The sequence below is a fragment of the Gordonia sp. J1A genome, from assembly GCF_055393515.1.
Genome location: NZ_AP041607.1, coordinates 2625017 through 2740359 on the forward strand (window position 1 = coordinate 2625017; position 115343 = coordinate 2740359).

At 68.9% G+C, this 115343-nt stretch carries 102 protein-coding genes, 1 tRNA gene, 2 pseudogenes and 1 riboswitch (1 of these 106 cut by a window edge); of the genes and pseudogenes, 47 read left to right on the forward strand and 58 right to left on the reverse strand.

Annotated elements, in window-relative coordinates; translation table 11 throughout:
- From ACZ5QD_RS12230 to ACZ5QD_RS12265, 8 genes are all read right to left on the reverse strand, one after another.
- Positions 1-342: the start of a hypothetical protein gene (locus ACZ5QD_RS12230; protein WP_006896082.1), read on the reverse strand. It extends 417 nt beyond the left edge of the window; the window shows 342 of its 759 coding nt (coding positions 1-342); its start codon is at positions 340-342; its stop codon lies beyond the left edge, outside the window.
- 111 nt (positions 343-453) lie between these two features.
- The gene (locus tag ACZ5QD_RS12235) at positions 454-3549 is read right to left on the reverse strand and encodes an SDR family NAD(P)-dependent oxidoreductase (protein ID WP_006896081.1); all 3096 of its coding nucleotides are present in this window, start codon (positions 3547-3549) and stop codon (positions 454-456) included.
- Entirely contained in the window at positions 3542-4885 is a 1344-nt protein-coding gene (locus ACZ5QD_RS12240; protein WP_006896080.1) for a beta-ketoacyl [acyl carrier protein] synthase domain-containing protein, read from the reverse strand. The genes ACZ5QD_RS12235 and ACZ5QD_RS12240 overlap by 8 nt, the downstream gene beginning before the upstream one ends.
- The gene (locus ACZ5QD_RS12245) at positions 4882-5655 is read right to left on the reverse strand and encodes a thioesterase II family protein (protein ID WP_006896079.1); all 774 of its coding nucleotides are present in this window, start codon (positions 5653-5655) and stop codon (positions 4882-4884) included. Before ACZ5QD_RS12245 ends, ACZ5QD_RS12240 begins: the two co-directional genes overlap by 4 nt.
- An 849-nt stretch (positions 5656-6504) precedes the next feature.
- Positions 6505-7131, reverse strand: coding sequence for a GNAT family N-acetyltransferase (locus ACZ5QD_RS12250; RefSeq protein ID WP_045540529.1), 627 nt, complete (start codon positions 7129-7131; stop codon positions 6505-6507).
- Positions 7128-8444 (reverse strand): SidA/IucD/PvdA family monooxygenase, encoded by a 1317-nt coding sequence (locus ACZ5QD_RS12255; protein ID WP_006896076.1) that lies wholly within the window; start codon positions 8442-8444, stop codon positions 7128-7130. Before ACZ5QD_RS12255 ends, ACZ5QD_RS12250 begins: the two co-directional genes overlap by 4 nt.
- Positions 8441-11950: a non-ribosomal peptide synthetase gene (locus ACZ5QD_RS12260; RefSeq protein ID WP_464366787.1), complete on the reverse strand. Its 3510-nt coding sequence runs from the start codon at positions 11948-11950 to the stop codon at positions 8441-8443. Before ACZ5QD_RS12260 ends, ACZ5QD_RS12255 begins: the two co-directional genes overlap by 4 nt.
- Positions 11947-13317, reverse strand: coding sequence for a salicylate synthase (locus tag ACZ5QD_RS12265; protein ID WP_006896074.1), 1371 nt, complete (start codon positions 13315-13317; stop codon positions 11947-11949). The genes ACZ5QD_RS12260 and ACZ5QD_RS12265 overlap by 4 nt, the downstream gene beginning before the upstream one ends.
- 114 nt (positions 13318-13431) lie before the next feature.
- Between ACZ5QD_RS12265 and ACZ5QD_RS12270 the strand changes: the two genes are divergently transcribed.
- Complete coding sequence (locus ACZ5QD_RS12270; RefSeq protein ID WP_464366788.1) at positions 13432-15069, forward strand: (2,3-dihydroxybenzoyl)adenylate synthase; 1638 nt, start codon at positions 13432-13434, stop codon at positions 15067-15069.
- A 5-nt stretch (positions 15070-15074) separates the two neighbouring features.
- Here ACZ5QD_RS12270 and ACZ5QD_RS12275 read toward each other — a convergent pair whose 3' ends face one another.
- Entirely contained in the window at positions 15075-15914 is an 840-nt protein-coding gene (locus ACZ5QD_RS12275) for a sulfurtransferase (RefSeq protein WP_045539872.1), read from the reverse strand.
- A 90-nt stretch (positions 15915-16004) separates the two neighbouring features.
- On the opposite strand from ACZ5QD_RS12275, the gene ACZ5QD_RS12280 reads away from it, so the two are divergent.
- The gene (locus ACZ5QD_RS12280) at positions 16005-16580 is read left to right on the forward strand and encodes a TetR/AcrR family transcriptional regulator (RefSeq protein ID WP_045539864.1); all 576 of its coding nucleotides are present in this window, start codon (positions 16005-16007) and stop codon (positions 16578-16580) included.
- On the opposite strand, the gene ACZ5QD_RS12285 is transcribed toward ACZ5QD_RS12280, so the two are convergent.
- Complete coding sequence (locus ACZ5QD_RS12285; RefSeq protein ID WP_006896070.1) at positions 16565-17434, reverse strand: SDR family oxidoreductase; 870 nt, start codon at positions 17432-17434, stop codon at positions 16565-16567. The two genes, ACZ5QD_RS12280 and ACZ5QD_RS12285, sit on opposite strands and share 16 nt — an antisense overlap.
- A 97-nt stretch (positions 17435-17531) precedes the next feature.
- Positions 17532-18647 (reverse strand): amidohydrolase family protein, encoded by a 1116-nt coding sequence (locus ACZ5QD_RS12290; RefSeq protein ID WP_052692455.1) that lies wholly within the window; start codon positions 18645-18647, stop codon positions 17532-17534.
- A 143-nt stretch (positions 18648-18790) separates the two neighbouring features.
- Between ACZ5QD_RS12290 and ACZ5QD_RS12295 the strand changes: the two genes are divergently transcribed.
- Positions 18791-19945, forward strand: a complete 1155-nt coding sequence (locus ACZ5QD_RS12295; RefSeq protein WP_045539868.1) for an FAD-binding oxidoreductase — start codon at positions 18791-18793, stop codon at positions 19943-19945.
- A 21-nt stretch (positions 19946-19966) separates the two neighbouring features.
- On the opposite strand, the gene ACZ5QD_RS12300 is transcribed toward ACZ5QD_RS12295, so the two are convergent.
- From ACZ5QD_RS12300 to dnaK, 5 genes are all read right to left on the reverse strand, one after another.
- Positions 19967-20368 (reverse strand): DoxX family protein, encoded by a 402-nt coding sequence (locus tag ACZ5QD_RS12300; RefSeq protein WP_006896067.1) that lies wholly within the window; start codon positions 20366-20368, stop codon positions 19967-19969.
- A 141-nt stretch (positions 20369-20509) separates the two neighbouring features.
- On the reverse strand, positions 20510-20926 hold the full coding sequence (locus ACZ5QD_RS12305; RefSeq protein ID WP_278125170.1) for a heat shock protein transcriptional repressor HspR: 417 nt from the start codon (positions 20924-20926) through the stop codon (positions 20510-20512).
- Positions 20927-20932: 6 nt separating this feature from the next.
- Positions 20933-22111, reverse strand: a complete 1179-nt coding sequence (gene dnaJ, locus ACZ5QD_RS12310) for a molecular chaperone DnaJ (protein WP_006896065.1) — start codon at positions 22109-22111, stop codon at positions 20933-20935.
- Between the two features lie 112 nt (positions 22112-22223).
- On the reverse strand, positions 22224-22835 hold the full coding sequence (gene grpE, locus ACZ5QD_RS12315; protein ID WP_006896064.1) for a nucleotide exchange factor GrpE: 612 nt from the start codon (positions 22833-22835) through the stop codon (positions 22224-22226).
- A complete protein-coding gene (gene dnaK, locus ACZ5QD_RS12320; RefSeq protein WP_006896063.1) occupies positions 22832-24676 on the reverse strand; it encodes a molecular chaperone DnaK in 1845 nt (614 codons plus the stop codon). The genes grpE and dnaK overlap by 4 nt, the downstream gene beginning before the upstream one ends.
- Positions 24677-25209: 533 nt before the next feature.
- On the opposite strand from dnaK, the gene ACZ5QD_RS12325 reads away from it, so the two are divergent.
- From ACZ5QD_RS12325 to ACZ5QD_RS12365, 9 genes and pseudogenes are all read left to right on the forward strand, one after another.
- Positions 25210-25926: a hypothetical protein gene (locus tag ACZ5QD_RS12325; protein WP_464366789.1), complete on the forward strand. Its 717-nt coding sequence runs from the start codon at positions 25210-25212 to the stop codon at positions 25924-25926.
- A gap of 133 nt (positions 25927-26059) precedes the next feature.
- The gene (locus tag ACZ5QD_RS12330) at positions 26060-26560 is read left to right on the forward strand and encodes an alternate-type signal peptide domain-containing protein (RefSeq protein WP_278125176.1); all 501 of its coding nucleotides are present in this window, start codon (positions 26060-26062) and stop codon (positions 26558-26560) included.
- Between the two features lie 9 nt (positions 26561-26569).
- Positions 26570-27106 carry a hypothetical protein gene (locus ACZ5QD_RS12335; RefSeq protein WP_278125178.1) on the forward strand — a complete coding sequence of 179 codons (537 nt, stop codon included), beginning with the start codon at positions 26570-26572 and terminating at the stop codon, positions 27104-27106.
- Entirely contained in the window at positions 27103-27954 is an 852-nt protein-coding gene (locus ACZ5QD_RS12340) for a signal peptidase I (protein ID WP_222111479.1), read from the forward strand. Before ACZ5QD_RS12335 ends, ACZ5QD_RS12340 begins: the two co-directional genes overlap by 4 nt.
- Before the next feature lie 29 nt (positions 27955-27983).
- Positions 27984-28163 (forward strand): annotated as a pseudogene (locus ACZ5QD_RS12345) (SipW-dependent-type signal peptide-containing protein); the annotation flags it as partial.
- Positions 28164-28274: 111 nt separating this feature from the next.
- On the forward strand, positions 28275-28634 hold the full coding sequence (locus ACZ5QD_RS12350) for a hypothetical protein (protein WP_464367289.1): 360 nt from the start codon (positions 28275-28277) through the stop codon (positions 28632-28634).
- A 7-nt stretch (positions 28635-28641) separates the two neighbouring features.
- Positions 28642-29241, forward strand: coding sequence for a signal peptidase I (locus ACZ5QD_RS12355; protein ID WP_464367269.1), 600 nt, complete (start codon positions 28642-28644; stop codon positions 29239-29241).
- On the forward strand, positions 29234-30229 hold the full coding sequence (locus ACZ5QD_RS12360; protein ID WP_006896053.1) for a hypothetical protein: 996 nt from the start codon (positions 29234-29236) through the stop codon (positions 30227-30229). The genes ACZ5QD_RS12355 and ACZ5QD_RS12360 overlap by 8 nt, the downstream gene beginning before the upstream one ends.
- Before the next feature lie 126 nt (positions 30230-30355).
- On the forward strand, positions 30356-31114 hold the full coding sequence (locus ACZ5QD_RS12365) for a nuclear transport factor 2 family protein (protein ID WP_006896051.1): 759 nt from the start codon (positions 30356-30358) through the stop codon (positions 31112-31114).
- Positions 31115-31121: 7 nt separating this feature from the next.
- Here the strand turns inward: ACZ5QD_RS12365 and ACZ5QD_RS12370 are convergent, their stop codons facing one another.
- Positions 31122-31712 (reverse strand): hypothetical protein, encoded by a 591-nt coding sequence (locus ACZ5QD_RS12370; protein ID WP_039867282.1) that lies wholly within the window; start codon positions 31710-31712, stop codon positions 31122-31124.
- 134 nt (positions 31713-31846) lie between these two features.
- Between ACZ5QD_RS12370 and macS the strand changes: the two genes are divergently transcribed.
- The 4 genes from macS (at position 31847) to ACZ5QD_RS12390 (ending at position 36795) form a co-directional block, all read left to right on the forward strand.
- A complete protein-coding gene (gene macS, locus ACZ5QD_RS12375) occupies positions 31847-33043 on the forward strand; it encodes a MacS family sensor histidine kinase (protein WP_006896048.1) in 1197 nt (398 codons plus the stop codon).
- The gene (locus tag ACZ5QD_RS12380; protein ID WP_464366790.1) at positions 33040-33690 is read left to right on the forward strand and encodes a response regulator; all 651 of its coding nucleotides are present in this window, start codon (positions 33040-33042) and stop codon (positions 33688-33690) included. Before macS ends, ACZ5QD_RS12380 begins: the two co-directional genes overlap by 4 nt.
- A gap of 84 nt (positions 33691-33774) precedes the next feature.
- Positions 33775-35748, forward strand: coding sequence for a DUF2339 domain-containing protein (locus ACZ5QD_RS12385; protein WP_464366791.1), 1974 nt, complete (start codon positions 33775-33777; stop codon positions 35746-35748).
- Between the two features lie 102 nt (positions 35749-35850).
- Entirely contained in the window at positions 35851-36795 is a 945-nt protein-coding gene (locus ACZ5QD_RS12390) for a hypothetical protein (RefSeq protein WP_062366486.1), read from the forward strand.
- Between the two features lie 54 nt (positions 36796-36849).
- On the opposite strand, the gene lon is transcribed toward ACZ5QD_RS12390, so the two are convergent.
- From lon to ACZ5QD_RS12405, 3 genes are all read right to left on the reverse strand, one after another.
- Positions 36850-39294, reverse strand: a complete 2445-nt coding sequence (gene lon / locus ACZ5QD_RS12395) for an endopeptidase La (RefSeq protein ID WP_464366792.1) — start codon at positions 39292-39294, stop codon at positions 36850-36852.
- 79 nt (positions 39295-39373) lie between these two features.
- Positions 39374-40048, reverse strand: coding sequence for a VOC family protein (locus ACZ5QD_RS12400; RefSeq protein ID WP_006896043.1), 675 nt, complete (start codon positions 40046-40048; stop codon positions 39374-39376).
- Positions 40049-40218: 170 nt separating this feature from the next.
- Positions 40219-41343, reverse strand: a complete 1125-nt coding sequence (locus ACZ5QD_RS12405; protein WP_464366793.1) for an NDMA-dependent alcohol dehydrogenase — start codon at positions 41341-41343, stop codon at positions 40219-40221.
- Between the two features lie 191 nt (positions 41344-41534).
- Here ACZ5QD_RS12405 and ACZ5QD_RS12410 point away from each other — a divergent pair, with 191 nt between their 5' ends.
- The 3 genes from ACZ5QD_RS12410 (at position 41535) to ACZ5QD_RS12420 (ending at position 46076) form a co-directional block, all read left to right on the forward strand.
- The gene (locus tag ACZ5QD_RS12410; protein WP_464366794.1) at positions 41535-42530 is read left to right on the forward strand and encodes an alpha/beta hydrolase family protein; all 996 of its coding nucleotides are present in this window, start codon (positions 41535-41537) and stop codon (positions 42528-42530) included.
- A 73-nt stretch (positions 42531-42603) separates the two neighbouring features.
- Positions 42604-44754, forward strand: a complete 2151-nt coding sequence (locus tag ACZ5QD_RS12415) for an acyltransferase family protein (RefSeq protein ID WP_464366795.1) — start codon at positions 42604-42606, stop codon at positions 44752-44754.
- A 101-nt stretch (positions 44755-44855) separates the two neighbouring features.
- Positions 44856-46076: an acyltransferase gene (locus tag ACZ5QD_RS12420; RefSeq protein WP_062366479.1), complete on the forward strand. Its 1221-nt coding sequence runs from the start codon at positions 44856-44858 to the stop codon at positions 46074-46076.
- Between the two features lie 35 nt (positions 46077-46111).
- On the opposite strand, the gene ACZ5QD_RS12425 is transcribed toward ACZ5QD_RS12420, so the two are convergent.
- Positions 46112-46813 carry a hypothetical protein gene (locus ACZ5QD_RS12425; protein ID WP_062366477.1) on the reverse strand — a complete coding sequence of 234 codons (702 nt, stop codon included), beginning with the start codon at positions 46811-46813 and terminating at the stop codon, positions 46112-46114.
- A gap of 64 nt (positions 46814-46877) precedes the next feature.
- A complete protein-coding gene (locus ACZ5QD_RS12430; protein WP_062366475.1) occupies positions 46878-47504 on the reverse strand; it encodes a SanA/YdcF family protein in 627 nt (208 codons plus the stop codon).
- Positions 47505-47638: 134 nt separating this feature from the next.
- Here ACZ5QD_RS12430 and ACZ5QD_RS12435 point away from each other — a divergent pair, with 134 nt between their 5' ends.
- Positions 47639-49048, forward strand: a complete 1410-nt coding sequence (locus ACZ5QD_RS12435) for a WS/DGAT/MGAT family O-acyltransferase (protein ID WP_062366473.1) — start codon at positions 47639-47641, stop codon at positions 49046-49048.
- A gap of 237 nt (positions 49049-49285) precedes the next feature.
- On the opposite strand, the gene ACZ5QD_RS12440 is transcribed toward ACZ5QD_RS12435, so the two are convergent.
- Positions 49286-50698 carry a hypothetical protein gene (locus tag ACZ5QD_RS12440; RefSeq protein WP_464366796.1) on the reverse strand — a complete coding sequence of 471 codons (1413 nt, stop codon included), beginning with the start codon at positions 50696-50698 and terminating at the stop codon, positions 49286-49288.
- Positions 50699-51122: 424 nt separating this feature from the next.
- Between ACZ5QD_RS12440 and ACZ5QD_RS12445 the strand changes: the two genes are divergently transcribed.
- The gene (locus tag ACZ5QD_RS12445) at positions 51123-54371 is read left to right on the forward strand and encodes a (Fe-S)-binding protein (RefSeq protein ID WP_464366797.1); all 3249 of its coding nucleotides are present in this window, start codon (positions 51123-51125) and stop codon (positions 54369-54371) included.
- Positions 54372-54494: 123 nt separating this feature from the next.
- Here the strand turns inward: ACZ5QD_RS12445 and ACZ5QD_RS12450 are convergent, their stop codons facing one another.
- A complete protein-coding gene (locus ACZ5QD_RS12450) occupies positions 54495-55088 on the reverse strand; it encodes a hypothetical protein (RefSeq protein ID WP_062366469.1) in 594 nt (197 codons plus the stop codon).
- Between the two features lie 156 nt (positions 55089-55244).
- Positions 55245-55664 (reverse strand): hypothetical protein, encoded by a 420-nt coding sequence (locus ACZ5QD_RS12455; RefSeq protein WP_006898007.1) that lies wholly within the window; start codon positions 55662-55664, stop codon positions 55245-55247.
- Between the two features lie 83 nt (positions 55665-55747).
- Between ACZ5QD_RS12455 and ACZ5QD_RS12460 the strand changes: the two genes are divergently transcribed.
- The 6 genes from ACZ5QD_RS12460 to mnhG are packed head-to-tail and all read left to right on the forward strand — an operon-like array spanning position 55748 to position 62300.
- Positions 55748-58639 carry a Na+/H+ antiporter subunit A gene (locus ACZ5QD_RS12460; RefSeq protein WP_222111465.1) on the forward strand — a complete coding sequence of 964 codons (2892 nt, stop codon included), beginning with the start codon at positions 55748-55750 and terminating at the stop codon, positions 58637-58639.
- Positions 58639-59298 (forward strand): Na(+)/H(+) antiporter subunit C, encoded by a 660-nt coding sequence (locus tag ACZ5QD_RS12465; protein ID WP_464366798.1) that lies wholly within the window; start codon positions 58639-58641, stop codon positions 59296-59298. Before ACZ5QD_RS12460 ends, ACZ5QD_RS12465 begins: the two co-directional genes overlap by 1 nt.
- Positions 59295-60932 (forward strand): Na+/H+ antiporter subunit D, encoded by a 1638-nt coding sequence (locus tag ACZ5QD_RS12470; protein ID WP_278125215.1) that lies wholly within the window; start codon positions 59295-59297, stop codon positions 60930-60932. The genes ACZ5QD_RS12465 and ACZ5QD_RS12470 overlap by 4 nt, the downstream gene beginning before the upstream one ends.
- Positions 60929-61714 (forward strand): Na+/H+ antiporter subunit E, encoded by a 786-nt coding sequence (locus tag ACZ5QD_RS12475; RefSeq protein ID WP_346076798.1) that lies wholly within the window; start codon positions 60929-60931, stop codon positions 61712-61714. The genes ACZ5QD_RS12470 and ACZ5QD_RS12475 overlap by 4 nt, the downstream gene beginning before the upstream one ends.
- Complete coding sequence (locus ACZ5QD_RS12480) at positions 61711-61971, forward strand: monovalent cation/H+ antiporter complex subunit F (protein WP_006898002.1); 261 nt, start codon at positions 61711-61713, stop codon at positions 61969-61971. Before ACZ5QD_RS12475 ends, ACZ5QD_RS12480 begins: the two co-directional genes overlap by 4 nt.
- Complete coding sequence (gene mnhG / locus ACZ5QD_RS12485) at positions 61968-62300, forward strand: monovalent cation/H(+) antiporter subunit G (RefSeq protein ID WP_006898001.1); 333 nt, start codon at positions 61968-61970, stop codon at positions 62298-62300. Before ACZ5QD_RS12480 ends, mnhG begins: the two co-directional genes overlap by 4 nt.
- A gap of 26 nt (positions 62301-62326) precedes the next feature.
- Here mnhG and ACZ5QD_RS12490 read toward each other — a convergent pair whose 3' ends face one another.
- From ACZ5QD_RS12490 to ACZ5QD_RS12505, 4 genes are all read right to left on the reverse strand, one after another.
- Positions 62327-63457: a glutamate--cysteine ligase gene (locus ACZ5QD_RS12490; RefSeq protein WP_464366799.1), complete on the reverse strand. Its 1131-nt coding sequence runs from the start codon at positions 63455-63457 to the stop codon at positions 62327-62329.
- A 25-nt stretch (positions 63458-63482) separates the two neighbouring features.
- Complete coding sequence (locus tag ACZ5QD_RS12495; protein ID WP_006897998.1) at positions 63483-64085, reverse strand: superoxide dismutase family protein; 603 nt, start codon at positions 64083-64085, stop codon at positions 63483-63485.
- A gap of 136 nt (positions 64086-64221) precedes the next feature.
- Entirely contained in the window at positions 64222-64743 is a 522-nt protein-coding gene (locus ACZ5QD_RS12500; protein WP_006897997.1) for a LytR C-terminal domain-containing protein, read from the reverse strand.
- 57 nt (positions 64744-64800) lie between these two features.
- Positions 64801-65157, reverse strand: a complete 357-nt coding sequence (locus ACZ5QD_RS12505) for a DUF3263 domain-containing protein (RefSeq protein ID WP_006897996.1) — start codon at positions 65155-65157, stop codon at positions 64801-64803.
- 168 nt (positions 65158-65325) lie between these two features.
- On the opposite strand from ACZ5QD_RS12505, the gene ACZ5QD_RS12510 reads away from it, so the two are divergent.
- The 5 genes from ACZ5QD_RS12510 to ACZ5QD_RS12530 are packed head-to-tail and all read left to right on the forward strand — an operon-like array spanning position 65326 to position 68455.
- Complete coding sequence (locus ACZ5QD_RS12510) at positions 65326-65916, forward strand: peptide deformylase (protein ID WP_045539684.1); 591 nt, start codon at positions 65326-65328, stop codon at positions 65914-65916.
- A 34-nt stretch (positions 65917-65950) separates the two neighbouring features.
- On the forward strand, positions 65951-66643 hold the full coding sequence (locus ACZ5QD_RS12515; protein ID WP_464366800.1) for a GNAT family N-acetyltransferase, cg3035/Rv0428c family: 693 nt from the start codon (positions 65951-65953) through the stop codon (positions 66641-66643).
- Positions 66644-66673: 30 nt separating this feature from the next.
- Positions 66674-67186, forward strand: a complete 513-nt coding sequence (locus ACZ5QD_RS12520; protein ID WP_006897993.1) for a guanyl-specific ribonuclease — start codon at positions 66674-66676, stop codon at positions 67184-67186.
- The gene (locus ACZ5QD_RS12525) at positions 67183-67668 is read left to right on the forward strand and encodes a barstar family protein (protein ID WP_464366801.1); all 486 of its coding nucleotides are present in this window, start codon (positions 67183-67185) and stop codon (positions 67666-67668) included. Before ACZ5QD_RS12520 ends, ACZ5QD_RS12525 begins: the two co-directional genes overlap by 4 nt.
- Before the next feature lie 4 nt (positions 67669-67672).
- A complete protein-coding gene (locus ACZ5QD_RS12530; RefSeq protein WP_045540517.1) occupies positions 67673-68455 on the forward strand; it encodes an exodeoxyribonuclease III in 783 nt (260 codons plus the stop codon).
- Positions 68456-68483: 28 nt separating this feature from the next.
- Here the strand turns inward: ACZ5QD_RS12530 and ACZ5QD_RS12535 are convergent, their stop codons facing one another.
- A complete protein-coding gene (locus ACZ5QD_RS12535; protein WP_006897990.1) occupies positions 68484-68834 on the reverse strand; it encodes a GNAT family N-acetyltransferase in 351 nt (116 codons plus the stop codon).
- A 126-nt stretch (positions 68835-68960) separates the two neighbouring features.
- Positions 68961-69074: riboswitch (TPP riboswitch) on the forward strand.
- Here ACZ5QD_RS12535 and thiC point away from each other — a divergent pair.
- Positions 69066-70757, forward strand: a complete 1692-nt coding sequence (gene thiC / locus ACZ5QD_RS12540) for a phosphomethylpyrimidine synthase ThiC (protein ID WP_006897989.1) — start codon at positions 69066-69068, stop codon at positions 70755-70757. Its footprint overlaps the riboswitch before it by 9 nt.
- A gap of 47 nt (positions 70758-70804) precedes the next feature.
- On the forward strand, positions 70805-71617 hold the full coding sequence (gene thiD, locus ACZ5QD_RS12545; RefSeq protein WP_051999700.1) for a bifunctional hydroxymethylpyrimidine kinase/phosphomethylpyrimidine kinase: 813 nt from the start codon (positions 70805-70807) through the stop codon (positions 71615-71617).
- A gap of 18 nt (positions 71618-71635) precedes the next feature.
- Here thiD and ACZ5QD_RS12550 read toward each other — a convergent pair whose 3' ends face one another.
- Entirely contained in the window at positions 71636-72706 is a 1071-nt protein-coding gene (locus tag ACZ5QD_RS12550) for a helix-turn-helix domain-containing protein (RefSeq protein WP_464366802.1), read from the reverse strand.
- Between the two features lie 302 nt (positions 72707-73008).
- On the opposite strand from ACZ5QD_RS12550, the gene ACZ5QD_RS12555 reads away from it, so the two are divergent.
- A complete protein-coding gene (locus ACZ5QD_RS12555) occupies positions 73009-73500 on the forward strand; it encodes a hypothetical protein (RefSeq protein WP_006897986.1) in 492 nt (163 codons plus the stop codon).
- On the opposite strand, the gene ACZ5QD_RS12560 is transcribed toward ACZ5QD_RS12555, so the two are convergent.
- From ACZ5QD_RS12560 to fgd, 7 genes are all read right to left on the reverse strand, one after another.
- Entirely contained in the window at positions 73497-74495 is a 999-nt protein-coding gene (locus ACZ5QD_RS12560; protein ID WP_045539433.1) for a helix-turn-helix domain-containing protein, read from the reverse strand. The genes ACZ5QD_RS12555 and ACZ5QD_RS12560 overlap by 4 nt on opposite strands.
- On the reverse strand, positions 74492-75157 hold the full coding sequence (locus ACZ5QD_RS12565) for a hypothetical protein (protein ID WP_006897984.1): 666 nt from the start codon (positions 75155-75157) through the stop codon (positions 74492-74494). Before ACZ5QD_RS12565 ends, ACZ5QD_RS12560 begins: the two co-directional genes overlap by 4 nt.
- 77 nt (positions 75158-75234) lie before the next feature.
- Complete coding sequence (locus ACZ5QD_RS12570) at positions 75235-76617, reverse strand: glutamate decarboxylase (RefSeq protein ID WP_006897983.1); 1383 nt, start codon at positions 76615-76617, stop codon at positions 75235-75237.
- A 48-nt stretch (positions 76618-76665) separates the two neighbouring features.
- Positions 76666-78546: a YhgE/Pip domain-containing protein gene (locus ACZ5QD_RS12575; protein ID WP_006897982.1), complete on the reverse strand. Its 1881-nt coding sequence runs from the start codon at positions 78544-78546 to the stop codon at positions 76666-76668.
- Position 78547: 1 nt separating this feature from the next.
- Positions 78548-79282, reverse strand: a complete 735-nt coding sequence (locus tag ACZ5QD_RS12580) for an ATP-binding cassette domain-containing protein (RefSeq protein ID WP_006897981.1) — start codon at positions 79280-79282, stop codon at positions 78548-78550.
- Positions 79283-79290: 8 nt separating this feature from the next.
- A complete protein-coding gene (locus ACZ5QD_RS12585; protein ID WP_006897980.1) occupies positions 79291-80568 on the reverse strand; it encodes a metal-dependent hydrolase family protein in 1278 nt (425 codons plus the stop codon).
- Positions 80569-80784: 216 nt separating this feature from the next.
- Complete coding sequence (gene fgd, locus ACZ5QD_RS12590; protein WP_278125236.1) at positions 80785-81798, reverse strand: glucose-6-phosphate dehydrogenase (coenzyme-F420); 1014 nt, start codon at positions 81796-81798, stop codon at positions 80785-80787.
- Between the two features lie 234 nt (positions 81799-82032).
- Between fgd and ACZ5QD_RS12595 the strand changes: the two genes are divergently transcribed.
- Positions 82033-85911: a Pls/PosA family non-ribosomal peptide synthetase gene (locus ACZ5QD_RS12595; protein ID WP_062366448.1), complete on the forward strand. Its 3879-nt coding sequence runs from the start codon at positions 82033-82035 to the stop codon at positions 85909-85911.
- Positions 85912-85986: 75 nt separating this feature from the next.
- Complete coding sequence (locus tag ACZ5QD_RS12600; RefSeq protein ID WP_006897977.1) at positions 85987-87345, forward strand: M1 family metallopeptidase; 1359 nt, start codon at positions 85987-85989, stop codon at positions 87343-87345.
- A gap of 73 nt (positions 87346-87418) precedes the next feature.
- Here the strand turns inward: ACZ5QD_RS12600 and ACZ5QD_RS12605 are convergent, their stop codons facing one another.
- Both ACZ5QD_RS12605 and rfbA read right to left on the reverse strand, forming a co-directional pair.
- Complete coding sequence (locus tag ACZ5QD_RS12605; protein WP_346076779.1) at positions 87419-88027, reverse strand: dTDP-4-dehydrorhamnose 3,5-epimerase family protein; 609 nt, start codon at positions 88025-88027, stop codon at positions 87419-87421.
- Positions 88028-88029: 2 nt separating this feature from the next.
- A complete protein-coding gene (gene rfbA / locus ACZ5QD_RS12610) occupies positions 88030-88905 on the reverse strand; it encodes a glucose-1-phosphate thymidylyltransferase RfbA (RefSeq protein ID WP_006897975.1) in 876 nt (291 codons plus the stop codon).
- A gap of 80 nt (positions 88906-88985) precedes the next feature.
- Here rfbA and rfbB point away from each other — a divergent pair, with 80 nt between their 5' ends.
- On the forward strand, positions 88986-89990 hold the full coding sequence (gene rfbB / locus ACZ5QD_RS12615) for a dTDP-glucose 4,6-dehydratase (protein ID WP_433821758.1): 1005 nt from the start codon (positions 88986-88988) through the stop codon (positions 89988-89990).
- A 17-nt stretch (positions 89991-90007) separates the two neighbouring features.
- On the forward strand, positions 90008-91027 hold the full coding sequence (galE, locus tag ACZ5QD_RS12620) for a UDP-glucose 4-epimerase GalE (RefSeq protein ID WP_006897973.1): 1020 nt from the start codon (positions 90008-90010) through the stop codon (positions 91025-91027).
- Here galE and ACZ5QD_RS12625 read toward each other — a convergent pair.
- Genes ACZ5QD_RS12625 through ACZ5QD_RS12635 form a run of 3 tightly spaced genes read right to left on the reverse strand, consistent with a single transcriptional unit; the run spans position 91012 to position 93809 of the window.
- On the reverse strand, positions 91012-91866 hold the full coding sequence (locus tag ACZ5QD_RS12625; protein WP_006897972.1) for a YihY/virulence factor BrkB family protein: 855 nt from the start codon (positions 91864-91866) through the stop codon (positions 91012-91014). The two genes, galE and ACZ5QD_RS12625, sit on opposite strands and share 16 nt — an antisense overlap.
- Positions 91867-91914: 48 nt before the next feature.
- Positions 91915-93174, reverse strand: coding sequence for an MFS transporter (locus ACZ5QD_RS12630; RefSeq protein WP_464366803.1), 1260 nt, complete (start codon positions 93172-93174; stop codon positions 91915-91917).
- Complete coding sequence (locus ACZ5QD_RS12635) at positions 93171-93809, reverse strand: GntR family transcriptional regulator (protein ID WP_222111458.1); 639 nt, start codon at positions 93807-93809, stop codon at positions 93171-93173. The genes ACZ5QD_RS12630 and ACZ5QD_RS12635 overlap by 4 nt, the downstream gene beginning before the upstream one ends.
- 393 nt (positions 93810-94202) lie before the next feature.
- On the opposite strand from ACZ5QD_RS12635, the gene ACZ5QD_RS12640 reads away from it, so the two are divergent.
- The 3 genes from ACZ5QD_RS12640 (at position 94203) to ACZ5QD_RS12650 (ending at position 96401) form a co-directional block, all read left to right on the forward strand.
- The gene (locus tag ACZ5QD_RS12640; RefSeq protein ID WP_231875672.1) at positions 94203-95360 is read left to right on the forward strand and encodes an NAD(P)-dependent malic enzyme; all 1158 of its coding nucleotides are present in this window, start codon (positions 94203-94205) and stop codon (positions 95358-95360) included.
- A gap of 47 nt (positions 95361-95407) precedes the next feature.
- Positions 95408-96265, forward strand: a complete 858-nt coding sequence (locus ACZ5QD_RS12645; RefSeq protein ID WP_375003438.1) for an arylamine N-acetyltransferase family protein — start codon at positions 95408-95410, stop codon at positions 96263-96265.
- Between the two features lie 63 nt (positions 96266-96328).
- Positions 96329-96401, forward strand: a tRNA-Thr gene (locus ACZ5QD_RS12650).
- Between the two features lie 71 nt (positions 96402-96472).
- Here the strand turns inward: ACZ5QD_RS12650 and ACZ5QD_RS12655 are convergent.
- The 11 genes and pseudogenes from ACZ5QD_RS12655 to ACZ5QD_RS12705 all read right to left on the reverse strand — a co-directional run.
- Entirely contained in the window at positions 96473-97582 is a 1110-nt protein-coding gene (locus ACZ5QD_RS12655; RefSeq protein WP_464366804.1) for a tyrosine-type recombinase/integrase, read from the reverse strand.
- Positions 97583-97781: 199 nt separating this feature from the next.
- Positions 97782-97991 carry a helix-turn-helix transcriptional regulator gene (locus tag ACZ5QD_RS12660; RefSeq protein ID WP_464366805.1) on the reverse strand — a complete coding sequence of 70 codons (210 nt, stop codon included), beginning with the start codon at positions 97989-97991 and terminating at the stop codon, positions 97782-97784.
- A 17-nt stretch (positions 97992-98008) separates the two neighbouring features.
- On the reverse strand, positions 98009-98347 hold the full coding sequence (locus ACZ5QD_RS12665; RefSeq protein ID WP_464366806.1) for a hypothetical protein: 339 nt from the start codon (positions 98345-98347) through the stop codon (positions 98009-98011).
- Positions 98344-99225, reverse strand: coding sequence for an FtsK/SpoIIIE domain-containing protein (locus ACZ5QD_RS12670; RefSeq protein WP_464366807.1), 882 nt, complete (start codon positions 99223-99225; stop codon positions 98344-98346). The genes ACZ5QD_RS12665 and ACZ5QD_RS12670 overlap by 4 nt, the downstream gene beginning before the upstream one ends.
- Positions 99206-100045 carry a hypothetical protein gene (locus ACZ5QD_RS12675; protein WP_464366808.1) on the reverse strand — a complete coding sequence of 280 codons (840 nt, stop codon included), beginning with the start codon at positions 100043-100045 and terminating at the stop codon, positions 99206-99208. The genes ACZ5QD_RS12670 and ACZ5QD_RS12675 overlap by 20 nt, the downstream gene beginning before the upstream one ends.
- Positions 100042-100380: a hypothetical protein gene (locus ACZ5QD_RS12680; RefSeq protein WP_464366809.1), complete on the reverse strand. Its 339-nt coding sequence runs from the start codon at positions 100378-100380 to the stop codon at positions 100042-100044. Before ACZ5QD_RS12680 ends, ACZ5QD_RS12675 begins: the two co-directional genes overlap by 4 nt.
- Positions 100377-100694 carry a hypothetical protein gene (locus ACZ5QD_RS12685; RefSeq protein ID WP_464366810.1) on the reverse strand — a complete coding sequence of 106 codons (318 nt, stop codon included), beginning with the start codon at positions 100692-100694 and terminating at the stop codon, positions 100377-100379. The genes ACZ5QD_RS12680 and ACZ5QD_RS12685 overlap by 4 nt, the downstream gene beginning before the upstream one ends.
- A complete protein-coding gene (locus ACZ5QD_RS12690) occupies positions 100691-101425 on the reverse strand; it encodes an FtsB/FtsL family cell division protein (RefSeq protein ID WP_464366811.1) in 735 nt (244 codons plus the stop codon). The genes ACZ5QD_RS12685 and ACZ5QD_RS12690 overlap by 4 nt, the downstream gene beginning before the upstream one ends.
- 112 nt (positions 101426-101537) lie before the next feature.
- Positions 101538-101972: a hypothetical protein gene (locus tag ACZ5QD_RS12695; protein WP_464366812.1), complete on the reverse strand. Its 435-nt coding sequence runs from the start codon at positions 101970-101972 to the stop codon at positions 101538-101540.
- Positions 101973-102242: 270 nt separating this feature from the next.
- Positions 102243-103715 carry a rep family protein gene (locus ACZ5QD_RS12700; RefSeq protein WP_464366813.1) on the reverse strand — a complete coding sequence of 491 codons (1473 nt, stop codon included), beginning with the start codon at positions 103713-103715 and terminating at the stop codon, positions 102243-102245.
- Positions 103716-104318: 603 nt separating this feature from the next.
- Positions 104319-104470 (reverse strand): annotated as a pseudogene (locus ACZ5QD_RS12705) (IS481 family transposase); the annotation flags it as partial.
- A 223-nt stretch (positions 104471-104693) separates the two neighbouring features.
- Here ACZ5QD_RS12705 and ACZ5QD_RS12710 point away from each other — a divergent pair.
- From ACZ5QD_RS12710 to ACZ5QD_RS12720, 3 genes are all read left to right on the forward strand, one after another.
- A complete protein-coding gene (locus ACZ5QD_RS12710; protein WP_006898119.1) occupies positions 104694-105287 on the forward strand; it encodes a hypothetical protein in 594 nt (197 codons plus the stop codon).
- 70 nt (positions 105288-105357) lie between these two features.
- Positions 105358-106149: a dioxygenase family protein gene (locus tag ACZ5QD_RS12715; protein WP_346076770.1), complete on the forward strand. Its 792-nt coding sequence runs from the start codon at positions 105358-105360 to the stop codon at positions 106147-106149.
- A gap of 516 nt (positions 106150-106665) precedes the next feature.
- Complete coding sequence (locus ACZ5QD_RS12720) at positions 106666-106812, forward strand: hypothetical protein (protein ID WP_169317727.1); 147 nt, start codon at positions 106666-106668, stop codon at positions 106810-106812.
- A gap of 3 nt (positions 106813-106815) precedes the next feature.
- On the opposite strand, the gene ACZ5QD_RS12725 is transcribed toward ACZ5QD_RS12720, so the two are convergent.
- Together ACZ5QD_RS12725 and ACZ5QD_RS12730 are read right to left on the reverse strand one after the other, a co-directional pair.
- The gene (locus ACZ5QD_RS12725; protein ID WP_006898121.1) at positions 106816-107061 is read right to left on the reverse strand and encodes a hypothetical protein; all 246 of its coding nucleotides are present in this window, start codon (positions 107059-107061) and stop codon (positions 106816-106818) included.
- A gap of 134 nt (positions 107062-107195) precedes the next feature.
- Entirely contained in the window at positions 107196-108467 is a 1272-nt protein-coding gene (locus tag ACZ5QD_RS12730; RefSeq protein WP_039868125.1) for a DNA polymerase III subunit delta', read from the reverse strand.
- 84 nt (positions 108468-108551) lie between these two features.
- Here ACZ5QD_RS12730 and ACZ5QD_RS12735 point away from each other — a divergent pair, with 84 nt between their 5' ends.
- The gene (locus tag ACZ5QD_RS12735; protein ID WP_039868127.1) at positions 108552-110111 is read left to right on the forward strand and encodes an adenylate/guanylate cyclase domain-containing protein; all 1560 of its coding nucleotides are present in this window, start codon (positions 108552-108554) and stop codon (positions 110109-110111) included.
- A gap of 104 nt (positions 110112-110215) precedes the next feature.
- Positions 110216-111103 (forward strand): universal stress protein, encoded by an 888-nt coding sequence (locus tag ACZ5QD_RS12740; protein ID WP_278125260.1) that lies wholly within the window; start codon positions 110216-110218, stop codon positions 111101-111103.
- A gap of 3 nt (positions 111104-111106) precedes the next feature.
- Here ACZ5QD_RS12740 and ACZ5QD_RS12745 read toward each other — a convergent pair whose 3' ends face one another.
- Positions 111107-112129 carry a zinc-binding alcohol dehydrogenase family protein gene (locus ACZ5QD_RS12745; RefSeq protein ID WP_006898125.1) on the reverse strand — a complete coding sequence of 341 codons (1023 nt, stop codon included), beginning with the start codon at positions 112127-112129 and terminating at the stop codon, positions 111107-111109.
- A gap of 146 nt (positions 112130-112275) precedes the next feature.
- Positions 112276-115326 carry a type I DNA topoisomerase gene (topA, locus tag ACZ5QD_RS12750; protein WP_464366814.1) on the reverse strand — a complete coding sequence of 1017 codons (3051 nt, stop codon included), beginning with the start codon at positions 115324-115326 and terminating at the stop codon, positions 112276-112278.
- Positions 115327-115343 lie beyond the last annotated feature (17 nt).

Here is a 115343-nt window from a genome sequence, read left to right on the forward strand (position 1 = left end):
GGGCGCATCGGCGACCGGCGCATCGGCGGCGGGAGCGTCGGCGGCCGGGGCGTCCGACGAAGGGGCGGCACTGTCGGACGCCGGGGCGGCGGCGTGCGGCTGCGTCTGCTGCGCACCGAGATTCACCACCGTGGCGGGGGCCTCCTGCGCCGCGGCACGGTTGCCGCCGACGTCGCTGAGCATCAGACCGACCAGTCCGATGGAGAGCACGATCGCCGAGACGACCGCCGAGATGCCCGCCGCCATCATCACCGTGGGCCAGTTGATCGACGTGCCCGACTCCTCGGCCGCCGGCGCCGGCTCAGCGGCGATCGGCTGGGTGACCTGCTCTTCGTCATACATGCGGTAATTGAACCAAACCTTAAGAAGGTAAGTCTAGCCTTAGTACGGTTACCCTGGTCACGGATTCGTCCGTTTCGCTGCGCGCCCCACACCCGGAAGATGACGCGAGCGCTACGCGGCCTCGTCCATCAACGCAACCACCTCATCGAGGCTGGCGCCGCCCAGGATCGCCTCCACCGGAAGGTCGCACGCCAGCGCGGTCTGGACCCGTTTGCGGAAGTCGAGTGCCTGCAGTGAGTCCATACCCAGCGCCACCAGCGGCGCAGCGGGATCGATGTCCGTCGCCGCGAGACCCATCGCGACCGCCAACTCGTCGATCAGGTTCGCCGTCAAGTCGCCCGATCGAGCAGGTGCCGGCGGCGTCTCCGGTACCTCGGCCGGCGCCGTCTCGGCTTCTTCGGTGTGCTCCGTCTCGACCGCGGCGTCGGCTGCCGCGGCCTCCTCTTCGTGTCCCGATTCCGGTGCGCCGACGCGATCGGGCACCTCCTCGATCAGCACGCCCGACCCGGTCATCTCCAACAGATGGCGCAGGTCCGGCCAGGACGCCGCCATCACCACGGCATCGCCCCCGTGAACGGCGAGACCCGCGTCGAGTGCCGCGGTCGGCGCCATCGGCACCACGCCCGTCGCCGTGACGCGCGCCAGCCCGTCGGCGTCGAGCGGTCCCTGCACCGCCCACAAGCCCCAGGCGAGCGCGACGGCGTCCACCCCGGTCGTCCGCAGCCGGGCGGCCTCCACCTCGAGGAGACGGTTCGCGGCGGCGTACAGCGCCTGTCCCCGGCCTCCAAGGGTGGCTGCGAGCGACGCACAGAGCACGACCCGCGGTGCGCCCCCGATCCCGTCGAGAACCCGGGCGAGTCCGCTCACCTTCGCATCCACGGCGCGCCGCACATCGGCCTCGGTGATCTCCGACAGCGGCCGCTCGACGTAGTCGAGCGCGGCATGCACCAGAGTGGTGACCGGAGGCAGATCCGCCAGCTGCGCCGGCTCGGTGTCCGAGGTGAGGTCGCAGCGCCGCAGGTCTACGTCCACTCCGTGACGCCGGGACAACCGGGCGGCGACGCGATGAGCCGTCTCGTCGCCGCCGGAACGACTGAGCAGGGTGATCCGGCGCGCACCGTCGCGCGCGAAGCGTTCGGCGACGGCGAGTCCGACCTTCCCGGTGCCGCCGGTGATGACGGCGTGCGTGAGATCGAGGTCGGCGACCGACCCCGCTTCCGTCGGCATCAGTCGCTTGACGAGTACCGCGCCGTCTCGCAGTGCGATCGCCGGCTCGCCCGCGACATGGACGGCCGCTAGCACATCGTCAGCCGAGACCGGCTGCCGCGCAGGGAGATCGAGCTGCGCGACGCGCACCCCGGACTGCTCGGTGGCCAGGCAGCGCAGTCCGGCGACGGCCGCGGCGTGCACCGGGTCGGCGACGTCGCCGTCCACTGCCGTCTCCGCCCCCGTGCTGACGATCCACACGGTCGGCGGGAGTTCCGCGAGACCGCCGCGCCAGGCCGAACCCGCCAGGACCGCGGCGAGCTCGGCTTCGACGTCGTCGCCGCGCGCGGGCAGGAGCACCAGTGCGGCGTCGACCTCACCGATCTCGGCACCGCCGTCGGGTACCTGCCAGGCCACGGCGCCGTGCTGCGGCGCGGCCGAGCAGATGCCGGCGGCGAGACTCAGATCTGATCCGGGAAGCGCCAGCACCGCCATGCGCTGCGGGGCAGCCGAGCGCCGGCTCGCCGGACGCTGCCAGCGGACGTCGAGCACACGCACGTCGTGGTCGGCGGGCGGTGCGGCCCACCCCGGGCGGTTGACGGCGTCTCCGACGCCGGCGTCCGGCCTGGCCCACAGGCGGGTCTTGCGCATCGGCGAGTTCGGGAAGGCCTCCAGCGGGAGCCCGCGAGTGCGCCCGCGCACCTCCCAGCTCGACCAGTCGAAGGTCAGGTCGGTGGCCGCGACCGTCACGACGTTGCGAGTGAAGAGCGTGTGATCGGTGCACTCGCGGCGGCGGGTGCTCAGGATCGTGGCATCGGGCGAGCCCGCCAGCGTCTCCGACAACGCCAGCACCAGCGTCGGATGCTCGGCGATCTCGATGTAGACGTCGGCTCCGGCGTCTGCCGCCGTGTGAACCGCTCGGTCGAACCGGACGCGGTTGCGCAGGTTCCAGAACCAGTAGTCGCGCACCGGGGTCGACGGCTCGATCGCCTCCCCGAGCGTGGCGCCGATGCACGGGATCCGGGGATCGGTGAACGTCCGGCCGAGACCGTAGGCGTCGAACGCCGTCTGGAACTCGTCGGCGAACTTGCTGACGATGCTGGTGTGCGCCGGGTAGGCGACGCGGATCTCCTTGGCGAACTTGCCCTCGGCCTCCAGCGCGGCGATCAGCCCGAGCACCGCCTGCCGTTCCCCCGACACGCACAGGATGTGCTCGGAGTTCACCACCGACAATTCCATCCATCCGGAATTGCGGGCCAGCAGCGCCTCGGCCTCGTCGAGACTGATTCCGACGACGGCCATCGTGTACCCGCGGGGCGCCACCGCGTCCACCGCGCGTGCCCGCACGGTCACCACGATCAGCGCGTCGCGCAGACTGGCGATGCCGCTGCGCACCGCCGCGGCGATCTCGCCCTGACTGTGTCCCACGGTCATCGACGGTCGGACGCCCGCCGCGTCCCACATTGCCGTCAGACCCAGCATGTGCATGAACAGCGCCGGCTGCACCACCCGCACGTCGTCGGTCTGTTCCGCGTCGCCGCGGCCGAGGACGTAGTCGATCGGCGACGTTCCGAAGAGGTTGAGCGAGGCGGCGTGACACTCGTCGACGGCGGCGCGGTAGGCGGCGGAGCGGTCGTAGTCCACCGCACCCATGCCGGGCCGCTGGCTGCCCTGGCCCGGGTAGACGTACGCGAAGCGGTGTGCGGCGGCGGTCCCGCGGACCACCGCGGGGTGCGATCGGCCGGCGGCGAGCGCATCGAGTGCGCCCAGCAGCTCATCGCGGTCGGCGACCGCCGCGATCGCACGGTGTCGGCGGACCGGCCGGGCGTCGAGCAGATATGCGGCCGCCCGCTGCGCGTCGACGGCCGGATGCGCCCGCAGATAGCGCGCGATGGAGGCCGCGAACCGGCCGAGCTGGTCTTCGGCGTCCGCGGAGACGACCACCGGGATGCGACCGTCGGGCAAGAGGTACTGCGCACCGGTCTGAGGCGTGTCAGGCATTCGGGGCCTCCGGCATGTCGACGATGAGATGGGCGTTGGTTCCGGACACGCCGAAGCTGGAGACGGCGGCGAAACGGTGGCCGTCGCGCGCCGGCCAGGGTTCGGTGGCGGCGGGCAGTCGCAGCCCGGCGGTGTCCCAGTCGATCTTGTCGGTCGGCTCGTCGGCGAACCGCGTGCCGACGATCGTGCCGTTCCGGCCGCATTGCAGGACTTTGACGAGACCGAGGATTCCGGCCGCCGCCTGCGCGTGTCCGGCGTTCGATTTCACCGACCCGACGGCGGCGGGACGGTCGTCGGCCCGGGCGGCGCCGTAGACGGCCGAGAGCGCGTCGAGTTCCATCGGGTCGCCCAGAGTGCCGGTTCCGTGCCCCTCGATCAGGTCGATCTGTGCCGCGTCCACGCCGGCGGCGGCGAGTGCGCCCGCGATCACCCGGCGCTGGGCGTCCGCGCTCGGCACCACGATCGGCGCCCCGGAACCGTTGTGGTTCACCCGCGATCCGGCCACCACTCCGTAGATGCGGTGTCCGGCGGACCGGGCCGCGCCGGCGCTCTCCAGAATCACCGCGCCGGCGCCCTCGCCCCAGACGGTGCCGGAGGCCCCCGCCGAGTACGAGCGGCACCGTCCGTCGGCGGCGAGCGCATTGTTGCGGGAGAACTCGAAGAACGCTCCCGGCGACCCCATCACGCACACGCCGCCGGCGATCGCCCAGTCGCATTCGCCGGAGCGGATCGCTGCGGCCGCCTGATGCACGGCGGTGAGCGACGACGCGCACGCGGTGTCGACGGTGATCGCCGGGCCCGTCAGTCCGAGGGCGTGCGAGATCCGTCCGGACACCGAACCCAGTGCGGTTCCGGCGATCCGGTGGCCGGAGTAGTCGTTCACGGCTGCCACCGTGGGTCCGTACTCCATTCCGGAAGCTCCGAAGAAGACTCCGATCTCCCGGCCGTCGAGGGCTGCGGGGTTGACGCCCGCGTTCTCGACGGCCCGCCAGGCCACCCGGAGCGCGACCCGCTGCTGCGGATCCATCGCCGTCGCCTCTCGCGGGCTGAGACCGAAGAACTGGGGGTCGAATTCGGCTGCGCCGTCGAGGAATCCACCGGCGTCGGGCACGGCACCCCAACCGGGAACGCGGTCGAGGGAAAGCAGTTGGTCCACCGGCCAGCCGCGGTCGCGGGGCATCGGCCCGATCAAGTCCTCGCCGGCGGCGAGGGCTGCGTAGAAGTCCTCCGGGGTGTCGATGCCGCCCGGCGCCTCGACCGCCATGCCCGCGATCACGACAGCGTCGTCGGGTGCCGAATCCGCTCCTCCGGCGACGTGCGGGTGGTGCGCGGTCACCGGGTTCCTCCGCCCGTCGCGGTCCGCACCAGCAGGTCGACGAGCGCGTCCGGATGTTCGTTGAGGTAGAAGTGACCTCCGTCGACGAGGCTGACCTCCACCTCGTGGGCGTGGTCGGACCAGGAGTGGAGCTGGTGCGGCCGGATCACCGGATCGTCCGCTCCGCCGACCACCTGGATCGGGGTCGACACCCGCACGTCGGCGGCGCAGTCGTAGGCGTCGAACGCCCGGTAATCGGCTCGGAGCACCGGCAGCGCCATCCGCATCACCGAGTCGCTGCCCATCACCGCGCCGCCGGTGCCCTGCAGGCCCGTCAGGTGTGCCAGCAGGTCCTCGTCGGAGTCGGGATGCTTCGGCAGTTGAGCCACTCGGCTCGGCGCGGTAGCCGCTGAGACGATGAGCCGTCGGGGTGTCGTGCCCTGCGCCTCCAGCAGTCGGGTGAACTCGAAGGCGACGATCGCGCCCATGCTGTGCCCGAACACCACCACCGGACGGTCGGCGAAGTCGGCGGTGGCGGTGAAGGCCTCCGCGGCTTCGGTCGCCAACTCTCCGAGTCCGGTCGCGGCGTCCTCGCGCATCCGGTCCTGCCGTCCCGGATACTGCATCACGCGGACGTCGAAGTGAGCCGACAACCGCCCCGACAGGTCACGGTACGACGACGCTCCCCCGCCCGCGTGGGGGAAGACGAGAAGGATCGGCGCGTCGGCGTCGGCCGGCTTGTGAAACGCCCGGAGTGCGGGTGCCTTGCGAGTGGTCGCGGGTGTAGTCATCTCTTGTTCCCAAAGTCGTGCGGTGTTTCAGTGGTCGAGCAGGTCCTCATGCCGAGGCCTGTTGAGCGAGTCCTCATCGCCGGGCTGGTTGAGCGAGCCCTCAGGCTGGTTGAGCCACCCTCCAGGCTGGTTGAGCCACCCTCCAGGCTGGTTGAGCCACCCTCCAGGTTTGTTGAGCGAGCCTCCAGGTTTGTTGAGCGAGCGAAGCGAGTCGAAACCACCGGACGCAGGCTGGCTCCACAACACGCGGAGCACTCCCAGCCTGCGCGAGTGATCGTTTCGACTCGCTGCGCTCGCTCAACAACCCTCGGGGAACTCGCTTGCTCGACAAACCTGGGGAGACTCGCTCGCTCAACAAACCTGGGGAGAGCCACGCTGCCCGCTGGACGAACACTCAACCCCAGGCCGGTTGACGCACCCTCCAGGCTGGTTGAGCGAGCGAAGCGAGTCGAAACCACCGGAAGCAGGCTGAGTCCACAACACGCGGGGCGGTCCCGCCCTGCACGAGCGATCGTTTCGACTCGCTGCGCTCGCTCAACAAACCTGCCGGGACTCGCTCGCTCGACAAACCTGGGGGGACTCGCTTGCTCAACAAACCTGGGGAGAGCCACGCTGTCCGATGGACGAGCACTCAACCCCAAGCCGGTTGAGCCACCCTCCAGGCTGGTTGAGCGAGCGAAGCGAGTCGAAACCACCAGGCGCAGACTCACTCCACAACACGCGGGGCGGTCCCAGCCTGCGCGAGTGATCGTTTCGACTCGCTGCGCTCGCTCAACAAACCTCGGGGGACTCGCTCGCTGAACAAGCCTGGGGGGAGCCGCTCGCTGAACAAGCCTGGGTGAGGGGTGCTCAGGCATGGGGGGAGCTCCTCTCGCGGGGGAGCAGGTGGAGGGCGATACGGCGGTCCGGGCGGACCTGGAATTCGCCGTGATCGGTCCAGCCGCGCTTGGTCAGGGCTCGGCGCATGGGAGTGTTCGACGACGCGGGTTCCACGGCGATGCAACGACAGTCGGGATCGGCGGCGAAGAGTGCGTCGGCGAGTTCGCGGATGAACGCCGAGATCTCCCCGCGGCCGAGCAACTCCGGATCAGCCGTCGCGACGTGGAGACCGAGGTCGTGCGGGTCCACCGGATACAGGCGGGCGATCTCGTCGCGCGCCACGCGGTAGATCTCCAGGTACCCCGCATCAACGCCCTTGCGGGAGAAGATGATCGGCCGCGAGTAGTCGCCGTCGAGGCGATACCGGGCGTCGTCCCGCCAGCGTGCCGCGGACCATTCCTGTTCCCAGGTCTGCACCAGGTGCGGCCGTGCGAACCACTCCTCCAGCAGTGCCGGGTCGGCTCCCCCTGGCTCCACCGTGCGCAATGCGAACGCGCCGATCGTCGACGGCACCGGCGGGGCGCCCGCCTCGCGCACCGCGTCGGAGACGTCGGTCAGCTCGCGCTCGATGCGGTATCCCGTATCGGACGCACTCATCGCTTCGCTCCCGTCCGCGCCGCCGACCGATCCACCGCACTGCGCAATACCCGATTGGAGAGCTCGCCGAGGCAGCTCAGATTCGGAAAACCGGGGCCCTGCGCGAAGCCGGCCAGATTCGGCAGATACAGCGCCTGCGACAACCCTTCGACCGCCAGATCGTGCCCGATCGCCGTCTCCAGACGCGGTAGGTCGGGCCGTCCGCCCAGCGCCAGCTCGAGTTCGTCGACGCTCTCGGCGTCGAACAGGTCCAGGAACCACAGCGGTCGACCGCCGGTCGCGTCCACCACCAGATCGAACGAGTGCTCGGCCGCCGACCGGCCTGGGTTGCCGAGGGTCAACGCCACCGACTCCCCCACCCGTCGCGCGGCGGTCACTCGGCCTCGCAGGTGGTGGATCCGCTCGTCGGCCAGCAAGTTCTCCTGCACGCTCACCGAGAACACGCCGCGGTCGGTCCGGCGGATCACATCGCGCCGCTCCGCCGCGGGCAGCGACGGCCACCCCGTCGGATCGGAGAACACCGAGTTCTCGAAGTAACTCTCGCCGCGGGTGTAGATCGTCGGTGCCGGTGAGATGACCGAGATCGACATCACCTCGTGCCGGACCAACTCGTCCAGCGCCGACGCCGCGGTCTCACCGCCGCCGATCACCGCGGCCCGCGACGACGCCGGAATCGCCCTGCGCGACACCGCATCCCAGAAACCGGCCACCGACAGTACGCGGGGATCGTCGAGCAGCGGCTCGTCACTCGAACCCGGTCCGGTCACCAGCAGTCCGTCGCCGTCGACGCTGTCGAGACCGCCGTCCGACGTGCGGAAGTCGACGCTCCATCCGCCGTCGACCACGCGGACGCGCTCCACCGTGCCGATGTGCAGTTCGGCCCCCGATTTGGCCGCCGCCCAGTCCAGATAGCGAGCCCACACGTGATGGTGCGGGTTGGGCCGGCCGCGGTCGATCCATTCGGTGTACGTCTGATGCGCCACCAGGAACGCCATCCAGCTGTACTCCAGCATTCCCGCGTTGATCTGCGCGGCATGAGTGCGGTGCGGCGCGCCGCGGTACGGGAAGCCGAGGTCCTTCTCCGGGCTGGTGCCGAGCCGGTGACGACCGTCGGTCCAGCCGCCGAGCGGAAGCCAGTTGCCGCCCACCCCGTACCGGTCGACGATCACCACGCGCGGCGCGGGCAGGCCGAGATCGGCCATCACCTTGGCCTTGGCGGCCACCGACAGCGACTTGGGTCCGGCGCCGATCGCCACCAGCGTGCCGGCGGAGGAGGCGTCGGACGCTCCGGCGTCGGGGCGGTTCACGGTCACTGCGCCATCAACTCCTCATCGTCCATCGCGGCGATCTCCAGGTAGATCGTCGCCACGCGCTCCAGCCGTCCCGCCCGCTCGTCGGCGGCGTCGAGTCGGCGCGCCAGCTCCGCCACGGTCCGCGCCGCGAAGATGTCGGCCACCCCGGCCTGCGGCGCGTCGAGCAGGTCGCGGATCCGGGCGATGACGGTGGTGGCGAGCACCGAGTCGCCGCCCGCGGCGAAGAAGTCGTCGTCGATGCCCAGTTCGCGATCACCGCCGAGGACACCGGCGACGATGTCGAGCAGAGCGCGGTGCAGATCGGTCTCCGGCGACCGCCGGGGCGCGCCGATGTCGGACGCGCCGCTCAGACTCGCGGTGATGGCCGCGCGGTCGAGCTTCCCGTTGCCGGTCAGCGGGAGCTCGTCCCGGACCTGGAGCACCGCCGGAACCATGTACGCCGGAACCAATCCGGCCAGTTCGGCGAGCAGGCCCTCCGGCGACGGCGCGGCACCCGGTTCGGGTGCCACCGCGGCGGCCAGCGTGGCCGGTCCGTTCCCCTTGATCAGCACCGCCACCGCATGCCGCACGTCGGGCAGCGAGCGCAGAGCACCTTCGATCTCGCCGAGTTCGACGCGGAACCCGCGGATCTTCACCTGATTGTCGGCGCGGCCCAGGAACTCGATCGTGCCGTCGGGCCAGTAGCGCGCGAGATCACCGGTGCGATACCACCGGCGGCCCTCGAACTCCACGAACCGTTCCGCGGTGCGCTGCGGCTCGTTTCGGTAGCCGTGCGCGACGCCGTCGCCGCCCACCCACAGCTCGCCGGTCACCCAGTCGGGGCAGTCGGCACCGAGTTCGCTGACCACTCGGCAGGCCACGTTGTTCAACGGTGTCCCGAACGGGACGCTGGTCCAGTGCTCCGGCGCCCGGGTCACCTCGCACACGGTGCCGTGGATCGCGATCTCCGTGGCTCCGCCGAGACCGGCGAAACGGGCCCGCGGGGCCAGTGCGCGCAGTCGGTCCGGGAGATCGGCGCCCACCCAGTCGCCGCCGAGGAGCACCGCGCGCAGCGAATCACCCAGCGCCGCACCGTCGGCCTCCGTCTCCGCCAACGTCAACAACATGTCGAGCGCGCTGGGGACACAGGTCAGAATGCTCGCGCGGTGGGTCACGAGGAGTTCGCGCCACGCCGCCGGGTCCTTGGCGTCGTCGGCGTCGACGGCGATCACCGCTCCGCCCGCGCTGTACAGGCCGAAGATGTCGTACACCGAGATGTCGAACTCCAGTGCCGCGACCGTGAGTGATCGGTCGTCGGGGCCGACACCGAAACGCTGATTGATGTCGTCGATGGTGTTCATCGCCGCCCGGTGCGGCACCTCGACACCCTTGGGAGCACCGGTGGAACCCGAGGTGAACAGCACATATGCCACCGCCTCGGGGTCGGGCAGGTACGGGCCCGACAGCGGTGCCGCCGCCATCGCGTCGCTCAGTTCCAGCGCCGGAACGTCCAGTGCGTCTGGTGCCACGACCCCGTCGGTCAGCAGCAGCGACGCCTCGCCGGTCCGCAGAATGGCCGAACGCCGCGGAGCGGGTTGATCGTAGGTGACCGGAACCCACACGGCACCGGAGGCGTAGACGCCGAGCGTCGCGATCACCTGCCGGTAGCCCTTGGGAATCTGCACACCGACCGCATCGCCCGGCCGCACTCCCGCCGACCGCAGCGCGGCCGCCACGGCGAGCGCCTGTGCCGCGAGTTCACCGTAGGTGGCGCTCCCGTCGCGCCAGACGAGCGCGGTGCGATCGGGGTGCTGGGCCGCGATCTGGAAGAAGCCTTCGTGCAGCACACGCCCGGAGGTCGGCGCCGCGGTGTCGTTGACCTCGCATCGGACCGCCCGCTGGGCGGCGGGCAGGTGCGGCAGCGCCTCGGCCAGCCAGCCCGCCGTCGAATCGGCGGCGGCGAGCCGGTCGAGCGCATTGGTGAAGTGCTCGAACATGGCCTCCACCACGCCGTCTGGGAACTGGTCGATGCGGACGTCCCAGTTGGTCAGCAGGCCACCGCCCACCTCGGTGACCTGGGCGTCGAGCAACACCTGCGGGCCCTGCGAGACGATGTGCGCGGGCTCGCCGAGCCGGTCGTAGACCTCGTCGGCGAAGAGTTCGCCGAGCCCCAGCGCACTGGTGAAGACCACCGGGGCCAGCACCGTCTCGCCGCGCAGACGGCCGAGGTCGCGAAGCACTTCGAGCGCGCCGTACGCGCTGTGCGCACCGGCTTCGTGCATCCGTCGCTGCACCTCGCGCGCGAGGTCGAGCACCGACCCGCGGCCTGGTTCGGTCAGCGTCCTCAGGTCGACGTCCACCAGGATCGAGGAGCTGAAGTCTCCGGAGACCGACTCGATCTCGTCGTGCATCGGCACTCGCTGGAACAGCGGCACGTTCAGCAGGAAACGCGGTGTGGCAGACCACGCGCCGACGCTCGCGGCGTACACCGCTCCCACGACCGCCGCCGGCGTCACTCCGCGCTCGCGTGCTGCGGCGAGAAGACGTTCGCGGGCCCGAGCGTCGAGCCAGTGGTTCATCCGCCGCACCCGCGGGGCAGCGCTCTGCGACTGCCCGGGCGGGCGGGTCGGCAGGACCGGTCCGCCCGGCAGGTCAGGCAGCCGCGCGGTCCACCATTCGCGGTCGGCGGCGCGTGCCGGATCCGGATGCTCGGCCCGATGCCGCAGGTAGTCGCGGTATTCGATGGCCAGGGGCGGCAGTTGCGCACCGTCGTAGGCCGAGACCAGGTCGCGCAGCAGGGTGCGGTAGCTCATCGCGTCCGCGGCGAGCATGTCGATGTCGAAGTGCAGACGGTGGCGACCGCCGGGAAGCAGAGTGAGCGTGAGGTCGAAGACCTGTCCGGCAGCGATGTCGAGGACCTGGTGGCTCTTGGCCTCGCGCCGCTGCTCGAGGATCCGGTCGATCTCGCCGGGTACGGCCTCGCGCAGATCGTCGACCGTCAGCGCCGGTCGCGGCAGAGTGTCGAGCACCTCTTGGCGTCCGTCGGAACGGAACCGTGCGCGGAGCATGCCGTGGCGGGCGGCGAGCGCCTGCGCCGCCGCGGCGAGCCGGTCGGGGTCCAGACCCGCGCCGTCGAACTCGACGTACAGGTGCGCGGCCACACCGCCGAGGTCGGCGGCACCGGTGCGTCCGACCCAGTACGCGTGCTGCATGGGCGCCAGCGGGAACGCCGCCTCCGACCACGCCGACTCGTCGAACTCGGCAGGCGCGGAAGCCGCTTCGTCCGCCGGGTCTGCGCCGAGCATGACCGCCCAGTCGGCGACGGTCGGGCGGGCGGCGAGGTCGGCGAAGTTGACGTCGTGTCCGCTCTTGCGCCAGCCGCCGGCCAGCCGCATCATCCGGATCGAGTCCAGGCCCAGACCGATGAGGTCGTCCGTGTCGGTGATGGTGGCCGGATCGACGTCGAGCAGCGCGGCGACGTCCTCGCGGACTGCGGCGGCCGTCGGCCGGTCGGTCGGCGCGCTCACCGCGCCGCCCGCACGACGTACGGGGCCACGCTGGCCAGCTTCTCGCAGGTCTCTTCGAACTCCCGCTCGGGGCGCGACTGCCCGACGATCCCCGCGCCGGCGCGCAGCCACACGCGATCGCCCTCAGCGAAGATGGTGCGCAGCGCCAGCGTCGCCTCCAGTTCACCGCTCGAATCGGCGATCAGGACGGCGCCGGAGTAGAGCTCGCGACGCGCGGGTTCGAGCCGGTAGATCGCCTCGAGGGCGGGTGCCTTGGGGATGCCGGAGGCGGTGATCGACGGGAACAGCACGCCCAGCGCCCGCCACGGTCCGGCAGCCGGGTCGAGCCTCCCGGACACCGTGGACGCGAGATGCTGCACGCTGCCGCGTTCACGGACCACCATGTACTCGTTCACCGCGGTGGTGCCGGGCAGCGCCACCGATTCGATCTCGCTGAAGCACGCGCGCACCGACATCGCGTGTTCGGCGATCTCCTTCTCATCGGAGAGCAGGTCTTCGCGGGCGGCGGCGTCCGCCTCCGGCGAGCGGCCGAAGGCACGGGTACCCGCGAGCGGTTCGGTGACCACCGACCCGAGACCGTCGGCGGCGACCACCAACTCGGGGCTGAAACCGGCGGCCTCGAGTCCGCCGAGATGCAGCAGGTACGACCGCGCGGGGTTGTTGCTCTTGCGGCCGCGGACGTAGGTCGCGGGGATGTCGACGTCGAAGCCCACATCGACACTGCGGGACAGAATCACCTTCTGGTATCGGCCGTCGTTGATCTCGCGCACGGCCGTCGCGACCCGGCCGCGGTAGTCGTCGGGGTCGGCCGAGACATCGATCTCCACGGGCTCCGCCCGGCGGATCGACTCCTCCCCGCCGGCGTGGACCGGCAGATCGGCGAGTTCGCGCAGTCGCGCGAGAGTGGCCTCGTCGGCCCCCGGTGCCGAGATCCCGTCCGCGTCCACGAAGGCCTCGAGCCCGGGCACGATCAGATGGGCGAGCACCACGTCGTCACGGACGCGGTCGAGCAGGCCGTAGTGCGGCGCGCAGTAGTCGAATCCGACCCAGCCGTACAGCCGCCACCGGGGCAGACCCAGCCCGGTGAGCGCCTGGTTCAGTGCCGCCGCGGGTTCGCCGTCCCAGGCGATCTCACGAGGCGTGCAGTGGTCGTCTCCGGGCGCCGGATCGACGATGACCATGGTCTTGGTGAGGATGATGCGTGCTTGCGGACGAGCGGCGAACGTCCAGCGTCCGTCTCGTTCGTAGACGACGTACTCACCGAATTCACCCGACGACGCCCATGCGCCGCACACCGCGGCGGCCCGCGCGGCCAGATCGTCGTCGACGGGCGCGTCCCCCACCGGAGAAGCAGGTGCCACAACCATTGTTCAGTCCCATCGTTCACAGCGGAGATCCGCAAGAAAATTAGGTGAGGCTAATCTACATCACCCGCGACTCGTAGGTTAGGCTGCCCTCGTCAACTAGAGCTAGGACCGAGCATGCCATCTTCAGCGGACACTCTCGAAACCGGGTTCGCACCCCATCGGCCCGATCGCGCCGACCTCTACCGCGCCGCGGGCGTCTTCGACGATCTCCCCCTGTGGGCACCCCTCGCCGACCGCGCCGCCACCGATCCCGACCGCCCCGCGGTCACCGACGCGGCCACCGGATTCACCCTGACCTACCGCGAACTGCTCGCCACCGCCGACCGCCGTGCGGCCGGATTCATCGGCGCGGGTCTGAAGCCCGGAGAGCGCGTCGTCCTGCAGCTGCACAATTCCGTCGAGTTCGCCGCCACTGCGTTCGGCCTCCTGCGCGCGGGCATCGTGCCCGTCATGGCGCTGCCGGCCCACCGGATCACCGAGATCGCTCATCTCGCCGCCGGCTCCGGGGCGCGCGCGTATCTGTGCGACGACGTTCGCGGCGGCTACGACTACCGCGGGCTCGCCGCCGATCTGCGCGACCGCGTCCCGTCCGTCGAGCACGTCTTCGTCAACGGCGATCCCGGCGTGTTCTCCCCGCTGCCCGATGCCGACGCCCGACCGCCGGTCACCGTCGATCCCGATCTGCCCGCGCTCTTCCTGGTCTCCGGCGGCACCACCGGACTGCCGAAGCTGATCGCGCGCACGCACAACGACTACGCCTTCAACGCGGCCACCTCGGCCACCGTCGCCGAACTGACGGCCGACGACGTGTATCTCGCGGCGCTCCCGGCAGCGCACAACTTCCCCCTCTGCTGCCCCGGACTGCTCGGGATGATCGCAGCGGGCGGCCGCACCGTCTTCACCCAGGATCCCAGCCCCGACTCGGCGTTCGGCGTGGTGGAGCGATACCGGGTCACGGTTACCGCGCTGGTCCCCGCTTTAGCCCAGTTGTGGTGCGCGGCAACCGAATGGGAGCCCGCCGACATCTCCTCGCTGCGACTGCTGCAGGTGGGCGGCTCCAAACTCGCCGCACCCGACGCCGCCGCGATCGACGCCGCGATGGGCCCGGTGGTGCAGCAGGTCTTCGGCATGGCCGAGGGTCTGATCTGCTACACGAGGGCCGACGATCCACGCGATCTGGTGCACGTGAGCCAGGGGCTGCCGATGAGTCCGCTCGACGAGGTCCGGATAGTCGACGACGCCGGCCGGCCGGTGCCCGACGGCGAGGAGGGCGAACTGCAGGTCCGCGGACCGTACACGATCCGTGGCTACTACCGGGCGCCCGAACACAACCTGCGGTCGTTCACCGACGACGGCTTCTACTCATCGGGAGATCTGGTGCGCCGGCTTCCGTCCGGGCACCTCGCCGTCACCGGTCGCATCAAGGACACCATCGTCCGAGCCGGCGAGAACGTGGCCGCCGACGATGTGGAAGAGCACCTGCTGGCGCATCCGCGGATCGCGCACACCGCCGTCGTCGGCCTGCCCGACGACGCGCTGGGTGAACTCATCTGCGCGGTGGTGGTGCCCGGGCGCGACGGCACCGCACCCTCGCTGCCCGACGTCCGCGCCTTCCTCTCCGAGCGCGGCCTCGCGTCGTTCAAGCTGCCCGACCGTCTGCACACCGTCGACGCCCTACCGGTGACCTCGGTGGGCAAGATCGACAAGAGTGCACTGCGTTCGCGCCTGGCGGGTGCGAGCCAGGCGCGATAGCGCGCTCAGCCGCGTTCCACCGGGCGGTCCGGATCGGCCGACCACTGCGAGTACGACCCCGGATACAGCGCCGCGGACACCCCGATCGATGCGAGGGCGGCGATCGTGTGCGCGGCGGTGACGCCCGAGCCGCAGTAGACGACGGCGTCCCGGTCGGCGCCGAGTGCCCGGAAGTGGTCGGCGAGTTCGCCGTACGGCTTGAATCTGCCGTCGGCGGTCACGTTGGCGCCCGCCGGGGCGTTCACCGCACCGGGGATGCGCCCGGGCCTCGGGTCCACCGGCTCGACGTCGCCGCGGTAACGCTCGGGCGCACGGGCGTCGAGCAGGACGGCCGAACCGTCGCGCGCCGCGACCTCGTCGATCGTCACGACCGGCAGATGCCCGCCCGACAGCACCACATTGCCGACGCGCGGAGTCGCATCTCCGGTGGAGACGCGCATGCCCGCGGACTTCCATGCCGCCAGACCGCCGTCCAGAACGGTGACGTCGGCCAGCCCGGCCCAGCGCAGCAGCCACCAGGCGCGCGCCGCCGCCTTGCCCTCCCAGTCGTCGTACACCACCACCCGGGACCCGACGTCGATGCCCCACCGACGGGCCGCGGCCTGCAGGTCGGCGAGGTCGGGCAGCGGGTGTCGGCCCGCGGCAGGCGAGGGCGGTGCCGCCAGTTCGGTGTCGAGGTCGACGTACACCGCGCCCGGCACGTGCCCGGCCCGGTAGTGGTCGTGGCCGGCGTCGTCGCCGAGTTGCCAGCGCACGTCGAGCACCACCGGCGGCCGTGACGACAGCATCGCCTCCACCAGGTCCTCGACTGTGGTGAATACCTGGCCTCGGTGGTCGGAGATCATCGCTGCGGTTCCCTTCGCCTGCGGGTGCGGCCGTCGTACGGCCGAGGTCACCACGACTGTAGGGCACCGGCGACGTGCGACAATCGGGCCATGTCCGAATCACCGTCCGCGCTCGACCCGCTCCGTTCCCGGTTCCTCGACGCCGGCCTGCGCGTCCTCGCCCGCGACGGCTACGGCGGCTTCAAACAGTCGACGGTGTGCGCGGAGACCGGTCTCACCACCGGTGGCTTCTACCACTCGTTCAAGAGCTGGAGGGACTTCGAGACCGCGCTCATCGAGCACTGGAAGACCGAAGCGACGGCCAACGTGGTGGCACAGCTGCGCACCATCGGCAGCCCGGTGGACCGGATACTCGCAGTGGTCGAGGCGTCGCGGAATCTGCCGCACCACACCGAACGGGCGCTGCGCGTCTGGTCGTCGAAAGACCCCGACGTCGCCGCCGCGGTGCGAGAGGTGGACCGGACCCGGCGCGAGGCCGTCGCCGAGTTCGTCGGCGACCTGATCGCCGACCCCGACGAGCCCGAGCAGATCGCCGCGCATTCGCTGATGGTCCTGGTGGGCTACCAGTGCTCGGATGCCGGCCCCGAAGAGTTCGAATGGGCGATGCGCCGCATCGTCGACCGCACTCTCAGTCTTCCGCGCAAGGCCGATCAGACGTCGGAGTAGTCCGCGACCCGCCCCTTCCTCGGTGCGTTGCGCAACGCCGACAGCATCCGCGGGACGCGCCGCAGCGGCAGACGGGCGGGCCAGTCGTCGGTCCGCAGCAGCGCCTCGGTGCCGCCGTCGACGGTGACCACCGAACCGGTCATGAAGTCGGCCGCGGGCGAGAGCATGATCATCACCCAGTCGGCGATCTGCTCGGGCGTGCCGTACTCACGCACCGGCACCGGGTACGAGCGCACCTGAGCGGCCGTCGAACTGGCGAGCTGTTTGCGCAGCAGAGGCGTGAGCACCGGCCCCGGAGCGATGACGTTGATGCGGATACCCGCGGCGGCCCACTGATCGGACACCGCGTGCCGCCGGCACCAGCGGCTCACCGCGATCTTCGACGCCGCGTACGCCGCGGGTCCCGACAGCGGCCCCATCCGGCGCACGATGCGCACGGCTCTCTCGGTCTCGCCTGCCTCCAGCAGTCTGACGGCCCGGCGCGGCACAAACGGCGTCGACGTCGTCGAATTGGACCCGAACACCACCACCTTGGCTTTGTCGGCCGCGGCCAGTTCGGGTTGCAGACCCATCAGGAGTTCGGTGACGCCGAGCACGTTGACCTCGACGGTCAGCCGTTCCTTGCCGCGCAGCGCGCCCACCCCGGCGGCGAACACGGCGCCGTCGAGCCTGCCGCCGGCCCGGGTCATGATCGCGCGAACCGCATGTGCCCGGCCTGCGCTCGTCGAGAGGTCCGCCTCCACGTCGGCGTCCGCGAGGTCGACGCCGATCACCTCGTGCCCGTCCGCCCGCAGGCGTCGCGCCACTTCGTGTCCCATTCCCGACGCCGCGCCGGTCACCACATACTTGCCCACGAATACCTCTCTCAGGTGCGATCTCGCCCCCGACTCTAGAACACGTTCTATCCGGCGGCACACCCTTCGGCACCTCGTCGACGCGCCGGCTGACGTCTCAGAATCGGTAGATGCGCTTGGCGTTCCCCGCGAAGAGCTGCGTCAACAGGTGGTCGCCGCGGTCGCCGAGGACGTCGAGCAGTGCGCCGACCGTCATGCCGATCGGCGAGTTGGGGCGGTCGACCGGGGAGTCGGAGCCGAAGATCACGCGGTCGGGACCGAACCGGTCGACCAGATGCAGTACCAGCGGCCCGGCCATGTCGGCCAGTACCGCTCGGCTGGCGATGGTGCCCGACGTCTCCCGGCCGTAGCCGAGGAGCGCGAGGCCCAGTCCCGAGACCTTGACCACCACGTTCGGCCGATTCGCGATCATGGCGGTGCGTTCGCGCCACAGACTCAGGATCTCGGCACGCGCGGCAGCCGTCATGCCGGTCTGCGCGCCGACCGGTCCGAACGCACCCGCGGGCATCCCCATGTGCTCGACGATGATCGTGGTGTCGGGGAACCGCCGGGCGAGCATGTCCAGCTGCCCGAGCTGATGGGAGTAGGCCACCGAGACGAACGCCAGATCACGTTCGGCGAGCTCCTCGAAGCCCTTGAGGAAGCTCGTCGAAGCGACCACATCCGGTTCGTCGCACCAGTCCGGCAGTTCGGGATCGGCGTGCCGCGCCCACTTGAACCGGATGGCGCGAACGCGGTCGGAGTACGCGAGCTGACGGTCGAGGGCGGCGCCGAACAGGGGATGTCGCGGGTCGGCTGCCGTGACCGTGGCGCCGAGCGCCGGACCCTTCTGACCGTGCGGAAGCGCCGTGAGGTACTTCAGCTCGTCGAACGACGAGTTCATCAGCGACTCGGGGTCCCTCGCCGGCCGCCAGTGCGACTCCACTTGAACCACGCTCTCCACACCGACGCCCGCGATGGAGAGCAGTGCGACGGCGTCGCTGGAATACTGCGCCGGTTCGTAGGCTGAGGTCAGGATGCTCGAATCGAGACCGTACAGGCGGTCGGCGCTGGTGCCCACGCGGGCGGCGAGCGAGAGGGCCGGCGTGGGCACGAACCGTCGCAGCCGGGGCGCCGACAGCCGCGCGAAGCGGGCGAGCGCCCATGACGACCGGGTGGGGTTGAAGTAGTGGACGTGCGCGTCGACGATTCCAGGGAGCAGTCCACCGAGCATCGTCACACCGCTAGCGTGCCACAACCCACAAGCGGCACGCCGAACAATATCGGGGCCAGTCGGTCACGCCGACTACAGTGGACCACGCCCGGCACCGGGCGGCCCGTGAACACCAGCGACGACGCGGAAAGCGAGCAGGAAGCGTGACTCAGCCCGAGCAGCCGATCCTGGCGCAGACCCGGGCACTCCTGGCGAGCGATCCCGACCGTTTCGCGAGCAGCGTCTTCGCCCGGCTGTTCGCGATGCGGCCCAGCCTCCGAGAGTTGTTTCCGGCCGAGATGGGCACTCTCCGAGCCTCATTCGTGGATGTGATCGACCACGTGCTCGACGCGATCGGGGCACCGGACGGCCACGGCGAGCTGGTTGAGTTCCTCGCGCAGCTGGGCCGCGACCACCGCAAGTTCGGCGTCGTCAGCGAGCACTACTGGCTGATCTACGACGCCCTGATGTCGGAGTTCCAGTTCGCCTTCGGCAACCGCTGGACGCCGGAGGTGGAGGAGACCGTCGGGCAGGCGATGCTCCTGACCACCGGTGTGATGCGCGGCGCCGCGGAAAGCGCCGAGGGTCCCCCGCGCTGGCACGCCCGCGTGGTGCAGAAGTTCCGGATCACGCGCGAGCGGGCCGTGATCCGGCTGATCGCCGATGGACCGCATCCGCCGTACGCCGCCGGCCAGTACCTCGAGACGCAGATCCCGCAGTGGCCCCGGACCTGGCGCAACTTCTCCCCGGCCATTCCCTCGAACCCGCAGGGCGAGTTGGAGTTCCACGTCCGAGCCGTGCCGGGCGGCCGGGTCAGCGGCTCCATCGTGCGAGACACCGCGGTCGGAGACGTGTGGACCTTCGCACAGCGCCACGGCACCATGCACATCGATCCGGCGCGACCGGCGCTGCTGATCGCCGGCGGTACCGGGCTCGCTCCCCTGCGCGCGCTGCTGATCGACCACGCCCGCTTCGGCGAGCCGGCTCCGGTCCACCTCTTCTACGGAACACAGAATCCCGGCGAACTGTACGAGCTCGGCGTGCTCGCACAGCTGGCCGGCGCGAATCCGTGGCTGCGCGTCACCGCCGTCACGGAGAACACCGAGGACCCGTGGTGGCTCACCGGCGGCACCGATCCGCGCGGCTGGGGGCTCGAAGTGCGCTACGGCCGCGTCGGCGAGGTGGCCGCGACGTACGCCGACTGGCGGGGCCGCCAGGTGCTGCTGTCCGGCCCGGCCCCGATGGTCTTCCACACCGCGCTGCGACTACGGGCCGCCGGCGTGGATCCCGACGCGATCCAGCACGACCCGCTGAACTGACCGCCCGGGACCGGGCACTGCCTACGACTGATGCCGGGACGCGACCAGCACTGCCAACGCACCGCCGAGCATCGACACGTTCTTCAGGAACTGGATCTGCTGCATCTTGTGCTGCATCGGATCGTCGATCTCCCAGAAGGCGTGCCCGGCGAAGGTGGTCGGAACCAGCGACGCCGCCAGCAGGACCGCACCGGGCCGTGCACCGAGACCGGTGGCGATCATCGCGCCGCCCAGCACCTGGGCGGCACCGTTGGCCCGGACGATCGTCTCGTTGTCGGTCGGCAGCGGGATCACGGTCCGGATCTTGTCGAGCAGCGGCGACGCCGCTTCGACGCGGGCACCCGGCGCCGTGGCGGCGTCGTAGCCCAGGATCATGTACGGGATGCCGGTGAGGGCGCGGCCTGCGGCGTGGATCAGATTCATGGGGACCTCTGGATAGACGGTGGGTGCTCGGGGCACACGCCGCCGAGGATAGTGGAACCGATATGGCAAGGCCGCCGACGGCAGTCGGCGGCCTTGTGGCTCTATCGCGTTGTGGTTCTATCGCGTCGTGGTGCTACCGCGTCAGCGGCTCCGTTTTCCCCGCGGCTGCCACACCACGAGGGCGTTGGTGCGGGGCACCGGAACCAGTTCTCCGTGACGTGCCCGCGACGCCGACTCCATCTGCCGAGTCAGGTCACTGACCCGTCGGCGCAGGGCCTCCACCTCGTCGCTGAGTTCGATGATCCGTTTGATCCCCGCGAGGTTCACGCCCTCGTCCTGCGACAACCGCTGGATCTCGCGAAGCATCTCGACGTCGCGGTTGGAGTAGCGACGCCCGCCGCCGCGCGTGCGCTGCGGGGTCACCAGACCCAGCCGATCGTAGGTCCGGAGGGTCTGGGCGTGCATGCCGGCCAGCTCCGCCGCCACCGAGATCATGAACGTGGCGGCGTCGCCGACGTCGTCATTGCGCGACTGGTCTCCTCGATCGTCGACTGCCATGGGTCATCACCGCCCCCATCCTGCGCGGGGGTCGAATCCACTGGCCCGTTCGGCCTCCGCATACTTCTTCATCGCTTCGGTCGCCGCGTCGTCGAGCTTGGTCGGCACCGCGACCTTCACCGTCACCAGCAGATCACCGGATCCGCCGGATCGCTTCGGCACACCGCGGCCCTTCAGCCGCAGGGTCCGTCCGTCGGAGGTGCCCGCCGGGATCTTGACGCCGACCGAACCGTCGAGCGTCGGAACCGAGATGGTCGCTCCGAGAATCAGTTCCGAGATGGACACCGGCAGTGAGACCTTGAGGTCGTTGCCGCTGCGGGTGAACACCTTGTCGGCCATCACGTGCACGGTCACGTACAGGTCGCCGGACGGCGCGCCGCGCATCCCGGCCTCGCCCTGCCCGGCGAGCCGGATCCGCTGACCGTCCTCGACGCCCTGCGGGACGCGGACGTTGATGGTCCGCGGGCGCACGGTGATGCCGGTGCCCTGGCAGTCCGGGCACGGATCGTCGATCTTGGTGCCGGTGCCCTGGCAGTCGGGGCAGGGTTCGGAGAATCCGAAGTGCCCCTGGTTGCGGGTGACGAAGGCAGTGCCGTTGCAGGTGGGGCACGTGCGCGGGCTGCTGCCCGGCCGTGCGCCGCTGCCGTGGCACTTGGTGCACGGCGACGGGCTGGTGACGCGCAGCGTCACCGTGGTTCCCTGCACCGCGTCGCGGAATGCAAGGGTGGTCTCGGTCTCGAGATCGTTGCCGCGTCGCTGGCGGGGTCCGCCGGCCGACCCGCCGAAGCCGCCGCCGCGTCCGCCCAGCAGGTCGCCGAGCATGTCGCCGAGGCCACCGCCCCCGCCCGCACCGCCGGCCGCGCCGAACAGGTCACCGAAGTCGAATCCGCCGGCACCGCCCGGCGTTCCGCCGCCGAAACCGTTGCCGCCGCGGAACCGGCCGCTGGCCATCAGGGTCCGGGCCTCGTCGTATTCGCGGCGCTTGGTCTCGTCGGAGAGCACGCTGTGCGCCTCCGACACTCTCTTGAAGCGTTCTTCGGCCGCCGTGTCGCCCGGGTTGGCGTCCGGGTGCAACTCACGGGCGAGCTTCCGGTAAGCCTTCTTGATCTGGTCGGCACTGGCGTCGGAAGAAACGCCGAGGTCTGCGTAGAAATCGCGTTCCAGCCATTCACGCTGGGGAGCCATCAGGCGTCACCTCCTTGAAAAAAGTCTGTGGTTGTCATGTGTCGCTCCTGTTCGGACACACGGTGGCAGTGGGGCCGCGGGGCCGCCGTGCAACGGCGACCCCGCGCTCGCATCACTGCTCCGGCGCAGCGTCGCTCGGCGCCGGGTCGGTGACCGTCACCATGGCGTGACGGATCACCTTGTCTCCCAGGCGGTAGCCCGTCCGGAAGACGTTGCCGATGACAGGGGTGTCCCCGCTGCCATCATTCTGAATGGCTTCGTGGAGTTCCGGGTCGAATTCCTCGCCCGGCTCCGCGAACTTCGCCAGCTTCTCACCCGAGAGAACGTCGACCAGCTTGTCGGCGAACGCCCGCAGCGGGCCCTCGTCGAGGTCTCCGTGGTCCCGGGCGCGGTCGAGGTCGTCGAGGATGGGCAGCAGCTTCTCCACGAGAATCTGCTTACCGCGGTCGACGGCCTGCAGCTGCTCCTCGGCACTGCGGCGACGGAAGTTCGCGAACTGCGCGCGCTCCCGCTGCAGGGCCTCGGTCAGCTCCGCCACCTGCGCATCGGCCGGGGTGGCCTGGTCGCCGGCCGGCTGGGCCGCCGCGTCGTCCGCGGCGGCTTCAGCCTGCTGGGTTCCCGCGCCGTCGCGCACCTCACCCGTCTCCGGGTCGACGCGACGGTTGTCGGTCACCGTCACCGGCTCTTCGGCGGTGTTCTCCCCGGCGTTGTTACCGGCTGTCACTTGTTCTCACCTTCGGCGGGATCGTCCACGACCTCGGCGTCAACGACGTCGTCGGCTCCGGCGTCACCGGTGGCCGCACCGGCCTCGCCCTCGGCCTGAGCCGCCGCGTAGATCGCCTGGCCCATGGCCTGCGACTCCTCCGACAGCTTCTCGATCGCGCTGCGGATGGCGCCGGTGTCGGTGCCCTTCAGCGCCTCGTTGGCTCCGGTGATGGCCGCGTTGACCTTGTCCTTGACGTCGGCGGGGACCTTGTCCTCGTTCTCCTTCAGGAACTTCTCGGTCTGGTTGACCAGCGACTCCGCCTGGTTGCGGGTCTCGGCCTCCTCGCGGCGGACGCGGTCCTCTTCGGCGTGAGCCTCGGCGTCCTTGATCATCCGGTCGATCTCGTCCTTCGACAGACCCGAGCCGTCCTGGATGCGGATGCTGTTCTCCTTGCCGGTGCCCTTGTCCTTCGCGGTGACGTGAACAATGCCGTTCGCGTCGATGTCGAAGGTGACCTCGATCTGCGGAACGCCCTGCGGTGCAGGCGCGATGCCGCCGAGCTCGAACGATCCGAGCAGCTTGTTGTGCGAGGCGATCTCGCGCTCACCCTGGTACACCTGGATCTGCACCGACGGCTGGTTGTCTTCAGCGGTGGTGTAGGTCTCCGACCGCTTGGTCGGAATGGTGGTGTTGCGCTCGATCAGCTTGTGCATCACGCCGCCCTTGGTCTCGATGCCGAGGGACAGCGGGGTCACGTCGAGCAGCAGCACGTCCTTGACCTCGCCGCGCAGGACGCCGGCCTGCAGGGCGGCGCCGACGGCGACGACCTCGTCCGGGTTGACGCCCTTGTTGGGCTCCTGACCACCGGTGAGCTCCTTGACCAGGTCGGTCACGGCAGGCATGCGGGTGGAACCGCCGACGAGCACCACGTGGTCGATGTCGCTGACCGCGATGCCCGCGTCCTTGATGACGGCCTGGAACGGAGTGCGGGTGCGCTCGAGCAGGTCGCTCGTGATGCGCTGGAACTCAGCGCGCGAGAGCTGCTCGTCGAGGAAGAGCGGGTTCTTGTCGGCGTCGACGGTGATGTACGGCAGGTTGATCGAGGTACTCTGCGAGGACGAGAGTTCGATCTTCGCCTTCTCAGCGGCCTCGCGCAGACGCTGCATGGCCATCTTGTCCTTGGTCAGGTCGATACCCGAGCTGGCCTTGAACTTGTCGACGAGCCATTCGACGATGCGCTCGTCCCAGTCGTCACCACCGAGGTTGTTATCGCCCGACGTGGCACGGACCTCGACGACTCCGTCGCCGATCTCGAGCAGCGAGACGTCGAAGGTGCCGCCACCGAGGTCGAAGACCAGGATGGTCTGTTCCTTCTCGCCCTTGTCGAGACCGTAGGCCAGAGCGGCCGCGGTGGGCTCGTTGACGATGCGCAGGACGTTGAGGCCCGCGATCTGGCCGGCCTCCTTGGTGGCCTGACGCTGCGAGTCGTTGAAGTACGCCGGCACGGTGATGACCGCGTCGGTGACGTCCTCACCCAGGTAGGCCTCGGCGTCGCGCTTCAGCTTCATCAGCGTGCGGGCGCTGATCTCCTGCGGGGTGTACTTCTTGCCGTCGATCTCGACGGTCCAATCGGTGTCGCCCATGTGGCGCTTCACCGAGCGGATGGTGCGGTCGACGTTGGTGACGGCCTGGTTCTTGGCCGGCTGTCCGACGAGGACTTCGCCGTTGCGCGCGAACGCGACGATCGACGGAGTGGTCCGCGACCCCTCAGCGTTGGCGATGACGGCGGGCTCGCCGCCTTCGAGAACCGACACCACGGAGTTGGTGGTGCCGAGGTCGATTCCGACAGCACGTGACATGTGTGTTCCTCCTAGTTCCGGCTTGCTGGTGGGGGCCGGGTAGTTCTTTGGGCCGGGAGGGCCTTGTTGGTCTGTGAAACCTCAGCGCCTTCGACTCAGGTTTAATCGAGGATGTTCACCCCGTCAACCTTGTTGAGCCGCTTTCACTCAAGTTTCTCGATGGGTTCAACTGTACGCAGGGACGATTCATTCCGGAGAGTTGAGCGAAGTTGACTCAATCCTGGGTGATGTCCGTCACCGCAGGGAGACGGTCGGACGTGAAGTCAGCATCTGCGCCATCGGCAGACCAGCCGGGCACGTATCGAGCGTCAAAACCATGACCTGTTCCATTCATACGAACAAATGGTGACGCGCGTCACCGGATACCTGAGAACGACCTGAGCAGAGGCCCCTCGATCCCGTCGACCTGCGGAAACATCCCTCGTTACACATTCGCCCGCGACGCCGCATTTCCGGCACAGAAGTGCTCCCTCGCACTGTGTCCCCAGAGTTAGTGGCACCGTGGGGCGCTGCGGCGTCCCATCATTCTCGGCATGGCACCCATCGCACGATTGACCTCAACCGCTCGACGCGCAGTCGTCGTCACTGCCGCCGGAGCAGCGGCAGTGTCGCTCGCTGCCATCGGCGCCGGCAGCGCTCATGCTGCGGTCGGCGACGACGTCGATGACAGCTGCATGGCGTTCTCGCAGGACGCCGGCACCACCTGGATCGCGCAGGCGGCGCTGACGTACGACACCAGCATTCACCCGATACCCGGCGAGTTCGCCAAGCACACCTCGTTCCAGGTGAAGAACACCTGCGATACGCCGGCCAAGTTCCAGGTGTTCACGGGGTTCTGGACAGTGGGCGGCGACGGAACCGCCCAACTGCGCGCCGACATCGACGGCAAGACCGGTACTCCCGCGACCATCACCGGGGTATCGACTTCCCCCGATGACGCGAAGCTCCTCGCCGAGTCGGGACGTCTGGTCAAGGACAAGCCCGTGGCCGTCAACCTCTACATCGGGCTGCCTGCAGGCGAAACCGCCCAGTCGTTCTCAATTGATCCCGGGTGGGGATTCTTCCTCAACGAGGTCGCGCCCGGTACCGATCCGGGAACCGGTGACGGCGACAGCGGCTCGCTCGGCGGGTCGCTGAGCGGCGGCTCCCTCGGCGACCTCTTCGGCTCCGGTTCGGCGTCGGGCAGCCTCGGCAACGCCTCGAAGAGCCAGTTCGCGTCGGCACCCGCCGTAGTGGCGAACGACCGCTGATTCCGACGGAAGTCTGTCCGTCACTTACGACTTCGGCCATCCCCGGCCGAGACCGCGCGGGGTCACCTCGCGCACCCTTCCCTCCCACTGTCCGGAAACCTCCGGAACAGTCCCTGAGAAGAAACGGGAACACATGAACAAGGCAACCAAGGGCGCGATCGCCGCTGCCGCTGGCGCGCTCATCCTCGCCGGTGGCGCAGGCACCATGGCCGCGTGGAACAGCCAAGTCGGCGGCAACACCACTGCTGTCACCGCCGGTAGCTTGAACGTCACTCAAACGGGTACCGGCTCGTGGACCTGGGCCGATGGCACTGCTTTCAACCCGGCAACGGACTTCCTCGTCCCCGGAGACTCGGTGAAGTACGTCGCCGAGTACAACATCACTCTCAAGGGAACCAATCTCAAAGCCGAGCTTGTTCCGACAGTCGGCGGGGTCAGTGGCTTGCTCGCGCCCTACCTGACCGCAACTACCGCTGGCGCAACCGGGAACGAGACCATCGAATCTTCCGGCACCCGGACCATCACCACGACGGTTCTGTTCGACCCCGCCAAGGTGACCGACAACACCAGCATGGATAAGCCCGGCAGCCTCAACGGCGCAGCTGTCACGCTGACGCAGAAGCTCAGCAGCTAAGAAGAACACGTGAAGCCCCAGATCAAATGGGCGCTCGCAGCGGCGGCGGTTCTGCTGGTGGGATTCGTATCCCTCCAGCAGACCGGCGCCCTCTGGCGTTCGGAAACCACAGGCTCATCCACCACCGTCACCGCGGGCAAGCTCGACATCTCGGTGAACCAGGGCGGCGTCAAACAGTTCACGCTCGACGGACTGACGCTGACTGACGCGAACCCCGGCGACAGCGTCCAGAAGCCGCTACCGGTCATCAATTCCGGCAATGTGACGATGCAGTACAAGCTGAACTCGGTGGCCGTCACCGGCACCACCCCGCTGCAGCTGCGTGTCGCGGTAGTCGGCAGCGAGGCCGCGTGCACCCCCACCGGCGATGTCGGTGACGAGATCTACTCGGGTGCGATGAACACCGCTGCCACCGCAGCCCGCAACGTCGCGGCGGGTACTACCGAAGTGCTGTGCCTGCGTACCACCATCGCGACCAACGCATCGACGTCGCAGTCGGCCAACGCGACGTTCACCTTCGGCGCCCAGTCGGTCAGCAACTCATGATGTTCAGTCGCGGAACCCATCACACCAGCGAGACGGAGGCGCTTCCCTCCGCAAGCGACGCGGAGAACTCCGACGCGACTCCACCCATCTGGTGGGTGAAGACGATCGCCTCGTGGACGCTGCTGCTCGTCGCGGTCGGCGTGCTCGCTGTGCTCGTGGTGGTTCCGCGGCTGACCGGTTCCACCGCGTACACGGTGCTCACCGGGTCGATGCAGCCGACGTACCCGCCGGGAACGCTGATCGTGGTGAAGCCGACGCCGGGCGATCAATTGAAGGCCGGCGACGTCATCACGTTCCAGCCGGAGTCGGGCAATCCGTCGGTCACGACGCATCGGATCATCAGCATCGTCTACGACGCGAGCGGTAAGCGCCGGTTCATCACCAAGGGCGATGCCAACAATGCGACGGACCCGGTTCAACTCGTCGAAGAGCAGGTCCGAGGCAGACTGCTGTACTCGGTTCCCTACCTCGGCCGGATCAACTCCCTGATCTCCGGCTCGTCGCGGAGCATCGCGGTGTTCGTGATCGCCGGCGGTCTCGGTGCGTACGCGTTGTGGATGTGGATCAGCAGCATCCGCGACCGCAAGAAGCCGAAGCCTCCCGAGAACCCCGAACCCGGCGCCGCTCCGCCCGATCCGCCGATGCCGCCGGCTCCCACGCAGGCGGTTCCGGCGCACGCCGAGGTCGGCGGCCGGCACCCCGCAGGATCTGAGAACCGCTGCTATGCGTGCGGCGCCGATCAGTCCGGACGTCCGCCGCTCGCCTACTCGGCGGTCCCCAACCCGCCGTCGGCGGCGCCGGTGATCCCCAGTGCCGAGATCACCCAACCGATTCCTTTCATCAAGTGACTCCCTCCCGAATGATTAGGCAGAAACAGATGTCCTCATCCAACGAAACTCACGACCGCGAGCGGTCGGGGTCGCGACTGCGCGGGCGCCTCGGCGACACCGGTTGGACGCGCGCCCGAGCGATCGCCTCACTCGGAATGGTCTTCGGTCTCGGCGCCGTCGGCACGATGGCCGCGTGGTCGGACACCGCGACCGCGACTACCGGAATGTTCAGCACGGCGGCCGTCGACGTGCGAATGGATCTTCACGGCGACCGGCCAACACACCAATTCGCGTCATTGGCGAAGCTCAACCTCGCTAAGGGAGCCACAGTCGCGGGTATGCTCCCGGTCAACAACATCGGCGGCAGCGACTTCGACTACACGATGAAGGCAGTCAGCGCCGACAGCGGCACAGCGACATACGGCGACGCGAACGCCGGCACGTTCGCGCAGAATCTGAAGGTGAACGTCTACCGGGGTGGTAGCAGCAATGGAACCGTCTGCAGCGGCGGCACCGCCATCGCGACGGGCAAGGCGCTGACGCTCGGCACAACCGACATCATCACGACCAACCAGCGAGTGAACAAGAACACGACCGACAATCTGTGCTTCCAAATCACTCTCGACTCCAACGCCCCGAATAGTGCGCGGATGTCAGCTCTGTCAGTCAAATTCAACTTCGCAGCGACCCAAGCGTGATCTCGCAATGAGTCAGCAGCAAGCAAGGACTACGCAGCGACGCCGCCGCCGCGAGCTCGCCCTCAATCTCGGCGCCGTCGCGGGCCTGGTCTGCATCGTGATCGCGGTGGTGTCGATGACGTTCGGGATCAAGCCACTGGTGTTCCGATCGGGGTCGATGTCGCCGCAGATCCCGACCGGCTCTCTCGCAGTGGCCCGTACCGTTCCCGCTGCGCAGATCAGTGTCGGCGATGTCGTCAGTGTCGACAACGAGGCCGGAACTCGAATCACCCATCGCGTCGTTGCAGTCGACCCCGCCGGTGGCGACAAGGTCGCGCTGATCATGAAGGGCGATGCGAACCGAGTTGCGGATCCCACGCCGTACCTGGTCGATCACGCAGATCGAGTGATCACAAGCGTGCCGTTCGCCGGGTACGTAGCCGCTTGGTTTTCGAGCAAGACGGCGATCTTCCTCGGCGGCGTCCTCGCCGGGGCCTTGCTGATGCTCGCTTTCGGCCCCCTACGCCGATCCAGCAGCGACGCGTCGAATGACGCACACCAGACCGAAACACTCGATGAGCCCGCCGACAGCAGCGAGGCCAAGCTCCAGGAGGCCAACTGTGGCTAATCTCCGTCAATCAATTCGCCAGAAGCTGCCGTCCACTCGTGCGCTCCTCGCCATCGGCGGCGCGGCCGTCGCCGCGGTCGGACTGGTACAGACCACCGACACCATGGCCGCCGGAACTGATGCGGCGACAGCCAATGTGTCCCAGATCGCTAGTCAGAACTTCACACCGGTACCCGTGGTGAAGGGCATGTCGTGCAGTGGCGGACTAGGCTCCAAAGCGGATCTCCAATGGACCAGCGCCGGCCCCGGGTACTGGTACGAAGTGGAACGGTGGGAGGGCGGAAGCAGTCCGGCTTGGTCAGGCGCGACCCCGGACGCGAACTACAATGGCATTTCCCTCCCGTACTCAGTTCTGAAGAAGGTCTATTCCGTTCGCGTCCGTACGCGATACGGCCAGAACGGCGAGCTGTCGAGTGGTTACGCCCAATGGGACATCACCAACTGGTCTGGCGTCACGTACTGCACCTCCAACGGAGGCGGTGACCGAGGTCGATCCAACATCTCGAGTTGGCAGGAACAGTCCGACTGGACTCCCGCCGCACCCCAAAACATCGTCAACGACGCACCGGGCGCCCTGTCGAGGATGCGAAGCGCGATGGAGAAACTTGCACCGTCGACGACATCGGACCCGTCGACCAGCAATGCGCCAGAATCAGAAGCCGACCCCACCACGTCGGCGACGAAGCCATCAGAGTCGACGAAGCCGTCAGAGTCCGAGTCTGTCGAGTCGACCACTCCGTCGTCGGCACCCGACACCAGTGCCGAAGCCACCGAGCCGAGTACCGAGGCCAAGCCGAAGCTCACGATCGCTCTCGAAGTGGCGGGCACCGATCGTCAGTTGATCCTCAATGCCGATGGTGTCGAGAAGTGCCGGACCCCGCTTGAGGACGGCGACGTCGCGAGCGTCAACTCCGCCACCAATACCGTCTCGATCACCAACGGGACCACGGTGAAGAAGGTCGACACGGAGACCTGCGCAGTCTCCTGACCCACCCATGCGAAGGCGCGTCCGGTGCACCCCGACCCGGACGCGCCTTCCCCATTTCCGGACGACGGACCGACGGTTAGACTAGAACGCGTTCTATTGCGATGGTCGACTCAGGAACGGAGTGGGATGGGACTGCGAGAGCAGATGCTGGCCACCGTCGAAGGGTCGCCGGCAGCCGTGGCCGCGCACGACAGACAGCGGTGGTTGTCGCTGTTCGCGCCGGACGCGATAGTCAACGACCCCGTGGGGTCGAGCCCGCACCGCGGAGACGAGCAGCTCTCCCGCTTCTACGACACCTTCATCGCCCCCAACACGATCGTCTTCCATCCGGCGCACGACATCGTCTGTGGCGACACAGTGATCCGCGACCTCACGCTGGAGATCCGCATGAGCGACGCCGTGACGCTGACGGTGCCTGTGCACCTGCGGTACGAGATGGCGTCGGCCGATCTGATCGCGGGCCTGTTCGCTCACTGGGAACTGCCGACCATGGTGCGACAACTCCTCGCCGAGGGCCTCGACGCACTCCCGATCTCGACGCGGCTGGCCGGGGCGCTGCTGCAGAATCAGAGACTCGGCGGGGCCGCAGGCTTCGCCCGAGGGTTCGTTCGCGCGGGTGCTGCGGAGAAGCGGCGGACGCTCGCGTTCCTAGACGCGGCGTGCGCAGAGCGGTCCGGGTCCGACGTACGGGTCGAGTACGGTGCCGGGCGCGTCGGGCCGGTCGCAGACCTGCGCGACGAACTGGACGGCTGGCAGACCGGCAAGTGCCTGGCTGCCGGACGATACGTGACAGTGAGCCTCACGCGCGGCGAAGAACACGCGGTGGCGATGGCCACCTTCGAACGCAGGCAGATCGTCGCGATGAAGGTGTACGTGGCGAGCTGAACCCGCCCTACTCGACGGCCGCGCGGTCGGCGATCCCCATCGCCCACCAATACAGACCCGCGTCGGGACTGGATGCGGAGGCCAGAACGAGGTCGGAGAGGTTCAGATCCTCCCACTCCCACAGGAGCTCGTTGTAGGCGGTCATCATCGGTCCCACGCGGGCGCGGGCCCGAGCGATCTCCGCCTCCGAGAACCCGCGCTCCCGCAGCCAGCCGTCGGTATCGGCCTGCCGACCGTGGCCGATCGTAGTGTCGAGAAAGGGCTCGAGCAGCCGCATCCAGATGTCGGGGCGGGCGATCTGCGGAATCCGGTGACGCTCGGCGAACTGCCGGAGGTCGCCCTCACGCAGCTTGGACACGAACAGCGTCTCGCCCGCCGTCGTGCGGATCTCCGGCGGGAATCCAGCCGGGTCGACGTCGCGAATCCCGCCCACCGACAGCACCGGCTCGGCACACACCGAGGCCGCCGGGTGAACGTAGTCGACGAAGGTCAGGGCGTCGTCGCCGAACTCCACGCCGCGCGACCACAGTCCGGGCAACGGCACCCGCGAAGGCTGCTGCGCCGGCGGGCGGCGCCGTCGTCGCGGCCAGAAGATCACGTGCCGAGCGTAGGACATCGATCAGGAGGTCGACTCCGACCGACGAAACGTCGAGAGCCGTCGCCGCTGTGACGCGCCCCTTGTTAGATGGAGCCATGACGACGTCCCCGTTCCGCGACCGGCAGTTCTGAACCGTGGACCGCCGCGCCCTGCCCGCCGCCGATCCCACCGCCCTCTGGCGGGGTCTGGACGACGCCGACCCAGTCGGCCCCATGTGGCGGGCGGCGCAGATCTTCCGTCTCGTCGCCTTCGTCTACGCACTCGGTTTCCAGGTCGCGATCAACGGCGACCTGGAACATCCCGCCGTCACCTGGATCCTGTTCGCCGTCCTGACCGCGGCCAACATCTGGTGGACCACCGGCTACCTCGCCGGATTCGGTCGCCGCCGGTGGTTCGTCGCGAGCGAGGTGATCGTGTCGGCCGCGATGATGCTCTCGACCGAGTTCGTCGCCTCCGGCCAGTGGATCGCCGACAACCAGACCTGGCCCACCACTCTCTGGATGACGAACGCCGCACTGTCCGCGGCGTTGCTCGGCGGGGCGCGCTGGGGTTTCGCGGCCGCAGCGGTGATCGGACTGACGAACTACTACGTCAAGGGCGAATTCCTGCTGAACTTCGGACGCAACGCGACGGCCATCCTGCTCGCCGCCGCGTCGATCGCCCTCGGCATGGCCGCCTCCCGCGCCCGACTGATGCATTCCCGGCTCACCGCGGCCGTCGAACTCGCCGCGGCATCGGCCGAACGCGAACGGCTCGCCCGCGAGGTGCACGACGGCGTGCTGCAGGTCCTCGCCCTGATCGCTCGTCGCGGGCGCGAGATCGGCGGTCCCACTGACGAACTCGCGAGTCTGGCGGCCGAACAGGAACGCGTGCTGCGGCAGCTCATCGCGGCGACGCCTGCGCCGGTGGCAGACGGGGGCGCCCTCCTCGACCTCGGACCGGGCCTGCGCGCCCTGGCGACCGACCGTGTTCGGGTCAGCACACCCGGCGAGCGGGTCCTGATCGACGCCGCGGTCGCCGGCGAGGTGCTCGCCGCGGTCGGCAACATCCTCGACAACGTCGAACGCCACGCGGGCGGCGACGCGCACGCCTTCGTCCTGCTGGAAGACCTCGACACCGAGATCGTCGTCAGCGTCCGCGACGACGGTGTGGGGATCGAGCCCGGCCGGCTGTCGGCGGCGGTGAAGGAAGGGCGGATGGGGATCTCGCGGTCGATCATCGGGCGGATCGAGGCACTCGGCGGCACCGCTCGGCTGGAGTCGGCGCCCGGTGCCGGGACAGAATGGGAGCTGACGGTCCCGGCCGGCGAAAGAGAGGCGCAGTCCCGATGAGCGATGCCGCACTGCGCGTGATGGTGGTCGACGACCACCCGATGTGGCGAGAGGGCGTGGCGCGCGACCTGTCGGAGGAGGGCTTCGACGTCGTCGCCACCGCCGACGGCTGCGCGAGCGCGGCCGCGCGTGCCGCGGCGGTGCGGCCCGACGTCGTCCTGATGGACATGCAGATGCCCGACGGCACCGGCGCCGAAGCGACCGCCGCAGTCCTCGCGGCGCACCCCGGCGCGCACGTGCTGGTCCTCTCGGCGTCCGACGAGCGCGACGACGTGCTCGAGGCCATCAAGGCCGGGGCCACCGGGTATCTGGTGAAGAGTGCGCAGCGGTCGGAGCTGGTCGCGGCCGTCCGTGCGACGGGCGACGGGCAGGCCGTGTTCACTCCCGGTCTCGCCGGACTGGTGCTCGGCGAGTACCGGCGGATCGCCCGCTCCCCCGAACCTGACGCACCGACGCTGACGCAGCGCGAGACCGAGGTGCTGCGGCATGTCGCGAAGGGGCTGTCGTCGCGACAGATCGCGACGCGGCTGTCGATCAGTCCGCGCACCGTCGAGAACCACGTCGGCGCCGCGCTACGGAAGCTGCAGCTCGGCAACCGGGTGGAGTTGGCGCGGTACGCGATCGAGCACGGCCTCGACCAGGAGTAACCGCCGACCCCACGGCCAACTCCCCACACCTTCTGCGTAATTCTGCGCATGTCCGCGAGGCGCCGCACCGCGACGCTGGAAGGCATGACGAACAACAACGATCCAGCAGTCGCGGCGGCCCGCCTCGGCGACGAGCTGAAGAGCATCGCGGGCCGGATGTCGGCGGTGTCGGCCGACTTCGAGGCGTTCACCGCGTCGCTCGCCCGAGAGTCGGAGACGCCGCAGGACGCGGATGCGCCCCCGGTCGCGGCGACGGGACCGCAGCCCGCGCCCCAGCCTGAGCCTGAGCCCCAGCCGCGGCCTGAGCCGCAGCCGCATTTGCAGTACGCGACGGTGCCGCCGACGGTGGGCACGCCGTTCACGCGACAGCCCTTCGGTCCCCAGTCGTACGGTGTCCCGTCGTACGCCCCGCAGCCCTACCCGCCTCATCCGTACGGCCCGCCGTCGTACGCTCCGCGCCCGTTCCCGGCACCGCCGGCCACGCCGGCGCCCAGCCTCGGCAAACGACTCTCCGACGCCGCCGAACGCGGGCTGGTCGGCCGGGTTCTGGCGGCGGTCGGCGTCGCGATCACGCTGATCGGGATCGTGCTGCTGCTGGTTCTGGCCGCACAGGCCGGTCTGCTCCGGCCCGAGCTTCGCGTCGCCGGCGGCGCGGTCTTCGCCGCCGCACTGGTCGGCGTCGGATCGCGGGTCGGACGCCGACCCGAGAAGCGTCCCGGCGCCGTCGCCCTGGTCGCGACCGGCGTCGCCGCGGCCCTACTCGACGTCCTCGCCGCCACCGCGATCTACGGCTGGCTGCCGGAGTCGGCAGCGCTCGTCGCCGGCGCACTGATCGGCGGCGGCGGACTGTGGTCGGCGCACCGGTGGAACAGTCAGGCGCTCGCACTCATGGTGTCGGTGCCGCTGCTGGTCTTCGCGCCGGTGGTCGCGGGCGGCGTCGACGAACTCCTGGTCTGCTTCATGCTGACGTACGCGGCGGCCACCCTGTGGCTGCAGGCCGGTCGGGACTGGACCTCGCTGTTCGTCGTCAACACGGTCGCCACCACGCTTCCGATGACCGTGTTCGTGGTGATCGGCGACGGTCCTGCGTGGTTCCTGGCGGTCACCGCGCTCACCGGGCTCGCCCTGGCGCTCTGCTCGGCGATCATGCTGGCGCCCGCAAGCAGTCGCGCCGTGGTGCTCGGACTCACTTCTGTGGCCGCGGCGATCCCGCTGCCGATGATCGCAGGTCAGTGGACCGCCGGGGCCGGATCGTCGACGGCGGTGATCGGATTGGGCGCCGTGCTCTTCGTCGTCGCCGCGGTGGCTACCCGCGGACCGGCGTCGGTGCCCTTCGTCTGCCGGGTGGTGTGGCTGGCCGCAGGAGCGGTGCTGATCTCGATGGCGCTCGGGGTCGCACTCGACGCCTCGACGATCTCGCTCGGCTTCCTGGCAGGTGCGGTGATCATGGGTCTCGCGGCCCGTTGGGCCGACGATCTGCGGGGCGCAGTGCGGATCGCGGCCACCGTGTTCGCGGGCCTCGGACTGTCGTCGCTGCTGGAGACGGGCGGGGCGCAACAGCTCCTGTATCCCGGCGGGCTGAGTGACTCGGTCCACGCGACCCTCCTCGTCGGCTCACTCCTCGGCCTGGCCGCCACCATGGTGCTGGCCCGCGAATGGGGCACCGCAGCGCCGAGCCGCGCACAACAGATCTGGCTGATCGGCGGCCTCATCGGCCTGTGGCTCACCACCGAACTGTGCGTCGGAGTCGCCGGAGTCGCCACCGGAGGCTCGACCACCGGATTCCGCGCCGGTCACCTCGCGGCGACCCTCGTCTGGTTCGGCTCCGCCGCCGCGGCCCTGATGTGGGCGCGGAGGCTGCAGGGAGCGAGCCGCACCCTCACCCTCGCCACGGGGTTGTCGGTGATCGCGGCGGCGGTCGCGAAACTCTTCCTGTTCGATCTCGCCGCCCTCGACGGAATGTTCCGGGTGATCGCCTTCATCGTCGCCGGACTGGTTCTGCTCTCGCTCGGCGTGGCTTACGCGCAGCGATTCACCTCCGAGGAACCCGCGCACTGACCCGCACAGAATTTTGGCTCCCGGAACGGTCTCACGGACCGTTCCGGGAGCCAAAATTTTGCAGACCGGAACCGATAGCCCGGCACGTGCGTCTAATTGAAGGTGGGGGAAGCACAGTCGACAGCCGATCGTCGGGCGAACAGCCGGTGGTCGGAGCATCCGGAGATCGCGGTCGCACACCATCTCGCCGCTCACGACGGCGTGATCACCACCGGACAAGCACTGGCCTGCGGACTCACCGTGGGCCAGATCCGTTCGCAGGTGGAGCGAGGCCTGTGGGTACGGCAGGCCCGCGAAGTCTTCCTCTCCCTCGCCCACCCGCTGGAGGCCGCCGCGCGAATACGCGTGGTCGCGCATGCGAGGGCGGCCACCATCGATCGCACCGCTGCCGCCTGGTGGCACGGCCTGGTCCGGGACGTTCCCGGGCCGATCACCGCCGCGGTGCCGCGCTCGGCGAAGCCGAATGCGACCTGCGGGGTGGCTGCCGACCTCAAGCGGCGCACCTACCCGCACGAAGACATCACCGAGGTCCGCGGAATCCAGGTGACCGGCACCGCGCTCTCGGTTCTCGGCGCGGCGTCAGAACACGAGGAGGGTCTGGTCTTCCTCGATCGGATGATTCAGAAGCGCGTGGTGACCGTGCCCGAACTGGTCGCCGCGCTGGACCGGAACCGCGGCGTCCACGGACTCGCCCGAGTGCGCAAGCTGCTGGGTGTCTCCGCCGACGGCTCGGAGTCCGAGGCCGAACGACTCTTCGTGCGGATGCTCCGCAGCGAACAGATCACCGGATGGAAGCAGCAGTTCCCGATCTGCGGTCGGCCGTGGGACTTCGCCTGGCCCGCCGAGCGCGTCGGCGTGGAGATCCACGGCTACGCCTTCCATCGGCACGAGGACCGGTGGAACCGCGATCTCGCGAAGGCGAACTCGATCGCCTGCCTCGGCTGGATCCCGCTGGCCTACTCGTGGAAGCAGCTCAATCTGGCGCCCGGCGACTGCATGCGCGAGCTAGCCAATGCCCTCGCCGCCCGCCGCGCCGAACTCCTCTGAAAACTTTGGCTCCCGGACAGGTCTGTGAGACCCGTCCGGGAGCCAAAATTCTCATCACGCCGCGGCGCGCGCCTGTTCCACAGGCTCAAGGGCCTCCGAGACGATCACCGCGACATCCGTCATCGGCTTCACCTCGAGCGCCTCGAGCACCTCGGCCGGAACCTCGTCCAGATCGGCCTCGTTGCGCTGCGGGATGAAGACCGTCTTCAACCCGTTCCGTTGCGCGGCGAGCAGCTTCTGCTTCACGCCGCCGATCGGCAGCACGCGCCCGTTCAGGGTCACCTCGCCGGTCATGCCGACATCGCTGCGCACCCGCCGGCCGGTCAGCATCGACACCAACGCGGTCACCATCGTGACACCCGCGGACGGTCCGTCCTTAGGAACCGCACCGGCCGGGAAGTGGATGTGCACCGTGCCGTTGAGATCAGCCGGATCGATGCCGAAATCGGCGGCGTGCGCCTGCACGTACGAGAGCGCGATCTGCGCCGACTCCTTCATCACCTCACCCAGCTGGCCCGTCAGCTTCAGCTGCGGTCCGGCCGCGTGCTCACCCTTCTCCGACGTGCCCGCCGCTTTCAGCGCCTCGATGAACAGCACGTCGCCGCCCATTCCCGTCACGGCCAGACCGGTGGCGACGCCCGGAACCTCGGTGCGCTCGGCGGTTTCCGGAGTGAACCGCGGTCGCCCGAGGTACTCCACCAGCGCAGTCTCGTCGACGACGATCGGCCCGCTCGCTTCGCTCCCGGCGCCGTGCGAATCCGGCCCGCTCGCTACGCTCCCGGCGCCGTGCGAATCCGGCCCGCTCGCTTCGCTCCCGGCGCCGGCCTGCACCGCGACCTTCCGCGCCACCTTCGCCAGCATCCGCTCGAACTGCCGAACACCCGGCTCACGGGTGTAGTTCGCGGCGATCTCACGCAAGGCGCCCTCGGTGACACTCACCTCGTCCGCCGTGAGCGCAGCCCGCTCCAGCTGTCGCGGAACCAGGTAGTCACGCGCGATGGCGACCTTGTCGTCCTCGGTATAGCCGTCGATCGTGACCAGCTCCATACGATCCAGCAGCGCCGACGGAATGTTCTCCACCACGTTCGCGGTAGCGAGGAAGACCACGTCCGACAGGTCCAGGTCCAGATCCAGGTAGTGGTCGCGGAACGTGTGGTTCTGCGCCGGGTCCAGGACTTCCAGAAGCGCCGCCGCGGGGTCGCCACGGTAGTCAGAGCCCACCTTGTCGATCTCGTCGAGCAGGACGACGGGATTCATCGAACCGGCTTCGCCGATGGCACGGACGATCCGTCCGGGCAGCGCGCCCACGTAGGTGCGGCGGTGACCGCGGATCTCGGCCTCATCGCGGACACCGCCGAGCGCCACGCGGACGAACTTGCGACCGAGCGCGCGGGCCACCGACTCGCCGAGCGACGTCTTACCGACCCCGGGAGGTCCGGCCAGCACCATCACCGCACCGGAACCGCGACCGCCCACCACCGACAATCCGCGTTCGGCACGCCGGGCGCGGACCGCCAGGTACTCGACGATCCGGTCCTTCACGTCCTCCAGACCGTGATGGTCGGCGTCGAGGATCTCCCTTGCCTCGATCAGGTCGGTCGAATCGTCGGTCCGGACCGACCACGGAAGGTCGAGCACCGTGTCGAGCCAGGTCCGGATCCAGCCGGATTCGGGGCTCTGATCACTTCCTCGCTCGAGCTTCCCGACCTCCCGAAGAGCGGCCTCACGGACCTTCTCGGGCAGATCGGCGCCCTCGACGCGAGTCCGGTAGTCCTCGGCACCGTCCGGCTCGTCCTCCCCGAGTTCCTTGCGAATGGCGTTGAGCTGCTGGCGCAGGAGGAACTCCTTCTGCGTCTTCTCCATGCCCTCGCGCACGTCGGCCGCGATCTTGTCGCTGACCTCTGTCTCCGCCAGGTGCTCCCCGGTCCAGTCGATCAACAGCCGCAGCCGCTCGTCGACGTTCTCGGTCTCCAGCAACCGACGCTTGCGCTCATCGCTGATCCACGACGCGTAGCCCGAGGTATCGGCGAGCGCGGACGGATCGGTGAGGCGGTTGACGGCGTCGATCACCTGCCACGCCTCCCGGCGCTGCAGCATCGCGAGCACCACCTTGCGGTACTCGGCGGCCAGTTCGCGGGTGGTCTCGGTGGGTTCGGTCTCCTCAACCAGCTCCACCTCCACCCACAGCGCCGCACCCGGACCGGTGGTTCCGGCACCGATGTGTGCGCGCTGCTCGCCGCGGATCACCGCGACGTGGCCGTCTCGGCCCTGCATGCGACCGACCTGCACCACCGAGGCGATCACGCCGTGTGTCGGGTAGTGGTCGTCGAGGCGCGGGGCGATCAGGATCTTGCCCGCACCGGGTTCTGCGCTGTCGCTCGCGCGGGCCGCGTCGACGGCGGCCTGCGCGGCATCGTCGAGCGGCACGGGCACCACCATCCCGGGCAGCACCACGAGATCGGGAACGAACAGCACGGGAACGGAAATGTTCTCAGACATCACACCTCCAAAGTTCAGTCTGCTCGACTCAACCGAGGGTGCCCTTTGTTTGTTCCGGAACGGTGTTCGCCCTGGGCGATCAGGCCGTGGCCCCTCCGGCGTCGGCACGGCGAGGTTGCGCCGACAGCGGCTGACCCGATGTCAGACTCGCCGGTGACCAGGCGAAACCGTCGGGATCGACGAATGCGTCGGCATCGGAACCGACGACGAGCCGGTGCGAACCGCTGCCCTCCGGCGGCACACCCGCGTCCTTCGCCGCGCCCTTCCTGCCGTACAGGGCGAGGGTGACGGCGCCGTCGGCGGCCTCGAACTCGACGTACTTGCGGCCGTAGCTCTTCGCCACCGTGAGCCCGTGGTCGACGTAGAAGGCTTTGCTGGCGGTGATGTCGGAGGTGCCGAGCAGCAGTACCAGGGAGTCGACCACGCGCAAGGGCGCACCGGTGGACTTCTTCGACGACGCCGCGATCTTCCACAGGGTGCCGTCCGGTGCCTGAAGCACACCGCCGTATCCCCAGAACGACTTCTTGGCGGGCTTGACGACGCGCGCGCCCGCCGTGATCGCCGGTTCGATGAAGGAATCGACGACCGCGGGGTCGGCGACCACGAGGGAGATCACGAATCCGCGGAAGCCCGACGTCGGCGGCGTGGCCTGTTCGAAGCGCAGACGGTCGCCGATCCCGAACGCCTCGTCGTAGAAGGACTTCGCCGCCTCGACGTCGGCGACCTGCAGGGTGAGTGTGTTGATGTTCGTCATACGACTGACGCTACGAGTGCACGGTTCGCGATGCTTCTCGAAAACTGCTCGATGGGGTGGGTGGGCGAGCGGGGCGGCGGTGGTGGTTTCGACTCGCTCCGCTCGCTCAACCAGCCTGAGAGGGCGCTCGCTCAACCAGCCTGAGAGGGTCCTCGCTCAACCAGCCGCGACTACCAGTCGGCCTCGTCGAAGACCACCATGCCGCGGATGTTGTGGCCCTCGAGCATGTCGTCGTAGGCCTTGTTGATCTCTTCGAGGCGGTAGGTCTGGGTGACGAGGTCGGCGAGGTTCAGCTTGCCCGCCCGGTACTCGTTGAGGAGCTTCGGCACCTGGGTGCGCGGGCCGGCGCCGCCGAAGATGGCCCCCTGCACCCGCTTCTGCATCAGCGTCAGATCGAAGAGGTTGAGTTTGACGTCCATCGCCTGGAAGTCGCCCATGCCGACCACCACGGTCTGGCCCCCCTTGGCGGTCATGGCCATCGCGGGCGCGATGTACTCGCCCTTGATCTCGCCGACGGTGAGGATGACCGTGTTCGCCATGGTTCCCCATGTCATCTCTCCGACCGCCGGGATCGCCTCCTCCATGCTCTCGAAGGTGTGCGTTGCGCCGAGCTTCACGGCCATGTCTCGCTTGAACTTCACCGGGTCGACGGCGACGACGTGCCGGGCGCCGGCCGCACTGGCGCCCTGGACGGCGTTGATTCCGACTCCGCCGATGCCGACGACGACCACCGTGTCGCCGACCTTGGTTCCGCCGATCTCGGTGGCCGAACCCCAGCCCGTCGCGATGCCGCAGCCGAGGAGCGCGGCCTGCTGAAGCGGGATGTCGTCCTCGATCTTGACCAGTGACGCCTGATTGACGGTGATGTACGGAGAGAAGGTGCCGAGCAGACACATCTGGGTGAGGCCCTCACCGTTCATCGTCACCCGGTGGGTCTTGTCGGAGATCGCCTTGCCGGTGAGCAGGCCGGCTCCCTCGTCGCAGATGTTCTGCTGGCCCCGCGAACACGGTCCGCACACACCGCAGGCGGGGATGAAAGCGGTGACCACGTGGTCGCCCTCCGCGAAACGAGTGACGCCCTCTCCCACCTTCACGACGACGCCCGCACCCTCGTGGCCTCCGACCACCGGCATCGGCGCCGGACTCTGGCCGGTCCGCAGGTGATGGTCGGAGTGACACAGTCCCGAACTGACGAGCCGGACCTGGACTTCACCCGCGACGGGGTCGCCCAACTCGACTTCTTCGATCTTCCAGTCCTCGTTGACACCGTGCAGAACCGCGGCCTTCGTCTTCATCGCGTCACGCTTTCTTCTCGACTGTGCCGCGCGTCACCTGCGCGCGGCTGACTCCATGGTGCGTCGGACTCGGTGCCGTCAGGCGAGATTGGGCGTATCGGTGGTAACGACTGCGGATTCTTCCGCGATCTCCTGCGGGACGAGAGGTACTCGTCTGCGAACTGTCAGCGGCGACGCAGAGAATCGAGGCGATGAAGTTCAAGCGCGACCACCCCGTCATCGTCGGCGTGGTCTCCACTCTGCTCGCGGCGGCCGCGCTGCTCGGCGTTCTGCTGTGGCAAGCGGGGCCCGGCTCATCGCCGCACGGCGCACCGGCAGCGCACCGAAGCGACTCGACCATCACCCCGGCGGCGCATCGAGCCGTCGTCACGTCGGCCGAGCCCTTCCTCCAGCGCATCGCGTATCCGGCCGCGCACGCCGACCCCACTCAGAACTACGCCGACCTCTATCTGCCGACCGTCTCACCTGCCCACCCGAGGCTTCCGCTGGTGGTGCTGGTTCACGGAGGCGCCTGGGCGCGCGGTGTCGGTGCGCACAGCTTCGACCGTCTGGCACGCGACCTCACCGCCCGCGGCCTGGCCGTCTACAACGTGGAGTATCGGCGCCTGGGGAGCGGCGGCGGCTGGCCCGCCACGTTCACCGACGTCGCTGCCGCTCTCGACGATCTGCCCGCTGTGATCCGCGCGCATCCGCAGATCACTCTGCGGAACTCGGTGCTCGCCGGCCACAGCGCCGGCGCCCAACTCGCGGTGTGGTCCGCACTCCGCACTGCCGCCGATCCCGGTCTCGGTCTCGGCCCTCCGCGCTGGCGGCCGTCGACGGTCATCAGCGTGTCCGGGCCGCTCGACATGGTGTTCTCCGCCACGCACGGCGACTCCCGTGTGATCCGCGCCCTCGGCGGACCGCCCAGCGCGGTCGCCGACCGCTACCGCGCCGTGGACCCGCTGGAACTGGCCGCTGATGGCGACGAGGCGTCCGCGCCCGAGATCGTAGCGGTGCACGGCACTGCCGATCGACTCGTGTCGGCGGTCAACTCCGAACGATTCGTCGCCGAGTACCTGCTGCACCGGGGGCACGGTCGACTGCAACTGCTGCCCGGTGCGACGCACACATCGATGTTCGAGGCGCATTCGGCTGCCTACCGTTCACTGATCGACTTGATCGCCGCAGAAGCGCTTCGTCCATGACCGCTGGCGCAGCCGGCCGCCGCCGCGCGTTGCGAATGGAAATCGCCGGGACGATCCCAGTAGCATCCGGCGTGTGAAGCCTGCTGGAACCGACGTTACGGCGGGACCGCCGACTCGACACAACGAAGACGCCGCCACCGGGAACACCTCCGGTTACCGGCCCGACCTCGACGGGTTGCGCGGCATCGCGATCTTCCTCGTCGCCGTCTTCCACGTCTGGTTCGGCCGCGTGTCCGGCGGCGTGGACGTCTTCCTGACGCTGTCCGGCTACTTCTTCGTCGCCTCGCTGCTCAAGCACGTGATCCGAACCCAGCCGGCCGATGTCTCCTGGCGCGCGGCGGTGGATCCGTGGCCCCGGCTGAGCCGGCTGCTGCGCCGCCTGCTTCCGGCGATGTTCCTGCTGCTCGCCTTCATCGCGGCAGGCGTCTGGTGGCTCATGCCGAGCACCCGCTGGGGTCCGCTCGGCGAGGAGATCATCGCCTCGGCCTTCTACTACCAGAACTATCACCTGGCCTTCCTCTCGCAGGACTACGGCGCCGCCGACTCCGCGATCAGCCCGATGCAGCATCTGTGGTCGATGTCGATGCAGGGCCAGTTCTTCGTTCTGACCCTCCTCACCGCGCTCGCCCTGGGCGGCCTCCTCAAATGGGGTGCCGCACGCTGGGAGGCACTGGCCCGCCCGAACGTGATCCGCGCGATCGTCGGGACGTCGCTGCTCGCGGTGACGCTGGTGTCCTTCGCGTGGGCCAACTACCGGCACGGGATCAACCAGCCGTTCAACTACTACGACACCGTGGCCCGCATGTGGGAGCCGCTGGCCGGCGGTCTGCTCGCCGTCTGGATGCCCAGGCTGCGCCTGACGAACTGGCTGCGCACGCTGCTGACGGTGTTCGCCGTTGCGATGATCGCCTCGTCCGGATTCTGGATCGCGGGCGTCCAGGAGTATCCGGCCGTCATGGCGCTGGTGCCGGTCGGATCGACGCTCCTGCTGATCTGGGTCGGTTCGTCGGCCACCGCGACGCGGGCGGTCCCCGGCAACGACCTGAGCCCCGGCGGCCTGGTCCTGGCCCACCCGTGGATTGTCTGGCTCGGTTCCATCGCGTACTCGCTGTACCTGATTCACTGGCCGCTGCTGATCTTCTACATGAACTGGCGATTCGTCGACGACGTGAACTTCGCCGAGGGCACCGCGATCCTGGTGGTCTCGGTGATTCTCGCCTGGTTGATGACGAAGTTCGTCGAGACGCCGCTGCGCGCGGGACGCGGCGGCGGCTTCTCGGCGGGCTACCGGCGCGGGCTCACCGCGATCCTCATCGTCGCCTCGGTCTTCGCCGTGGCGAGTGCCGGTTACTGGCAGCACCGCCAGAGTCAGATGATCGTCGACACCACCAATCTCGACCCCCGCGAGTATCCCGGTGCCCGAGCCCTCCTGGAGGGTGCGCCGAGTCCGGCCGTGCCGGTGGCGCCGTCGCCGGAGGCTGCCGCGGAGGACTGGCCGCTGAGCCACTGGGACCACTTCTCCAACTTCGGCGATCCCGCGATCAAGGTCGGCGTGTACGGCGATCCGCAGGGCGCGCACACCGTCGCCGTGGTCGGCGGCTCGCATTCCGAGCACTGGATGACCGCGCTCGACAAGATCGGCAAGAACCGCGGTGTCCGCGTCACGACGTACATGAAGGCGGGCTGCGCGCTCTCGACCGAGGCCGAGGTGGAACTCGACGGCCGCACCCTCACCGAATGCAACGAGTGGTCGCGGGCGGTGGTCGACAAGCTGGCCGTCGACCGGCCCGACGTCGTCTTCACCACCGCCACCCGGCCCGCCCCCACCGGGCAGAACGGCGACGTGGTGCCGCGCGGCTACGTCGACTATTTCAAGGAGTTCCGCGACCGCGGGCAGAAGGTGGTCGCCGTACGTGACACCCCGTGGGCACACGGACCGCTCTCGCCTCCGGAGTGCATCGCTTCCGGCAAGCTGCCGCGTGTGTGCGGCGTGGAGCGGTCACGGGCGCTGTCTCCGGTGAACCCGGCCGACGCGCTGATCCCGGATTTCCCGAACATGACCTTCCTGGACTACAGCGACGGTTTCTGCAACGACACCTACTGCCCGGCTGTGGTCGGCAACATCCTGGTGTGGCACGACTACCACCACGTCTCCACCGCCTTCATGCGCAGCCTGGCGCCGTTCCTCGACCGTGACCTGCAGAAAGCCACCGGCTGGTGGTAGCGGGACCGACACCGGCCCGGCAGCGGGCACACAGTGAGTGCACAGGGTGGGCTGTTAGCGTGTCCGATTGATCCGCTCCCCCGCAACCGTGAGGTCACCCGATGTCGTCCACAGCTGTCCTCCCCGAGGCGGCTACCCCGACCGTTCCCGCCGTAGGCTCCGCGCCGCCGGCGCCGGCGCCGGCGCCGGCCAAACGCCCTTACCTGCATCACGTCGACCTGGTGCGCACGATGACCTTCGCCCTGGTCATCTTCGTGCACACGCTCACGTCGACGACCGCCGAGTTCACCAGCATGGGCACCAACGGGACCGCGCTGCTGTTCCACTCCACCCGGAACATCTTCTTCGCGCTCACCGGCTTCGTGCTCATGTACCAGTACCTCGACCGTCCCGACTTCCGCGCCACGTCGTTCTGGCGGCGCCGGATCAAGCTGGTCATCGTGCCCTACCTGGTGTGGTCGGTGCTGTACTGGACCATCGAGGGAATGTGGGCGAGCGGACGCCTCGGTGACGTCCCGGGCAGCCTGGATGAGTTGTTCGACCGCATCAAATGGGGGACGGCCGCCTACCACCTGTACTTCCTGTTCGTGATGCTGCAGGTGTACCTGTTGTTCCCGCTGATCCGCCGGCTGGTGGCGCGTACCCGCGGCCGGCACTGGTGGCTGCTCGGCGCGAGCGCGGCGCTCCAGATCACCGTCTTCAGTCTCATCTGCTACTGGACTCCGCCGACCGGGATGGCCGAGCTGTGGAGCCATCTGTACGCCACCGTGGTGCCCTACCAGCTGCTCATCATCCTCGGTGCGCTGGCCGCCGACCACCGGGAACGCATCGGGCAGTGGCTGCGAGGGCGCGGCGAACTGCTCGGCTGGCTCCTGCTGGGCACGGGTCTGCTCGCCGTCGGCGCCTACGTGCACCGGGTGCTGTTCTCCGGTGCGCCGATCAACGATCCGGGCAGTCCGTTCGAGCTGACCTTGCTCCCGTTCATCGTGGTCGCGGCCATCAGCGTGTACGCGACGGGACTGCACTGGGCCACGTTCCACCGTGAGCGGACGCCGATCATGGCGAAAGTGGTCGCCTACGCGTCCAACCGGTCGTTCCCGGTGTTCCTGGTACACGTGATGGTGCTGTTCTTCCTGCTGCGCCCGGTCACCGACGACGGCCAGAAGTGGCTCGTCGCCCACATCCCGCAGCCGCTCGCGACGTTGACGGTGTACGTCAGCACACTGGCGATCTCGCTCGCCGTCGTCGAAGTACTGCGCCGACTCCCGGGGTCGCTGTACCTCACCGGACGCCCGCGGCTTCCGTTCCGGCCGACGATCTGACCCGCCGGACCGACCGTCGTCGGCGCGGCTCGGACTCAATCGCGCAACCGGCACACCACGGCGGCAGCGTGGCCCGACCCGTTCGCGGTCACCAGCACCACCTCGGAGTGCCCGCCGGCGCGCGCGTCGATGAGCCCCTCGATCGGCGCGGCGGCGTGCGTCGACAGGCTCGTCGCCACGAACCGACGGCCGGCCGCGAGCCGGATGCCTCCGGGCGCCACGGCCACGATCGGCAGATCGTCACCGACCGCGGTCAGCACCCGCTCGACTGCGGCATGCGTACCGTCCGAGTCGGCGCTCGACCGCAGAGCCGAACCGTTCCGGTCGCCGCGGCGGTGTCCCGGCTGCGGGGTGCCGGTCAGCACCGCGGCCGCTCCCGCGACCACCACCAGCACCGCGCCGTGCGTCTGCGCCAGCATTGACGATCCCACCGCGATCGACGACGGCACCCCGCAGCCGTCGTCGACCACATCGAGTGCGCGCACCGCAGGGGCTCCCCCGAGTCCCAGTTCGTCGCGCACCCGCTCGGCCGACCAGGTGTCGCCGGCCGGCGGCCTCACGTGGATCACCGCGACCACGTCGCGGACCTCGAGCCCCGCGTCGCCGAGCGCGGCGTGCGCCGGTCCGAGACGGCGGTCGTGCGACGCGCCGGTCGCGACCGCCAGACCCGAGACCCGGACCTGGCCGGCCGATGCGGCGGCCGCACTCGCGCCGCTGCGGGCGGGGTTGTCAGGCATGGACTCACGCTACGGCGGGCGACGGCGGCGATACGCCGTCCGAATGACCGCCGCAGCCCGCGGCTCAGCGGCGTGCGCGGACGGTGTCGATCACCGCGCGCGGCCGTGAGCCGAGCGCCTCGCGGAGCTGGTTGCGGACCAGGCTCAGCGGCGAGCAGCGGTCGCACGCCGCCACCACGCCCAGCGCGTCGACATCCCACGCGCGGCACAGCGTCACCGCGCGCGCCACGTGGAAGTTCTGCGTCACGATCATCGCGGAGCGGACGTCGTACATCGTCGCGGCCCGGCGGCATGTGGCGTTGGTGTTCACCCCGAGCGGATCGTCGACGATGCTCGTCGACGGCACTCCGAGGGCCTGGAGGTACGCGCGCATCACCCGTACCTCGTTGCCCGCGGAGTCGGCGTCGTTGCCGGATACGACGATGCGGTCCACGCGGCCGGACCGGTAGGCGTTCACCGCCACGTCGAGCCGCGGCCCGACGTAGTCGCCGACCTGCCCGTCGCGGACCTTGGCTCCGAGCACGATCATGGTGCGGGGCGCGTCGTCCGGGATCTCGGAGGCCTGCACCACTCGTCCCCGCGCACCCACTGCCATCCACACCGACGCGATCGTGACGACCGCTTCGACGGCGATCACTGACAGCAGAATCACCGGAATCAGACGCCGGATCGCGGGGGAACGCAGGGGCACCGGTCCAACCTAGACGCAGCGCCGGCCACCCGGGCACACCGACCCGGTCCCGGGTCCCCCGGTCATCCCGACCGGAAGGCTGTCACAATCTCTCGCAAGCGGGACGCGCGGTCGCGCAGGGAGGGGAGACACCGATGCAGTACATGCCGGTGACCGAATCGATGTTCCTGATCGCCGAGACGCGAGATCAGCCGATGCACGTGGGCGGGCTGCAACTGTTCGTACCCCGCGAAGGCCAGTCGGCCGAGGATCTGGCCGACGAGATATCCGAACGCTTCCACGCCGCGACCGACGTCTCGCCGATGTTCCTCAAGCGCCCGGCCACACCCGCCCAGATCGCCGGATACACCGCGTGGACGCAGGACGACGAGGTCGACTTCGACTATCACATCAGACACATCGTTCTGCCCCGTCCGGGTGAGATCAAAGACCTGCTCCGCTACGTGTCGCTGAATCACGGCGCCCTCCTCGACCGCCGTCGCCCGATGTGGGAGATCCACATCATCGAGGGCTTGGCGGACGGCCGCGTGGCGCTCTACACGAAGATCCATCATTCGATCGTCGACGGCGTCTCCGCCCTGCGCTTGCTGCAGCGCTCCCTCTCCACCGATCCCGACGACCGTTCCGGTACCGCCTTCTGGGATATGGAGCTGGTGCGTCGACGGCGCCGCCGGCGGCGGGAGCAACGGCCGCCGAAGGGCTCGTCGCGGTTGCTCGGTGCGGTGACGGGCGTGGCCGGAGCGATCGCCGACACCGCGGGCCAGGTGGTCGGCATGGCGCCGGCCGCCGCCCGGATCGCCGCCGCGGGCGTCTTCGACAAGGATTACGCGGCCCCGATGCAGATGGCGCCGTCGACGATCCTGAACCAGTCGATAGGCTCGGCGCGCCGCTTCGCCGCGCAGGACTGGCCGGTCACCAGGCTTCGCGCGGTGGCTCGGGCGCAGCAGATGACGCTCAACGACGTCATCCTCGCCATGTGCTCCGGAGCGCTCCGCCGCTACCTGAGCGATCACGACGGCCTGCCCGACGAGTCACTGGTGGCGATGATGCCGGTGTCGCTGCACAGCGACGGAGACTCCGACGGGAACGCGGTCACCGCGATCACCGTGCGGTTGGCCACCGACATCGAGTCTCCCGCCGACCGGGTGGCTGCCATCAAGGCGTCCACCCACGGCGCCAAGAACGTGGTGCGCGGGCTCAAACCGCTGCAGGCTCTCGCCCTGGGCGCCGCGACCATCTGGCCGCTGGCCTTCGCGACGGTCCCCGGGTTCGTCGAGTACACACCGCGCGCGTTCAATCTGATCATCTCGAACGTGCCCGGACCGGAGGAGCCGCTGTACTGGAACGGCGCCCGGCTGGACGGCTCGTACCCGGTCTCCATTCCGATGGAGGGGCAGGCCATGAACATCACCGTCACGACGATCGGCGGCAAGGCCGGGTTCGGCGTCATCGGTGCGCGGGCCCAGCTGCCGAGCCTCCAGCGCATACTGGCCCACCTGGAGACGTCGCTGGCCGAGTTGGAGGCACTGCCTCCGGCACGGTGACCGGCAGCGCGAAGCCCGCCCCGCGGTGGCGGGGCGGGCTGTTGATCGCGCTACCGAGTCAGGTCAGGCCGCTGGTGATCAGTGCGACAGCCGATCCCGTCGCGAAGTACTCGGCGAGGCTCCGGCGGATTCTGTTCCAGCTGTTCATCATCGGACTGCTCCCTCCAACGCGGACGGTTTGCGACACCGTCATGGTAGTTCGCAGTGACGGTGGTCACAGCAAATCGCCCGAATCGGTCACGCCGCGGGCGCCTCGGCGGCCGGTGCGGAATCCGCGGTGTCAGCGACGCTCTCGTTCGCGGACGGCTCAGCGGCGGGCTCCGACGACTGGTCGTCGGAGGGCTGCTCGGCCGCTGAATCCTGCGACGGCTCGGCGGCGGGCTCGTCGGTGACGGCCGGCGCCTCGGAGGTCGGCGCAGGCTCGGGCGCGGCGTCGGCCGCCGGGGCGGGCTCGGTGGCCGAGGGCTCCCCGGACGGTGCCGTGGTCTCAGCGGAGGTGTTCTCAGTGGCCTCCGAACCAACGGTCGTCTGCGCCGAGTCGGCTGCCGCGGAGGTGCTCGTCGCCTGCACATCGGCGACCCGTGCCGCGGTCGATGCGGTGGACGGCTCGGTCGCCGGCGGCGTGGGAGCCGGCTTCTTGGCGAACAGGTCGGTCTCGATCCGCGGCCCATGGTCGGTCATCACGATACGGATGAGGTCTTGCGAGAAGGTCGGGATCACATTGCCGGTGAGGATGCCGGTCACCGAGTCCGGGAAGGGCGCCGGAATGCCGAGCGCACCCACCATGTCGAGCAGGGTCGTCATCGGCGCCAGCGGAGAGCCGAGCGTCAGCGAGAACGGATTCTTGATCGAGTAGACCACCGGCCCGTCGCCCTGCTGCGACTTCTGGAAGATGAACGCCACGCTGGTGCACGACGAGTAGTTCTTTCCGGTCTCCCCGTCGGTGACCTGCGCCTTTCCATACAGCGCGGTGCATACCACCGAACTCTTGGTCGGGTCCGGCGCGTTCGCGATGCCGTCGAGGAAGCCAGTCGCCACCGCGACGCCGCCGAGCGCCGTGGCGGTCGCGTTCTCGCCCAGCCCCATCGCGATCGCGACGCCGAGCGGCAGTGCCCGGACCGAGGTCTCCGACACTCCCGCTCCGATCGACAGCCCCAGGCCGCCGGTGGCCCGCGAATCGGAGACCGCGCCGAGGCTGCCGACCGAGATGGCGCCGGACAGGAAGGCGTCGGCCTGCGCGTTGGCGGTGCCGCCGACGGCGAGCGCCGACGCCAGACCGGTGCCCGCGATCGTCGCGGCGCCCGGGTACGAGGTGCCGAACAGCGGCGCCAGGCTGATGGCAGTGGCCGAATTCATATCGGCGAGGTTCAGGCCCAGATCGGGCAGCACCAGGCCGATCAGGCCGTCGCCGATTTTCGCGAGCACCGCGGGGCGGGCAGCCCCGCAGTCGACGGTGTCGCCGACGGGGCTGGGCGCGGTCTGCTGCCCCGGCGCACACTTGTACGAGGGGAAATCCGGCAGGCCGTTCGCGGCGTTCGCCGGCGCGGCGCCGACTCCGCCCGCGAGGAGTGCGGCCGACGCCGCGACCGCGGTGAGGCCCGTCGTCAGACGGGTGCGTCGCTGCCGACGGCTTCGAGATCGGGTATCCATCGAGGTCACCTGGGACTCTTCTCTAATCGAAGGGAATGGCTCACACAGGAGCCCGGCACCCCCGTCGCGCGGGGCTGCCGCCTCCCGCCGCCGGACTCGTACCGAACGGTAACTTTCGAGTGATAAGCACCACTTTCAACCGATCAGGTGACACAGATTCACGGCACGAATTCGGCGTGTCGACTCAGATTCGTGCGCCTCAGCACACTCTCGATACGGACTGGACCCTCTTATTACTCGCGAGTAACATACCGGTGAACGGTAACCGTGACGGCCGATCTGCAGGCGAAGTTAGGCAAACCTTGGCAGACCCGAGCAGGGTCGAACCTTTACGGTAACCAGGGAATAAAGGTTGACGCGGAGTGCTATGACCCGAGCGCTTTGACGTCTTGGTACGACCTGGACAGAAAGGCCGGTACTTCCAGTGACGACGACTACCGCCGTGATCGGAACCATCGCCGTATTACTCAGCCTCGTATGCTGGGCGCTCTTCCTTCGCGGCGTGGGCACGATGGTCCGATCCATCGCCCAGGGCCAGAAGGTGGAGCCCTCGCGGTTCGCCTACCCCGGGAAGCGTTTCGCGACGATGATGAAGGAATTCGTCGCGCACACCCGCATGGTCAAGTTCCGCACCGTCGGCTGGGCCCACTGGCTGGTGATGTTCGGCTTCCTGATCGGCTTCGTCTTCTGGTTCGAGGCGTACGGTCAGATCTTCGATCCCGAATTCCACTGGCCCGTCATCGGCGCCTGGAACATCTACATCTTCGCCGACGAGGTCCTGGGTCTGGCCACCGTCATCGGCATCGTGGTGTTGATGGTCATCCGTCAGCTGAACCATCCCCGCGTCCCTGCCCGGCTGTCGCGCTTCTCGGGCTCGCGGTTCGGCGCCGCCTACTTCGTCGAGGCAGTGGTCCTGATCGAGGGCCTCGGCATGATCTTCGTGAAGACCTTCAAGATCTCGTCGGGCATCGAGAACCCGCCGGTCTGGACCTCGTTCTTCACGCACTACTTCGCCCAGCTCTTCGAGGGCAGCTCCGTCTACTGGGTCACCGCCGCGGCCGTCGTCAAGCTGATGAGCGGCATGGTCTGGCTCGCCGTCGTCGGCCTCAACATCGACTGGGGTGTGGCCTGGCACCGCTTCGCGGCCTTCTTCAACATCTACTTCAAGCGTGAGAGCGACGGCGGCGTCGCACTGGGTGCGGCCAAGCCGATGATGAGCCAGGGCAAGGTCCTGGACATGGAGACCGCCGACCCGGACGTGGACGCGTTCGGCGCGGGCAAGATCGAGGACTTCAGCTGGAAGGGCTGGCTGGACTTCACCACCTGCACCGAGTGCGGTCGCTGCCAGAGCCAGTGCCCGGCCTGGAACACCGGCAAGCCGCTGTCGCCGAAGCTGATGATCATGTCGCTGCGCGACCACGGCCAGGCCAAGGCGCCGTACCTGTTCGCCGGCGGCCGCAAGGACATGGGCGGCGACGAGGTCGGCATCGTCGACGCCGACGGCAACGTCGACGAGGCCCGCCTGAACAAGGTCCCCGCGGCCGCTCGCGCCGAGGCCGAGCGCAAGCTGGTCGGCGAGTCCGAGGGCACCACCGGTGCCGTCATCGACGCCGAGGCTCTGTGGAGCTGCACCACCTGCGGCGCCTGCGTGGAGCAGTGCCCGGTGGACATCGAGCACGTCGACCACTTCATCGACATGCGCCGGTACCAGGTCCTCATCGAGTCGGACTTCCCGTCCGAGCTCGCGGGCATGTTCAAGAACCTCGAGAACAAGGGCAACCCGTGGGGCCAGAACGCCTCGCAGCGCACTGCCTGGATCGACGAGATGGACATCCACATCCCGGTCTACGGCCAGGACGTCGACTCGTTCGAGGGCTACGAGTACCTCTTCTGGGTCGGTTGCGCAGGCGCCTACGAGGACCGCGCGAAGAAGACCACCAAGGCCGTTGCCGAACTGCTCGACATCGCGGCCGTCGACTTCATGGTGCTGGGCCAGGGCGAGACCTGCACGGGTGACTCCGCTCGTCGTGCGGGCAACGAGTTCCTGTTCCAGATGCTGGCACAGCAGAACATCGACACCTTCGACGAGGTGTTCGCGACCGCGCCCGAGCAGCGCAAGAAGATCGTGGTGACCTGTGCGCACTGCTTCAACGCCATCGGCAACGAGTACCCGCAGGTGGGCGGCAAGTACGAGGTGGTCCACCACACCCAGCTGCTGAACCGGCTGGTCCGTGAGAAGCGTCTGGTGCCGGTCGCCGCACCGGCGGGCGAGCAGGTCACCTACCACGATCCCTGCTACCTGGGCCGCCACAACAAGGTCTACGACGCTCCGCGTGAACTGATGGAGTCCTCGGGCTCCACGCTCACCGAGATGCCTCGCCACGGCGAACGCTCCATGTGCTGTGGCGCCGGCGGCGCCCGGATGTGGATGGAGGAGCAGATCGGCAAGCGCATCAACGTCGACCGCGTCGACGAGGCGCTCAGCACGCTGAACTCCCGGCCGACCGACGCGGACGGCAACAAGCAGGTCCGCAAGATCGCGACCGGCTGCCCGTTCTGCCGCGTGATGCTCACCGACGGCGTGACCGCTCAGACCTCGGGCACCGAGGACGAGGGGCAGGTCGAGGTCGTGGACGTCAGCCAGCTGATCCTGGAGGGCGTCAAGCGCGGCCGTCCGGAGGTCAAGCGCGGCGGCAACTTCCTCGGGCCGATTCAGACCGAGCGCGCCCCCGAGCCCGAGCCGGTCGCCGCTGCGGCGAAGCCCGCAGCTCCCGCCGCCACCGCGGCCCCGGCCGAGGCGAAGCCCGCGGTGGGTCTTGCACCGAAGAGCGGCGGGCTCAAGAAGCCGGGCGGACTCAAGAAGCCCGGCGGCGCCCCCAAGCCCGGCGGTGCCACGGCCCCGGCCGCACCGGCGGCCGAGACCACCCAGGCAGCTCCCGCCAAGGGACTGGCCATGGGCGGCGGGCTGAAGAAGCCGGGCGGACTCAAGAAGCCCGGCGGCGCTCCCAAGCCGGGCGCGGCCAAGCCCGCGGCAGCGGCATCGGCGGCACCCGCGACCGACGACGCTGCGACCGAGTCAGCGGCAACCGAGTCAGCGACGAGCGGGGCAGCGGCGCCGGTCGAGACCACGGCCACCGAGGGCAAGGCCAAGGGCTTCGGCATGGCCGGCGGGCTCAAAAAGCCCGGAGCCAAGAAGCCGGGCGCGGCCAAGCCCGCAGCCGCAGCACCGGCCGAGCCGACGGCTCGCGCGGCGACCGAGTCGGCTGCGACCGAGCCGGCCGACGAAGCCCCGGCCGATGCAACCAGCGCCGACACCGGCACGGCGGCCCCCGCTGCCGCTGCCACCACGTCGGGCACCGAGGGCAAGGCCAAGGGGTTCGGCATGGCCGCAGGCCTGAAGAAGCCGGGCGCCAAGAAGCCCGGCGCCCCGAAGGCTGCAGCGACGGCGGCGGAGCCCTCGGCCCCCGCGGAGACCGCACCCGCACCGGAGCCTGCTGCGCCGGAAGAGCCCGCCGCGCCGGCGGCCGGCGAGACCGCCGCTCAGACCGACGAGCCCGCCGAGGCTCCGGCTCCGGCGGCCGGCTCGTCCGACAGCCGGACGATCACGGAGACCGGTGCGTCGAAGGCCAAGGGCTTCGGTCTGGCCGCCGGGAAGAAGCGCCCCGGCAAGTAATTCCGGCAGGGAGTCGCCGAGGCGACGACCGCAGAACGATGGCGGCATCGGCCACCCCGAGGGGTGCGGACGCCGCCATCGTCGTCTGTGCGGTCTCGCCGCGGGCCCGTGCGGGCCGTCGGTTCAGCTGGAGGTTCCCGGCGTCGTGGTCGCCGATCCCGACTGGCCCGGCGTCTGCTGCCCGGGAGTCTGGTTCTGATCGGGGGTCTGGTTCTGCTGCCCCGGCGTCTGGCCGTCGCCGTTGGCCGATCCCGGCGGCATCATGCGCCACCGCTGACCACCGAGACCGTTGCGCTCCTGCCCCATGAATCCGCGCATGGTCGCGCCGCGCTCGTATCGCGCCTCGTTCTGCCTGTGGTGGCCGCCGGTGTGGTCACCCGTGACGTAGCCGGCACCGAAGGCGAGTCCCAGACACGCGATGGCTCCGACAACCGCTCCCCCGACGAGCCACTTGCGCCGCACCTCGACGGTCTGCGGGCCGGTGGATGCCGGAGCCGCGACCAGAGGCGGCCGGTGATGGGCCGCCCCGGGCTGTCCCGGCGCGGCCGCCGGGTCGGCGGGCGGCGTTCCGGCGACCGGTGTGATCGGCTCGGTCGGGGCCGTGGTGCTCGTGGGGTCCGGTCCGGCCTGCGGGTCGGGCTGGTGGTCGGATTGGGGCTCGGTCTGCCCGCCGGGGGCCTCCGAGTCGTCGTGCTGGGGTCGGTTGGGGTCAGTCATCCTGGTCGATCCTCGTGTCCGGTGGCGACGCAGTCGTCGCCGTCGACCATCGAGGGAACCCGCCGAATCTGTGAGGTCGCTGGGACGCCCGTACCGGTTCGCTTCGGGTTCGGCGAGGCGCGGCCCGCACCGATACCGCTCTCACCCGCACGGCGCTCAGCCGGCGAAGCTCACCTGATAGATCACTGTCGAGGCCCCGGCCGATGCCGTCGACGACAGTCCCACGTTGACCCACAGTTGCCTGCCGTCGACGTCCTTGCTCAGCAGCACCGACTTCGACTGGGGGTCGTCGACCCGGGAGGACTCCGCGAAACCGGCATCGGTGAGCTTCGTGACCGCGTTGGTCAACGGGTTGCCGTCGGAGGCGTGCGCTTGCACCGTGACCTGCCACTGGGGCGATTCGCCCGATGCGGTGAGCACCGCTCCGTCGACCATCGGCACGTCTGATTCGGGGAAGTCGGACGGCAGCGCGACACCCGGCCGCGACGGCTCGTCATCGGAACCGCATGCGACGAACAGCGCACCCGCACACACCATGATCAGCGCTGCTGCCAGCAGTCTGCGAAAATCCTTCATATCGAAAACGGTAAGGTAGACCTCAAGTTCTCGTCACCACGACACCCCGCCCGCCCGTCCTCGACACAAGTCGGAGTGCCATTTTGATCCTGGTATTGATCGCCCTGGCCGTCAGTGCGCTCATTTCACCACCGATCATCAAGACTCTCGGCTCCCGCGGTTTCTACGTCCTGGCGCTCGCTCCGGCGGCCGGGCTGGCATGGGTGGTCGCCAACTGGCCGGCCCCGGGCGCACCGCCCCGCGTGGAGACGATCGAGTGGATCCCCAGCCTGCAGATGGACATCGTGCTGCGGTTCGACACTCTGTCGGCCGTCATGTCGGTGCTGATCCTGGGCGTCGGCGCGCTGGTGCTGATCTACTGCGCCAACTACTTCCAGCAGATGCGCCGGAGAGTCGCGGTCTTCGGCGGCGAACTCGTGGCCTTCGCAGGCGCGATGTTCGGCCTCGTCGTCAGCGACAACACGCTGGTCATGTACGTGTTCTGGGAGGCGACGACGGTCCTGTCGTTCATGCTCGTCGGATTCAACACGGTTCGCGCCACCTCGCGCCGCGCCGCGACCCAGGCCCTGCTGGTCACCACCTTCGGCGGGCTGGCGATGCTCGTCGGCATCATCATGCTGGGCGAGCGGACCGGAAGCTACCTGCTGTCGGACCTCGTCGCCCATCCGCCGGCCGGCAGCGTCTACATCGACGTCGCCGTGATCCTGGTGCTGATCGGCGCCCTCTCGAAGTCGGCCATCGTCCCGTTCCACTTCTGGCTTCCCGGCGCGATGGCCGCTCCCACCCCGGTCAGCGCGTACCTGCACGCCGCGGCCATGGTGAAGGCGGGCGTGTACCTCGTGGCCCGGCTCGCACCGGCCTTCGCACCCCTTCTGAGCTGGCAGATACCGGTCATCGGACTCGGTCTGCTCACGATGGTGCTCGGCGGATGGCGATCGTTGCGCGAACTGGACCTCAAACTCGTCCTCGCCTTCGGCACGGTGTCGCAGCTCGGTTTCATCACCGTGCTGGTGGGTGTGGGCGACGCCAACGTCGCCATGGCCGGCCTGGCCATGGTGGTGGCGCACGCGATGTTCAAAGCGTGCCTGTTCATGGTGGTCGGCATCATCGACAAGTCCACCGGAACCCGCGACATCCGCAAGCTCGCACGCCTCGGCGCACGACTGCCCGGGCTCGCCGCGGTCGCCGCGGTGGCCGGCGCCAGCATGGCCGGCCTGCCGTTCACCTTCGGCTTCGTCGGCAAGGAGACCGCCTTCGGCAGCGTCTGGGACACCGGCGCGCTCTCCCCGATGCAGCGGCACGCAGTCGACGTGGTGCTGCTGGTGGGTTCGGTCATCACGTTCGCGTACACCACGCGCTTCCTGTGGGGCGCGTTCGGACGCAAGGTCCGCCGCCTGCCGACCAGGGCCGTCGCACAGCTCGACCAGCCCGCCCTCATGTTCCTCGTCCCTCCGGCACTGCTGTCGGCGGCCGGCGTGGTCGCGGCGTTCGCGTCGGGATGGATCGGCTCGCTGTTCGAGCCCTATGCGCAGTCGCTGCCCGCCTACGGCGAGGAGATCGAGCATCTCGCGCAGTGGCACGGCTTCGGTCTCCCGGTCGTCTTCTCGATCATCGTCGTCGCCGGCGGCGCCGGCCTGTTCCTGTTCCTGCGTGCGCGCCGCGCGCACGTCTTCGTTCATCCGCCGCGGCTCAACGCCGACCGGATCTACGACGGCGCGCTGCGCACCGCCGACACCGTCTCCCTCTGGGTCACCCGCAACACCCAGCGCGGTTCACTGCCCATCACCCAGGGCGTGATCCTCTCGACCGCGGTGATCCTGCCCGTCAGCGTGTTGTTCCTGGGACGCAGGCAGTCGCTGCACCTGGCGGGATTCGACACCGTCGAAGAGATCGTCATCGGCTTCGTGATGGTCGCCGCGGCGATCGCAACGGCCGTGCTGCGCAACCGCCTCGCCGGCCTACTGACCCTCGGCATCACCGGATACGGCTGCGGCGCCCTGTTCGCCATGTACGGCGCCCCGGATCTCGCACTGACCCAGTTTCTGGTGGAGAGCCTGACACTGGTCGTGTTCGTGCTGGTCCTGCGCAAACTTCCGTCGGAGGCGACCCCGAAGCTGCGCACCGGTCATCGCCCCATCCGCATCGCGATCTCCGTCGCCTTCGGTGCGATGCTGGTGGTGATCGGGCTGTTCGCCGCAGCGGCACGGTCCACCGAGCCACTGCACGTCTACCTCGGCGACGCCGCGTACGAGTTCGGTCACGGAGCCAACGCGGTCAACGTCCTGCTCGTCGACATCCGCGCCTGGGACACCCTCGGCGAGATCTCCGTCCTGATCGTCGCGGCGACCGGAGTGGCCTCGATGGTGTTCCGGAGCCGCCGGTTCGGCGCCGTCCCCCGGGTCACCGACTCGGCACTCGCTCAGCGCCGCAACGGGGACGACGCCGCACACGGGCGCACCACGTGGCTGCGCGGCAGCGAGATGCGTGATCCGGCGCAGCGGTCGCTGATCCTCGAGGCCACCACGCGGCTCGTCTTCCCGACCCTGGTGGTGCTCTCGGTCTACTTCTTCTTCGCCGGACACAACGCACCGGGAGGCGGGTTCGCCGGCGGTCTGGTGATGGGCCTGGCCCTGGTGCTCCGCTACCTCGCGGGCGGACGCTACGAACTCGGCGAGGCGATGAGAGTGGAGGCAGGCACCATCCTCGGCGCCGGGCTCGCGGTCTCGGCGACCACCGCGGCGGTGTCCCTGGCGCTCGGTGCTCCGGCGCTCTCGTCCGCCGTCATCGATCTGAGCCTGCCGGTCTTCGGCGAGTTCCACATCGTCACCGCCCTGTTCTTCGACCTCGGCATCTACCTGATCGTGGTGGGGCTGGTCCTGGACATCCTCCGGAGCCTCGGCGCCCGGCTCGACGTGGCCGACGCCCCGCCGGAGCCCGCCGAACCGGCCGCTCCCGAGCCCGAGGAGGTGAGGTGATGTCGGTGAACCTGGGCCTGTTGATCGTGGCCGGAGCCATGGCCGCCGCGGGCGTCTACCTGCTGACCGAGCGCAGCCTCATCCGCATGCTGTTCGGCCTGCTGCTGGCGGGCAACGCGTTGAATCTGATGATCCTCGTCCTCGCCGGTCCGCCCGGCCATCCGCCGATCCGCGGGCGCGAATCCGACGGGGCGAGCTTCGACACCGACCCGCTGGCGCAGGGAATGATCCTGACCGCGATCGTCATCACCTTGGGCATCGCGGCCTTCGTCCTGGCCGTCACCTACCGGCTCTTCAAGATCAATCAGGCCGCCGAGGAGGAGAAGCTGCCGCCTGGCGCGGAGGCAGCGACCGACGACGAACTCGGCGACGACGAGGAAGACATCAAGATCCTCACGGGAACACCCGAGTCCCAGCCCGATCGCGATCTCAGCGACGATCCGGCCACCGGCGCCGACACCGTCGCCGGCGACCTGTTCGACAAGTACGGCAACCCGCTGACGCCGGAGGAGTTCATCGCGGCGCACATCAACGTCCACGAGCCGGACCTGATGCCCGAGGACGCCGAGGTCCTGGAGTACCTGCCTTACGACGGCGACGAGATGCCGCGGGACGCGGACGAACCGAACGACGACGAGCACGCGAAGGGGGCACGATGACGCCGCAGACGTCCTGGATCCCGGTCCTCATCGTGCTGCCGACGATGGTTCCGTTGCTGGCGGCCGCCGTGACGCTGCTGGCCGGCCGGAGCCCCACCATCCAGCGCGCGGTCTCGGTGTCCGCCATCGGCGTCGCGCTGATCGCGTCCGGCCTGATGCTCTACCTCACCAGCGCTCACGGGACCTTCGCGGTCAACGTCGGCGGCTGGGACGGCCGCGGCATCGCGGGTACGCCGCTCGGCATCACCTTGGTGGTCGACCGGCTCGCGGCACTGATGCTGGTCATCTCGCTGACCGTGCTGCTGTGCGTCGTGGTCTACGCGATCGGGCAGGGCATCAGGGACGGAACCACCGAGCAGCCGGTGTCGATCTTCCTGCCGACCTATCTCATCCTGACCGCGGGCGTCTGCAATTCGTTCCTCGCGGGCGACCTGTTCAACCTGTACGTCTCGTTCGAGGTGCTCCTCGCGGCGAGCTTCGTCCTGCTCACCCTGGGCGCCAGCGCCGAGCGCGTGCGAGCCGGCGCGTCGTACATCATGGTGTCGATGGTGTCGTCGCTGATCTTCCTGGCCGGCATCGCCTTCGCCTATGCGACCACCGGAACCCTCAATCTCGCCGAGATGGCCGTCCGGCTCGACGACGTGCCCGACGGCACCCGCAACGCGCTGTACGCGGTCCTGCTGGTGGCCTTCGGCATCAAAGCGGCCGTGTTCCCCCTCTCGACGTGGCTTCCCGACTCCTATCCGACCGCTCCGGCCCCGGTGACCGCGGTGTTCGCGGGACTGCTGACGAAGGTCGGCGTGTACGCGCTGATCCGCACGCACACCCTGCTGTTCCCCGGCGGATCGATGGACAACGTGCTCATGATCGCGGGACTGCTGACCATGCTCGTCGGCATCTTCGGCGCCATAGCGCAGTCGGACATCAAGCGACTGCTGTCGTTCACACTGGTGAGCCACATCGGCTACATGGTGTTCGGCATCGCCGTCGGTTCCGAGCTGTCCACCTCGGCGGCGATCTTCTACGTCGCCCACCACATCCTCGTGCAGACCACGCTGTTCCTGGTGGTGGGACTGATCGAACGGCAGGCGGGGTCGGCGTCGCTGCGGCGCCTCGGCGGACTCATCGCGAGTCCGCTGCTGGCCGGGCTGTTCCTGATCCCGGCGCTGAATCTCGGCGGTATTCCGCCGTTCTCGGGATTCATCGGCAAGGTCGCGCTGCTGGAGGCCGGTGCCCAGGACGGATCGGTGCTGGCGTGGGTGCTGGTCGCCGGGTCGGTCGTCACCAGCCTGCTCACCCTGTACGTGATGGCCCGTATCTGGACCAAGGCGTTCTGGCGGGCCCGCGCCGACGCGCCCGACGGCGCCATGGCGTCGAGCACCGCGTCCGCGCTCATCGAAGAGGGCACCGACGTCCTGCTCGAGGAACGCGAGGACGTGGGCCGGATGCCGGTGGCCATGGTGCTGCCCACGATGGCGATGGTGGCCGCCGGTCTGGCGCTGACGCTGTGGGGCGGGCCCATCTTCCACTTCACCGACGACGCCGCACACGGCGTCCTCGACCGCAGCGAGTACATCTCGACGGTTCTGCACGGGCCCGACCCCGCGCACGCCACCGACGGAGGCCGGCCATGAGCAGCACGCCGTTCCCAGACAAGCCGCACGCGAAACCCGTCGGAAAGCGCCCGGTGGCCGCATTCTTCGGCAACCTGTGGCGGGTCACCCTGGTGCACCTGGCCTGGCCCGCGGTCCGGACCTACGTCTGGCTGAACGAGAACCTGCACGCACCGGCCTGGGCCGGCGGCTCGCTGCGCGAGTTCGGCCTGCGACTGTGGGGCTTCGCCTGGCTCACCTTCGTCTGGGTGCTTCTCTGGGGCGACGTCACCTGGGCCAACATCGTGGTCGGCGCGTTGATCGCCCTGCTGGTGATGGTCCTGCTGCCGCTGCCGCGGGTGCCGGTGGAGGGTCGGTTTCACCCGCTCTCGGCGCTCAAGCTCGTCGGCACGATGATCTACAACTTCTTCCTCTCCAGCGCTCAGGTGGCGTGGGCCGCGGTGAAGCCGGGCGATCCGCCGCTCGGTGCGGTGGTCCGCGTGCACATGGCCATCAAATCCGACCTCACGCTCACGCTGGCCGTCGACTACATCAACCTGGTGCCCGGCACCATGGTGGTCGAGATCGATCAAGACCAGCGGATGCTGTACATCCACGTCTTCGACGTGCGCAAACAGAAGTACATCGACGAGTTCCTGAAGCAGATGGCCTACGTGGAGCGACAGTTCATCAAGACCTTCGAGCGCGACGACGAGTGGCATCCGAGTCCGTTCCACGGAATCGACGACGATTACCATCACGTCCCGTTCGCCGACCGCCGTCGGGTGGTCGAGCAGGAGCGCTCACGGAAGGAGAAGGCATGACCGTCGTCTGGATCATCAGTGCCGCGATGCTGCTCACCGCCGTGCTCCTGACCGTCTATCGCACGCTTCGCGGGCCCTCGACCCTCGATCGGCTCGTCGGCGTGGACGCGCTGGTCGCCATCGCGATCTCCGGTCTGTCGGTGTGGGTGGCCTACACCACCGACACCACCGTGGTCCCGGGCATCGTGGCGCTGAGCCTGGTGGGTTTCATCGGGTCGATCGCCGTGGCCCGTTTCCGAGTGAGGGACGACCAGTGATCCTCGACGTCGTGGCCGCGGCGCTGATCCTGCTCGGCTCGCTGCTGGCCCTCACCGCCGCCATCGGGATCGTCCGATTCCCCGACACGCTGAGCCGGATGCACGCCGCGACCAAGCCTCAGACGTTCGGCATGATCCTGGTGCTCGCGGGCACCTTCATCAGGCTCGACAGCCACCCGGACGGCGGAATGCTGGTCCTGACCGGCTTGTTCGCACTCATCACCGCGCCGGTGGTAGCCCAGCGCGTCGGCCGCCTCGTGTATCGCGAGCAGGCCCTGGGGGAGGACGTTCTGGACGAGGACGAACTGTCCTCGCGAAACGGCGGGTAGCGCCACCGCGGTCGCGGACGCGTCCGCTAACCGAGTTCGGCGACCACCGAGTCGACCACCTTGCGCATGTCGCCGGTCTCGGAGAGGACCCGGCGCTGCCGCTGGTAGCTGGCGCCGCCGGCGATGATGTCGGCGACCGTACCCAGTTCCTCGAGGCAGCCCAGCGACGCCGCCACCGGTTCCAGACGCACCAGCAGTTCGGCGAGGTCCTCGGTCACGAGGCGCTCCGAGCATTCGGCGTCTTGGATGATGATCGCATCGAGCCCGTAGCGGGCGGCGCGCCACTTGTTCTCCTGCACCAGCCACGGAGCCATCTGCGGCAGCGTCTGTCCCGCCGACAGGCGCCGGTCGAGGTCGACGATCAAGCAATGGGTCAGGGCGACGATCGCCGCGAGTTCACGCCGGTTCGACACTCCGTCGCAGACCCGCACCTCGATGGTTCCCAGATGGGGCGACGGCCGGATGTCCCAGCGGATCTCGTTGAGGTGGTCGATGATCCCGGTGGTCTTCTGGTCCTGCGCGAAGCCCTCGAACTCCGACCACGACTCGAATTGGAACGGCAGCCCCGCCGTCGGCAACTGCTGGAACATCATCGCGCGGTTGCTCGCATACCCCGTCGAGCGTCCGGCCCACATCGGCGACGACGCGGACAGCGCGAGCAGATGCGGATAGAACTTCAGCAGCGACGACAGGATCGGCAGCACCTTCTCGCGGCTGTCGATGCCCACGTGCACGTGCACGCCCCAGATCAGCATCTGCCTGCCCCACCACTGCGTCCGCTCGATCAACTCGGCGTACCGGTGGCCTTCGGTGAGTTGCTGCGCGGACCACTCCGCGAAGGGGTGGGTGCCCGCGCCGTACAGATCGATGCCGATCTCGTCGCACAGCCCGCGCACCACGTCGAGCGACCCGCCGAGATCGTCCATGGCCTCGCCGACGGTGGTGCAGATGCCGGTGACCAATTCCACCGTGTTGCGCAGCAGTTCGCGATGGATCTTGTCGCGTTGATCGCCGGCACGCGCGTCGACGAGCTCGAAGAGCCGGTCTGCGGCGTTCGACAGGTCGCGACTCGACTTGTCGACCAGGGCGAGTTCCCACTCGACCCCGAGCGTCGGCTTCGGCGACCCGTGGAACGGGATCGCCGCCGGAGTGGTCACCGCGGCTCCTTGCCTCGGGTCGGCGCTAGCTGGTCTGCGAGATCACGCCGCAGGCCAGGCGCGGTGCCTCGGAGCCGCCGTCGGCGAGATCGTGGAGGATGACGGCCTTGCCGCGGATGTCCTGGACGGTGAACGCGTCGGTGGTGGTGCTGGCGCTGGCGGTACCGTCCTTGAGGACGTTCAGCGTGGCCAGATCGCCCGACTCCGGCTTGCCGGTGTGACCGTCGGCCTGGAAGTGACCGCCGGCGGTGGAGAACCCGGTCGCGGGCTCGCACTTACCGACTGTGTGGATGTGGATGCCGTGCTCGCCCGGCTTCACACCGGCCACCCGCATCGACACCTTCACGGCCTCGCCCTCCTGCGAGAAGCTGACGAAGCCCACGCGGTTGCCGTCCTTGTTGACCAGGGTGGTCGACGCGGACTGCGCGCTTGCCGGGATGCCGTCGGCGTTCACAACGTCGCCGGGAGCCACCTGGTCGCCGGTGACGACCGCGGGGGTGGTGCCGGGCACGTCACTCGGCTGCTCGTTCGGGGTGCAGGCCGAGAGTGCCAGGGCCGCGCCGCCCGCGGCGGCCACGGCCGCCATGACCCGGACGGTCGAAGCGCGATTGGTGCTACGGACGGTCATGTGTGCTCCTTAGTCGTCGGCGCTGTGGTCGGCTGGGCGGATCTCCATCCGCTTCGCGTGCACGTTGGGGCTGTTGCCGTGTTCGCTGATGTTTACTGTTCGCCAATGATTATGACGGGTGCGTCCGGTCCGCGTGCTACCGGCTCACCACCACGACCGGCAGGCCCTCCGGGCAACGCGTGAAAGCCGTCGGCCGGGGGTTCAGGGCGGCACCGCCCGGCACGGCCGCGGCCACCTTCTTGGCGGCCTCCTCCTGCTCGGGGGAGTAGAAGATGGTGTTCTCGCTGACGCTGGACGTACTCAGGTTCGCCGTCTCACCGACCTTGAATCCGGCGGCCGTGAGCTCCTTGCTGACCGAACCGGCCAGACCGGTCACGTTGCCGGCATTGAGGACGCACAGTTCGGGCACGCCTTCGGTGTCCGCGGCGGGCGCGGTGCTGCTGGACGGAGACTTGCTCGACGTCGCCTGCTCCTGCTGCTTCTCCGACTCGGCGGCGGCCTGTGCGCTCTGCCCGGCGGCCTTGAGGCCGGCGTCGGGATCTTCACCGCTGGTCGTCAACTGATGGATGCCGAGGCCGAGGCAGACGACCGCGATCGCCAACAGCAGCATGGCACCCGCACGCAGCGGAAGTCGGTTGTTCTCTCGCTCAGCATTCATCACGGCAACTCTAACCCACCGGCCACCCGCGCAGCCCGTGCGCAGGCCGTGCCCGCGTCAGGTGATCTCGAACCCGAGCCGTCGTGCCGCGCGGGCCTTCTGGCGCGAGGCGCGGAGCCGGCGCAGACGCTTCACCAGCATCGGATCGGCGGCGAGCGCCTCCGGGCGGTCCACCAGTGCCCCCAGCACCTGGTAGTAGCGGGTCGCGGACAGGTTGAACAGTTCCTTGATCGCGTCTTCCTTGGATCCCGCGTACTTCCACCACTGCCGCTCGAAGTTCAGGATCTCCCGCTCACGCCGGGTCAGTCCGTCGGGACCCACCTCGTGGGGGTCGAGGTTCGCAGCCTGGTCGCGGGCTCCGTCGATCGCCGAGGGGTCGTCGCCCTGCGGGCTACTCGCCGTTGCGCCGTTCATCTCGCTCCTCAAACAGCTGGACCGTGCATTCACACCGGCTCGCACGCCGCCTCGGCGCACGAATGACATCAGTGTGGTTCCGTCGAACATCTAACCACGATCGCGGCCGCCGTCCGTGCCGACGCACCGCAGCGAAACCGGACCTCTCGCGCAGTAGACTGCTCTGTCATGGCAATTCTCCCGATCTGCATCATCGGCGAACCCGTGCTGCACCAGCCGACCACCCCGGTCGAGCTCGACGCCGACTCGAAGCCCTCGGCCGAGATCGTCGCTCTGCTCGACGACATGTACGAGACCATGGACGCCGCCAACGGCGTCGGACTCGCGGCGAATCAAGTGGGCCGGCCGCTCCGGATGTTCGTCTACGACTGCCCCGATGCCGGCGTGCGCCGGCGCGGCGAGGTGATCAATCCGATCCTGGAGACCTCCGAGATCCCCGAGACGATGCCCGATCCCGACGACAACGACGAAGGCTGCCTCTCGGTGCCCGGTGAGGGCTTTCCGACGGGGCGGGCCGACTGGGCCAAGGTGGTCGGCACCGACCGCAACGGCGACCGCGTCGAGATCGAGGGCACCGGATTCTTCGCCCGGATGCTGCAGCACGAGACCGGACACCTCGACGGATTCCTGTACGTCGACGTGCTGATCGGGCGCAACGCGCGGGCGGCCAAGAAGGCGATCAAGCGCAACGGCTGGGGCGTGCCCGGCCTCACCTGGCTGCCGGGCACCGTCACCGATCCGTTCGGCCACGACGACTGACCCGCCCGCCGTGCCGTCGCCGGACCCGTCGCCCGTGTCTCGCGGACCGCAGCCCGCGGTCGGCGATCGAGTGGTGGTCCGGTACCGGCTCGGCGCCGACGCGCCCGCCGATTGGCGGGCCTCACCCAATCCCCCGACCGATCGCTCCCCCAGCCTGTCGGACATCACCGGGCTGCTCCGGGAGCGGACCGGCGAGGCGATCGTCGTCGAGCGCGACGGCGTCCGCCACCGCATCCGCACCGATGCGATCACGTCGGTGCGACTGCTCTCGCGACGGGTGGTGCGCAACTCCGAGATCCGCGGCGTGGAGCGAGCGCTGATGCGCGCCGCACCGGCCGCCGAGCGAACCGAGACCGACGGTTGGCTCGTCAACGGCGCCGGCGACTCTCTGCGGTCGGGAGCCGCGGCACCGGTCGACTTCGGCTCCATCGCGGCCGGTCTGCCCGCGGCGCTGCGCTGGCTCGACGGCCGGGGGCTGCCGCGCCGCGTGATCGTCGCCGACCGGCTGATGCGCGTCGCCTCGCTGGGTGCGGCGATCGCGAGTTCGGCCGATTACGAGGTGCTGATCGGCCCCGAGCCGACGGGCCCCACCCCGCCCGGCGACTGGGCGCCGATCGCCGACGGGGTGGTCGCGGTGACGGTGGCGGCGTCCGACGACTCGGCCCGCGCGGCGTGGCGAGCACTGGACTTCGAACTGCACCACACGTGCCGCCTGCTGGCTCTGTAGCGGCGGCGCGATGAATTACGGTGGACGGCGATGCCGAACTCCACCGACCCCGACCTGACCAGGCGACGAATCATCGCTTCGGCGCTCGCCGTCATCGCGCTGCTCGCCATCGCGGCGTTCACGTGGTGGATCGACGGCCGCGACAGCCCCGACGACGCGTCGTCCGCACCGACGTCCACGGCCGCCGGCCCGCTCCTCGGCACGTCCACGGCGGCGCCCGGCCCGGCGACGGTCGAGGCGAGGGGCGGCGACGCTCCCACCCGGGTCACCAAGACGCTGAACGAGATCGATTCGGGCCGGTGGCCGGAGGCGGCGAACGCCCCGGGCACCCACGGCGGCGACACCTTCCGGAACAACGAGCGCAAGCTGCCGGTCAAGTCCGCAGACGGGCGGCGCATCGTCTACAAGGAATGGGACGTCAACCCCAAGAAGCCGGGACGCGGACGTGACGCCGAACGCATCGTGACCGGCAGCGACGGGTCCGCCTGGTACACCCTCGACCACTATCGGACCTTCGTCCAGATCCGGGGGCCGTCGGCGTGACCACCACTTCCCTGACCGAATTCCTCGCCGGCGAGGGCCCGGCGACAGCGCTCGCGATCGGCGACGTCACCACTTACCGCACCGGCGCAGCGGTCCGGCGGTTGCCGGGCGACCGGATGCGCACGTTGGACGGACTGTACGACCTCTTCGCCGCCGCATGGGACTTCCCCGGCCACTTCGGGCACAACAAAGACGCGTTCGACGACTGCATGGGCGACCTCCCCACCGGTCTGCGGACCCCCACCGGCGCTCGGGCGACGGCATTGCTGACCGTCGTCTCCGATGCCGGCCGACTCCTGGCCGACGCTCCGGAAGGCGACTTCGAGTGGTTCGCCACCTCCCCCGCGCACTGGCGGGAGCGGCTGCGCCGATCGGGCCGCCGCTTCGGACTCGTCCTGCTCACGTCCGCCGACGACGCGGCCGCCGTCGCAGGCCGATGGGAGGGTGCCGGTGCGCCCCTGATGCGGTTGCGGCAGGATTGACGCCATGCGCCTGGCGACGTGGAACGTGAACTCGATCCGCGCCCGATCCGAGCAGGTCGTGGCATGGATGAATCGGCATGCGATCGATGTGCTCGCGATGCAGGAGACCAAGTGCACCGACGATCAGTTCCCGGTGATGAGTTTTCTGGCCCACGGCTACGACGTCGCGTTCCACGGGTCGAGCGGATACAACGGCGTCGCGATCGCGTCCCGGATCGGGGTGCACGACATCCACATCGGATTCGACGGGCAGCCGCTCTACGCCGGTGAACGGGAGGCGCGAGCCATCTCGGCGACCTGCGGTGGCGTGCGCGTCTGGAGCCTGTACGCCCCCAACGGGCGCGAGCCGGGACACGATCACTTCCAGTACAAACTCGACTGGCTCAGCGCCCTCGCCGATGTCACATCGCTGGAACTGTCGCACGATCCCGCCGCCCAGGTCGCTCTCGCCGGAGACTGGAATGTGGCGCCGACCGACGAGGACGTGTGGGACCCCGAGTACTTCGCGTCCCGCACGCACACCTCCGACGAGGAGCGCGCCGCCTTCCGCCGCTTCGTCGAAGGCGGATTCGTCGACAGCGCGGCCCCCTTCACCCCCGGTCCGGGGACCTACACCTTCTGGGACTACCAGGCCGGGCGCTTCGCCCGCAACGAGGGCATGCGCATCGACTTCGCGCTCTGCTCCCCCGCCTTGGACGACCGTATCCACGACGCCTTCATCGACCGCGACGCCCGCGCCGCGGAGGGCGCCAGCGATCACGCCCCCCTCGTGTTCGACCTGAGCTGATCCCGGCGGGTGCGCCGGTCGGTCCGCCTCAGGCGGAGGCCATCGCCACCATGCCGGGATGGGCGTCGAGGAAGTGCTTGGTGAAGGTGCACAGCGGCCGCACCTTGAGCTGGTTGTCGCGCATGTACTGCATGGCGCCGCCGGTGAGCCGAGTGGCCAGCCCGTGGCCGCTGTACTCGTCGTAGAGGACCGTGTGGAGGATCGTCACCACCTCGCCGTCGGGACCGTCGTCGATGCGATAGCCGAGCACGCCGACCAGGTCGCCGCCCACCCGCAACTCGAAGCGCTCCCGCTCCGGATTGTGGGAGACCTCGGAGATCTGGTGCAGCAGCGAGCGCGCCGACTGCGGCGGATGCGAGTGACGGACTTTGCGATGCATTCGTTGACCTCCTGTGACCAGCGTCACAAGATTACGTTCGTTCGACGGGGAGACGCAAGTCACATCTGTCACATCTGCATCACGATGCGACGCGACCGGACGACGTGAGTATGGTGGGCACCGCACAACTTCACACGCGGGGGCTCCCACGGAACCGGGGGCTGAGATGGCGACAGGCGGTCGTCGACCGCCTGAACCTGTCCGGATAATGCCGGCGTAGGGAGGATCATCATGGGCACATCCATGCCTGGAACCACACGTGACGACGCCACCGCCGAGGTGACCTGCGGCCCCATCGAGGGCAGCAGCAAGGTCTACCTCGACGTCGACGGCATGGCCGTTCCCCAGCGTCGAGTGCATCTGACGAACGGCGAGCACCTCGACCTCTACGACACCTCCGGTCCGTACACCGACTCGTCGGCGACCATCGACCTCGAGAAGGGGCTGGCGAAGACGCGCGACTCCTGGGAACGGCCGGCACCGGTGCCCGTGGGCGGACACGACGCGGCCACCCAGCTGGCCTGGGCACGCGCCGGGATCGTGACGCCGGAGATGAGATACATCGCCGCGCGCGAGGGCGTCGACGCCGAGCTGGTCCGCAGCGAAGTGGCCGCCGGACGCGCGGTGATTCCGGTCAATCACCGCCACCCCGAGTCGGAGCCGATGATCATCGGCAAGGCCTTCGCGGTGAAGGTGAACGCGAACATCGGCAACTCTGCCGTCACCTCGTCCATCGCCGAAGAGGTGGAGAAGATGGTCTGGGCCACCCGGTGGGGCGCCGACACCATCATGGATCTCTCGACCGGCAAGGACATCCACCTCACTCGCGAATGGATCCTGCGCAACTCCCCCGTCCCGGTCGGAACCGTGCCGATCTACCAGGCGCTCGAGAAGGTGAACGGCGATCCCACGCGCCTGACCTGGGAGATCTACCGCGACACCGTAATCGAACAGGCCGAACAGGGCGTCGACTACATGACCGTGCACGCCGGCGTGCTCCTGCGTTACGTCCCGCTGACCGCCAAGCGGGTGACCGGCATCGTCTCGCGCGGCGGCTCCATCATGGCCGCATGGTGTCTGGCCCACCACACCGAGTCGTTCCTGTACACGCACTTCGACGAGCTGTGCGAGATCTTCGCGCGGTACGACATCACCTTCTCGCTCGGCGACGGCCTGCGCCCCGGGTCCATCGCCGATGCGAACGACGAGGCGCAGTTCGCCGAACTGCGGACCCTGGGCGAGCTGACGAAGATCGCCAAGAGCCACGGCGTACAGGTGATGATCGAGGGCCCCGGGCACGTCCCGATGCACAAGATCGCCGAGAACGTCCGGCTCGAGGAAGAGCTGTGTGAGGAGGCCCCCTTCTACACGCTCGGCCCGCTCGCCACCGACATCGCGCCGGCCTACGACCACATCACCTCCGCGATCGGCGCTGCGATGATCGCGCAGGCCGGCACGGCGATGCTCTGCTACGTGACGCCGAAGGAGCACCTGGGGCTGCCGAACCGGGACGACGTGAAGGTCGGCGTCATCACCTACAAGATCGCGGCACACTCGGCCGACCTCGCCAAGGGGCATCCGCGCGCCCAGGAACGCGACGACGCCCTCAGCAGGGCGCGCTTCGAGTTCCGCTGGACCGATCAGTTCAACCTCGCGCTCGATCCCGACACGGCACGCGAGTACCACGATGAGACGATGCCCGCCGAGCCGGCGAAGACCGCGCACTTCTGCTCCATGTGCGGCCCCAAGTTCTGCTCCATGCGGATCTCGGCCGACGTCCGCACCTATGCACAGGAGAACGGGCTCGTCACGCAGGAGGACATCGACGCGCGGCTGGCACAGGACATGGCGGCCAAATCGGCCGAGTTCGCGGCGGCGGGAAACCAGGTGTACCTGCCGATCTCCGAGGCCGCCGCGCCGTGACCCTGCGGCTTCCGCAGGCCGGCCCCGGCGTCACCCCGGTCCGGGTGATGACCGTGGCCGGCTCCGATTCCGGCGGCGGCGCGGGCATTCAGGCCGATATGCGCACCTTCGCGATGCTCGGCCTGCACGCCTGCGTCGCGGTCACCGCGGTGACCGTGCAGAACTCCACCGGGGTCACCGGAATCCAGGAGATCGATCCGGCGGTGGTCGCGGCGCAGATGCACTCGGTGGTTCCCGACATCGGCGTCTGTGCGGTCAAGACGGGGATGCTGGCCTCCGATCCGATCATCACGGCGATCGCCGAGGCCGCGACGCAGCTCGGCATCGGCGGTGACACGGGAGTGCCGCTGGTGGTCGATCCCGTCTGCGCGTCGATGCACGGCGATCCCCTGCTGGCGTCCGACGCCCTCGGTGCGCTCACCGAGCGGTTGATGCCGCTCGCCACGGTCGTCACGCCGAACCTGGACGAGGTGCGCCTACTGACCGGGATCGACGTCGTGGACGGTGCGAGCCAACGGGCGGCCGCCGCGGCACTGCGCGAGTCGGGCGCCCGGTGGGCCCTGGTGAAGGGCGGCCACCTGCGGGGCAGCGAACACAGCCCCGACATCCTGTACGACGGCCGAGAGTTCCTGGAGTTCCCGGGCAGACGCATCGACACCCCGCACGACCACGGTGCGGGTGACACCCTGGCCGCGGCGATCACCGGCGCGCTGGGCCACGGCTACCGCGTGCCCGACGCCGTGGCCTTCGCGAAGCGGTGGGTCACCCGCGGCCTGGCCGCCGCCTATCCGCTCGGCGCCGGCCACGGCCCGGTGAACCCGCTGTGGCGGCTCGATCCGGCGGCCGAATCTCCGCCGTGACCGGTGCCGGCCCCGCCGCTATCCGCGCACGCGGTGGCGATACTCCACCGGTCCGACGCCGTAGCGCTGCTTGAACCGGTTCCGGAAGGTCGCGACCGTCGGGAAGCCCGATGAGAGCGCGATGGTGCTGATCGAGGCGCCCGCGTTCTGCATGAGCATCTCGTGGGCGGTCTGCAGCCGGCGATCGGCGATCCGGCTCGCCAGCGAGGTGTCGCAGTTCTCGAAGTAGCGGTACAGCTGGCGGCGCGAGAGGTGCAGCCGCTCGGCGATCGCGTCCGGGGAGAAGCTGGGATCGCGGTGGTGGCGGTCGATGAGGTCGCGAGCGGCCTCCTGGACGAACAGGGCGTTGTCCTCGGTGCCGGTCGGAGAACCGTCGAGTTCCGACAGCGCGGCGACGATCAGATCGACGGCGGCCTGCTCCGAGACGGTGCCCGTCGCCTGCCCCGCATTGAGCGCCGAGGTCTCGGCGGCGAATCGGCGGACGAAGACCGCGGCCGCGCGGGCCAGCGGGGTGTTGGCCGCGATGGGACGCTGCAGCCGCTCGGCGATGTGGCGGTGCTTGCCGAGCCGATTGAACGGGATGAGCAGTCCGGACGGGTCGGCCACGGCGTTGGTCACCAGGCTGTACGGGGTCGCGTTGCTGACGAACACCAGGTCGCCGGGGCCGTAGACGAACTCCCGGCCGTTCTGCCGGATGAGTGACTGTCCGCGCATACCGCTGACACTGACCACCAGAGGGTCCGACGGCTCGTTCCGCACCCGCTCCGCCGTGCGCTCCATCGTCATCGCGGGCTGCAGTGCGCAGTAGGTCACGATCGACGACAGACTCTGTGCGAAGCGCATCGCATGAAAGGTCTCCGGTTCCGCGATGCGGACGTCGACCGTCGGGCTGTAGGCGGTGGTGCCGGAATGGCCGGTGAACCGGTCCGGACGCGGGCGCGTCGGGACACTGCCGACGCCGAGCCGCGCTTCCCATTCGGCGACGGTGCGCGGAGTGAGCCGGGTCGCCAGTCCGGGACGTGCCGCCTGAGGGAACGAAGCGCGCGTATTGGACAGACTTGTCTTGGGCAGGGTTGCACTATGGGGCATGAGGAGACCTTCTACGCATGGGGGACATGGCGAGATGGGCCTGGCTTTGGGAGGGAGCCTTGCTTTCTCATCTGACATACTTGCACACCCAATTATCAGTGTCGAGCGAATCACCAAAAGCGCCAAGGTGATATTCGGGTCACATCGGGCGGGTCCGATCGGCAAACTTGCGTCGCAACTGTCACTACCTGGGGGTAACTGCTAGCAGGCCGGTATCGCGGCATACCCGGCGCGGTACTGTTCTGGGAGACCGCGGCGCGACGACCCGCCGCGGCCCGCATCGTCTCGTCCTAGGAGCGCCCGTGACCCAGCCGCCGAACGACGGCCCCACGACACCCCCGTCGAGCGAGCCGCAGTACCCGGCGTCTGCGGGACAGACCGCCTACAGCAACCAGCCAGCGGGGTACGGCCCGCCGACCGGCCCTCCGGAACCCGTGACGGCCGCCGCCGCGGAGACCGCGGCCGTCCGGCGTTGGCGGATCATCACCGCGGTCGCCTGCCTCGCCGCCGCTCTCGTCATCGTCAGCTTCTTCCTCGTCGGCCAGAGCCGATCGTCCGACAGCCAGGCTCCGGTCACCGAGACCGTCGTCGACACCACCACGGTGATCTCGACGACCACCGGCAGCGCCGCCACGCGCACCGCGACCGACACCGTGACCGAGACCGCGACCGAGACAGCGACGTCGAACGCCACGGCCACGCGCACCGTGACCGACACGGTCACCAGGACCCGGACCGAGACCGACACCAAGACGGTGACCGAAACCGTCGCCCCGCCTGCGAAGTCGGGTTAGCCCACCGGACGCGAGGTCTCCGCGGACGCGGGCGCCCCTCCCGCCCTCGACTGCGCCAGCCGATCACGGAACTCATTGGGGCCCAGACCGTAGGCGCGGCGGAACCGGAAGCGGAAGGCGCCCAGCGACGCGAACCCGCACGCTCGTGCCACCGAGGCGATCGACGCCGCCGGGTTCGATATCAGCAGCACCCGCGCGGCCTGCAGTCGCCGGTCGGCGATCATCTCGGCGACGCTCCGGTCGCAGTCCTCGAAGTGGCGGTAGAACTGGCGCCGGGACAGGTGAAGGCGCCCGGCCAACACCGCCGGTGACAGCGACGGATCGCGGAAGTGCCGCTCGATGAGTTCGTGAGTCTGCTCCCGGACGTAGGCGGTGGTGCCGGACACGTCACCGGTCCGGCAGCCCGTCTCGGCGACCACAGCGGAGAGCATGTCGATCATCGCGATCTCGGCGGCCAGGGTCGGCGTCCGCACATCGCGCGCGATGACCGATGAGACGAACCCGCGGACACTGCGCGCCGCGACCGCCGCCAACAGGGTGTCGGGAATGAGTACACCGGCCGTGGCGAGCGTCCTCGCCCCGACTCCCAGTTCGTCGGCCGGGATCCGCAGCGCGGCCACGTCCGCCAGGTCACCGGACGACGGCGGTTCCGGCGAGCCGCCGGTCACGACCACGACGTGGTCGCCGGACGATCCCGCGGCGTCGGGCATCGCGATCAACAGGAAGTCGCCGTCCGGTGGGGGTTCGGAAACCTCCGCGTGCCACGTCAGCGGTGTGCGCAGCGCCCGTGTGGCCGTCACCACCGACAGCCTGCGCTGGTGGATCGCTGCGCCGAAAGTCTCCGGGTCAGCGCTCGCGAGCCGGTCGACGCCCACCATGTCCCGGTAGGCCGCCAGTCCCTGCCGCCCGCCGAGAACGAGCGGCGGATCGTCGTCGCACACGCCGACCGACCGGCTCCAGTCCCTGATCTCGTCCGGGGCGGGCCGGGCAGTCATCGTGCCGCCGATGCCCGTGGGAGGACGACGGCCGAGGCCAGGAAGAAGCAGATCGCGCCGACGAAGGTGCCCACGTTGGCGGCCACGGCATCGACGGTGATGCCGCCGACCGTGATGTAGGAGGCGACGGCGGAGACGCCGAATGCCACGCACCCGATGAAGTTGATCTGGCCCGACCACCAGTTCCGGTCACCGGGCGCCCACATCCGTCCCGTGGCGTGGGAGAAGGCGACGAGGACGAAGAACCCGCTCACCAGGAACGCCACCGAGCCGGCCGCGTCCGGAGTCCAGACGAGATGCTTCTCGCCGCGGATGGTGTGCGTCATGAGCGCCCCGCCGGTGCTGACGTTGAACAGCAGTGTGCCGAAGAACTGCGTCGCCGCCGCGAACCACTCGGCGCGAACCATCACCCCCGGCGCATACGAGACGGGGACGGTGGGACTGCCGCTGAGCACCAGTTGGATGAACGCCGCACCGGTGAAGAACCAGGAGCCGGCGAAATAGCAGATGTTCACGACGGACGCGCCGGCCCAGTTCCCGAAACCGGGAGCCGAGCCGATCGCGAACAGCGCAGAGCCGATCATGAAGCCGATGCACTGATGAACCACCGAGGGTGTCAGGATCCGGCTCGTCAGCGCCGTGGTGGCGTTGCGATTGGTCATGGACGGTACGTGTCTCCTGAGCGACTCCCCGCCGCTCGCCTCCCACATTGAGGAGACGAGCAGCGGACCACGGACGTCTAGTGGTGGAAGTGCGAGTTGTTGCCCTCACGCGGCATCGGCGCGTCGAGCTTCTCGAGGAAGTCGACCTCCGCGCGCAGATCGTCGAGCAACTTGTCGGCGAGATCGTGACTGAGCCCGGCCCGCACCACGATCCGTTGCACCGTCATGTCGGCGAGATCGTCGGCCAGCGGGTAGGCGGGCACCTGCCAGCCCTTCATCCGAAGCCGGTCCTGAAGGTCGTACAGGTTCCAGTTCGGGTTCGCGTCCTTCGTGAGCCGCCACGCGAACACCGGGATGGTGTCGCCCTTGCTGATCAACTCGAACGGGCCCATCTCCGCGATCGCCGACGACAGGTACTGCGCCACGTCGAGCGAACCCTGCTGGACGGCGGCATAGCCCGCCCGCCCCAGCCGCAGGAACTGGTAGTACTGCAGCAGCACCTGGGCGCCCGGCCGCGAGAAGTTCAGCGCGAGCGTCGGCATGTCTCCCCCCAGGTAACTGCAGTGGAAGATCATGCTCTCCGGGAGCGCCTCGGCGTCGCGCCAGACGATCCAGCCCACGCCCGGATACACCAGACCGAACTTGTGGCCGGAGGTGCTGACCGATGCGACACGGTCGACGCGGAAGTCCCACTCCAGATCCGGCTGGCAGAACGGCGCGATCATCGCACCCGAGGCACCGTCGACGTGGATGTGCACGTCGAGGCCGGTGTCCTTCTGGATCTGGTCGAGCTTGGCGGAGATCTCCTTCACCGGCTCGTACGCGCCCGTGTACGTCTGGCCCATGATCGCCACCACGCCGATCGTGTTCTCGTCGACGTACTTCTCGAGTTCATAGCCGTCGAGGAACAGATGCTCCTCGGTGATCGGCACCCAGCGAGGCTCCACCTCGAAGTAGTTGCAGAACTTCTCCCAGCACACCTGCACCGCTGTCGACATCACCAGGTTCGGCTTCTCGATCGACTCACCCGCGGCCTTGCGCTTGGCCTGCCACCGGCGTTTGAGCGCCAGGCCGCCGAGCATGCAGGCCTCCGACGACCCGATGGTCGAGGTGCCGATCGCCTGGTCGACGTCGGGGTTGTGCCAGAGGTTGCCGAGGATCCGCCAGCAGCGGTCCTCGATCGCCGCCGTCGCCGGGTACTCGTCCTTGTCGATCATGTTCTTGTCGACCGTCTGCATGTACAGGAGTTGCGCCTCCTTGTCCATGTAGGTCGAGACGAAGGTCGCCAGGTTGAGCCGGGCGTTTCCGTCGAGCATCGCCTCGTCGTGCACGATCTGATACGCCGTCTCCGGCAGCATCATCTCGTCGGGCATCTCGAACCGAGGCAGTTCGGTCGCCTCTCCCCCGCGGGTGAACACGGGACTGACGATCATCGAGTCGGTCGAACGCGAGTTGGGCATCTCTTCTCCTTCAACAGCGGTGGGTACAGCGCGGGAACTCGGCGCCGGTCAGACCTCGACTGGCGGATACAAGCGGTCCATCGTGTATTGGCGGTTGCGGTGTGCCGCCCATGTGGACCCTGCCATGAACAGCGCGGTCAGGCCCGCCACCACGGCGATCGCGATCCACAGTCGGTGGTCGATTCCGCCGAGCGTCAGCTGGCGCAGCCCGTTGACCGTGTAGGTCATCGGGTCCACCCAGTGGATGTACTGGAACGGGAGGGTCGTCGTCGGCACCGGATAGATGCCGCCCGCGGACGTCAGCTGGATCATCAGGAACGCGAGCGTGACCACCCGCCCGACGGCCGGCCCGAACAGCGCGTTGAACATCTGGATCATCGCCAGGAACATCGCGACGATCAGCAGCATGAAGCCGAATGTGGCCACCGGATACGCCGGGCGCATCCCGATCGCGAAGACGACCACCGCGTACAGGATCGCCGCCTGGAGGAAACCGACGGCGAAGGTCGGCGCATAGGATGCGAGCACCACCCGCAGCGAGTCGAGTCCCTGCGCCACCGGCCGAGCCTGGATCGGGGTGAACAGCATCCAGGCGATGATGCAGCCGACGAACAGCGCGAGCGAGAAGAAGAACGGTGCGAAACCGGTACCGAAGGTCGCGGCCTCGTGCTCGGTGTTCTCGGTGAGCTTGACCGGCTGCCCGAGGGTGTCGGCCAGTTCCTTCTTCTGCGCGGCGGACCAGTGCGGTATCGCTTCGACGCCCTGGTTCAGGCCCGACGCCAGTTCCTTGGAGCCGGAGGACAGTTCGACGAGACCGGCGGTGAGCTGGTCGGCGCCGGAACTGAGTTCGGCCGATCCGGCGCGGACCTTCACGAGATCGTCGTGCATGACGCCCGGCTCGAGAAGAGTCATCGCCATGCGCACCGGACTCGACGGATCGGCGAGCTCGCGGCTGACCGCGGCGGTGTCGGTGCTCAACTGCGCCAGCTCAGCCGAGCTCGGCAGATCGGGTCGCTGCGGAGTCGCCAGCTGGCGGCGCACGCCCTCGAGCGCCTGACCTGCAGCGCGGACCGCGGGGTCGGGATGTCCCTTCAGTTGCGCGGTGACGCGGGCGAGAGCCTGCGAGGCGTCGCTCTCCGCGGTGGCCGCGCCGCCGCTGATCGTGCTCAGTCCGGCCGCCGTCCGACTCATCCGGTCGGCCGCCGCGCTCAACTCGGCCGCGCTCATTCCGCGGCCCGGCGATTCCGAGAGCGCCATCAGCGGATCGGTCGCCTCGACGATCGCGTCGTTGAGTTCGTTCAACGCCGACGACAGCTTCGCCGAGCCGTCGTGCGCGGTGACCAGTCCGGCGCTCAGCTCGTTGGCCCCGTCGGCCGCCTGGGTCAGTTTCCCGACCATCGACCCCGCGTCGTTCAGAACGATCTCGAAGGTCTGGGAACCGACCTGCGCCGACACTTTGTTGACCACCTGCTGCGCGGCGTCCTGGCCCATGATGGTCGCGAGGTAGTTGTTCGCGTCGTTGTAGGTGAAGATCAGCTCGGCCGAGCCGGGCTCGCTCGACGTCGGCGAGGCCACCTTGGCGCTGAAGTCCTCGGGCAGGGTGATCGAGAAGTAGTACTTGCCGTCGGCGACACCCTGGGCGCCCTCCTCCTCGGACACCACGTGCAGGTCGAGCTGCTTCGAGTCGATGAGCCCCTGCACCACTTGGTCGCCGGCGTCGAGCTTGTTCCCCATCACTTCGGCGCCCTTGTCCAGGTTCACCAGAGCCACCGGGATCTTGTCGACGGCGTTGAACGGGTTCCAGAACGCCCACAGGTAGAGCGCACCGTAGAGCAGCGGCATCAGGATGATGACGGCCAGCGCGAGCCGTGGCATCCGCCCGCGGTAGTAACGCTTGAAATCGCTTCCCGGCGAAAAGGCGGCGAGCATGTCAGATGTTCCGATCTGCCGGCTCGAGCCGGACGAATTCGCGGTCCGTCAGATTGTCGACTCGCTCCACTCGGACGAGTCCCCGGTGCGCCGGCGCGCCGTTCACGTCGGCCGTCACCACCGTCTGTTCGCGCCCGAGCGCGACGAGCCGGTCGAGCAACAGGTTCGAGTTCTCCACCCGCGTCAGGTTGTCGACCCCGCCCACCACGAGCAGCTCCGACCTCCCGATGTTCGCGACCGCGATCCGGAAGAGCGCCGCGGTCAGCTCGGGCAGTTCCTCGACGTACGACATCAGCGGCGGCAGTTGCAGATCGTCCCCGAACACCGGACGGCAGATCCGTTCCAGGTCGTCTTCACGCGCCTGTTTCACCCAGCGGTACCAGGGCGCGTGCCAGCGCAGCTGTTCGGTGAGCACGTCCCGGACGCGAATCGTCTGCTCGATGCCGTCGACCTCGTCGATGAACGCCATCGCGGAGTGATTGAACAGATGGTGGGCGTCGTCGGTGCGGCCGAAGGCCGTCAGCGTTCCCTTCGTCGGGCGCATCCGCCCGCACAGCGTCAGCAGCAACGCCGTCCGGCCGCGGCCGCCCGACCCCTGCAGAACGGTGACGCCGCCGCGTGGCACCGTCACTTCGACGGGACCGTAGATGTGTCCCCACGACGCGTCGACCCCCAGGTCGATGCCGTGCAGCAGCGGATCGGTGTCGAACGCCGCGGTCTCGTACTGGATCGTCACGTCCGTCCTCACACCGCGTTCTTGACGACGACGCCGTCTTTGACGATCAGGACGAACTTCTCGTCGGGCTGTGCGATCACCGAGAGGTCGGCGATCGGATCGCCGTCGATCAACAGCAGGTCGGCCCACGCGCCCTCGGCGATCACGCCGAGCCGGGCCGACGCGTACGGATTGCGCGGACCGGCCATCTCGAACAGGGCGGCGTTGCCGGAGGTGAGCATCTTCAGCGCCTCGACATTCGAGTAGTAGTCGCCCAGCCGCGCGGCCATCACGCTCTGCCGGGGCGCCGCTTCGGGCTCCAGCAGCAGATCGGTGCCGAAGGCCACCTGCACACCGTGCTTGCGCGCCCAGCCGTACACCGCTTCGGTGCCCGCGCAGATCTGTGTGTTCTTCGCTGCTCTCGCGGGGTCCGGATAGTGGTGATCGGCCTCGGCGAAGGGCTGCATCGACAGCCACAAACCCTTTTCCCCGATGAGCGCGACGGTCGCCTCATCCGCCAGGTGACCGTGCTCGATGGACCGCACACCGGCCTCGATCGCCCGGCGCACTCCGTCGACGGTGTAGACGTGGGTCGCCACATAGGTGCCGTAATCGGCGGCCGCGGCGACGGCGGCGCGGATCTCGTCCGGCGTGAACTGCAGGGTGTACAGCGGGTCGTACATCGACGCGGCGCCACCTCCGACGGTGAGCTTGATCTGGCTCGCGCCTTTGCGGAGTTGCTCGCGCACCGCGGCCAGCACCCGGTCGACGCCGTCGGCCACCCGCGTGAAGCCGATCTCATCGGTCCGCGAGGGGCCGCCCCCGAACTCCTGCGGAGTCTGATAGACGAACGCGAAGTCGGCGTGACCGGAGGTCTGCGAGATCATCGCCTGGCTGGGGAAGATCCGCGGGCCCTCGAAGTCGCCGCGGTCGATGGAGGTCTTGATCGGCGCCACGTCGCCGCCCATGTCGCGGACGGTGGTGAACCCTCGGTGCAGCATGCGCCTCGCCTCGGCGAGGGTGTTCGTGTACAGGCTGCCGGTGGGCCCGGCCACGAAGTCCAGGTAGCCGTTCGCATTGCCCATCAGATGCACGTGCGCGTCGGACAGACCGGGCATCAGGAACTTGCCGCCCGCGTCGATCACCGTGGCGTCGGCCGACTGCGCATCGATCGGATCGGTGGACACCGCGGCGATCGTGCGTCCGTCGATCAGGACGTCGACTCCGTCCGCGGCTCGGTCGGCGAGACCGTCGAACACCCGTGCATTCTTGATAAGAGTTCTACGAGAATCCTTCGCATTGCCCATATTTCGGAACGCTATCCGAGAGCCTCGCCCCGCGGGAGGCAATGCACTTTCTCAAATCGGGCCTCCAACGAGAACCGTCGGCCCCGGAAAAATCCTCCTACCTGCAAACATTCGTCGTCGCCACAGGTCCGACCAAGCGGGAGTATCGGACCAGTGGCACGAAACGGGACACAGACGGCACGGTTCGGCGTCTGTGCCCCGGAACGCCTCGGCAGGTCAGGCCAGCGCGCGCAGCTTCGGCACCACGTCGGCGGTGAACGACTCGAGGAACCGGCGCTGGTCGTGCCCGGGGTTGTGGAAGACCAGATGGTTGAGCCCGGCGTCGAGATAGGGCTTTATCTGCGCGATCGCGTCGTCCGGATCCGACGCGACGATCCACCGCTTGGCGACCTGTTCGATCGGGAGTTCGTCGGCGAGCCGCTCCATCTCCACCGAGCTGTTCACGCTGTGCTTCTGCTCCGGGGTCAGTGACAGCGGCGCCCAGAAGCGGGTGTTCTCGAGGGCCGTCTCCGGGTCGCGGTCGTAGGAGATCTTGATCTCGATCATCCGGTCGATGTCGGTGAACTCCCGCTCGGCCTTGGCGGCGCCCTCCTTCACCGCCGGGATGAGCTTCTCGGTGTACAGCTCCATACCCTTGCCGGAGGTGCAGATGAAACCGTCGCCGGCCCGTCCGGCGTACCGGGCCACCACCGGACCGCCCGCCGCGATGTACACCGGCACCGGCTCGGCGGGGATGTCGTACATGTAGGCGCCCTGGGTGCGGTAGTAATCGCCGTCGAAGTCGACCTTCTCGCCGGTCCACAGCTCGCGCATCAGGCGGACCGACTCCCTCAGGCGCGCGAAGCGCTCCTTGAACTCCGGCCAGTCGCCCTGGAACCCGGTGGCGTACTCGTTCAGCGCCTCACCGGTGCCGACGCCGAGCATCACCCGGCCGGGGTACAGGCACGCCATCGTCGCGAACGCCTGGGCGATCACAGCGGGGTTGTAGCGGAAGGTCGGGGTGAGCACCGAGGTGCCCATCTGCAGTCGCTGCGTCCGTTCGCCGACCGCGGCCATCCACGCGAGGGAGAACGGGGCGTGTCCGCCGTTGTGCCGCCACGGCTGGAAGTGGTCGCTGACCGTCACCGAGTCCAGACCGAACTCCTCCGCCATCACGCCGACCTCGACCAGTTCGCGCGGGTCGAACTGCTCCGCCGACGCCTTCAGTCCGAGTTTGAGCGGTGCCGCCATGTTTCATCTCCTGAGCGCTGGTGATACAAGCATCGATACGTGCCGGTGATCGAGCGTCGCCGGCCCGACGTGATCCAGCTTACGGTCCGCTCCGGTGAGCTCGTCGAGCAGGCGAAACCGGCTCGGACCCGCAGTGTGCCGCCCAGCGCGATTGTTCGCCCTGTTGCACAATTACCTCGACGTGCCGTGGTGGCCCGTTGCTCGTTCGCGTCGCCTCCCGGAGGTCCATCACCCGTGCCGATCCCGCCCGAGTACCTGCTCTCGTCCCAGGCACCGGCTCCGCGCACCCTGTGCGAGATCCTCGCCGCCACCGCCGAGCGGTACCCGGACGCGCCGGCCGTCGACGACGGCGACCGCATGGTCTCGTACTCCGAACTCGCCGTCCTGGTGCGTCGAGTGGCCCGCAGGCTCGCGTCGATCGGCATCGGACGCGGGCACCGGGTGGGTATCCGGATGCCCTCGGGCGATCGCCATCTGTACATCGCGATTCTCGCGACCCTGTACGCGGGCGCGGCCTACGTGCCGGTGGACGCCGACGACCCCGACGAACGCGCGCGACTGGTCTTCGGCGAGGCCGACGTCGACGCGATCATCGACGCCGACGGCGTCCATCGGCGCACCGACCGCGAGACCCGCACCGATCACGACCCCGCACTCCTGTCGTCCCCGGCGACCACCGCCGACGACGCGTGGATCATCTTCACCTCCGGCTCCACCGGGAAGCCGAAGGGCGTGGCGGTGACCCACCGCAACGCCGCCGCGTTCGTCGACGCGGAGGCCCAGCTGTTCCTGCAGGACGAACCGCTCGGACCCGGCGACCGCGTGCTCGCCGGCCTCTCGGTCGCCTTCGACGCGTCCTGCGAGGAGATGTGGCTGGCGTGGCGCAACGGCGCCTGCCTCGTACCCGCGCCGCGGGCGCTCGTCCGTTCCGGAATGGACCTCGGTCCGTGGCTGGTGAAGCGCGACATCAACGTCGTCTCGACCGTCCCCACCCTGGCGGCGATGTGGCCGGCCGAGGCCCTCGAAGCCGTCCGTCTGCTGATCTTCGGGGGTGAGGCGTGCCCTCCCGAACTGGCCGACCGTCTCGCGACGGACGACCGGGAACTGTGGAACACCTACGGGCCCACCGAGGCCACCGTGGTGGCCTGCGCCGCGCAGATGCACCGGGGACGGCCGGTGCGGATCGGTCTGCCGCTGCGCGGCTGGGACCTCGCGGTGGTGGGAGCCGACCAACAGCCGGTGGAGCCGGGGCAGACTGGCGAACTCGTGATCGGCGGCGTGGGGCTGGCCCGCTACCTCGACCCGGTCAAGGACGCGGAGAAGTATTCGCCGATGCCCTCGCTCGGCTGGGATCGCGCCTATCGCAGCGGCGACCTGGTGCGGATGTGCGACGACGGTCTCGACTTCGTCGGCCGGGCGGACGATCAGGTCAAGATCGGCGGTCGGCGCATCGAACTCGGCGAAGTCGACAACGCGCTCCAGAATCTCCCCGGGGTCAGCGGTGCGGCGGCCGCCGTCCGCAAGACAGCCACCGGGAACGCCCTGCTGGTGGGCTATCTCGCGTCGGCCGACCCGAGTTTCGACGTCGCGGCCGCGCAAGCGCTGCTGCGCGAGGACCTGCCCGCCGCGCTGGTGCCCCGGCTGTTCCTCATGGACGAGCTGCCCACCCGCACCTCGGGCAAGGTCGACCGCGACGCGCTGCCCTGGCCGGTGCCGGGCACGGACTCCTCGGACGGCGGCGGCGATCTCACACCCACCGAGGCGTGGCTCGCCGAACAGTGGACGGCGGTGCTGGGCGTCGGTGTCGACTCGGCCGAAGCCGACTTCTTCGCCGAGGGCGGCGGATCGCTCTCCGCGGCTCAACTGGTGACGGCACTGCGCGCCCGTTACCCCGAGATCACCGTCGCCGACCTCTACGACCACCCCCGGCTCGGCTCGCTGGCCGAGCTCCTCGACTCCCTGGCACCCGGGGCCACCGTCGCACCGCGGTCGGTGACGCCGGTGCCGCGGTCCACCGGATTCGCGCAGGCGGCCGCATCCATCCCACTCGCCACGCTCACCGGCATCCAGTGGATCACCTGGCTGGGCGTCGCGAACAACGTCGGTCGCGCCGCCGCCGACGCCCTCGGCTACTCCGCGCCGTGGCTGGCGTCGGTGAACTGGTGGCTGCTGATCGTCGCGTTCCTGGTGTTCGTGACTCCCTTCGGCCGGTTGGTGATCGCCGCCGCCGGAGCTCGCGCCCTGCTCGCGGGGGTCGGTCCCGGCACGTATCCGCGCGGCGGATCCGTCCACGTGCGCCTGTGGGCCGCCGAACGCTTGATGCAGGCCAGCGGTGCCCACAATCTCTCGGGAGCCCCGTGGCTCCCGACGCTGGCCCGGGCGCTCGGTGCGAGCATCGGCCGCGGCGTCGACCTGCACTCGCTGCCGCCGGTCACCGGGCTGCTGGAGATCGGCGACGGCGCCGCCGTGGAGCCGGAGGTCGACCTCGCGGGCTGGTGGATCGACGGAGACGAGCTCGTGATCGGCGAGATCGCGATCAAGCCCGGCGCCACCGTGGGATCGCGCTCGACGCTGTTCCCGGGCGCCACCGTGGGACGCGACGCGATCGTCGACCCGGGATCGGCGGTGCGCGGGAAGGTGAAGTCGCGACAGCGATGGGCGGGCTCGCCGGCCGCCAAAGTCGGCAAAGCGAAAGCCGACTGGCCCGAGCACCGGCCCCCGCGGCGTCGCCGGTGGGTGCCGGTATATGCGTGCAGCGCCTTCCTCATCTCCGGGATACCGCTGGTGTCGCTGGCCGTCGGGCTCACCGTGATCGGCTCCTGGGCGCTGCCCGCGGACTCGATGGGCGCCGCCGCGGCACGCGGCCTGGCGATGGCGCCGGTCGCCGCCGTGGCCGCGATGGCCGCGTTCGCGCTGCTCATCCTGGTGGCGGTGCGGCTGCTGTCGATCGGAATGCGCGCCGGGGTGTACCCCGTCCGGTCGCGCATCGGGTGGCAGGTGTGGGCCACCGAACGGCTCATGGACTCGGCGCGCACCTACCTGTTCCCGCTGTACGCGAGCCTGCTCACCCCCTGGTGGTTCCGCGCCCTGGGCGCCCGGATCGGCCGGGGGACGGAGATCTCCACCGCGCTGGTGATCCCGAAGTTCACCAGTGTCGGCGACGACTCGTTCCTCGCCGACGACACGCTGATGGCGTCGTACGAACTCGGGGGCGGCTGGATGCGCGTCGGCGAGGCCAAGGTCGGCAAGCGAGCCTTCCTCGGCAACTCCGGCATGGTGGCGCCCTCGCGCAAGCTGCCGAAGAATTCGCTGGTGGCGGTGCTGTCGTCCGCGCCGACGAAGTCCAAGAGCGGGTCGAGTTGGCTCGGCAGCCCGCCGGTGCGGTTGCGGCGGACGGCGTCGGAGTCCGACACGTCACGGACCTTCGCCCCGCCCACCCGGCTCCGCGTGGCGCGCGGGGTGGTCGAGACTCTGCGGATCATCGCGGTGATGGTCTCGTTCGGTATCGGGGTCGGGGTGCTGTTCGCGCTGCAGTCGCTGGCCGTGACGACGAACGTGCTGGTGGCCGCCGCATGCAGCGGGCTGATCCTGCTGGCGGCGGGAGCGGTCGCGGGCGTGATCGCGGCGATCGCCAAATGGACGGTCGTGGGGCGCATTCGCGCATCGGAGCATCCGCTGTGGAGTTCGTTCGTCTGGCGCAACGAACTCTCCGACGCCTTCGTCGAGACGGTCGCCGCCCCCTGGTTCGCCAACGCCGCGGCCGGCACCCCGGTGCTCAACCTGTGGCTGCGGGCGCTGGGCGCGCGCATCGGCCGCGGCGTGTGGTGCGAGTCGTACTGGCTGCCCGAAGCCGACCTGGTGACGCTCAGCGACGGCGCGACAGTCCAGCGCGGCTGCGTGGTGCAGACGCATCTGTTCCACGACCGCGTGATGGCGATCGACTCGGTGACCCTCGCGGCGGGTGCCACACTCGGCCCGCACTGCGTGGCGCTGCCGGCCTCCGGCATCGAGACGTCGGCGACGGTCGGGCCCGCGTCGCTCGTGATGCGCGGCGACGTGGTTCCGGCGCACACGCGCTGGCAGGGCAATCCGATCACGCCGTGGCCGCGCTGACCGTCGTCACGCGGCGTCGCAGGTTCAGCGGTAGGCTCGAACTGCCGCGCCAATCGACCAACGGGAAGGCTGTCTGTGCCAGGCAAGATCGAGAAGTCCGCGTGGCACACCCCCAAACTCAGTGCGGCTTCCCATGAATTGGATCCGTACCTTCCCCGCAACGGCAACCTCGGGTACCGCGTCTCCCGCTACGATCTGCACCTCGAGTACCGGGTCAGCAGCAACAGGCTGTCCGGGACCGCGGTCATCACCGCGTCGTCGTACCAGCAACTGAGCCGGTTCAGCCTCGACCTCGCGACGGGCATGCGCGTGGACCGCGTGACGGTCAACGACCGGCGCGCACGCTTCTCCCACCGGCTCGGCAAGCTGTCGATCACGCCGCCGGCGCCGGTGCCGCCGGGCGGTGCGCTGACGGTGGAGGTGCGCTACCGCGGCAGTCCCCGGCCGATACGGGGTCCCTTCGGCGACGTCGGATGGGAGGAACTCGACAACGGCTCGCTGTGCGCCAATCAGCCGAACGGCGCGCCGTCGTGGTTCCCCTGCGACGACCATCCCGAGGCCAAGGCGCCGTTCCGCATCGAGATCACCACCGACAGCCCGTACTTTGCGCTCGCGAACGGCCGGCTCGCGTCCAAACGCCGCCGCGCCGCGCAGACCACCTGGGTGTACGAACAGGTGGAGCCGATGGCGACCTACCTGGCCGCTATTCAGATCGGACAGTACGAACACCGGACGATGGCGGAGGAACCGGTGCCGGTGCATGCGCTGGTCCCGCCCGCGCTCCGCGCTCGGTTCGACGTGAGCTTCGCCAGGCAGCCGCAGATGATGCGCGCCTTCATCGAGATGTTCGGCCCGTATCCGTTCCGCGAATACACTGCCGTCGTGACCGAGGACGACCTCGACATCCCCCTCGAATCTCAGGGCCTCTCCACCTTCGGCGCCAACCACTGCGACGGCACTCGGGAACACGAGCGCCTCGTCGCGCACGAGCTCGCGCATCAGTGGTTCGGCAACTCGGTGACGGTCGCGCGCTGGCGCGACATCTGGCTGCACGAGGGCTTCGCCTGCTACGCCGAGTGGCTGTGGAGCCAGCACTCCGGCGGCAGGTCGGCCGACGAGTGGGCGCGGCACTACTACGCCAAGCTCGCCGCCGCGCCGGTCCGCGTCCCGCTCGCCGACCCCGGCGCCGAGGAGATGTTCGAGGACTGGGTCTACAAGCGCGGCGCGATGACCTTGCACGCGCTGCGTCTGCGGATCGGCGACGGCGAGTTCTTCGCTCTCCTCCGCCGGTGGACGGAGAAGTACGCCTACGGCTGCGTGACCACCGAGGACTTCATCGCGCTCGCCTCCACTTTCTCCACATCGTCGCTGAACGACATCTGGCAGGACTGGCTCTTCACCCCCGCGCTCCCGCCATTCCCGTCCCTGGGCTGACCTCCGCCGAAAATTTTGGCTCCCGGAACGGTCTCTCAGACCCTTCCGGGAGCCAAAACTTCCTGACTCGAGCTCAGTCCGTCAGGAACTCGCGCACGTCATCGAGACTCGGCAGCAATCCCGACTCCCGAGCCTGCGACAGGCCCGGCGCGGCGGAGTCCTTCTTCGACAGCACGTACTCCAGCGGAGAGCCGTCGCGCGCGATCTTCGGCCATTCGATGCCGAGTTCGGGGTCCATCGGGTCGATGCCGTGCTCGCTGCCCGGCCGATATCCGGTGGAGCACAGATACGTGACGACCGATCCGTCCTGCAGGGAGCAGAAGGCGTGGCCCAATCCCTCCGACAGGTAGACGGCGCGGCGGTCGTTGTCGTCGAGCAGCACCGCGTCCCAGCGGCCGAAGGTCGGCGAGCCGACGCGGATGTCGACGACCACGTCGAGCACCGCCCCCGCAGAGCAGGTCACGTACTTGGCCTGACTCGGCGGCACATCGGAGAAGTGGATGCCCCGGACCACGCCCGCCGCCGACACCGAGGTGTTGACCTGGGCGAGCTGGAACGGTCGGCCGATGGTCTCGGCGACCACGTCGGCTTTGAAGGCTTCCAGGAACACTCCGCGATCGTCGCCGTGAAGCACGGGGGTGAAGGCCCACGCGCCGTCGATGCTCAGCGGTCGTACATCCACGCTCACAACTCCCGTCCGCGCTCGAGCAGGTCGAGCAGATAACTTCCGTAACCGGATTTCACAAGGGGTACGGCGGTCGCGCGGAGCCGCTCGTCGTCGAGGTATCCCAGCCGCCAAGCGATCTCTTCGGGCACCGCGATCTTGAGCCCCTGCCGCTGCTCCACCGTCCGGACGAAGTTCCCCGCGTCGAGCAGACCGTCGAAGGTGCCGGTGTCGAGCCAGGCCGTGCCGCGCGGCAGCACCGTGACCCGGAGCTTTCCGCGCCGCAGGTACTCCGCGTTGACGTCGGTGATCTCGTATTCGCCGCGCGCGGAGGGCCGTAGGCCGGCGGCGATGTCGACCACGTCGTTGTCGTAGAAGTACAGCCCCGGCACCGCGTAGCGCGACTTCGGCCTCGCGGGCTTCTCCTCCAACGACACCGCGTTCCCCGCCGAGTCGAACTCGACGACACCGTACGCGCTGGGATCGGCGACCCGGTAGGCGAAGATCGCACCGCCCTCGAGCCCATCGAACCCCTTGAGCTGCGAACCCAGCCCCGGACCGTAGAAGATGTTGTCGCCGAGGACCAGCGCGACGGAATCGTCGCCGATGTGATCGGCACCGAGCAGGAAGGCCTGCGCGAGGCCCTCCGGTTCGGGCTGAACGGTGTAGCTGATCGAGACGCCGAACCGCTCGCCGTCGCCGAGGAGATGTTCGAAGGCGGCGCGGTCGCCGGGCGTGGTGATGACCAGGATGTCCCGGATCCCGGCGAGCATCAGCGTCGAGAGCGGGTAGTAGATCATCGGCTTGTCGTACACCGGGACCAGCTGTTTGCTCACACCCAGCGTGATCGGGTGAAGCCTGCTCCCGGTGCCGCCGGCGAGGATGATTCCGCGCATGCGATCAGCCTATCGGTACAGTTGGCCGCGACAGATTTCGAAGCCACGGGGCAGCGATGCCCGGATCCGGGGGAACCCGTATGCGAGTGCTGGTGACCGGCGGAGCCGGTTTCATCGGAGCCAACTTCGTGCTGCGGACACTGGCCACCCGGCCCGACGCCCAGCTGACCGTTCTCGACAAGTTCACCTACGCCGCGAACCCGTCGACGCTGCAACCGGTGGCCGACCGGATCCGCGTGGTCCGCGGCGACATCGCCGACGCCGCGACCGTCGATCCGCTCGTCGCCGAATCGGATCTCGTGGTGAACTTCGCGGCCGAATCGCACAACGACAATTCGCTCGCCGACCCGTCGGCATTCGTCCAGACCAACCTCGTCGGCACGTACACGCTGCTCGAAGCAGTCCGTAGGCATGACGTGCGCCTCCACCACATCAGCACCGACGAGGTCTACGGCGACCTCGATCTCGACGATCCGACGCGTTTCACCGAGGAGACGGCCTACAACCCGTCGAGCCCGTACAGCTCCACGAAGGCCGGCAGCGACATGCTGGTCCGCGCGTGGGTCCGGTCGTTCGGCATCGCCGCCACCATCTCGAACTGCTCGAACAACTACGGGCCGTATCAGCACATCGAGAAGTTCATTCCGCGCCAGATCACGAACGTGCTGACCGGGGTGCGGCCCAAGCTCTACGGCGACGGGCGCAACGTCCGCGACTGGATCCACGTCGACGACCACAACGACGCCGTCTGGGCCGTCGTCGACCGCGGTCGGATCGGTGAGACCTATCTGATCGGCGCCGACGGCGAGGTCGACAACCGCACGGTGGTCGAGGCGATTCTGACCGCGCTCGGACAGCCCGCCGACGCCTTCGACTTCGTCACCGACCGCGCCGGCCACGACCGCCGGTACGCGATCGACTCCCACCGCCTCCGCACCGAACTCGGGTGGCGGCCGGCGTACACCGATTTCGCCTCCGGCCTCGCCGCGACGATCGCGTGGTACCGCGAGAACCGCGACTGGTGGGCGCCGCACAAGGAGGGCGTGGAAGCCGCCTACGTCCGGACTCAGCAGATCCTCGATTGATCGGAGACCCGACACTCATGCGCGTACTCGTCACCGGCGGCGCCGGCTACATCGGTTCGCACACCGTCCTGCAACTACTGGCGGCGGGGCACGACGTCCTGATCGCCGATGATTTCAGCAACGCCAAGCCCGCGGTGATCGACCGGCTCGAGGAACTGAGCGGACAGTCGATCAAGGTGCACCGCGTGGACCTGACCGACGAGGCGGCCACCGCCGCGATCTTCGCCGCCGAGGACATCGACGCCGTCATCCATTTCGCGGGATTCAAGGCGGTCGGGGAATCGGTCTCCGAGCCGCTGAAGTACTACCGGAACAACCTCGACACCGCGTTCAGCGTGCTCCGCGCGATGGACGCCCGCGGCGTGCGGAAGTTCGTCTTCTCCTCCTCCGCCACGGTGTACGGCGAGAACCCGGTGCTCCAGCGCACCGAGGACATGCCGACGTCGGCGAACAATCCGTACGGCTGGACCAAGGTGATGATCGAGCAGGTGCTGCGCGATCTCGCCGTCGCCGACGACTCCTGGCGGATCGCCCTGCTGCGCTACTTCAATCCGGTCGGCGCGCACGCCAGCGGCCGCATCGGTGAGGATCCGAACGGGCTGCCGAACAATCTGATGCCCTTCGTCGCACAGGTGGCTGTCGGACGCAGGGAGAAGCTGTCGGTGTTCGGCGACGACTACGACACCGTCGACGGCACCGGCGTCCGCGACTACATCCACGTCGAGGACCTGGCCGCCGGCCACATCGCCGCACTCGACCGGCTCGGTGAGACCGCCGACGCGCTGTCAGTGTGGAACCTGGGCAGCGGTGAGCCGGTGTCGGTGCTGCAGTTGGTCGCGGCCTTCGAGCGCGCCAGCGGCCGGACGATTCCGTACGAGGTGGTCGCACGCCGGCCGGGCGATCTGGCGGCGAACTGGGCCGATCCGTCGAAAGCGAATCGGGAACTCGGCTGGCACGCCGGCCGCGGCATCGACGACATGTGCGCCGACGTCTGGCGCTGGCAGTCGCAGAATCCGAACGGTTATCCGGACGCGTAGTCGGAGCGCAGCTCCACCGGTTCCTCGACCAAGGCGTCGTCCGCGTCGTTCGGCGTGCGGATCACCTGTGCCAGAACCGTCGCGACGACGACGATCGCGGTGAACACGAACAGCCAGCCGATGGCCGCGAAGACCATGCCCAGCGATCCGAACGAGGCGCGCGCGGAGTGGAACACCTGCGCGTAGCCGATCTGCGTGATCGCCATGAAGACCGTCAGTCCGGCGCCGGCCAGGGCGCCGATGCTCCACAGGTCGGGTGCGGCCAACTGTCGCACCGTCAGAATCCGCGGGACCGCGGTCCACGCCAGCATCCAGATGACGAAGGTCCAGATCAGCGCGAACACCATGCGTCCGCCGTCCTCGTTGTAGTCGAGCACGACGACCGCCTGCGCCGTGGTCGCGAGGGCGAGTACCGCGACCACGGTGAGCCACCGCCACCAGCCGCGCAGCCCGGTGGACCGCACACCCCAGACGCCGACGTACATGCGGTCGAGGGCGCGGGCGAGCGAAGTCGCGGACACGATGGTCATGAAGGCGCCCGCGATGCCGAACGACGCGTACGACCCCGGCGAATCCGGGTGTCCCAGGACGAGTCCGTCGAGGCTGAACATCATGATCGTTCGGTCCAGGACGCCGTCTCCGGGAATCGTGGTCAGCAGCAACAGCACCGGGAGGATGGAGGTGAACGCCTGCGCCGCGAGGGTCATCGCACGGTCGCTGACATTGCTGACCGCTATCGCGCGGACCATCCGGTACCCGAGGACGAGGTGATCTGCGGCGCTCTCCGGCAGACGCGCGAGCACCGCGTTCAGCGGTCCGGTGATCTTGGTCGGAACCATGCGCGAAATCATGTCACCCCCTCTCCCGGGGCGGGTACGGGAGCCGCTTCAGACGCGTTCGAGGTCCACGGTCTGCTCGGCCGGCTCCACGGTCTGCGGACCGGCCGCTCGCGTGCGGTTCGCGAGGGAGACCACCGCGGCCCCGAGTGCGGTCATCGCGATTCCCGCTCCGAACATCTCGGGGTAGCTGATCGACGGGAAACGCTCGACGACCCAAGCCATCACAGCCGGCGAGGCGAATCCCAGATAGGTCAGGGTGTAGAAGACGGCCGTGAGCCCGGCGAGATCGTCGGGTCCGGCGAGACGCTGGACCTCCATGAGGCACGAGATGAGCGCCATGCCGTAGCCGCAGCCCAAGACGATGGCGGTCACCACCGCCAGCGCGATCGACGGGTGCAGCACGACGACGATCGCCAGCGCCATCCCCACCGCCACCAGACCCAGTGCCACGAGCAGGGTGCGCACCGACCCCGGGCGGTCGATCCGCTTGCCGAGGGTCTGGATGAAGAAGCCCGCCGTGAGTCCCGCGACGCAGCAGAGACCGGCGAACGCGATCGCGGTGCCGGGCGTGTGTTCGGTCATCATCGCGGGAATCACCGCATAAGCCATCGCGCAGGCGCCGAAGACCCACGGCGCCACCGGCGCCACGAGCAGCCAGAACCGCGGCTTCATCGCCGAGGGAATGCGCATCGCGTCCCGCAGCCGACCGTCCGAGGCACGCGGCCGGGTCTCCGGCGTCCGCAGGATCAGACCGAGCGAGGCCACCGCGAGTGCGACGTTGACCAGGTACGACAATTGTCCCGGCAGCGGAGCCCACTGCGCGAGCACGGCCGCCAGGCCCGCACCGACCCCGAAGCCCGCGGTCAGGCTCAACGCGGCGCGTCGGGCACCGGCCGACGGCGGATCGCCCGCCCGGTCCGACAGTTCCTTGATCCACGTTCCGCCGACCGCCATCGCCAGACCCAGCGCCACACCGCTCAGGACGCGGCCGGCGGCCAACAGCGGAACCGAGTGCTCGCCGAACGCCAGGAGGATGGACCCGGCCGCCGCGATCACCGGCGACGGCAGCATCAGCGCGCGGCGGCCGAGCCGATCCGACAGTGGTCCGCCGACCAGCAGTGCCGGGACGATGCCCAACACGTACAGGAACAGCAGGGCGTCCACCACCACCGCCGACATCTGCGATGCGGTCCGGTACATGACCAGCAGCGGTGTGAACTCATTGCCGCCCCATGCCGCGGTGAAGACCGCCAGCGAGACCGCGGGCCACCCGGCGACCGCGCCGCGTGCGCGTTCGGCCGCGCTCATGCCGCGCTTCCGTCCGTGCCGTGGACACCGGTGAGGTGTGCGGTCAGCAGCGACGCGAAACGGGCGGCGTCGGCCGCTCCGACCACCTGCGCGAGGTCGGCGTGATCGGCCACGATGCGTTCGGTGATTCCGGGATCGTGACGCAGTCGCTCGGCCGTCATCCGACGATGCCGTTCGCCCAGCGAGACGTAGAAGTCGGCCAACAGCCCGTTGCGCCCGGCGGCGACGATCAGCTGGTGGAACTCGGCGTCGAGCCGCGCGAACTCCGACGCGTCGGCCGGATCCACCAGCCGGTGCCGCGAGAGGTTGTCCTCCAGTCGGCCGACCAGTGCGGCGATGGCCACGGTGTCGCCCGACACTGACTCCATCGCGTGGGTCTCGAGCAGCACACGGGCGTCGAGGACGTCCCGGGCCTCGCCTTCGCCGATCGGGACGATGAGCGCGCCGCGCTTCGGGTACAGACGCATCCAGCCCTCGGCGGCCAGCCGTAGGAAGGCCTCGCGGACCGGTGTGCGACTCACGTCGAACCGAGTGGCGATCTCGCCCTCGCTGATCATCTCCCCGCCGGGAAGGTCGCAGGTCAGGATCAATTCCTTGACCTCGTCGTACACGCGGTCCGCGGATGAATACGTCATAGACACAAGTTGTATGTTAGCGCTCGGCGGCCTCGACGGCCGCATCGGGGAGGCGACCCCGCAGGCGCGTGCACCGGTCGTGCGCGCCGATGGCACAATCTCATCCGTGCCGCGTCGGCTCCATCCTCTTCGACGCGGGCGTCACCGCCACCGTCGACGGCCGAGCGACCCTCCCCGCGATGTGACTTGCGCGACGACGCGACCGTTCGGCGCCACCGTGCCGCCGAGACGAATACGCTGCACACACTCCGCGGCGCCCTTCACCTCTGCGCGTGTCGGCAGCATCCGCGGAGCAGATCTGACAACGGACAACGGCGTCCGCATCGAGGAGACACAGTGACCAGTACGGCAGACGAGACGATCGCTGCACCGAGCGAGCCGGAGACCACCGACATGCCCATCACCGACGACGAGATCTTCGACGCGCACCGCGGCGGCAAACTGTCCGTCGAACTGAGCGCCCCCATCGCCACCCAGCGCGATCTCTCGATCGCCTACACACCCGGCGTGGCGCAGGTATCGCGCGCGATCCACCGGGAACCCGAACTCGTCAACGACTACACCTGGACCGACCGGTTGGTGGCGGTGGTGTCGGACGGCACCGCCGTCCTGGGTCTGGGCGACATCGGCCCGCGCGCCTCGCTGCCGGTCATGGAGGGCAAGGCCGCCCTGTTCCGCACCTTCGCGGGCCTGAACTCCATCCCCCTGGTTCTCGACACCACCGACCCCGACGAGATCGTCCAGACGCTCGTCCGGCTGCGGCCCAGCTTCGGCGCGGTGAACCTGGAGGACATCTCGGCGCCGCGCTGCTTCGAGATCGAGCGCCGCGTCATCGAGGCGCTCGACTGCCCGGTGATGCACGACGACCAGCACGGCACGGCGATCGTCGTCCTCGCCGCCCTCAAGGGCGCGGTCCGGTTCCTGGGCCGTGAGCTCGCCGGACTCAAGGTGGTCGTCTCGGGCGCCGGCGCGGCCGGGGTGGCGTGCGCCAAGATCCTCAAGGCCGCGGGCGTGGATGACATCGTGGTGCTCGACTCCAAGGGCATCGTCGGCACCGACCGCACCGACATGGTCGAGTACAAGAACGAGGTCGCCGCATGGAGCAATCCGCGCGGGCTCACCGGCGGTGTCGCCGAAGCCCTCGACGGCGCCGACGTCTTCCTCGGCGTCTCCGCGGGGACCGTCGACGAGAAGCTCATCGCCTCGATGGCCGACGACGCGATCGTCTTCGCGATGTCGAATCCCGACCCGGAGATCCATCCGGACGTGGCCGCCAAGTATGCGGCGATCGTCGCGACCGGACGCAGCGACTTCCCGAATCAGATCAACAACGTCCTCGCCTTCCCCGGCGTCTTCGCCGGAGCGCTGGACGCCGGCGCCCGCCGTATCACCGAGGGCATGAAGATCGCCGCCGCCGAGGCGATCCTCTCGGTGGTAGGCGACGATCTGGCCGCTGACCGCATCGTGCCCAGCCCACTCGACGAGCGGGTGGCTCCCGCTGTGGCCGCGGCCGTCGCCGCCGCGGCCCGCGCCGAGGGCGTCGCCGGATAGCGAAATCCACTGGCCGAGGCCGTCGCCGCACCGGCAGACTGGGACGCATGTCCCTCTGGTGCAGCGACGGCCTCGACTTCACGGCGTATCTGGACAGGATCGGTGCGGCCGCACCGCCCGTACCGACGCTCGACGCGCTGCGCGAGCTCCATCGCGCCCACGTCACGTCCATCCCGTTCGAGAACCTCGAGATCATCGTCGGCCGACCGATTCCGCTCGACATCGCTGCCGTCCAGCGCAAGCTGGTCGAGCAAGCGCGCGGCGGTTACTGCTTCGAGCACGTCGCGCTGTTCGCCGCCGCACTCGAACGCCTCGGGTTTCGCTTCACAGCCCTGTCCGGGCGGGTGATTCTCGGCGGCGACCCCGAGACGCGGCCTGCGACGCATGCGCTCCTCGCCGTCGAGTTCGACGACGGCAGTCGATACCTGTGTGACGTCGGCTTCGGCCGCGGCCCCCTCGAGCCGATCCCGTTGGCGAACGGCGCGGAGGTGGAGCAGGACGGCTGGGGTTTCCGCCTCACCTCTTCACCGGTCGGCGACCTGTTCGGTACCGCACGCTGGGTCCTCGCCCAGCGGGCCGAAGAGTGGATCCCTCGCAACGCGTTCACGTTCGATCCGCAGTTCCCGATCGACTACGCGGTCGGCAATCACTTCGTCTCCACTTCACCCCGGTCACCGTTCGTCACCCGATCCTTCGTTCAGCGCTTCGACGAACGCACACACGAGACCCTCGACGGGGTCACCTGGACCACGGAGAAACCGGACGGCCTCTCACAGGTCCGCGACGTCGAACCCGCGGAGCTCCCGGTCCTGCTCGCGGACGTCTTCGGCGTGGTCCTGGACCCGGACGATTGTCGCGCGGTGATCGCAGCGGAGACCCGACGCATCGCGGAATCGGCCTCCTAGCACCCGTTTTGCCTGCGAGGCTGACGACTCGGTACCATCATGAGCGCTGTCGTCAGACGGCACGCCGCCTTAGCTCAGTCGGCAGAGCGATTCACTCGTAATGAATAGGTCGGGGGTTCGATTCCCCCAGGCGGCTCCGCAGGTCAGACACGGTTTCGGCCCTGTCTCCCGATGGTCCCCGGCACAGTTGTGTCGGGGATGTGTCGGCTAGCTTACCGCTTCGTCCCGCTCACCTCCGCTCGTTCCCGTCGTCTCGTGGTCGTCTAGCGCCTGGCTGATCGCATCATCGAGGCGGATCACCAGACCGTCGAAGGTGTCCGGGAAGAGGCCCGCATAGTGCCGCAGCGTCGTCGCCGCGCTCTCGTGCCCGAGCATGCGTGAGACCGCCATCACCGACGCCCCTGCCTCGATCGCCAGTGAGGCGGCGGTATCGCGGAAGTTGTGCGGGGTGATGGCCGGCAGGCCTGCCCGAGCGAGTGCCGGATTCAGCACGGATCGCCGCCAGTTCCCGTTCCGGTAACCCGTGTCTTTCGATGTCCCGAACAAATGTCGCCGCTTCGCCTTCAGTTGCTTCGCCGCCCACGGCATCAGCTCACGCAGCACGAGGCTCGGCAGAGGGACCGTCCGCGACTCATGATCCTTCAAGTCACCGAGTACGAGTGTCCCGCTCACCTCGGCGTAGGCATGGGTCAGTCGCAGGCCGCGCTCCGTCACCTGAGACGGCCTTAGGGCAGAGATTTCGCCCCATCGGGCACCCGAGTAGCCCATCGTCAGAAACATCAGCCGGTCCGCTTCGCAAGCCGCCGCGTCCGCCAGCCGCCAGAGCTGCCGATGCGACAGGGGCCTTGGCTCGTTCCCCTTCAGCTTCGGCAGCGTGATGCCTGCTGTCGGGTCGCGCGCAATCAGCCCCTCTCGCATCGCCGCCCCGAGCGACTGCCTCAGCACCACCAAAACTTGATAGGCGGTGTGCACAGACACGTCGTCACGAATCGCCGCGATTGCCTGCTCCACCTTCAGCGGCGTGACCGACGACAGGGGGACTCGCCCCAACTCTGCGCGTGCTCGCTCTGCCGCCCACTCCCGTTTCCGGATCGTCAGCTGCGCTCCACCCCGAGTCGCCAGCCACTCGTCCAGCCACTGCCCGTAGGGCATCGCCGCGTCATCCGGGTGCACCCACGTGCCGAGCCTCAACATCGTCTGCTGACGCATCTCCCACCCGGCAGCATCGCGCTTACGCTCAAACGTCTGCGAACCCACGTACTGCGCCCCGGCATAGAGCCGCACGCGCCACTTCCCGCTCGGCAGCTTCTCGATCACACGAAACCTCTCACCTCTCACCGTCCCACCACCGCACATGCGGCAAGCACGAAACCGAAGCCCTCACCTGCCTCCCCAGGCGGGATTCACCCCCGCGCGTGCGGGGACACTCAGATCGAAACGAAAGTCCTCTGCACCGGCCAGGATTCACCCCCGCACGTGCGGGGGATTCACCCCCGCACGTGCGGGGACACGAACCTTAGCGTCGGCGTTTCGATTCGGCGGCCGGATCGACTTGATGCTCACCGAGCCACTTGTCCACGGCCGATTTCCGGTAGCGCACGTTCCGTCCCATGCGGATGTACACCGGGCCGAGCCGATCGGTCCGCCAGTCGCGGAGCGTGTCTTCAGCGACCCCTAGATACTCGGCGGTCTGCAGCGGCGTCCACAGCGGGTCGTCCACACTCACGATTGCCTCCTGTTTCATCAGCCCTTCTCCCGATTGCGTCGTGTCCTGGGTTGTAGCGGCTCCGTCCGGGAACCCGGCTGCGCCGGAACCCCGGACGGCCCAACCGGCGTCTGCCCGTGCCCGGGTTGGCGCGTCACAGCGACGCCAGCATCATCAAGTTCGGTGTACGCCTCCCCGGCGGCGGCGAAGTCGGCGGCGAAGTCGAGGGACTGCCGCACCTGTTCCATGCGTTCCTCCCACTGCTCGCGGACGATCGCCTGTTCGGTGTCGTCGAGCGCGTCGTAGGACTCGATCCCGGCCAGGACGCGGGCGATCCGGCGGTCGTTGACGTTCGAGACTTCCTGCGGTTCCCTCACGATGCCGTCACCTCCCCAGCCGCGCCCTGCCGAGCCTCCGTCTGTGCTCGCAGCCAGTTGATGTCGTACCGCCTGACATGCATCGCGTACGCTTCATAGCTTTCAACGAGATCAGAGCGCAGCATCGTCGGGCGTTGCCCCGGCTGCCGATAAAATCCGAGCCCGGGCGGCATATCACCCGCCGCCTCCAGAAGCTCGGGGTCGAGGTCCGGGAAAAGCATCCGCCAGCCCTCCGCGCCCGAGAACCGGAAGGCCAGGCGTGTCGTGAGCTGTTCGCGGGCGTAGCCGCCGAGAATCTCGGCATCCGGGCGCTGCGCGAGACACACCAGCCTGATGCCGACCTTCGCCGCCTCTGCGGCCAGGGTCTCCAGGTGATTCCGAAACGTCGGGCCGAGGCGGTCCGCGGGTTTCGCGCCGCTCATCTGATCCGCCCCCGCCAAGGCCCGCACGATCCCGGGGAGCTCTTCCAACACCACCACCAGCAGCGGCAGGCGCGGCGAGAACGTACCGAGTTTGTCGATGTCATGCTCGGCCAACAGCGCCAGCCGCCGCGTCATCTCTCCTCGAATCTCGCCCATCACTTCCACCGCCCGCCCGGGCTGGTGCATCCCCCGCACGATCCACGGATCGATCTTGGTGCCGAGGCGGTCCGCGAACGGCTTCAGCAGCACCTCGGTCGGATCGATGCCCACCACACGCACACACGGCCCGCCCTTTGCGACGATCTGCCCAAGCATCGAGTACGTCGCGACACTCTTCCCCGATCTGGTCTCGCCGCAGGCCAGAACATGCCCACACCCGACCAAATCGATCACCGCGTCCGCGCCGTCGCGTTGCCGGCCGAGAACGATCGGCAGGTCACTCATCGTCGCTGGCATTGGCCTCTCCCTCCCGCTCGATTGCGTCGTACCAGGCCGGGCCGCTCGCCTCGTGCGGTCCGCTCGCGGCTTTCGTCAGCGCAGCCGGTTCCGCGTCAACGATCCATGCCGCGCGGCGGGTCTCCCGCACCGGCTCCCGCGTCACCACCGTGATCACGAGCAGCGCACGCCCGGTCGGCGTCTCCGCTGCCGCCACATACTCGACCTCGCAGCGGTCGACGCCGAGATACTGCGCAAGCAGCGGCATCTCCCGCGCGAGATCGTCACGCGCGATCCACGAGGCGTCGATCCCGAGCGCTGGTCCGAGCGCTGACGGCCACACGCCGATGATTCGCGGCGCCCGCTCGCCGTCTGTCAGGACCGCCGTTGCGGCACGTCCGCCGCCCGCGAGCAGTCGCCCGCGCCGCCTGCCGAAAACGGACATCGTAGCGAAACCGGCTGCCAGCGCCGTGGCTGCCGGGTCCGGCTCAGTCAGCCCAATCGCACGGCAGAAGTCCGGCCACACCCTGTTGACGCGCGCGATCATTTCGCGGTCGGTCTGGCGCTGCTCATCCGTCAAATCCATGATTCCTCCCTCCGTTGCTTGTCGCTGAGCCCTGCGCCGCGCTCGCTGCTTCGGGTGCAGCACCGTGTACGACACGACAGCGGCCGCAGCGCCGATGATCAGCAGCACTACATAGGGCGCGGGCGTCACGTCCGCTTTGATGTCGAGACCACGCCCCAGGCACGCAGCTCCGCCGATCACCACCGCGACTGGCAGAGCGAGCCGCCGCACGAGCCGCACTACACGCGCTCCGTACAGGTCCAGGAGGGCGCTCATCGCTGCCGGTCCCGCCACAGCGTCACCGCGGTCTCGCCAGCCTGCCGACCCATCCGCGCCGCCGTACCGAACAGCCAGACCGGGACAAACAAGATACCGGCCGCCATCAGGGTCGTGGCGGCTGCCGGGATCATGTACCGAGGTTCGCCCACGATCAGCACGACGATCGCTACGGCCGCCGCTACCGCCGCAGCGATCTTCCAGTATCGGATCACGGCGCGCCGCTGGCGCTGCTTGCGGGCCTCCCACACTTGTCCGTTGGTCACCGTCGGCACCGGGTCGGCCGCCTGCCCGGGCACGGGGCCGTACGAATCGGCGAAGTCCGGCCTGCTCATTCTTCTTCCTTCCACATCTCGTCGTGGCGGTCTGCGAGACGCACCACCCGTGTCAGTGCCTCTACCCCCTGATCAATCGCCTCAGCGAGCTCCGCCTGCAGTGCTTCGGCCCCCTCAGGTGGGTCGGGTTTCTCCGTCAGCTGCCACGCCGACTCCCACAGCGGCCCGGATTTCAGCCCAGCGAGCGCCGCGATCGCCGCTGCTGCGTACGGTCGCGCCTCCCTGCGATCGCCCGAATGCTCCTCCCTAACGACCGCCAGAATTTCCGCCATCACTGTCAGCAGTTCCGCCGTTGTCAGCCCGTCCGCGCTCACCTCGCCTCCCTCGTGGTGACAAGCTCTCGGACCGCAGCAAGCTCCGCCGCGAGACCGCCCAGCCCGGCCGCTGCCTCACGAGCTGCGTCCCGCTCCTTAACGGCCTCCGCGAGCTGGGCCTTCAGCTGTGCGACCTCGGCCGCCTCGGTCCCCGCCTGCATCGCCTTCAGCTGCGCGAGAACTGCCTCAAGACCGGCCGAGCGCGCCAGCTCGTCACGCAGCTCATCGACCTCCTTCGCCAGCTCATCCACCTCGGCCGCCAGCTCATCACGCTCGGCCGTGAGCCCGATGATCTTGGCTTCGAGCTCCGCCACATCGGCTTCTGCCCTGATGCGCGCCTCCGAGACCGCCCGCTGATAGCTGGCTTCAATGAGCGTCAGGTGCGCCTTCAGGCTGGTCGTCGTCGGTGCCTGCATGACTGCAGCGAGATTCGCCTGCACGGCCTCCTCGATCGCCGCAGGGTCCCCGAAGCGGGCGTCCGCCTCGACCTCCCCGACGATTTCCGCCAGCTCCGCCAGTCCCGCCGACACGGGCCGGGCGTGGTCACGCTCGATGCGGCGAACCTGCCGCCGCGCCGCGTTCCGGCAGGCATCCGAGCAGTAGCGCGCGTCCGGGCGGCGTCCAGCGAGAGACGCCCCGCACCGCTCACACACCCGATCCGATCCGGTCCGATCCGATTCGGGTGCGTCCGGGATCGGATCGGCTTCCGTGGCCTCGACGCTGGCGCTCATCCGATCACCCCCAGCACCCGCAGGACCGGCTCACCGACTCCGTCCAGCACCAGCTGGACCGCCCGCATCTGAGCCGTCAGCAGCGCCGCATGCAGGTCCGCCACGGCGCCCATCAGGCGCTCGCCTTCGCCGACGCCGCGCCCTTGGCCAGCGCATCCGCCACATTCCCCGCCGGAGTCAAGCGCTCGACGTAAGCCGTGGCCACCAGCACCCCGCGCGGCCCGCCGTCACCGAAGCCGGGCCGGGCATCAGCCCGCAGCGTCAGCCGGACATCGCCTTCGGCCTTGAAAATGGTCCCGGCCGGGACCTCTTCGAGGGGGGTTGCCGTATCGACTGTCACCCCGTCGACAGCGACACCATCCACCGACAGCGCGATCCCCGTCAGACGGCGGATGACCTGCCCTTTGGCGTCAGTCAGGTCGTTGCCGGTCGGCACGTTTTTGCCGGTCGCCGCGTCCCGGGCGTACTCTGCGCGCACCTTGGCTGTGCCGCCCATGCCGATCAGCACGAAAGACTCGGGACGGGCAGGTACGGTGAAACTGGTCATTTCGGGCATGATCGAGCGCCCCTTTCATGGGTCGATATTTTTTGGATTTGGCTGCGGCACTGAGCGTTTCGCCGCGCCTGTCCGCCTCGATCCGGCGGTAGCACGACCGTATCCCTCGCACCTCCGCGCCACAAGAGTCAAAAACCCGCTCTGACCTGGTGTTATGTTGGTATCGACACACTAAAACGCCTGCTCGCGAGCCTCTGAGCAGCGCCGATGACAGGTCCCCGACTTCGCTCACAAACCTAGACTTGTCAAGTGTGAAATACATCACACCTCCGATTCGGGGGTCCATTCGACACCTCGGCCGGCCATCCACGCATCGATCTCACCGCGCTCAGCGGCCTCAAGGGCGTCAGCGAGCCATGCCGGGCGGCGCGTCATCAGGCCATACCAGGACGAGGCGGCGATACGGCCGAGCACGGTCCCGCCGAAGTCGTCAGCAGCGACCTCGGCGTCGTCCCGCTCAGCGCCGCGAGCATCGAGAATCGCCGCCCATAGCACCTGACGCGGGGACTGGGGGTCTCGCGACCGATGCGACCACACGAGCTGACGGCGTCCCCGCGACGCGCTCTCGTACTCCCACCAGAGCTGCCATGCACGCGAAGGCCTGACCGGCGTGACCTCGGCAGTGTCGAGGTCGACGAGCAGCCACAGAGACGGGTCATCGTCGTCACGGAAGACGTCCCACCGGCGCGGTGTGCGCAGGAACCAGGACGAAGCCGTGTCGTCCAGAATCGCGTCATAGAGCAGCCGGAACGGGGGCTGACCCCCGGCCCGTCCTGACTTCATCACCTGACCCGCCGTGACCTCGTGCGCAGCATCGTAGGCGGCATCGAAAGTACCTTTCGTGAGGTACTGGCTCAGGAACTCTGCACCATAATCGCTGACAGGGCGCACGTCGACACCCGCCGCACCACAGTCAAACCCCTTGCGCCGCAGCCCTTTACGCCATCGCGTCATACAGCTCGCCGCGAATGCCAGACTGCCGAGCCAATCGCGAAACTCGGCCTCACTTTGCACGCTGTGTGCAAAGTGACGGGAAATCGAGGCCCGCAGCCGCCACCTCCAGTCCTCAGCGATCACCGACGACCAGGATGGAGCAGCCGAGAAGACCAGGCAGTGGATATGGACATGCCACCCCGAAGGCCCACCACCGGTCACCTCAGTCGTCCGCGTGAGCCCTGCGACCTGAAACGTATCGGCCTCACCGGGACGCGGCGGGCGGAGCCGACCCCGACGGAACTCACCACATTTGCCCGTCCAGGCGACCGTCCCGAATAGCTCCCGCCACCCGCTGCTCAGGCCGTCCCACAACTCACTCAGAGCGTCGTCACGCACATGGCGGAGAGTGAGCGTCAGGAGCCGCACAGACCCGCCGCCGTCGATACAGGCACGGATGGCGTCGCCCATCGACACGGCCCGCTCAGCAGCGATCACAGCCGAGCACCGGGGGCACGCCCACACGCTCCCGCAGGTCGCCACGCCGCCGTAGCCCGCGACAGGCCGATCACCGCCCGATACGCGCACAGTCACCTCGCGCGGCAACCCCTGACCTGCGAAACCTGGCTGATCAGCGGCGATCAGCCGACCGCAGCATCGAACCGCCTTGAGCGACGAGGCCTCCCACAGCATCGCGCGGGCCGCGAAGCGGATGCGACGACGCTGCTGCGAGTCGAGATCGCCGTACCGCACAGGCTCAGAGCCGATCTCACCCGATCCGGGCGAAAGGTGGGGCTGCATTAATTCTGAGTAGTACCAAGGGGCCGACCCGCCGGGCCGCTTCGCGGCCGCGTCGGCTCCGGCTGCGCGCGGCTCCTGCGTCGCCGTGCTCGCCTCCGCCGCCGCCCTTGCAGCACTCCCCAGGTGGCATCCGCCCTCACCCGTGGAGTCCGCGACCTGGCCCTGACCTGATCCGGTGCGATCCGGGTGGATCGGATCGCTTCGGATCGCATCGGCAAACTGACCCTCGCACCGGGCCGAATCGAGCGCTATGCTAGGCACAGGGCCTTCAGTTGTGGTGTTGACGCTTCGCATTTTTGGTCCTCCCGATCCCCGGCCGTGCACTCGGCCGGGGATCAATTCGTTGTGGGAAGACGAAAGGCGAAACCGTCGTGTCGGCCACGTGTCGGCACAGACTCCAACGAGTACCAACCCACGCCGCGCACTCCCGCGTGAAACCGCAGCTAAACCAATTATCAACGCTTCTGACCAGCCAGCAATATGCACTCGTAATGAATAGGTCGGGGGTTCGATTCCCCCAGGCGGCTCCGCTGTGATGAGTCGCGACATCGTTTACACACGATGTCGCGACTCATTGCTTTTCCGGGGGTTCGCGGGTTGTCGGTGCCACCCAATGGTCACTGGTCCGGCGTCTTCGCCTTCGGCGGTCAGTTGTCGGCGCAGTGCGATGATTCGGTCGGTGATCACTGCCGGGGTCGTTCCGGGGCGATGACGGGGAGCTCGTGAGCCCGGCGCGCCAGCCCTGCGGGTCCTTCGCGAGTCGTTTGTCTTCGGTTGTCATGCCCGATCGTGGCATCGGCTCACCGCGTCGAGGTCACTGCCACCGAGGTCGCAGTCTCACACGCCAGGCGGCTCCGCGAAACTCTCCGGCCATGTGCAGATCCGTGCCACGAACCGTCGTCGATGACGCCGAATCCGCCTTCGGTGGCTATATTTCAGGCGAACTCCCCGTTCCGGACCCGACAGGACGTGCCCCGAATGCTCCGAAATCTCCGAACTCTCGTACTAACCGCCGCGGTCGCGCTGACGGCCGTCGCCGGTGTGACCGTCGCGACTCCCGGCGAGGCCGCCGCCGCCGACCGCTACCAGGGTCCGACCCTGAAATCGGAGCAGGGCTCGTTCAATGGCAAGAACGTGCGGCTGACACTGACCAATCCGAACCCTGCCACCGTGCTGGGGAGTTCCTGCACCTCAGCGCTGCTCGACGGCACTCAGGCACTGCAGGCCTTCGTCGCTTTTAACGCCGGCGACTACGGGACGATCGTCAAGATCATGCTGAACTCCGGACTGCGGTTCGGTCCCGCCGCGAGCAACAACCTGATCAGTCCCGGACCCAACAGCAACTCCACGGACGTCAAGGTCGGCGACGGCGTCTACCTGTTCCTCGGAACGTGCGGCGGTTTGGGCACCCTGCTCGACCCGACTGATGTCGGCGTCACCGTGCGTCCGGTGATCGTCCCGAGCGGCATCGGCAGCATCGGCTCGGTCCTGGACTTCGGCAGCCTGGCGATGCAGTCCGGCGTCGGCAGCTCCGATTTCGCGAGCATCCTCAGCCTGCTCTCGGCCAGCTGACGCGGGCGGAATACCCGGCGGCCGGCCGACGTTCCATTCGCAGTCACACCGCAGATGAGAATGTGAAGCCATGAACGCTCCGACCGCCGACCGCATGCCCGCGCTGTTCCTCAGCCACGGCGCTCCTCCCCTGGTGGACGACGAACGGTGGGTCGGCCAGTTGGAACGACTCGCCGCCGACCTTCCGCGACCGCGGCAGATCCTGGTGGTCTCCGCTCATTGGGAGGCCGCACCGCTGACCATCGGAGCCACGGACTCGAGAGTCCCCCTCACCTACGACTTCTGGGGATTCCCGGACCGCTACTACCGAACGACGTACCCATCGCCCGGCGCACCCGATCTCGCTGATCGGGTCGCCGGGCTGATGCCGTTGGGCGAGCAGGTGCATCGCGACGCCGAGCGGCGGCTCGATCACGGCGCATACGTGCCGCTCACGATCATGTACCCGGACGCCGACATCCCGGTGCTGCAGATGTCGATGCCGACCCTCGATCCCGCGCGCCTCATGCGTCTCGGCGAGCGGCTCACCGAACTGCGCGACGAGGGCGTGCTCATCATCGGATCCGGTTTCACCACTCATGGCCTGCCCTTCCTCGACGATCCGTCGCCCGGCGCGACGCCCCCGCAGTGGTCGGTCGACTTCGATGAATGGACACGCGAACGCTTCGCCGCCGCCGACGTCGACGGTCTCCTCGACTTCGCGCACCGCGCACCCGGTATGCCGTACGCGCACCCGCGAACCGAGCACTTCGCGCCGCTGTTCGTCACCCTCGGCGCCGCCACCCGGGCCGACGCCGTACCCGAGCAGCCGATCGACGGCTTCTGGATGGGACTGGCCAAGCGCAGCATCGTCACCGCGTGACCCGCGCCCTCTGCCTGCCGGCACCGGACGTTGAGCGGGCAGTCGCCCAGGCTTGTTCGGCGTCCAGCCCCCAGGCTCGTTAAGCGAGCAGCCACCACCCAGGCTTGTTGAGCGAGCGGAGCGAGTCGAAACTCCCGCTGGCTGTGTTTCGACTCGCTCCGCTCGCTCAACTGGCCTGAGAACGAAAGCGGCCTAAGAACCACACGCTCACCCAACCGGCCTGAGAACTAAAGCGGCTTAAGAACCAGACGCTCGCTCAACAGCGACAGCCGGCGTGCCGCTCGCATCCCCGACAGTGCGAGCGGCACACCGGCCGTCACGCCGACGGTCGTGTGCCGACCGTCAGTCTCTCCGACGCCTCCTCGACGTCACGCCCCGACGCGCTAACCCCTCTCATAGCGCGCCGTGGGCGTAAGCCCCGACAGGCCGGCCGCTGCTCCCCGGCGGCTGACCCTCGTCCCTCTCCCCTGCGCACCTATAGTTGAGGCAGGTTCCGCACCGTCCGAGGAGACTCACATGCCCGACTTCATCGACAAGATCAAAGAGAAGGCCGAAGCTGTCTCCGCGGCGATCGACAATGAGCTGACGGTGCTGGAGGGTGCCGGCGGCGACGATCCTCTCGCCGAGCACGACGAGTCGGAAGCCGCCTACGGCGACGACTGATCGCTAGGCGTCCCCCGCCGTAGCGAACCGTCGCGACACGTACCACCCGGCCGCGGCCGGGATGCACATGATGCCCGCGAAGATCGCAGTCCCCGTCAGCGGACGAGTGAACACCTCGCCGCCGGCGTAGCCGACCGTCCCGTGGTACAGGACGGAGACCGCGTAATAGAGGACTGTGGCCAGCACGAGCCTGGACACGATGGCCCAGTTCCGGCCGATCCGGTCCTCCAAGTTCTCCCAAGTGAGCATGCAACCATTTCACGCGCCCGCGCGTGACGGATGAAATCGCCGGATCCGAGAATCGGGATAACCTGCTGGTCAAAGGACTGAAGAATTTCTCCGGTCCGGAGAAACCGGCTCCGGTGGAGCCCGCCTTCGGGCGTTCAGCGGCGTGCCAGCTGCCTGCCGATCCGCACCACCATGGCGTCGACGGCGAACTTGGGCTTCACATTCGTCTCGAGTGCCTCACGGCACTCCAGCACCGCCTCAAGGCACCGCAGAAGCTGTTCGGGAGACGCGTGCCGCGCCATCGGGACGGTCAGGTCCTGAGCCTTGTCCGGGTGCATCAGTGTCACCTGTGCTCCCATCGACAGCGAGAGCCCGTCGCGGAACAGAGCCGCGAGGTCGACGAGCGCGCGGTCGAGCACGTCTCGCATCGTCCGGGTGCGGCGCGATTTCTGCCGCTTCTCGAGTTCCTTCACCGCACCGGCCGTTCCGCGGGGCGGCCGTGCGGTGCCCTTGCCGGTTCCGCCGGCACCGAGGGCGGTCATCAGTTCCTCGGTCTCGGCGGCGTCGCGCTCGGCACTGATCTGGTTCGCTGCCTCGGTCGCCGTCTTGACGAGCGTCTCGGCCGCCGCGAACGCGGTGGAATCGCGGGTGGCTGCCCGAGCCAGGCCGAGCGCTTGGTCGCGCTGTGCGCGTGCCGACCCATCGACGGCGAGGCGGCGGGCCCGGCCGACGTGCCCGCCCGACACCGATGCCGCCCAGGACGCGCGGTCGGCGTCGATCCCGTCACGGTCCACCAGGACGCGGGCGATGTCGGCGGCCGCGGGCGCGGTCAGTCCCACATGCCGGCACCGCGACCGGAGCGTGATCGCGATGTCCTCCGGCGCCACCGAGGGCGCGCAGAGCAGGAAGATGGTGCGGTCCGGCGGCTCCTCGACGGCTTTCAGCAGCGCGTTGGCGCCCTGTTCGGTGAGCCGATCGGCGTCCTCGACCACCACGATCTGCCAGCGACCGGTGGTCGGGCGGCGGGCCGCGAGTTGGACGATGTCGCGGATCTGCGCCACCGAGATGGTGAGCCCCTCGGGAACGATGTGCCGGACGTCGCCGTGAGTCCCGGCCAGCACGGTGGTGCACGCACGGCATTCACCGCAGCCCACCTCGTCGGCCGCCTGACACTGCAGCGCGGCCGCGAAGCAGGTCGCGGCCACCGACCTGCCGCTGCCGGGAGGACCGGTGAACAGCCAGGCGTGGGTCATCGACTCGCGCGGACCCGCCTCGGACTCGGATCCCGGGCCCTCGTCGAACATCGACACCGCCCCGGCGTCCGCTTCGTCGAGTCGAGCGGCCACCGACCGCGCCGACGTCGCTGCCGCCAGAAGCTCTTCGATCAGCGCTTGCTGCCCGATCATCCGGTCAAAGACATTTGTCACATCAGCCAGCCTAAAGCCCAGTTCAGACAACACGCATCCCGCACGCTGTTTAACAATTGCAAGCATGCCGCTACCTTGGATGACATGGTAAGACGACGGTCGTGGTTGTCCAGAGCAGCGCACACCCTGCGCTGGCTGGCACACACACCGTGGCCGGTCCTCGCACTCGACATGCTTCGCGCGAACCTGATCGGTGCCCTGTTCACATTCGCCTTCCTGCGTTTCGGCATGCCGCGCGTCGACTCGATCTCGATCAGCGAGTTCAACGCCCAGAATCAGGTGGCCTTCGGGCTGTACCTGTTCATCGCCATCATCGTAGGTGCGTATCTCTCCATCCAGCTGAGCATGCCGGTGCTGATCTGGCACCGTCGGCGGACCAGACTCGACGACGCCGCCGCACGCAAACGGGCGCTGAACCTCCCGACTCTGCTGACCGCGGTGAACCTCGGCCTGTGGGGCATCGGCGGAGTGATCCTCGCGGTCATCAACCTGCGCACGTCGATGAAGGACTTCGTCGTCGTGATCATCGCCAGCCTGATCGGCGCCCTCGTCACGGGCGTGCTGAGCTTCATGCAGGCGGAGAAGGTGCTGCGGCCGATCACCGTGGCCGCGATGGCCAACGACCCGGACAACTCCAACGCACCCGGCATCGCCACTCGGATCACCGTGTTCTGGGTGGTGTCGGTAGCCGTGCCGATGACCATCATCGCCGCGCTCATCATCCTGCAGCGCACGGCGGTCATCGACACCGACGCCGTCGGCCTGCAGCGGCCCATCCTGTGGATGGCCGCGGCCGCCCTGGTGTTCGGGCTGCTCGCGATCACCCGCCTCGTCCGGTCCATCACCGATCCGGTGAAACAGCTGCGCGTGGCGCTGAATCAGGTCCGCGCCGGCAACCTCAACGTCGCGGTGAAGATCTACGACGGCAACGACCTCGGTCTGCTGCAGGCGGGCTTCAACGAGATGGTCTCCGACCTCCGCGAACGCCAGCAGCTGCGCAACCTGTTCGGACGCTATGTCGGCGAGGACGTCGCCCGTCGGGCGATCGAGACGGGCACCGAACTCGGCGGCGAGGAGCGTTACGTCGGCGTGCTGTTCGTCGACATCGTCGGGTCGACGCGTTTGGCGGTGAACCGGCCGCCGCGCGAGGTGGTGGAACTGCTCAACGAATTCTTCAAGGTGGTCGTCGACGTGGTCGGCAGGCACGGCGGATTCGTCAACAAGTTCCAGGGCGACGCCGCGCTGGCGATCTTCGGCGCGCCCCTCGAGCAGGACGATTTCGCCGGTTCGGCGCTGGCCGCCGCACGCGACCTGCGCGTCGAGCTCGCGCGACGGCTCGGCGACGTGGACATGGGTATCGGCGTCTCCGCGGGCAAGGCGGTGGCCGGCCACATCGGCGCGGAGCAGCGGCTCGAGTACACGGTGATCGGCGATCCGGTCAACGAGGCGGCACGCCTCACCGAACTGGCGAAGGACGAGCCGACCCGCGTGCTCGGCTCCGCCCGCGCCGTCTTCCTCGCCGGCGAGGGCGAGGCCGAACACTGGCGGATCGGCGAGGGCGTCGAGTTGCGCGGCCGCGGCATCGAGACTCTCCTCGCCCGCCCCGACATCGACGTCGCCGAGCCGACGTCCACGCTGGAGTAGCGCCGGGGCGGGCCCGAGGTCGCCCGGCCGGCAGTCCTTGGTCACTGGTCTCCGGTCCCGTTCGGCACTGTCGGCGATGGGACTCGACGCGCGAGGATGGGTCGATGAGCTACACCCTCGACCGACCCGTGATCGTCGGAGTGGACGGGTCCCGGCGCGCGCTCGGAGCCGCCCGATGGGCTGCGGAGTGGTGTGCCCGCACGCGGTCTCCGATCCGGCTCGTGTACGCCGTTCCGGACGATGTGTGGTTCGCCGCCCACGATCCGTTCGCGATGTGCGTCGACCCAGCGCTCCGCCGAGAGGCGAACACAGCCGGGACCAAGGTGCTCACCGAAGCCCTGGCCGCTGCCCGCGAGGTCGCACCGGACCTGGACATCGCCACCCAGGTCTACAGCGGCACCCTCGCCGACCACGTCGCCGAGTACTCCTCCGGAGCGTCGATGGTGGTCATCGGGTCGACGCGGTCCGGTCCCATTCGCGACGTCCTGCTCGGCAGCCAGGTGATGGGGGTCATCCGGTCGTCGTCGTGTCCGGTCCTCGCATGGCGCGAGGACGATCCCGCCGACAGTGATCGCGACGGACTGGTGGTCGGATACGACAGTTCACCTCACGCCGACCGCGCGCTGACCGTGGCTCTGCATCAGGCGCGGGCTCTCGGCGAAGAGCTCACCGTCGCCTATTACTTCCCGGCCGCCGCCATGATCGGCGCCGGATACGCGCTCAACCTCGTCAACTGGAGCCTGGTGGAGCAGGACGGGATCGCACGGCTGCGGCGTCGGATCGCTCCCGCGTGCGAGCAGTTCCCGGAGGTGGACGTCGACATCGTGTACGGCGACTCGTCCGCGGCACGAGGGTTGGTCGGCGCATCGTCGTCCGCCCGGCTCCTGATCGTCGGCTCACGCGGGATGGGGTCGGTGGCGGGCACGTTCATGGGATCGGTGAGCCAGAACCTGGTGCATCACGCGCGGTGCCCGGTGCTCGTCGTCCCGTAGGCGTCACGGCTCCGGTTCGACGGCCGGATGCAGCACCGCAGCCCCCGCGAACCGGCCGGCCTTCAGGTCACGCAACGCGTGCAGCGCCTCGTCGAGCCGGTACGGCCTCGTCGTCACCTGCAGGCGGTGGTCGTCGGCGAACTGGAGGAAGGCGACGGCGTCGTCGCGAGTGTTGGCCTCCACACTCCGGATCTCCTTCTCGTGAAAGAGATGCCTGCGGTAGTCCAGCGGCGGGGTCGCACTCATATGGATCCCGGCGAGGCACAGGATTCCGCCGCGGTCGAGCGCCTCGAGTGCCGTGGGGATCAGTTCGCCGACCGGCGCGAAGATGATGGCCGCATCGAGCGGTTCGGTCGGGCTGTCGTAGGCGCCGCCGACGGAGACGGCTCCCAGATCGGCGGCCAGTCGACGCGCGTGGGGAGCCTGAGTGAGAACGTGAACGCGGGCACCCTGATGAATCGCGACTTGCGCGACGAGATGTGCGCTGCCGCCGAACCCGTACAGACCGAGTCGCCCGCCGGGCGGGAGTTCGGCGCGGCGCAGGGCACGGAAGCCGATGATCCCGGCGCACAGCAGGGGCGCCAGCTCGTCGACGCTGTAGCCCGTCGGCAGGCGCAGCGCGTAGGCGGCGGGCACCACCGCGAACTCGGCGTATCCGCCGTCGGCGTCCCATCCGGTGTAGGTGGAGTCGGGGCACAGGTTCTCTGCTCCGCGCCGGCAGTACACGCACCGACCGCAAGTGCTGTGCAGCCACGGGACCCCGACTCGATCGTTCACCCGGAACTCGGTGGTCGTGCCCGGCGCGATCTCCACCACGGTGCCGACGACCTCGTGACCGGGCACGACATGCGGTCGGTGCACCGGTAGATCGCCCTCCACCACGTGGAGGTCGGTGCGGCACACGCCGCACGCGTCGACGCGGATCAGCAGCTCGCCCGGTGAGGGCGTCGGGACCGGTTCCCGCGTCCATTCGATCGGCGACGTCGTCGACACCGGGCCGGTGTCGGTCACGCGCCAGACCCGCATCGTCGCAGGTCGGGCAGCGCGGTCGGGGGCACTGTGATCCGGAGGCGTCGATCGGGAGTCCACCAGTCCAGTGTCCCCCGGCCGACCGGTCCCGGCCAAGGGTCGCAATGCCTCGATCGGCTGGCCCCGGCAGCCTCGGGTCCCGCTCAGTCCTCGGTCTTCGGCGCCGTCTTCTTGGCGGCCGTCTTCTTCGTAGCCGTCTTCTTCGCTGTGGTCTTCTTCGCCGCAGCCGTCTTCTTCGCAGCGGCCTTCTTCGCTGTGGTCTTCTTGGCCGTGGTCTTCTTGGCGGTCTTCTTCGCCGTCTTCTTGGCCGGACCGCGGGCACGGCGGTCTGCGAGCAGTTCCATCGCCCGCTCGGGTGTGATGGTCGCCACCTCGTCTCCCTTGCGGAGGCTGGCGTTGGTCTCGCCGTCGGTGACGTACGGACCGAATCGGCCGTCCTTGATCACCATCGGCTTCTCGCTGACCGAGTCGTTGCCGAGTTCGCGCAACGGCGGCGCTGCGGCCGCACGACCACGGCGCTTCGGCTCGGAGTAGATCTTCAGCGCCTCGTCGAGCGTGACCGTGAACAGTTGCTCCTCGCTGGTCAACGACCGCGAGTCGGTGCCCTTCTTGAGGTACGGACCGTACCGGCCGTTCTGGGCGGTGATCTCCTCTTTGCTCTCCGGGTCCACTCCCACCACGCGCGGCAACGACAGGAGCTTCAGGGCGTCGTCGAGCGTGATCGTCGAGATGTCCATGCCCTTGAACAACGAGCCGGTGCGCGGCTTCGGTCCGGCCTTCTTGGCAGCCTTCTTCGCCGTCTTCTTCGCGGTCTTCTTGGCCGTCGTCGTGGTCGTCGCGGTCGCGACACCGCCCGATCCGCCGTTCGGCACGTCGTCGAGCGAGACCACCTCGTCCGCGCCGCCGCGCGGTGTCGGCCCGGCCGGAATGGTCGGGACGGGCGCCGACGTCCCCGGGTCCTCGTCCTCGTCGTCCTCGGACGGAAGGATCTCGGTGACGTAAGGGCCGAATCGGCCCTCCTTCGCGACGATCTGGTGTCCGGTGGCCGGGTCCACGCCCAGCACACGGCCCTCCTGCGGTGTCTCGAACAGCTTCTCCGCGACGTCGAGCGTCAGTTCGTCGGGCGTCATGTCCGACGGCAGGTTGGCGCGCTGCAGATCGGGCTCGGCGTCCGGTCCCGCGACGTTGCGTTCCAGATACGGGCCGTACCTGCCCACCCGCACGAACACCGGACGGCCCTGCGAATCATCGAACAGCTTGATCGAGTTCACCTCGCGGGCATCGATGCCTTCGAGGTTCACTCCGACCAGCTTCTTGAGTCCGCCGACGCGGGCCATCGCGCCCGCCGCGTCTCCGTCGTCGTCGTGCTGAGCCTCGTCCGCGCCGAAATAGAACTCGCTGAGCCAGCGGGTGCGGTCGGCGTTGCCCGACGCGATCTGGTCCAGGTCGTCCTCCAGCGACGCGGTGAAGTCGTAGTCGACGAGGCTGTTGAAGTAGCCCTCCAGCAGCCCCACCACGGCGAACGCGATCCATGACGGAACCAGCGCGCTGCCCTTCTTCACCACGTAGCCGCGGTCCTGGATGGTGCCGATGATCGACGCGTAGGTCGACGGCCGGCCGATGCCCAGCTCTTCGAGCACCTTGACCAGCGAGGCCTCGGTGTAGCGGGCCGGCGGGTTGGTGGAGTGTCCGTCGGCGGTGAGCGACGCGGCGGTGAGCGTCTGCCCTTCGCGGAGGTTCGGCAGCCGGTTCTCGGCGTCGTCGGCCTGGCCGCCGGCCAGCGCGTCCACAGTCTCGACGTAGGCCGACAGGAAGCCGGGGAACGTGATGGTGCGGCCGGACGAGGCGAAGGTGACCTGTTCACCGCTGGGGCTGGGACCGGCGGTCGCGTGCCCGGTCAGCCGCAGGCTCATGGTGGTACCGCGTGCGTCGGCCATCTGCGAGGCGACGGTGCGCTGCCAGATCAGCTCGTAGAGCCGGAACTCATCGGTGTCGAGCGCCGACGCCACCTGGCCGGGGGTGCGGAACGAGTCGCCCGCCGGGCGGATCGCCTCGTGCGCCTCCTGCGCGTTCTTGACCTTGCGCGTGTACTGACGCGGCGTCGGGTGGACGTAATCGTCGCCGTAGAGCTGACGGGCCTGCGACCTGGCGGCGTTGATGGCCGACTCCGACAGCGTGGTCGAGTCGGTACGCATGTAGGTGATGTAACCGTTCTCGTACAACCGCTGCGCGATCCTCATCGTGCGGTCGGACGAGAACCGCAGCTTGCGGCCCGCCTCCTGCTGCAGCGTCGAGGTCATGAACGGCGCGTAGGGACGGCGGGTGTACGGCTTCTCCTCCACCGACGTCACCGTGAGCGACGCGCCCTCCAGTGCGGTCGCGAGGGCTCTCGCGCGCGCCTGATCGAGCACCGTGACCCCGGTGGCCTTCTTGAGCTGGCCGTCGGCACCGAAGTCGCGCCCGGTGGCGACGCGGTCGTCGCCGATGTTCACCAGGCGGGAGGCGAAGGTCCGCGGCGACGAGGACTCGCCGGCGTCCACGGTGGCGGCGATGTCCCAGTAGTCGGCGGAGACGAACGCCATGCGCTCACGTTCGCGCTCGACGATGATCCGGGTGGCGACCGACTGCACTCGGCCCGCCGACAGCTTCGGCATGACCTTCTTCCACAGCACCGGCGACACCTCGTAGCCGTAGAGCCGGTCGAGGATGCGGCGGGTCTCCTGCGCGTCGACCATGTCGATGTCGAGCTCACGCGGATTCTCGGCGGCGGCGCGGATCGCCGACTCGGTGATCTCGTGGAACACCATGCGCTTCACCGGGATCTTCGGCTTGAGCGTCTCGAGCAGATGCCAGGCGATCGCCTCCCCCTCGCGGTCACCGTCCGTCGCGAGGTAGAGCTCGTCGACGTCCTTCATCAGCGACTTGAGTTCGGAGACAGTCGACTTCTTGTCGGCGGACACCACGTACAGCGGCTCGAAGTTGTCGTCGACGTTCACGCCGAGGCGAGCCCAGGGCTGGCCCTTGTACTTGGCGGGGACGTCGGCTGCACCGCGCGGCAGATCGCGGATGTGGCCGCGAGACGATTCGACGACGTAGTTCCCGCCCAAGTAGCCCGCGATCTTGCGGGCTTTGGTCGGCGACTCGACGATGACGAGACGCCGGACGGCTGAGGATGCGTTGTCGGAGGCGGCCACGGGTGCCCTTCAGTCAG

Excerpts from the sequence above, each read along its gene's own strand:
- ACZ5QD_RS12710 (WP_006898119.1), top strand. The coding sequence starts at position 104,694 with ATGCTCCGAAATCTCCGAACTCTCGTACTAACCGCCGCGGTCGCGCTG.
- ACZ5QD_RS12645 (WP_375003438.1), top strand. The coding sequence starts at position 95,408 with ATGTCCCTCTGGTGCAGCGACGGCCTCGACTTCACGGCGTATCTGGAC.
- ACZ5QD_RS12570 (WP_006897983.1), bottom strand. The coding sequence starts at position 76,617 with ATGCCCAACTCGCGTTCGACCGACTCGATGATCGTCAGTCCCGTGTTC.
- ACZ5QD_RS12365 (WP_006896051.1), top strand. The coding sequence starts at position 30,356 with ATGGGACTGCGAGAGCAGATGCTGGCCACCGTCGAAGGGTCGCCGGCA.
- rfbB (WP_433821758.1), top strand. The coding sequence starts at position 88,986 with ATGCGAGTGCTGGTGACCGGCGGAGCCGGTTTCATCGGAGCCAACTTC.
- ACZ5QD_RS12585 (WP_006897980.1), bottom strand. The coding sequence starts at position 80,568 with ATGGGCAATGCGAAGGATTCTCGTAGAACTCTTATCAAGAATGCACGG.
- ACZ5QD_RS12350 (WP_464367289.1), top strand. The coding sequence starts at position 28,275 with ATGCTCCCGGTCAACAACATCGGCGGCAGCGACTTCGACTACACGATG.
- lon (WP_464366792.1), bottom strand. The coding sequence starts at position 39,294 with ATGTCTGAGAACATTTCCGTTCCCGTGCTGTTCGTTCCCGATCTCGTG.
- ACZ5QD_RS12325 (WP_464366789.1), top strand. The coding sequence starts at position 25,210 with ATGGCACCCATCGCACGATTGACCTCAACCGCTCGACGCGCAGTCGTC.
- rfbA (WP_006897975.1), bottom strand. The coding sequence starts at position 88,905 with ATGCGCGGAATCATCCTCGCCGGCGGCACCGGGAGCAGGCTTCACCCG.
- ACZ5QD_RS12740 (WP_278125260.1), top strand. The coding sequence starts at position 110,216 with ATGAGCTACACCCTCGACCGACCCGTGATCGTCGGAGTGGACGGGTCC.
- ACZ5QD_RS12405 (WP_464366793.1), bottom strand. The coding sequence starts at position 41,343 with ATGAAGACGAAGGCCGCGGTTCTGCACGGTGTCAACGAGGACTGGAAG.
- ACZ5QD_RS12695 (WP_464366812.1), bottom strand. The coding sequence starts at position 101,972 with ATGACCAGTTTCACCGTACCTGCCCGTCCCGAGTCTTTCGTGCTGATC.
- ACZ5QD_RS12530 (WP_045540517.1), top strand. The coding sequence starts at position 67,673 with ATGCGCCTGGCGACGTGGAACGTGAACTCGATCCGCGCCCGATCCGAG.
- ACZ5QD_RS12330 (WP_278125176.1), top strand. The coding sequence starts at position 26,060 with ATGAACAAGGCAACCAAGGGCGCGATCGCCGCTGCCGCTGGCGCGCTC.
- ACZ5QD_RS12290 (WP_052692455.1), bottom strand. The coding sequence starts at position 18,647 with ATGCTCGGTGGACTGCTCCCTGGAATCGTCGACGCGCACGTCCACTAC.
- ACZ5QD_RS12535 (WP_006897990.1), bottom strand. The coding sequence starts at position 68,834 with ATGCATCGCAAAGTCCGTCACTCGCATCCGCCGCAGTCGGCGCGCTCG.
- ACZ5QD_RS12630 (WP_464366803.1), bottom strand. The coding sequence starts at position 93,174 with ATGAGCGCGGCCGAACGCGCACGCGGCGCGGTCGCCGGGTGGCCCGCG.
- thiD (WP_051999700.1), top strand. The coding sequence starts at position 70,805 with ATGACCGTGGCCGGCTCCGATTCCGGCGGCGGCGCGGGCATTCAGGCC.
- ACZ5QD_RS12550 (WP_464366802.1), bottom strand. The coding sequence starts at position 72,706 with ATGCCCCATAGTGCAACCCTGCCCAAGACAAGTCTGTCCAATACGCGC.
- ACZ5QD_RS12680 (WP_464366809.1), bottom strand. The coding sequence starts at position 100,380 with ATGAGCAGGCCGGACTTCGCCGATTCGTACGGCCCCGTGCCCGGGCAG.
- ACZ5QD_RS12735 (WP_039868127.1), top strand. The coding sequence starts at position 108,552 with ATGGTAAGACGACGGTCGTGGTTGTCCAGAGCAGCGCACACCCTGCGC.
- ACZ5QD_RS12400 (WP_006896043.1), bottom strand. The coding sequence starts at position 40,048 with ATGACGAACATCAACACACTCACCCTGCAGGTCGCCGACGTCGAGGCG.
- ACZ5QD_RS12450 (WP_062366469.1), bottom strand. The coding sequence starts at position 55,088 with ATGACTGACCCCAACCGACCCCAGCACGACGACTCGGAGGCCCCCGGC.
- ACZ5QD_RS12480 (WP_006898002.1), top strand. The coding sequence starts at position 61,711 with ATGACCGTCGTCTGGATCATCAGTGCCGCGATGCTGCTCACCGCCGTG.
- ACZ5QD_RS12640 (WP_231875672.1), top strand. The coding sequence starts at position 94,203 with ATGCCCATCACCGACGACGAGATCTTCGACGCGCACCGCGGCGGCAAA.
- ACZ5QD_RS12265 (WP_006896074.1), bottom strand. The coding sequence starts at position 13,317 with ATGGTTGTGGCACCTGCTTCTCCGGTGGGGGACGCGCCCGTCGACGAC.
- ACZ5QD_RS12470 (WP_278125215.1), top strand. The coding sequence starts at position 59,295 with ATGACGCCGCAGACGTCCTGGATCCCGGTCCTCATCGTGCTGCCGACG.
- ACZ5QD_RS12520 (WP_006897993.1), top strand. The coding sequence starts at position 66,674 with ATGCCGAACTCCACCGACCCCGACCTGACCAGGCGACGAATCATCGCT.
- ACZ5QD_RS12475 (WP_346076798.1), top strand. The coding sequence starts at position 60,929 with ATGAGCAGCACGCCGTTCCCAGACAAGCCGCACGCGAAACCCGTCGGA.
- ACZ5QD_RS12725 (WP_006898121.1), bottom strand. The coding sequence starts at position 107,061 with ATGCTCACTTGGGAGAACTTGGAGGACCGGATCGGCCGGAACTGGGCC.
- ACZ5QD_RS12420 (WP_062366479.1), top strand. The coding sequence starts at position 44,856 with ATGTCGTCCACAGCTGTCCTCCCCGAGGCGGCTACCCCGACCGTTCCC.
- dnaK (WP_006896063.1), bottom strand. The coding sequence starts at position 24,676 with ATGTCACGTGCTGTCGGAATCGACCTCGGCACCACCAACTCCGTGGTG.
- ACZ5QD_RS12690 (WP_464366811.1), bottom strand. The coding sequence starts at position 101,425 with ATGAGCGCCAGCGTCGAGGCCACGGAAGCCGATCCGATCCCGGACGCA.
- fgd (WP_278125236.1), bottom strand. The coding sequence starts at position 81,798 with ATGGCGGCACCGCTCAAACTCGGACTGAAGGCGTCGGCGGAGCAGTTC.
- ACZ5QD_RS12715 (WP_346076770.1), top strand. The coding sequence starts at position 105,358 with ATGAACGCTCCGACCGCCGACCGCATGCCCGCGCTGTTCCTCAGCCAC.
- ACZ5QD_RS12505 (WP_006897996.1), bottom strand. The coding sequence starts at position 65,157 with ATGAACGGCGCAACGGCGAGTAGCCCGCAGGGCGACGACCCCTCGGCG.
- ACZ5QD_RS12300 (WP_006896067.1), bottom strand. The coding sequence starts at position 20,368 with ATGAATCTGATCCACGCCGCAGGCCGCGCCCTCACCGGCATCCCGTAC.
- ACZ5QD_RS12670 (WP_464366807.1), bottom strand. The coding sequence starts at position 99,225 with ATGCCAGCGACGATGAGTGACCTGCCGATCGTTCTCGGCCGGCAACGC.
- ACZ5QD_RS12440 (WP_464366796.1), bottom strand. The coding sequence starts at position 50,698 with ATGGATACCCGATCTCGAAGCCGTCGGCAGCGACGCACCCGTCTGACG.
- thiC (WP_006897989.1), top strand. The coding sequence starts at position 69,066 with ATGGGCACATCCATGCCTGGAACCACACGTGACGACGCCACCGCCGAG.
- ACZ5QD_RS12500 (WP_006897997.1), bottom strand. The coding sequence starts at position 64,743 with ATGAATGCTGAGCGAGAGAACAACCGACTTCCGCTGCGTGCGGGTGCC.
- ACZ5QD_RS12385 (WP_464366791.1), top strand. The coding sequence starts at position 33,775 with ATGACGAACAACAACGATCCAGCAGTCGCGGCGGCCCGCCTCGGCGAC.
- ACZ5QD_RS12270 (WP_464366788.1), top strand. The coding sequence starts at position 13,432 with ATGCCATCTTCAGCGGACACTCTCGAAACCGGGTTCGCACCCCATCGG.
- ACZ5QD_RS12700 (WP_464366813.1), bottom strand. The coding sequence starts at position 103,715 with ATGCAGCCCCACCTTTCGCCCGGATCGGGTGAGATCGGCTCTGAGCCT.
- ACZ5QD_RS12455 (WP_006898007.1), bottom strand. The coding sequence starts at position 55,664 with ATGAAGGATTTTCGCAGACTGCTGGCAGCAGCGCTGATCATGGTGTGT.
- ACZ5QD_RS12435 (WP_062366473.1), top strand. The coding sequence starts at position 47,639 with ATGCAGTACATGCCGGTGACCGAATCGATGTTCCTGATCGCCGAGACG.
- ACZ5QD_RS12250 (WP_045540529.1), bottom strand. The coding sequence starts at position 7,131 with ATGAGTGCGTCCGATACGGGATACCGCATCGAGCGCGAGCTGACCGAC.
- ACZ5QD_RS12410 (WP_464366794.1), top strand. The coding sequence starts at position 41,535 with ATGAAGTTCAAGCGCGACCACCCCGTCATCGTCGGCGTGGTCTCCACT.
- ACZ5QD_RS12245 (WP_006896079.1), bottom strand. The coding sequence starts at position 5,655 with ATGACTACACCCGCGACCACTCGCAAGGCACCCGCACTCCGGGCGTTT.
- ACZ5QD_RS12355 (WP_464367269.1), top strand. The coding sequence starts at position 28,642 with ATGAGTCAGCAGCAAGCAAGGACTACGCAGCGACGCCGCCGCCGCGAG.
- galE (WP_006897973.1), top strand. The coding sequence starts at position 90,008 with ATGCGCGTACTCGTCACCGGCGGCGCCGGCTACATCGGTTCGCACACC.
- ACZ5QD_RS12495 (WP_006897998.1), bottom strand. The coding sequence starts at position 64,085 with ATGACCGTCCGTAGCACCAATCGCGCTTCGACCGTCCGGGTCATGGCG.
- ACZ5QD_RS12235 (WP_006896081.1), bottom strand. The coding sequence starts at position 3,549 with ATGCCTGACACGCCTCAGACCGGTGCGCAGTACCTCTTGCCCGACGGT.
- ACZ5QD_RS12720 (WP_169317727.1), top strand. The coding sequence starts at position 106,666 with ATGCCCGACTTCATCGACAAGATCAAAGAGAAGGCCGAAGCTGTCTCC.
- dnaJ (WP_006896065.1), bottom strand. The coding sequence starts at position 22,111 with ATGGCTCCCCAGCGTGAATGGCTGGAACGCGATTTCTACGCAGACCTC.
- ACZ5QD_RS12635 (WP_222111458.1), bottom strand. The coding sequence starts at position 93,809 with ATGACGTATTCATCCGCGGACCGCGTGTACGACGAGGTCAAGGAATTG.
- ACZ5QD_RS12275 (WP_045539872.1), bottom strand. The coding sequence starts at position 15,914 with ATGATCTCCGACCACCGAGGCCAGGTATTCACCACAGTCGAGGACCTG.
- ACZ5QD_RS12625 (WP_006897972.1), bottom strand. The coding sequence starts at position 91,866 with ATGGTTCCGACCAAGATCACCGGACCGCTGAACGCGGTGCTCGCGCGT.
- ACZ5QD_RS12510 (WP_045539684.1), top strand. The coding sequence starts at position 65,326 with ATGGCAATTCTCCCGATCTGCATCATCGGCGAACCCGTGCTGCACCAG.
- ACZ5QD_RS12380 (WP_464366790.1), top strand. The coding sequence starts at position 33,040 with ATGAGCGATGCCGCACTGCGCGTGATGGTGGTCGACGACCACCCGATG.
- ACZ5QD_RS12745 (WP_006898125.1), bottom strand. The coding sequence starts at position 112,129 with ATGCGGGTCTGGCGCGTGACCGACACCGGCCCGGTGTCGACGACGTCG.
- ACZ5QD_RS12560 (WP_045539433.1), bottom strand. The coding sequence starts at position 74,495 with ATGACTGCCCGGCCCGCCCCGGACGAGATCAGGGACTGGAGCCGGTCG.
- ACZ5QD_RS12465 (WP_464366798.1), top strand. The coding sequence starts at position 58,639 with ATGTCGGTGAACCTGGGCCTGTTGATCGTGGCCGGAGCCATGGCCGCC.
- ACZ5QD_RS12340 (WP_222111479.1), top strand. The coding sequence starts at position 27,103 with ATGATGTTCAGTCGCGGAACCCATCACACCAGCGAGACGGAGGCGCTT.
- ACZ5QD_RS12575 (WP_006897982.1), bottom strand. The coding sequence starts at position 78,546 with ATGCTCGCCGCCTTTTCGCCGGGAAGCGATTTCAAGCGTTACTACCGC.
- ACZ5QD_RS12675 (WP_464366808.1), bottom strand. The coding sequence starts at position 100,045 with ATGAGCGCCCTCCTGGACCTGTACGGAGCGCGTGTAGTGCGGCTCGTG.
- ACZ5QD_RS12425 (WP_062366477.1), bottom strand. The coding sequence starts at position 46,813 with ATGCCTGACAACCCCGCCCGCAGCGGCGCGAGTGCGGCCGCCGCATCG.
- ACZ5QD_RS12280 (WP_045539864.1), top strand. The coding sequence starts at position 16,005 with ATGTCCGAATCACCGTCCGCGCTCGACCCGCTCCGTTCCCGGTTCCTC.
- ACZ5QD_RS12565 (WP_006897984.1), bottom strand. The coding sequence starts at position 75,157 with ATGACCAATCGCAACGCCACCACGGCGCTGACGAGCCGGATCCTGACA.
- ACZ5QD_RS12305 (WP_278125170.1), bottom strand. The coding sequence starts at position 20,926 with ATGGCAGTCGACGATCGAGGAGACCAGTCGCGCAATGACGACGTCGGC.